Consider the following 115,343-nt stretch of genomic DNA (forward strand, 5'->3'; position numbering starts at 1 on the left):
AAACGCTGAACTTCAGCTTTAATCTTTTCAACTGCTTCCAATTCATCATTCCAATAATGAAAAACGGGTTTTTGGCCATGCCGAACGACTGGCTCTACTTTCGGAAGATCTAATGGCAATAATGAAAGAATATCATTAGCTGCCTGCATAATCTCTACCGTTGTTCTGTAGCTTTTTTGTAAAGTCGTATAAGTAGCTCTTGGAAAAATATCTTCCTTTACTAGGCTCCAGTCGTTTAACCCTCGATACGAGTGAATACCTTGAGCTAGATCTCCTACGATTGTAAACATGTCTGTTTCCAAAGCACTCTTAAGTGCATATAGTTGAAAATAGCTGTAGTCTTGGGCTTCATCAATGACTACATTACGAGCGCGAAGCTCTTTTTTTATACCAAAGAGATGATACTGTAAGTATAATAGACTCGCAAGGTCTTCTATTTCAAATTGTCGTTTTTTTCTAAGGTTTACTTGATAGTCACAAAATAAGTCAATTTGATCGTCATCTAATAAATCTTTGGAATATTTTACTAGTTGGTCTTTATCCGTAAATAGTTCATCGAAATAATAAATAAGATCATGCTTCTCAATCTGTCTAATGTATGCTTGAACCCCTACTCGGGACTGCTTGAGAATGTCATCCATAAGTTCAGCTTTTTTGTCCATTGCCTTCGTAACATAGCTTTTTCTTTTGTCAGGATCTAGCCTCGTACTAAATAGAGCCTTTTCTATTTTTTCATCGTAAAACCCTTCTACTTTTTTCAGTAGTACTTTCTTTTCTGTACGCACATAGTTTTGCAAAACCTCTTTTACCTTTTCCAAACGTCGATAATATGGTAGGTACGTGTATTCCTTTTGCATGAGATGTTTTACTTTATCAGCACTATAAAGCTTAAATTTTGATAAATAAAAGTCCTTTTTAGGTATAATAGATTCCAATATATCTTCTAAATATCGGTCAATGATGATTTTCATTTCTAATGAACCCTTAAATCTAGAAATCCATCGTATCATTTCAGGATTTTCATAGGTTCGATCAATAAATTTTCCAAGTTTTTCAGATGGGGATGTTAGCTTTATTTTTTTCGAGATACAGCTTGTGACATAATCACTAAACGTCATCTGTAAGATGCGGTCTACCCCCAGTTCGGGTAGAACCTCTGATATATAATCAATAAACAAATTGTTTGGGGCAAGAATCATGAGCTGCTCTGGTTTGAAATATTCGGCATATGTATAAATAAAATAAGAGATTCGGTGAAGAGCAATCGTTGTTTTTCCGCTTCCAGCTGCACCTTGAACAATAATAGGTTTATTTAAATCCGCTCGAATGATTCTATTTTGCTCTTCCTGTATTGTAGAAACAATATCTGTTAACCGATTACTTGAGCTAGCTGAAAGAGATTCTTGAAGCAGTTCATCTGTGGTTGTTAAATCGACATCTCGAATGGCTTTAAGCTCTCCTTCTTCAATTATGTATTGTCTCTTTAATGATAGATTCCCTTCATATAATTCCCCTTCAGCTTCGTATGCTACGTCACCGAGCCGTCCATCATAATAGAGATTTGCAATAGGAGAACGCCAATCAACAATAATAGGATCTTGGGTTTCACGATCAAATAGAGACGCCTTACCAAAGTATAAAATCTCTTCATCACTTTTATCATTCGCCTTATAATTAATTCGAGCGAAATATGGCTTATGATAGATTTTTTTTAGCCTACGTATTTCTTCTTCTGTTCGTTGAAGCATACTTGAATTTGTTAGCATGTTTAAGTACCTTAAGCTACTATCCTTTAAGTCAATTCCCTCCAAGGATTCCTTTGCACTTTTCTTAAAGGATTCTTCATCAAGCTCCCTTGCTTGAATTAACATTTCCATATACTTTTTAGTAAACCTTAGCCGCTCAATTTCTTCGTAAAAATCAGGATGCTGCTTTTGTCCCAAATTTTTCACCCTCCGCTTTAACTGAGTATTCTTCTAAAGGCAAAAGTACAAAAAACCATGAAGAAGGCAGCCGAACCCTATCCATGGTATTAATAAGTATTTCTTAGATGTTAAAAGTAAACATATTCAGTTCTGTCTTGTCGGAATTCCAATTATAAACGTTCCCTTTAAATTTTGCAATTTTCTTCCATTAATATTTTTGTTCTGAAGTTTTAACACGTTATAATACAGTATGCGGAGTAAACTAAATATAGCCCTATTCATAAAGAAGAGCACATTTTTTCGCTCTAGAAATGCGCCTTTTAATTGAAAGTCTTATAAAAATTTAGATAGCGACTGTTAATTCAACTAAGTGTATGCGGACGCTTTCACTTTTTCAATACCTTCAGCGATGATCCCCTTTATCAAGCATTGCATTATGACCTTCTATAATTGCTTTAAATAAGCACTTGCTATTTTCGACAAAGAGTACTAGTGAAAACTTTAGTCAAACATTATTTTTCTAATATCTTCAAGAGGCATTTCTTCTCCAGTAAAGAGCTTAAATCCTAATGCCCCCTGCCACAACATCATTCCAAGACCGTTTATAACCGTTGCTTCTGCTTCTTCTGCCTGCTGCAATAATTTAGATTTTGGAGGATTATACACAACATCAGTTACAACTAATCCTTCTCGTAATACATCTAAAGTATCGTCAACAATACTTAGATGATCTAAAGGCTTCATCCCTAAGCTTGTACCGTTCGAAAGTATTGCACTTTCAGCAACTTCACGTCGGAAAGCCTCTTTATCTTCTAGTGGAAATATATTAGCTTTAACACCAAAGACTTTCATTTCACTATTGATTTTATTCACATTGGCTTCAGCTTGGTGGAAGAATTGATCGTTACGGGCAAAAATACTAATCTCGTTAATACCAGACTGTGCCAATTCAATAGTAATTGGTGTCGCAGCACCACCTGAACCAACTAGTGTGACTTTTTTTCCTATCAAATCTACTCCATGTGCTTTAAGGTTTTTCACAAATCCTTTTCCATCTGTATTATAACCAATTAATTTACCATTTTTATTTACAACGGTATTAACTGCACCTGTATATTTAGCACTATCATCTAGTTCATCCAAATATTTAATAACTTCTATTTTGTTTGGCATTGATACGTTGAAGCCAGCCACATTAAGAGCTCTCATCCCTTCTACCGCTTTTTCTAACGTCATGTTCCCTACCTCAAAGGCGAGATAAGAGTAATTTAATCCTTTTAATGTGTAGCCCAAATTGTGCATTCTTGGTGATAAGCTGTGTCCAATTGGTGTTGCAAGTAATCCTACTAATTTAGTTCTTCCATCAATTTTTCCCAAGTTTTTCATGGTTAACTTTCTCCTTTCTAGGAAAAAACCTTTATATTAATGAGAAACTAGTATTATGAGTTCTTCAAAAAAGGTTCGTGAGTTAAAAAAGAACCTTTAAAAGAACAAAAGCGCAAGCGCCTTGATCAGCCTCGGGCAAATAAGATGCTTAAGAATAGAAGGTGTTCTTTACCTTCAATTCTTAAGTGGCTGTAGACCCAAGAGGGGCTAGGCGCTGGAGCTGGATGCTAAGCGCTTATCAACAGTACAAGAATTTTAGAATTTCCTAGACAATTAAAAGATAAATCAAGTTTATCTTCCTTCTTGAAATGTTACAACAATGTTACCATTCTATTTGTCTTCCATATCTAAAAAATCTGCCATTAGGTCCATTAGGTCCAATATCCGTTAACCAAATGATAGATTCTGCTGCTTGTTCTGAGGTTCTTGGAGCAGATGGTCCACCCATATCTGTACTTACCCATCCTGGATCGACCGCGTTTATTTTGATATCACCATTTAGATCTGCTGCAATCAATTGTGTCAGTCCATTTAGGGCAAGTTTAGACAACTTATAAGCTCCTTTTCCTTGATAAGACATTTCTCCCATCTCCCCGTATTCTGAGGATACATTAATAATTCTCCCATAATTTTGTTTTTCCATAAGCGGAATAAAGGAACGGATAACATAATAAGCCCCAAAGAAATTAGTTGCCATCGAATTCTCTAGAATAGCAGGGTCCATATTTAATAACTCTTTATTTTCATCTAAATAAACTCCAGCATTATTAATCAATACATCTAATTTTCCAAATCTATCATTGATATTAAGAGCAGCATGTTTGATGCTTTCTTGATCATTGATATCCATCATTACAAATAATACATCTAGATCTAACTCTTTTAGTTTTTTTACTGCTCTATTTCCTTTTTCTTGATCCCGACTTGCCAGAACCACTTTAAAACCTTCAAAAGCCAATTGTTTGACCAACTCAAATCCAATTCCTCGATTACCGCCGGTTACAAGAGCAACTTGTCTTTCATGTACCATTTAAACTCTCCTTTTCTCTCCTACTGATATTCTGGGGTAAGGCAATTAATATTTTTAGACTTTTCCGTTCTATTGATTAAACTGCACTCAATAGCAGCTGTAAAATCACTGTTTTCAGTCTGTTATTGGACTAGCTGTTCCCTTTCCAAAAGTTTATCCCTCACTTTAAACCTATTTCAGTTTTTTAAAACCACTCTTTGGTCTTGCTTCTGAATAAATTTCAAAGCATAATGTGTCCCAGTAATATAGATTCCCATGATAGCTAGATGGTCAATTAAAAAACCTATAATGGAATCATTATCGAACCAACCAAATGGGTTATAAATGAATAGCTTAGACCCCATTTCTCCCTCGAAGAAAGAATGAACCCCGTAGGCTACAATTAATACCGCCAAAATACGCAACGCAATGGTGCGAATAGGGCTAGTACCGGTAATTCCCGTCATCCTCCGTACTGAATTGATAATCATTCCCCATGATAATCCTATATGTACTGCCATAATGATAAATCCCCAATAGGCAGACTGAACATGTAATTGCCGTAGCGTCATGTCGTTATTTAATGGGATAAAGGGAAAAATATCACTAGATATAAGTATTCCACATATCATCATCAGAACCATTGCTACTAAAAAAAGCAGATTGAGTCCGATTTGTAGAATGCGCCGTACATTAAACTTTCCCTTAAAAATCGCTTTATACCACCGTCGATTTAAAAAGTTATGGACGATAAATAACAAAAGAACAACAATTCCAACGACTTCATGGATCATATTTCCGGTAATATAGTAAGCCATTGCTATTAACATGAGAACTGTCATAACAAGGTCATTTACCAGCTTGAATAACATCTTTCGATTCAATGCAATCACCTCTTTCTGTTTCATTTTTCGTTGGATTTTTTTCCATAGTGAATATTCAACTATCGTTTAATGGCAACACATTCATTAGCTTTTATATTGCTGTAAATACATCGTCAAAAGAACCTCCTGGACTATTCCCGCTTTTTCCTCATTACCTATTAATCTACTTGCTTCTTTATTGACATCCTTAGAATCTTTCATATGAGCAGATATCTCACTTACCTTCCAGTTTTCTGTATGAATAGAAGCAAATGGGGTTTCTGTACTACTGTTTATTCCTGAAATTTCTCCCAAATCAAATTCTTTTATCTGATCCATCGAATTCATATAATCATCCCTTTCCTGATTTGCATGGCAGGTAAAGCAGCGACCAATATTATCTCCCCTCACTTCTCTGTCAGGAGTAAATGCCTGGAATTCACATTCCCCATTACGTTCTTCCGGCGAGTATTGTGAACCCCATCCTGTACGCTTTTCCATCACTAAATATTGATCAAGCTCTCCATCCTTATATCCTACGAGAGTAATAACGGTGCCGCTCGGAAGCTCTTCTCCGTTCTGCACTGCTTCAATCGCTTCCTTACTATTTACATAGATGTCTTCATGAATATCTCCTCGATCGTAAGTGGCAAACACAATTCCCTCTTCAAGGTCTTCAGGAAATTCAACAAGATGAGCCCCAGAACCAATCTCAGCGTATTCCTGTTTCTGCTGGGACTCAGATACCTCTTGATCCTGTTGGGAATTGATCATTGTATCATTGTTCTTATTGGTGCAAGCAGTAAGAGTAAGGACTAGAAGCAATGCAAGAATCTGAATTAATCTTTTTTTCATATTGTTTTTCACCTCCAATTTTTTCATTTTTTTGTCTTGTTTTTTATTTGAGCTTCTATTTTGCTTATCTACTTATGTTGATCCTTTCAGTTTTTATATGTTTCATATCTTGAGGATTTTGATGGCCATATCTATAGACGTATTAAAAACTCCTAAAATAGAATTGGTGTATGTCGGAAAATCAATTCCGTTATTGATTATCGTTGATTTTTCAATGAAAAGGTGGATAAAAATAGATAGATCCCGTCTCATTACTTTAAGAGACGGGATTTTTTATTAGTAGTTTTACGCTTGTTTAACACTATTGAGAAACTCGATATTAATTGCCGCTGGCCTTCTTATGCAGACTCCATGTGAGCAATTATTACTTCAAATTCTCGGTAAAGAATGCTTCCAACTTGTCGAATGGAATCAAATCCGTCTTGTCGTACAAATCAACGTGTCCTGCATTTGGAACGATGTACAGCTCTTTTGCGCCAACTCGTAAGCATCTTCACTAAAGTATCGTGAGTGAGCGTGCTCACCAATAATGAACATAATCGGCCGCGGTGAAATCGATTTAATGTGCGTAAGCAGAGGGAAGTTCATAAATGACATGCTGCTTGTCACAGTAAATTGAGTAATTGAGTTTGGGTGATACCCACGAGGTGTAGAATAGAACTCGCCAAACTCGCGACCGATAGGATCTGTATTATCGTCAAACCCAATAGGTGCACCTCGCTGGGTAAGAACAGGTGCGTTGCCTTCAAAATCCGCGTAGCGTTGCTCGGTAATTGCATCGAGTATGCTGTTGCGATCTTCTTCAGTAAACGAGTCCTTCCAGCCATTGGCTGATACACGGGATATATCGTACATGCTAACTGTGGCGACGGCCTTGATGCGTCTATCAACTTGTGCTGCACTGATCGCAAAACCACCGCTACCACACATACCGATTACACCCATTTGATTCCTATCTACAAATGGACGCGTACCTAGATAATCAACGGCTACACTGAAATCTTCTACGAATAGATCAGGCGATGAAAGGTGCCTTGGGCCTTGGCTCTCCGCCACTGTATCCGTTGTACGATGGGTCAAATGCAAGAGCCACAAAACCACGCTCTGCCATGTTTTGAGCATAGATACCCGACCCCTGCTCTTTAACACCACCATAGGGAGCACCAATAATAACGGCTGCGTGTTTCTTTGACCCATCAAAGTCTTTTGGCAAGTAAAGATCTGCTGAAATTTTGATTCCAAACCTGTTATTATATGAAACTGATTTCCTAGTTACCTTATCACTTAACTCAAATATATAGTTGTCTGTCTTTGACATTTCTTTTAACCCTCTCTTCTTATTATTTTTTTATAGTATGACCAGGTTGTTGTTTTTTTCATGATAGGTAAACTGTCGCAATACCCTTCAAAACACCCATAATATTGATATCTAACATTTGTCACCAATCATATAGTGTCTTTTTGCAAGTGGAGCAGTCGGCATGACACCAACGTTATTGCCCATAGGCTTTTTGGATATCCTCGAAATTACCATTAGAAACTTTTCTTTTACACAAATTACATTGTGCTAATATCAATCACAAATCGATATTTCACATCTGAAGCTAATACTCGTTGGTATGCTTCGTCAATTTGATCGGCCGAAATCACTTCAATCTTAGGAACAATGTCATGTTTTGCACAGAAATCCAACATTTCCTGAGTCTCACGGATTCCGCCAATCATTGAACCTGCAAATGAACGACGGTGACCGATGAGAGAGAACACATTCACTGCCAATGGCTCTGCAGGCGCACCAACATTTACTAGCGTACCATCTAGCGTTAACAGTGAGAGATAAGCACTAATGTCGATACTTGCACTTACAGTATTAATGATCAGGTCAAAAGAACCAGCAAGTTTATTAAATGTCTCAGGGTCGCTTGTCGCATAGTAGTTGTCTGCACCGAATTGCAAACCATCTTCTTTTTTCTTCAATGATTGAGACAGAACGGTAACTTCTGCACCCATGGCGTGTGCAATCTTGACAGCCATATGTCCAAGACCGCCCATACCAACAACAGCTACTTTTTTACCTGGTCCAGCCTCCCAATGATTAAGTGGAGAATATGTTGTTATACCTGCGCAAAGTAATGGTGCTGCGGCATCAAGCTCAATGCTATCAGGAATTCTTACTACGAAGTCCTCAGTTACGACGATATGAGTAGAATAACCACCTTGAGTTGGCTCACCGTATTTGTCAACACCAGCATAGGTAGGGACATTTCCTTTGAGACAGTATTGTTCTTCTCCTTTACGACAGTTCTCACATTCGCCACAGGAATCAACCATACATCCGACCCCTACCCGGTCACCAACCTTGTACTTTGTGACCTCTGCTCCTATATCCGTGACAATTCCCGCAATCTCGTGTCCAGGTACGAGTGGATAGTTCACGGGACCCCATTCTCCGTGAGCAGTATGGATGTCAGAATGGCATATGCCTGCATATTTAATTTCAATTAGAACATCATTCGAATCAAGATCACGTCGTTTTATTTCAGCAGCTCGAAAAGGTTTGTCTGGACCGTCGACTGCTCGTGCTTTAGCAGTTATCATTAAAAAGCCTCCCATAAATTATATTTTTCAAGAGAATGAGCTTGTACCGGGTAAGAATGAAGAACTCAGGTAAAAATTTCCCTTCATTCATTTCTATCCCTGCTTCTTTCTCTCGCAAAACAATGTTAATCCTTATAGTTAACTCTAGGTCAAGTGATAAGTTTATATTTCTTTTGTAGATCTTTGCCTATATAGGTTTCATATCATCTATCAATTTAGCCCTAGCTAACTACATTTTTTTAAAAGAAAGTATATCTCCGTTAAACAGAGTCAATTTCTACTTTCCCTATTAGGTGACTTTGACATTCAGCACATGCCGTGATAAAATCCCCTCAGATCATAGAGTTAACTCGAGGTTTATACCATTAAGAATAGGGGATAAATGATGAAGACATATTCTATCAGTGAAGTTGCAAAGGAATTGAATCTTACAGTATATACCTTGCGTTACTACGACAAGGAGGGACTTATGCCTTTTGTAGAACGGACATCCAACGGAACACGATTGTTTAAGGAATCCGATATCGGTGCTTTAAAAGTAATTGAATGTCTGAAATCCACAGGAATGCCTATTAAGGAAATTAAAAATTTCATTGATTGGTGTTCTGATGGGGATTCCACGTTACAACAAAGAAATGACATGTTTATGGAACGAAAAGCAATTGTAGAAGCCCAGATGGAAGAACTAAAAAAAACAATGGAACTTATCGAACATAAATGCTTATATTACAAGACTGCTTTGGATGCCGGAACGGAAGATATTCATAAGATAGATAAAATAAAGATTAATAATTAACAGAAAGCCACCTGTATTTCATAAATGTGTATATGAATTACAGGTGGTTTTCTGTTTGTATCATTTACTACCGCTTACTTATTTAAAACAAAAAAAGCCAGAAGTCTCGTCCCTTGAGGAACAAGACTTCTGGTTGAATTCATTTTCTAAAATTATCCCTTGCACTAGAGTTGACTATAACTTTTATACTTACTTATGTAAATAATGCTAATTATAAATACAGGAGGCAATAAACATGTCAGATAATAACGTGAAACTTACTGCCTATTTAGACATAATTGAAGATAGGAGTTGTTTTTTTGGCTAAACGAAATAATTTATTGATTTTCATATTGACCATAGGAGTTTTCGGCATCTTAAATACCGAAATGGGGGTTATTGGGATATTACCTTCCCTTGCTGACCACTATAATGTTAGTGTATCTCAAGCAGGATTGCTTGTGAGTCTTTTTGCCCTAGGTGTTGCCATATCTGGTCCAATTATGCCGTTATTGTTTTCGGGAATAGATCGGAAGAAGGTTATGTTACTTGTACTAGGTGTTTTTGTTTTAGGGAACACCGTCTCCATATTTACATCTAACTTTACCATTCTATTAATTGCTCGTGTAATTCCAGCCTTTTTTCATCCAATTTATTGTTCATTGGCTTTTACAGTAGCTGCTACCTCGGTTAGCAAGGAAGAAGCCCCAAAAGCTGTTTCTAAAGTATTTATAGGAGTATCTGCGGGTATGGTAGTCGGTGTACCAATCGTAAGTTTTATTGCTGGTGAAACCTCTTTACAAATGGCGATGGCATTCTTTGCTATTGTTAATGCAATTGTATTCATTGTTACATTACTATTTGTACCATCGATGCCTGTTAAGGAAAGACTTTCTTACGGAGCTCAATTAAGCGTATTAAAAAATTCAATGACATGGCTATCCATTGTGGCTGTCATTTTATTAAACTCAGCTGTATTTGGAGTTTATAGTTATCTAGCAGAATATCTAAAAACTGTAACGAATATGTCTTCAAATTCTATTAGTTTCTTGTTATTCATCTACGGTGGGGCAAATATTATTGGGAACATTGTGGCAGGAAAGCTACTCACTCATAGTGCCATTAAAACTGTAATATCTTTTCCTATAGTCTTAGGGGCTGTTTACATTATTTTATTCTTTACAAGACAATTTAACCCATGGCAATCATAACTTTAATTTGGGGAATATTGGCTGGTATAGGGGCAAATATTAATCAATATTGGATTTTGTCTTCGGCTCCCGAAGCTCCTGACTTCGCTAATGGTTTATTTCTAACATCTGCTAACTTAGGAGTAACATTTGGTGCAGCTATTGGCGGGTTATTTATTTCAGAAATGGGTACGCAATACGTCGTAATGGTGGGAATCCTATCATTGATACTAAGTTTGGTAACTATTTTACTAAGAACCTATATGTATAGTCCTACAAAACAACTATCTATATAAGAAATAAATTCAACATCTTTAAGAAGAGATGAGTTTAGTAAGAAAGTTAAACGATGATAATCCATACTTATTTAGTCTAACAATTCCCATATGAATTTGAAGAAAAGTCGTTTTCCTAATTAGTGGGGAAAACGGCTTCTTTTTTAACTTGATCTTAAATAAAACCGTCCCTTTAATTAAATAAGATAATCAATAGAAAAGGCATTAATCCTATCTGGATAACGCCTATTCATTTTAAGCATAGTTTTCTCTCATTCTTCTTATATCTACTCGAGGTGAAGAGCCAAACATTCGGGAATATTCTCGACTAAATTGCGATTGACTTTCATACCCCACCTTGAATGCAACATCAGCTACATTTGTTGGATCTACCATTAACAAGCGCCTTGCTTCTTGCAACCTCAGTTGTTTTTGAAACTGAATAGGACTCATAGTTGTAACCTCTTTAAAATGTCGATGTAGAGATGAAACACTCATATTTGCTATTTCAGTAAGCTCTTCAATTCGAAATGGCTCTTCATAATTTTTTATGATATGGTCTATAACTTCTCTTATTCTAGACGCATTGCTACCCTCTAATGCTATTTGTTCTAGTGCTTCTCCATGTGGACCTTGTAGGATCCAATAGATAATTTCTTTTTTTATTAATGGAGCAAGGACAGGAATGTGCTTTGGATTGTCTAATAAACAAGCTAATCTTAGTACTGCATCCAACAAAAACGGTTCTACTTCGCTAACAAACATAGCCCGTTTCGAGTTCTTTCCCTGTTTAAATTGAATATCTGTTTCATTTATTACTTCTAAAACATAGGTCGATGTAAATTCAAGTTTAAGAGCTAAATAGGGGGATTCCTTTGAAGCTTTGATCACTTGTCCTGTTACTGGCAAATCAACGGATGCCACAGTATAACGACCAGGACCGTACAAAAATCGTTCCTCTCCCAATAATACTTCCTTCTCTCCTTGGAGTATAATGCAAAAAGACGGCTTGTTAACTCTAGAAATAGGTTCTTTAATAATGGATTCACGGATGAGAAATAAAGAAGGTACCGATGTAGGATGGACACCATCCTGTTTGATAAAGCGTTCTATAAGATTAGCAAGTTCAAGTTGCTGTTTATAGGTTTTCTCAGACATTATCTATTCTCCTTTTTCTTTATCTTCAGTCATTATATATTATATTCGTTGATTGGGTAAAAAGCGGTTGATAGGATTAGGCAAAAACTTGATAGAAATGTGATAAGGGTTTCTTTACTATTTGTGACATAATTATTTGTAAAGTAGCCACTAAAAACGTGACAAATAAACAAAAGAGAGGGAACAATCAAATGGAGTATGTGAAACTTGGTAATACAGGCTTAGATGTATCTCGATTTTGTCTTGGATGTATGGGATTTGGAGACTCAACTAAATGGCTTCACCAATGGGTACTTAACGAACAGGACTCTCGCCCCGTAATTAAAAAAGCGCTTGAATTAGGGATTAATTTTTTCGATACAGCAAATGTATACTCACTTGGCACCAGTGAGGAATATCTTGGACGCGCTCTGAAAGATTTTGCGAATCGTGATGAAGTTGTTATTGCAACTAAAGTTCACGGACAAATGCATAAAGGGCCAAATGGTTCTGGTCTTTCTCGAAAGGCAATCATGAGTGAAATTGATAATAGCCTTAAACGATTGGAAACAGATTATGTAGACCTTTATATCATCCATCGTTGGGACCACAATACTCCTATTGAAGAAACAATGGAAGCAATGCATGACGTAGTGAAGTCAGGAAAAGCAAGATACATTGGAGCTTCTGCGATGTACGCTTGGCAGTTCCAAAAGGCATTACATGTTGCAGAAAAAAATGGTTGGACGAAGTTCGTGTCTATGCAGAATCACTTAAACCTAATCTACCGTGAAGAGGAAAGAGAAATGTTACCTCTTTGTAAGGAAGAGAAAATTGGTGTAACTCCATATAGCCCTCTTGCATCAGGTAGATTAACACGTGACTGGTCTGTAACAACTCATCGTTCTGAGACGGATCAAATTCAAAAATCTAAATATGATACGACTGCTGATGCCGATCGATTAGTAGTTGAACGAGTAGCATCTATTGCAGAAAAACACTTTGTCCCTCGCACACACATTGCACTTGCTTGGTTATTACAAAAAGAGACAGTAACAGCTCCAATTATCGGGGCAACGAAAATATCACATCTTGAGGATGCTGTTGGCGCATTATCAATAAAACTTTCACCTGAAGAGATTGCATTCCTAGAAGAGCCATATGTACCGCATCGAATTGTAGGTCATAATTAATTTTTTGAATACTTATAGTGAAACACAATTTTTATAAAAGAGGATTGGGTCTTTACTATAAAAGTTAGTTAGTGATTACCTTAGGAGGAAAGCGATTTGGAACGCCTATGGACGAAGTCATTTATCCTTATGGTTATAGGGATGTTTTTCTTATTCACTGCATTTTATATGCTATATCCAACACTACCACTGTTTATTAAAGAGAAAGGTGGAAGTGAATCTCAGATAGGTCTAGCAATGGGAGCATTTATGCTGTCTTCTGTTATTTTTCGACCATTTGTTGGAGGACTCCTAGACCGTTTTGGTAGACGTCCCTTTATCATCTGGGGACTCATATTTTTTGCTGTTGCCATGTACATGTACAATTGGATTGGCGGAATTGTGGTTTTAATGGTACTAAGAATCCTGCACGGGATGACCTGGGCCGTTTCCACGACCGCCATCATCACCGCAGTTACAGATTTGATTCCGTCAACCCGTCGCGGAGAGGGAATGGGATGGTCTGGGATGGCTATGACGTTAGCTATGGCAATCGGTCCCATGTTCGGACTATGGGTTACTGAAAATTTATCGTACCATTCTCTATTTCTAATTGCAGTTATCCTATCTGCCTTAGCACTAATCTTAACGTTCGGTTCAAAAACGACTTTTACGCCTCAAACTGATGTAAGGAAAATTGAACTGTTCGAAAAATCGGTTTTTCCTGTTACGGTATCCGTCTTTTTGCTGTTTGTTGCTTATGGTGGTATTACTAGCTTTATACCACTGTTTGCCGACTCAATTAAGGTGAATTCAGGGACATTCTTTTTGGTTTATGCAGCCACCCTTGTCCTAATCCGCCCCCTTGCTGGGATGCTTTCCGACAGATATGGTGAGGCGTTTGTGATAATACCAGCCATGGTGATTACCATTTCTTCTTTAATTGTTTTGAGCTTCTCAATCAATTTATTCGGAGTGATCATTTCAGCCGTTATGTATGGTATTGGTTTCGGTTCCGCACAACCTGCTCTTCAAGCAGCAACCATCCGTCTAGTTAGCCCAGAACGTACAGGTGTAGCCAATGCTTCTTTTTCTACTGGTGCCGACCTTGGCATCGGACTAGGTGCGATCATGTTAGGTTGGGTTTCCCAATACTCGAGTTATCAAGTATTGTTCACGGTTAGTGCCGTATCAGTTATGCTTTCCTTATTAATGTTCACTTTTTTTGTGAAACGTACGTTGAAAAAAAATGAGCTTGACCCTAGAAACTCTAGCTCTCTTTCATCTAAGACAGGTTAACGCAGCCAATAAAATGTCGATCGTATTCAATTATTCGATATTTATATGTATTCTTGACGAAGCATCATATAATTAAGAAAAAAGCCGATGCTCCTATGATAGGAACATCGGCTTTTCTTCTGGTATTACTATAAAAACAATTATCAGTTGATTCCGTTTTATCATGCTCTTTTTTACATTTTGCAATAAATAGTTAAAGTATGAAACTCATATAGCTTCTTTTCTACCTTCACTTTCCTTATTCCAAATTCTCTCCAACTCTTCAAGAGTTTTCCCTTTCGTTTCAGGAACCATTTTCCATACGAACAGGTTTGCAAAACCTTGCACGGCGTGTGACACACTCCCTTGCAACAATGCTGCGGATCACGTCGAAACGGCCATTGGGCATAGCATCTTTAATTCACGTTGTTAACGTATTCCTATTAAAAAAACCACGTTCTTAAAGAGATAGAGCTTCTAGTTGTTCAAGGCTATGCTTTATTCTATAATATATAATTTCTTAGTTAAACCCTCCTATATGAAGTTAGTAAAAAGGACAATCCCTTATGTATCAAGAAATTGGCCTTCAATATGATATTTGATTATTTTCTTAAGGTTTTTAATGCACCACTCCAAGCAACAACTTGGTCAAGCATTGCATTTACATTATTAAGGTGTAATTCAGCAGGTTTAAATGTAGTATAGTTTTCAAAGTCTGTAAATAAGGACAATGTTGGGTGTACACGGACATCTGCAATCATCAATTCACCTAAGATTCCCCGTAAATGTTCTGCTGCACGAGCACCCCCAGTTGAACCATAACTTACGATACCTGCTGCTTTGTTATTCCAGGCTTCACGAGCTAAATCCAGTGCATTTTTTAAGGCTCCTGTTATACTGTGATTATATTCCTGAACGATAAATACGAATCCATCCAAGCTGTTGAGTTTTTCGTTCCAAGCTGCAATTCCTGGTTCAGACCCATCAGTTGTTCCTAAAAAAGGCAATTGATAATCAGCAATATCTACGATTTCATAGTTTGCATCTTCACGTTTGTCAGCAATTCCTTTTACCCATTCTCCCACTTGCGGGCTAACCCTACCTTGTCTTGTGCTACCTAAAATAATACCTACATTCAATTTTTCATTTGTCATTGTTTTTTCCTCCTATTTAGCTTTTTAAAATTTATTTTTCCAAATTTTGTGCACCCATTCCAATTCTCTTTAATAAATCAATTAGCTGTTCTTTTTCATCATTTGAGATAAATGATAAATTTTGAGAAATGGTTGCAACGTGTTTTGGGAAAATCTCATCAAATAATGTTCTTCCTTCTTCTGTCAGGACGACATTAGAGGCTCTTCTATCATTAGGGTTTGGTTGTCTTTCTACAAGCCCTTTCTTTTCTAACTTATCAACAACATATGTGATACTTCCACTAGGAATAGAGAGTATCTCACTAATTTTTTGGACAGGATGAGGACCTTTACTGTAAAGCAATTCAAGAGTTATAAAATTTTCATTATTAATATTATGACTTTGAATATCCTTCTGAATATTTTCAACAACAGCTTTGGAAGCCTTCATCCAAACACGAAACAATCTCAAATCCAGATCACTTTGATCTTGCATCACCGAACCTCCTTTTAAAAATATGGTTATCTTGGTTTTCTGTATAAAGGATAATCAACTTCAGTTGGAATCTCTATTAGCAGCATCCGAAGTTCTTCACCTTTAGACTGAATGGTAAAGCTTTCAACTTTCTCTGACTGAATAATAATGAAATCCTTATTATCAAATGAAACCTCCAATTCATCCATCACACCACCATTACCTCGAATAGCTAATCCAGCTAGTGTCCGATTAGGTGAAAGAGCATACTTATAGGTTACACCATTTCCAATTTCAACTTCGTACATTTTGGCATCTGTCACGAGATTGATTGGTGAATGTTCACCTAATATCGTTTTAACCATTACACTGTTTTCTGAATTGATTGGGAAATCTTCATGCACGTATTTTGAGTAAGTGGGTGCTCGCTTTATGGCTTTGCTTAAGTGCGGCTCGAACCAAATTTGAAACCCTTCCGACGGCTCAAGAAGAGATTCAGCATGTTGCACACCTGAGCCGGTTTGCATCACCTGAACACCACCAGCACCTACTTCGCTAATCGTACCAAGCGTATCTTGGTGACGACCTCTACCCTTAATGTTGTAGCTTACTATCTCAAAACCCTGATGAGGATGAAAGCCAATACCACCTTCGCCTTCAGATTTTGCCCATGCCCAGTAAAACAATGGACCAAGACGATTAATAAAGGAACCTTCACCAGAAAAGCCAATGGGTTTTTGTTCTATTATTTTACCGCCATCAAACTGGCCAAACGCCTGATCCTCTGGTTTAATAATTTTAACTTCCATTTTAATCCCTCCTTTATGTTAATAGGCTTAAAGTAATGATCCAAAATTTATAATTAATACAATTAATCCAAGAATTAATAAAACAATCGGCATGATCATTTTGTTTACAGGATCCTTAACTTTGATGTGTGTGAAAATTCCCCCAAGCATTGTTCCAACTATAAATAAACCACCCCACGCAGCTAATTTATCATTCCAAATACCTGAGATAACGAATACTGCTGTAATAACTTCCACCAGACCTGTAAATATCCTAAAACCTACTGGATACCCATAACGCACAAATTCATCCACCATTTGCTTAGAACCGAACTTCATAAATCCAAACATTAGGAATCCTACTCCTAATAAAACTTGAAGAATAATTGATAAAACACCCATTAAAAACCTCTCCTTTTACCCTAATTATATTTATCTCGAAATAACTTATCCTATGTTTAGGGTAAATATATCCTAACATTAGGATACATTTTATGTCAATAAAAAAACAACCCAATTTATAGTTTTTGAGTTGTTGGTGTATTTTTCAACTATTCGATTGTTTTTATTAGACTAATTGCAGTCAATCAATTGCAGTACGATCTTGCTTTTTACCGAATTGATGAGATCAATAAAAAGACGCTCCTAGCGAGCCTATGATCTAATGGAAAGGCTTTGAAACGATCTATATATATCTTTTTCAATCTATAAACTACTTGAAAAGATATCTATTCCTAAAATTGAATTTGAATCCAGATGGATTAGAGACATATATAAATCAATAGATAACAATGAGCAGAAGTATAAACAGAAAAAGTTGGTGGATAGTACAAGAAAATATAACCATATTTTCCAATTATCCCAAAGTCCCCCATGAAGTTTACCCCCGACCCCTTGAGGCCACTGAAAAATTGTTGGTTTTCGAAAAAGTGCTTTTATATGGGGACAAATATGTCTCCCCATATAACAAACGTGGCTTAGAATCGAATCTAAGGTTTCGTTTTTCTTTTACAAATTTTTGTATTAAAAAAGTTGGACTTTTTCAGTGGCCTCGTCAAAATTGGGTGGGGAATTAATATGGTTAAATGTAATAAAACTGAGTTAAAAAAGTATTGGTAAATCAACGTTTTTGGCTTGTTTTAGTTAAATAAGTTAATAAAAATCAATAAAATAAATTAAGTCTGTGCAATTTTTGTGCAATTGGAAGTATGTGGTCTTTTTATGCACAATTATAATGCTTCATTTAATATCCCTTAAAGTTTAACTATGATTTTAATGTTACTGAATAAGATATTAAGCCTTTATCAAAATAATACCTTCTTTTTACTTCTTCTTTTAACAAATAAACAAAATATTTATCAATATCATTTAGGGTTATCGCTTTTGAGTAGGCATACATTAAATCTTTGTCACTTAGTTTTTGAATCATTTTTATACCTTCTTTATTACTTAGAATTCTATAAGATAAAACTGTATTTTATTATTTATACAATATTCTTTTTTATGTCTCCATTCTAATTAAGAAATTTTTTACTAGTTAGATCCAACTTTCTTTAATTCCTCTCCTTCAATGTTAGTACTATCTTCCTCATCTTTATTTACTAACTCTTTATTCCTCTTAAGCTTACCAGCAATAATAACTCCTGCTATAATGGCTATTTCAAATCCATACTTAATTAAATGGTTTGGGAAAAATCCTTTTAAAAAAGGTTCACCCACTATCATTTTTGACGCTGTCCAAGCTAAAATTCCTGAACCAATAGTAATAATGACCGGAAATCGTTCAATCCATTTTAAAATTAAAGTACTTCCCCACATTACAACTGGTACAGATATTAGTAGTCCTATAATTACTAGAATAATATTTCCATGAGCAGCACCTGCTACAGCTAATACATTATCTAACCCCATTAATGCATCTGCAATAATTACTGTTCTAATAGCTGCCCAAAAATTTTCTCCTGCTTTAATATCATCATGTCCTTCTTCTTCAACCAGTAACTTATATGCTATGATGACTAAGAGGAGACCCCCAACTAAATGTATTCCTGGTATATTCAAAAGCCATACTACTGCAAGAGTGGCAATTGTACGAATAATAATGGCTCCAATAGATCCCCATAGAATTACTTTCTTCTGTTGATGTACAGGTAAATTCCTTGCCGCAAGTCCTATTAGTATGGCATTATCTCCTGCAAGGACTAAATCAATAGCAAGAATCATAAGAAGTGATGTTAAAAACTCCATTTCCATCCTTATTCCTCCCTGTTTTTAAACACTCAGTTTTCTATTTGCAGAAATAAAGAGACCTTTGCCTGTTAGTTAGGCAAAGGTCTCGCTAAGCATAATGTTATACCAACAAAGCCGATGGAATCATCCATGTAATGACGACTTTGTTTCAGGATATACCTGACGCTACTCCCCTTTACGAGAGGTTCTATTAATTATTTACAGTGCCATTGCACCTGTGGCAATTGCAACTATTATCATCACAACTGAACCGAGTAATATCCACGGTAGTGTATAGCGTTGTAATTTTCCTAAGTCTGATCTTATTAATTCAATTAACACCCATAATGGAGCTGATGTTGGCCCTATTAGGTGAATAGTCTGACCAATAACAGATGCTCTAGCTACATCTATTGGTTCAATTCCATACTGAGCACCTGCCTCAGCAAGAACTGGTAGTGCTCCGAAGAAGAATGCATCATTTGACATTAAGAAACTTAAAGGAAGACCAATTAAAGCAACTATAATTGTATAATAATCACCAAATGCTGAAGGGATAAAGGAAACTAAGTCCCCAGCCATATGATCTACCATTTTTGTTCCTTGTAAAATTCCTGTAAAGATACCTGCCCCTAATACTAATGAAACTACTGGAATTGCATTTGGTGCATGTTCTTTTATAACTTTCTTCTGCAGTTCAACATTTGGATAGTTAACAACTAACGCAATAGCAAATCCAATGATAAATAATAGGTAAAGTTCTACTACATCAAGAATAAGAACAAACATTATCGCTAGAGTTAAGAACAAATTAAACCATAGCTTCCATGTATTTGCTTTCTGTTCTACTTCTACCGTAGCAGCAAGCTCATTTTGGTATTGCTGAATAACTTCTACGCCCAGTCTTTTTCTTTCACGAAGCCCCAGCATATAAGCAATAATAAGTGTTGCAACAGCTCCACCTACCATAACCGGCAGCATAGGAATGAAGTATTCGTTTGCATTCAGACCTAATACACTGATTGCTCTGGTAGCTGATCCACCCCAAGGTGTACTACCAGCAATAATACCTAATGCCATAATAGATACAGTTGCTAAAATCAGTGGATTCATTCCCAAACGTCTGTAAACAGGTAGCATCGCTGAACAGATAATCATGTACGTAGTAGTACCATCACCATCAAGAGCAACAAGTAATGCAAGAACCGCAGTCCCCATCGCAATTTTTACAGGGTCTCCCTTTGCTACTCTCAAAATGGCATTACTAACAGGATCAAATAAGCCTGCATCCATCATTATACCGAAGTATAAAATAGCGAATAATAAAAGTACCGCTGTATCAGAAGTGAGTAAAACACCTTCCATCATCATTTCGCCAAGTTGAGGTCCAAAACCACCAATTAAAGCAAATACAATAGGTACAAAAATAATTGCTGTGAATGCGATTAATCGCTTTGTCATTACTAAATATGTGAAAACGGCAATTGTCAAAAATCCTAGAATTGATAACAATTTTATACCTCCTATCCCTAGTTGAATTCGCTTTCAAATATTCCTGAACTAAAACTGTCTATTAGGACAGATCTAGTTAGTTCACATTTTCTCGCGTTTTTAGATTTTTTAAATTATGGATTGCTTTAGAAAGGAAATCCTCTTTACCAAAGCTACCTGACTTGAGGACGATAAACATATCCCGTCCAATCGCCATACCAGAAGGTACCCCTGTTTCAATTTCTTCCAAAACATAGTTTCCTTTAATACCAAGCTTTCTGCTGACTGTACCTGAAGTATCTCCACCCGCTACTACTAATCTTTTCAAGTCTAAACCCGTTACAATTTGCTCCGTTATCTCAGCTAAAGCAGCAGATACCATCTTACTAATAACAAGTGGATCAATCTTCTGATTAGAGCCCATTTCTTTCGTTTCCTGCACTGTTTTTGAATCATTATCAGCAAGAACTAAAACATCTTTCCCTTGCTTTAAGATACTTTTAGCTTCTTCTGCAACAAAGTTAATTTCTTTCACTCGTAATTCTGGGTCAAAGACTTTTCTCGAATCAAATATTAAGGAAGGAACCCCATTTGAGATTAAATAAGCTGTTTGAGCTCTTGTTTGAGGAGTTAAACTACCTGATACAACTAGTACTCCTTGATTATCAATAACATCTATAGAATGTATAGGGTTTTCTACAGGCTCTATATCCAAATATTTTGGTAATTCTTCTGCAATTGCTGAACTTCCGCCTAATACTTTTACACCCTTTACAGCTTCTGCTATCACAGACAGATCTTCCTGTGTTTCAGCATCCACGATGCAATAGTTATATTCTTTTTTTATCTCTTCTATTTTATTTCTTAAGGAATACACTCCACTTCTGACAACTGATAGGTCAACAGAAGTTACTTTTCTTGATGTTTGCTTCGATAATATAGATACAAGATTCGATTCTGTCATTGGGTGAACTGGATCATTAGCAAACTCTGAGTCTTCAAGAAGTTTACCGTGCACAGTATGAATTGCATCTACCGTTTTCCTTCCGTTTTTAGGAAACGCAAGAACAATGACACAGAATTCTTCGTTTAATGCGTCAAGCATTGCATCAAACTCTTCCCCAATGTTACCTCTAAAAACAGAACAAGTTTTATTAAAATAGATTGAGCAGTTCATTTCTTCTAATACTTTTGTAGCTTTATACACCCTGTTGTAACTGACACTTGGTGGATCCAGCCTGCTGTCAGTATCAATAATGACAACATCTGAATCTTTATTTAATTTCAAGTCATCTTCAAACGTTACGACCTTAGTGGTATATTGATTTTTCCTAAACATAATTCCTATGTCATTTGCACCTGTAGTATCGTCTGCAACAACGCCAATTAGGTTAATCAAGATTCCTCACTCTTTTCTATTGCATAGTTTCTTAGTGTTGAAGTTTGGATAATAAAGACTTAATCGCCGTCTCCCCGCTGGATAATATATGGACCGAGAGCTCTCCTGCAGAATCTAGTGCTCTAACCATTGACAACTGAGCAATTACTATAACATCACAAACTTCAGCCAGTTCATGAATTTTTTGTTGTATTAACATATCGTGTTTCGGACTGTTACCATTCTTCAATGCTACTGAGGCCTCAATTATTGTTTCTGTAAATATTTCAACTTCCTTATGTTGTTTTTCAGCAACTTCCTTTATTAAGTTAGTTGTCGTAGGGCCGGCAGCAGCAACAGTAGCGATTACACCTATCTTTTCACCAATGGAGACTGCTTTTTCTAACATAGCCATATCAACACTTACAACCGGAAAATCAAACAAATGTTCTATCAGTGGGACAAATGGTGTAAAAGAAGAGCATGAAAGAGCTACACCATCAACTCCTGCTTCCTCCGCTATTTCAATAAGTTTTATTATCCTACGAACTAACTTCCCTGTAACTCTACCCTCTTTATTAACTTCATCAAGGAGCTCTTTATCTATAAAGCTTAAGTAATTAACATTAGGAGCAAATTTATGAACTGCATTTTCCATTGGAAGAACACTGTTTGGAGTTGCGTGAATTAGTCCAATCATTTTTTTCATTCAAAGCCACTCCTTAATTTTAGAAGTTTTCACCCTAATTTCTTCCTTGGTTTATAACGGGAATCTTCAAGGAAACTTGTTACAACTTGATCAGGAATATGGTTTAATTTAACGCCGCTTTCTTTAGCCTTTAAAATCATTCGGCAAGCCATTTCTAGCGTTTCTAACCTCATAATTGCTTCTGACATAGAGTCATCGTAAACCACAACACCATGGTTCTTCAGCATAATAATATTTGCTTTTGTTGCTTGTTCAGTAACTGCGTCCCCGAGCTCTTGTGTACCTGGGTGAAAATAATCGACGTAAGCGATATTTTCTAAGTAATACATCGTCTCAACAAAAAGCTCTGAATAAATCTGTTCATTGCTACAAGCAAAAAGAGTTGTATAAAAAGGAGATGAATGTAAAACAGCCTTTACATCTTTTCTCATGCGATAAATTCCAGTATGCATTGGCGTTTCCTTTGATGCCTTACGTGTTCCTTCATATTTACCTGTCTCAATCTCACAAGTAACAAAATCATCTTCTTTTAAGTCAGCCATGTAGGTTCCGGAGGCTGTGATGAGCATGTGATTATCATCCGATTTAGCACTAATGTTTCCTGATGTACCCCAAGCAAGTTGATTTGTTTTTAAGTATTTTCCTGCTTCAATGAGTTCTTTTTTCACATTCATAAAAAACTCCCTTTTCTTTTATAGATCCAAGTTCAATCCCTATAAAGTGAGACTTCCATCAGTGGGGGTTTTCTTCATCCCCCACTAATGGTTAGCGAAACTTATCACGCTTAGTACGCCACTTCCTGTGGCTTGCGCCTGACTTGGACGTCCTGTCCTTCGTCGGATCTTTACGGGCAGTTATCCCCCACTTATCTTCTTTGTTTCTCTCGAATCTTGAAGTGGGAATCTTACTGCCCGTTGAAAATGGGATACATTTAATTGATTTGAACTTGGATCTATTTATTAATTTAATACTGCACTCTTAATTCGATCGACAATAGCTTCTGCGAATTCCGTTGTTGATGCACTTCCACCTAAATCACCAGTTTTCACACCATCTTCTAGAGTTCTGTTGATACCGTTTTCAACAAGCTTACCTAGTTCTGTTAGTTTTTGGTCATTGTGTCTCTCGCTTAACCAATCCATTAACATGACTGTTGATAACATAATACCAATTGGGTTGGCAATATTTTTACCAGCAATATCAGGAGCAGATCCATGGGCAGCTTGTGCCATTGCTTGGTTTTCATTCGTATTGATAGATGGAGCTAATCCTAAGCTTCCAACCAACTCACCAGCTAAATCTGATAAGATATCTCCAAACATATTTTCTGTCACGATTACATCAAAGTCTCGGGCACGACGAACTAAGTGAGCTGTCATTGCATCGATATGATAATCATCAACCGTAACTTCTGGATATTGTTGTGCTACTTCTAGACATACATTTTTGAAAAGTCCAGTTCCGAGTTTTATTACATTTGCTTTGTGAACAATTGTTACTTTTTTGCGACGTTGCATTGCCATTTTGAAGGCTGCATGTGCAATTCTTTCTACAGCTTTTCGTGTAAATACTCCTGTAGAAACAACAACATCTTCAGTAATCTGCCACTCACCTGTACCCACGTACATATTGCGGTCCGTATAGAAACCTTCAGTGTTCTCACGATAGATGACTAAATCTGCTTCTCCAACAACACTCTTTGTACCTGGCATTGTTTTAGCAGGACGAACATTTGCATAAAGGTCTAATGTATGACGAAGCTCACCACTTGGGTTACGTTTTGCTTTATGTTCTTCTGGATAAGCGGCAGAATCATGTGGTCCCATAATCCACCCATCACAATGTTGAAGAGCTTCTTTTGTTACTTGTGGAGTAGGATCATTGTACTTATCAATTGCTTCCCAACCCATTGGTAAATCTGTCCAATCAAAGTTAACATCTAATTTTTCAGCAGCAGCTTTGAAAACACTTACTGTAGCGCTTACAATTTCAGGACCGATTCCGTCCCCTGATAATACACCTAGCTTATAACTTTTCATTTATAAACATCCTTTCTTAACTAGTAATGGAATAATAAAGACCACTTGAGTTCAATTTGAGATGGAATTGAACTATGCTTATAATGTATTATAATTTTAGGAATTAATAAAATATTGATTTTTGATGTAATACCATTAAATTTTTCTATCGAAAGGAAATTAACCATGGAAAAGAAGGACTGGATAATCCTCCAAACAGTACAAGAAGAAAAGAATATTACTAAAGCAGCTGATCGTCTTTTTATGTCACAACCTACTCTTACATACCGACTACAGCAAATTGAAAAAGAATATGATATTAAACTTCTCTATAGAGGAAGAAGAGGTGTTGAATTTACCCAACAAGGAGAATTCCTCGTAAAATATGCTGATAAAATGTTAACGCAATTAAGAGACATGGAAGAGGAACTTTGGAATTTAGGTGATAATGTCAGAGGAACACTTAGACTTAGTGTTGCCAGAGCCATTGCTCTTTATCAGTTACCAAAAATTTTAAGATTATTTAGTGAGCAGCATCCTAAGGTAGATTTCAATATAAATACAGGGCTAAATTTAGATCTAATTCAATCAATCTATAAACAGGATTCACATATTGGAATCGTAAGAGGTAATCATCATTGGCCATATGAAAAAAAAATCATTACAGAGGAAAATATCTGTGTCATATCTAACAAAGAAATCGATATAAAAGATCTACCTACAATGAGAAGGATTTGCTACAACACTGATCCAGCATTGAATATGGTGATAGACAATTGGTGGAAAGACAACTTTTCCACTCCCCCATTAGTTACAATGAATGTAGATAATATGGAAATAGCCAAAAGGATGGCTTCAAATGACTTAGGCTATTCCATTGTCCCAAGTATTATTCTTGAAGATCACGACAAACTATTTAGAATTAACCTAACTAATGATAAAGGCGAGTATATTAAATGGACTACATGGATCCTGTATCGTAAGGAATTTCTATCTCTTTCTATGGTTAAGGAATTTGTTGATTTTATCACAAATTATTTTGATGAGCCTTAATCGAACGTCTCTTTCCTTCCCTGCCTATTTATATCATCCTTAAGGTATAGAAAAATCCTATGGTATTCCATAGGATTAACTTATTTTATACACATCAATAGATAGCAGTATAATAAAGTTAGTACTTAATATTCTTATAGGGGGAAAAAACTATGGAAAATTTATTCTCATCATTTCAAAACATACCAACTACATGTATATCTGATGTGTTCGAAGGTCTTAATAATCTAGACCCATCTATTAAACCTTTAAAAGAAGATTATAAATTTGCAGGAAGAGCTTTAACTGTAAAAATGCCTGTCGGTGACAATCTTGTTGTATTAAAAGCAATAAGAGAAGCAAAGCCAGGTGATGTCATCGTTATTGATGCTAAAGGAGATCAATACCGAGCAATTGCTGGTGATTTTGTTGTAGGTATGGCACAGACCCTCGGTGTAAGCGCTATAGTTGTTGATGGCGTAATTAGAGATATTGTTGGAATTAAAAACTTAAACTTCCCGGTATTCTGTAAGGGCACAGCTGTTGCTGCAAGCGGAAAAGCCGGTGTTGGTGAAATCAATGTACCAATTTCATGTGGTGGAACAGCCATTCAGCCTGGGGACATCATTGTAGGTGATGCAGATGGAGTGGTAGTAATTCCACAATCAATTGGACAAGAAGTATTAGAAAAATCACGCGATAAACTTAAAAAAGATGAGCTAAGAGAGCAGACGGTATCAGGTAATGTAGAGGAAATCAAGAAATACCTAGATCATATGCTATCTAAGTAAAATTTCGTAGGAAGGGGATTTGTCCCTTCCTTTTCTTATTCCAAAAAAATTTAGAGGTGGCCTTTATGGTATTACGCAGTGTATTACTTATTATTCTAGGTTTTCAGGTGGCTCTTAATCTTACAAGACCTATTATTACGTTATATGCCTCTGATATGGGAGCAACTACATTTGAAATTGGAATTCTTACTGCGGCATTCGCATTCTTCCCTTTAATATTTGCTATACAGGCCGGGAGGATAGCAGACAAAATAGGGGACCGTTTACCTGTTTTATTTGGACTAATCGGTCTAGCGATAGGGATGTTTTTCCCTTATGTATTTCATTCAATTTGGGCTCTATATGTTAGTCAATTTATTGTAGGAGTTTCAAATGTATTTATTGCTGTTTCCCTACAGAATGTCCTGGGAAATGTTTCAAATAACGAAAATCGCGATCAGTACTTTAGTATGTTTGGCATGGCTGTCGCTTCTGGCCAATTAATTGGTCCTATTTTGGGAGGTTATATATCTGAGCATTATAGCTATTCAAGTGCTTTTCTAACTGCATTATTTATCAGTTTAGCACCTATCCTATTATTTAATAGAATACCAGTTATTTTAAAGAAAAGTGTTACTAAAAAAGAAAGTTTGAAATCATCTATAGGCTTATTAAAGGAGCCTGCTTTAAAGAAAGCATTAATTTCAAGTGCACTCGTGTTATATTCCAAAGATATCTTTATTGCCTACTTTCCATTATTCGCAAAACAACATGGTATATCTAACACAACAATAGGTTGGATTATCGCCTTGCAAGGTTTATCCATGATCATTGTTCGTTTTATTTTACCAGCAGTATCTAAATTATGGGGAAGAGAAAGAGTATTATGGATTTCAATTATTACTGCTGGAGTCTCGTTTCTTTTAATTCCAATTTCTTCTAAAGTTTTCATCTTATGCATTTTAAGCTGCTTAATGGGATTTGGCCTAGGTTGTGGGCAGCCAATTTCAATGTCTACAACTTATAACGCTTCACCAAAAAATAGAACTGGTGAAGTCCTCGGTTTACGCCTATCGTCAAACCGTTTGTCACAATTAATAGCACCTTTATTCTTTGGAATAATCGGAACTTGGCTTGGAGTCATTTCGGTTTTCATTGTAAGTGGAATGTTCTTAATTGGAGGATCATTTTTTGTAAAAATTAGAAAGAAGGGAAAACAAGTTGAAGGAGAAGGTATGATAATAGAAAAAAAAGAAGTAAAAAATGGTTACTAGTAATAGCAACCATTTTTTATTTGAGTATATCTTCATTTCCAAAATTATTCCTTTTTAAAAAGTACCATCCATTCATCAATTGTAATGGACTTAATATCTTTATCCATTGCAACTACCCCACAGTAGTCTTGCATTTTCTTTTCCCCCTGTAAAATGTGTTTTTCCACCATTTGTACTTGTTCTTCAGATTCTGTAGTACGTCTCACCCACACAGGAAAATCAAAGACCTTCTTTTTAATACGAGACTTTTCTATTTGTAGCCCAGCATCCTCTGCCCATCCTTCCCACTCTTCAATCTGGTAGCAACGAACATGACTATCATCTCTAAGCTTTTCAAGTTTATTAATAAAGTGATCGAGTTTTTCATCTTTTGGGACGATATTGTCAATCAATAACAGTTTTCCGCCTTTTTTAAGTACTCTTACCGACTCTTCTAGGAACATTCTTGGATTAGGAAAATGATGTGCCGCAATTCTGCAGGTTACGATATCAAATGTTTCATCAAGAAAAGGTAATTTTTCAGCATCGGCTTCTATATATGAGACATTTACACTTTTCTCAGAAATGTTTTTTCTAGCTTCTGCCAGCATTTTTGTTGTCAAATCGGTTGTGCAAACATGATACACATAAGGAGCTAATTTTTTTGTTACATGTCCGCCACCAGTTGCAACATCTAATACCCACCAATTAGTGTCCGGTTTCAACCAATCTATCATAAGAGAAAGGTCATCCCCTTTAGCATGGGTCTCGCTTGTTACGTATTTTTCGGCATTCTTTCCGAACTGACCCTTGACTCTTTCCTTAATTTCCCTATTAGTCTTTTCATTCCCCATTTCTTCTCCCCCTTATTGGTTAAATGTATCTCTAAGCTTATCTATATTGTTATTTAACTGTAAAATGCTATTTCCATCCAATACAAAAAATCTATCTATTTCAATTAAATATTTCTATTTATATTTATCATGATTGATTCTTTTTTGGCCATTCTACAGTGGTAAACTTATATTAGGTAAATACCTATTTTATTTGAAAGGAAGATACATATGATCGATTTAAACGGTGTGATCGACTTACACATTCATTCAGCTCCTGACATTAGAGTTCGATCTCATAATGATCTTGAACTTGCTGAACAAGCAACCAAAGTTGGGGCAAAAGCAATTGTCATCAAATCTCATCATACACCTACCATGGATAGAGCTTGGATTGTAAATCAGGTTTATCCGGAAACAAATGTATTTGGAAGCATTACACTTAACCATACAGTTGGGGGATTTAACCCTTATGCAGTTGATTACGCTTTAGAACTAGGGGCAAAAATTGTTTGGCTTCCTACTATTCATGCAAAAAACCATCGACAAAAGGAAGGGAAAAGTGGGGGATTAGAGCCTGTTCAGCATAACAAGATTGTACCCGGCCTAGTTGATATCTTTAAAATAATAGCTGAAAAGAAAGCGATTCTTGCCACAGGACACTTATCACCCAAAGAAATATTTTTTGTAGTCGATGAAGCAAAAAAACAAGGTGTGGAAAAAATTGTTGTAACTCACCCAGAGTTTCACATCGTAGGATTGACACTAGCAGACCAAAAAAGACTTCTAGATGATTTTAATGTTTACTTTGAACGCACGTATGCTCAGCCAATTGGGGGTGGGAAATATCAATCAAATCTATCCGTGAACTTAAAGGCGATTGAAGAATTAGGCTATCATTCTACAATTGTATCAACAGATGGGGGACAAATTGAAAACCCAAAATGGAACAAAGCTTTATCTACCTATATTCAATTCCTTTTTGACAATGATGTACCCACAAAAGCAATTGATACAATGACTAAGCATACCCCTGCAAAATTATTAGGACTAGATAGTTAATAAAAAATCATTTGTTATATTCATTTTTTCTATTGAAAACAATCAATATTTACTATACCTAAATAATAACGTTCCCTATTTAATATGTACCTTCTACCCCCGATATAACAAATGTAAGAAATACTTCTTTAGGGGTGTAATTATGCAGAAGAAAATGCAAAATAGTATATCTGGTAAACTAATGATCATTATTATTGTTATCGTTGCTTTTACAGGAATAACAGTTGGGGGTACAGGTTATTTCCTGGCGAAAAAACAATTAACAGAGGCGGGGAAAAGCCAATTAAAACAAATTGTTGAAGGTTCTCTCGTTCTATTGGATGAATTAAATACTCAGGTCAAAAACAAAGAATTAACCCTCGATGAGGCAAAAGAAAAAGCACGTCAGCAATTACTAGGACCCAAGTTGGTTAACAATGAAGGGTATGATTTCACACAGTCTTCTTTTTCGTATAAGAATGAAGGCTATCTTGTAGCATATGGATCTGACTACTCTGCTCAGCTACATCCAACGAATCCTGTTGGTCAAATATCCGATGATACGACAGATCGTGAAAAAATGGTTCAAGCTGCACAATCTCCTCAGTCTGAAAACCATTATTATATTTTTTCAGATGAAGATGAAGAGACAGGAAAGTACAAAAATAAAATAGCTTATATGGAAAATTATGAACCTTGGGGTTGGAATGTAGGTATCATTGTTTTTGAAGATGAATTTTATTCCGAACTTCATATTGTACGAAACTATATGATTTTGATTACTGTATCAATAGCATTTCTAAGTATTTTATTATTTTATTTTGCTAGCAAGAAAAAATTACGACTCTTAAGAGAAGTTACCTCTGCATCAATTAATGTATCAAACGGTAATATTGTAAGCGCTAAATTACCTGAAGCAAAAGATGAGATCGGACAATTAGGCTTTGCGTATAATCAAATGTCAGATCAGCTTAGACAACTTATTAACGGTTTACAAAATACTAGCAATCATCTACTTGAATCTGCAAATGATTTATCAGCTGTTTCCGAAGAAACTTTAGCGACAAGTGAAGAAATTGGAATGACTATATCCGAAATCTCTTCTGGAGCTCTTGCGCAATCAACTGATCTAGCCGAAATTGATAAAAGTGTTTCATTACTCAATCAATCTCTAGAACGAATGAATGATCACAATAACTCAATTAAAGAAATGACAAATAATTCAGAAGCTGCAACACATCATGGTAAGCATATCATCATGAAACTAAAAGAATCGAATTCTATCGCTTTTAATGCTTCGACCGATGCAAGTATAGGGGTTGCAAATCTATCAAAAAAAGTAAAAGATATCTCTCGCATTACAGATACAATTGAAAGTATTGCTTCTGAAACGAACTTACTGGCACTCAATGCAAGTATTGAAGCAGCTAGAGCCGGTGAGAACGGAAAAGGGTTTGCTGTTGTTGCTAATGAAGTCCGGAAATTAGCCGAACAATCTAATCAAGCAACAAAACAAATTCAACAAATGATTACAGCAATAGAAACTGAAACGGATAAAACGGTATTGTTAATGACAGATACAATTGACCGTTCACAGGATCTAAAAGACTCCGTTATTGAGACTGAGAATGAATTTTTACAAATTTCTTCAGCAATTTCCCAGACAAAACAAGCAGTCGAATCACTTAGTAAAGAACTTGAAATATTGACCAATCAAAACAAGAGCATTACCACTGCAATCAATAATGCTTCAAGTGTTGCCGAACAATCTGCATCGTCAGTAGAAGCAATTACAACCTCTATAGATGAACAAATAATAGCAATTTCAAATATTTCAACATCTGCCGAAAATCTATGTGATCTTAGTCAGAAATTGACGAGTATGATTAAAAAATATCATTTAAAGTGAGTGATTCTATACTAAGAGAATATAATGAATGGAAATTTTCCAGGACACAGATACTAAAGGTTATTAGTGAGCAATAAGATTCTATCATTAAACTATCTTGAATTTTAAAAAGAGGCTGACACCTCCCAACATTACTAATATATAGTAGCCTGTAACGTTTAAAGTGCTGTATATTGTGTTGGAGGGGTCTGACCCTTTGGTTTTGAGTCACCCTCTTTTCACATAAATAAAAGACAATTGTTAAATTCCATCAAAAAAGGGCTGATAATGCATCAGCCCTTTAGTTGCTTATTTACTTAGTTATCTCAACAGGAAGTTTGTCTTTATAAATACATCAAGCATTGCAATCAAACTTCCTCTTCATCTTTTTTTTAGCTTGATTATTACCAAACAGTCCATCCACCATCAACAAACAATGTTTGACCAGTGACCATATTAGATGATGAGGAACTTAGAAAAACTAATGCTCCGAAAAGGTCTTCTGGTTTTGCAAGCCTCCCTATAGGGATCCGATTCAGAACATCCATTTTGAAGTCAGTATCTTTAAACATTTCCTTCGTCATTGGTGTCTCTATGAATGTTGGTGCAATTGAATTAACATTAATTCCAAACTTTGCCCATTCAATAGCTAATGCACGTGTTTGTTGCATTAAGCCACCTTTACTGGAACAATAAGCACTTCTATTAAAATAACCAACTATTGCCATTTGAGAAGACATATTAATAATTTTCCCATAATTATTTTCTTTCATATATTTACTAACTGCCTTATTACAGAAAAATACACTTTTAAGATTGAGGTCAAGCACCTGATCCCAATCTTCTTCTGTTACTTCTTCTGCTGGCTTTGCAATATTAACCCCAGCATTATTAACTAGGATATCTATTCTACCAAAATGATTATATATACCTTCAACAATAGAAGGTAGTTGGTCAACTTTTGTCATATCACATGGGACAGCTAAGGCTTTAAATCCTGAATTGTTAAGTTCGTTCGCAAAGGATTCTAGCTTTTCTTCATTTCTTGCAATAAGAGCTACACTCGCACCATAACTTGCCAATAATCTTGAGATCTCCTGACCAATTCCCTGACTTGCTCCTGTGATAATTGCTACTCTCCCTGTAAGGTCAAACATATTTTTCACATCCAATTAGATCTCCCTACCTTCATATATTTATTATTTTCTAGACTAGGAGAACTGACCTCTTTACCAATAAATTATTACATTTTATTTAGTTTGTTTTAGTAGATTTAAAATGGCCTTAACACTTGTTTCTGGACTAGTTAAAATGGGTACTTTTCTTTCTTTTAAACTGTCTAACACTCTTGCTATTGAAAATTGTGCAAGTAGGATTACTTCATTATCATCCGATAAATTGGCAATTTCTTTTTTTATTATTGCATCATGTTTGTTAATGTCACCATTTTGGAGCGCTTGAAAAGCCTCTGAAACAACAGTTGTTTGAATAGATATTTCTTTGTTAGCTTCTTCTGCATACCTTTTCAGAAGCTTTGTTGTTGTTGGTCCTGCAGCCTCAACAGTTGCAATTACACCTATTTTTTGTGCCATATTAACGGCTTGCTCTAACATACTTTGATCAGAACTCATAACAGGAATATCAAAAAGTTCACCTATTTTAGCTATATAAGGAGAAAATGATGAACAAGTAAACAAAATAGCATCGACCTTGCTCTCTTCAGCTCGAGCAGCTAAATTAGATAACCTCATAATCATTTTTGACGTAATAATACCAGTTTCATTTAATTCATCAAGCAAACCTTCATCCATAAAATTCAGTAGCTTTACTTCAGGTGCGTGCGTTTTAAACTCAGATATTATCGGTTGTACCGAATTCATTGTTGCATGTATAAGGCCAATACGGTATGATAATTTTTCCAAATCAACACCACTTTCCATAGATTCATTCTTCAACAATACATTTAGTATTTAAAGCCTACCAAATGGTCGTAACATTTAATAATTAATATTTAATTGAAAAAGTTAAAAATAGTTCGAGCTATTATTTCTATTTAATACGGTGTTCCGCTCAATTAGTTCACCTTTTAACGTTTTAACCTGTGGTGCGTCAATACCTTCATTAATCTGATTTAATAAAATCTCAATCGTATTTTTTACCATTTCAACTATTGGTTGCTTCCAAGTAGTTAAGGAGTAATTCACCCACTGTGACATCTTAACATCATCAAAACCAATAATGGAGATATCGTCTGGAATTAGTAACCCTTTGCCACGAGCTGCATCAATTGCCCCAAAAGCTGTAATATCATTCCCACAGAAAATCGCATCAATGTCGTTGTATTGATCTAATAACCGAAATGTTGCTTGAAAACCACCATCGTAGGAATAATTCCCAAGCTCGAAGTAATAGTCTACAATTCCAATTTCATGAAACGCTTTTTCAAAACCGTTTTTACGATCAATTGTTGTAGATGTATCTAGTGGTCCAGAAATAAAGGCGACCTTTCTGTGTCCTTTATTTAATAAGTACCTACCAATTTGATATCCTGCAGAATAGTTATCACAAAAAACAGCATTATAGTTTTCACCTTGAATATAACGATTAAAAAGTACAACTTTAATATCATTTTGGACAAATCTCTCTGCAGCATTTGACGATAAAAGTGCATCTGTAATAATTACACCCTCAACACTGTATTCTATTAATTGACGTATTTCCTTTTCTTGAATTTGATTATTAATCGAGCTTATAAAAATAATATGATAACCTTTTTCAGAAAGTTGTTCATATAATTTTTCAAGAACTTCTGGATAAAATGGATTCTGAACTTCTCTCATGACAATGCCAATCATCTTCGTTTTTCTCGTTGTTAAGCCTCTTGCTAACGCATTTGGCTGGTAACCTAATTGTTTAGCAGCTGCCAATACTCGCTCTCTTTTACTCTCTTTAACATTCATTCCAGAACTAAACACTCTAGAGACCGTAGGCTGTGAAACACCTGCTAATTTTGCGACATCTAATGCTGTAACCTTTTTTTTATCCATATAACATTCCTCCTGCTTTCTAAGCAGAAATCTTAAAGATTAATATTAAGTAAAAGAAAACATAGACTTACTTTTTCCCGTATCTACGAACACGAAGCAATGCTTGCTCTGCATGACCAGCAAAATTTTCTAATTGACAAAGTCTTGCAGCATATTTTCCAACATAAGCACTTGCCTCTGGTGATACTTTTTGGTAAGTACAAGTTTTTAAGAACTTTCCTACCCAAAGACCACCTGTATAGCGCGCTGCACCCTTTGTTGGAAGAGTGTGATTTGTCCCAATTACTTTGTCTCCATATGCTACGTTTGTTTCTGGTCCAAGAAATAGACACCCATAATTTGTCATATTTTCTAAGAAGTAATCTGGATCTTCCGTTAAAATTTCAACATGTTCATAAGCTAATTTATCTGCCTCTATTAAGGCTTCTTCTCTTGATTCTACAAGAACAATTTTCCCGTAGTCATTCCAAGAAACACGAGCAATATCCGCAGTTGGTAGTACTTCAAGTTGACGTTCTATTTCAGCAACTGTTTCTTCTGCTAATTTTTCAGATGTTGTAATTAGCGCTCCTGGTGAAGTTGGTCCATGTTCACCTTGACCTAATAGGTCTGTTGCGATCATTTCAGCATCAGCAGTTTCATCAGCAACTACTAATGTTTCAGTAGGTCCCGCAAAAAGGTCAATCCCAACACGGCCATATAATTGTCTTTTTGCTTCTGCAACAAATGCATTACCGGGTCCAACAATCATATCAACAGCTTTAATCGTTTCAGTTCCGATTGCCATACCTCCCATTGCTTGAACTCCACCAAGAATATAAATTTCATCTGCTCCTGCAAGATGCATCGCCGCAACAGTAGCTGTAGGAATTTCTCCATTAATAGGAGGTGTACATGCAATAACACGTTTAACGCCAGCAACCTTTGCCGTTAGAACACTCATATGAGCTGATGCAACCATTGGATATCGCCCACCTGGAATATAACAACCTACACTGTTAATAGGAATATTTTTATGACCTAAAATAACACCAGGTATCGTTTCTACTTCTATATCAAGCATTGATTTACGTTGTTCTTCTGCAAATCTACGAACCTGAGTTTGCGCAAACTTAATATCGTCAATTGTTTGTTCCGGTACACCACTTACAATTTCTTCGATTTGTTCTTTGGTTAATCTAAAATCTTCTGGAGACCATTTATCAAATTGCTTTGAAAAATCTCTTAACGCTGCATCTCCTTCATTTTCAATTCTTTTAAGAATGGAACTTACAATTTCAGAAACCTTTGCATCATTTTGAGCAATTTCCTCTATACTTTTTCCTTGCTTTAAAATCTTTGCCATAAAAACATCTCCTTTATTTAAATTTTGAATACGTATTCAAATAACGATAAAAAAAATTAAAATCCGCATTCAATTGTTGTAGAACAATGATTATTTTTTTAGGGTCAACTAAAATTTATTATCTTTTAATATTAGATTGTAATGATCTTGTTCATGAAAAAATTTGTTAATTCCCTCAAAGAAGAGCTGATTATACATCAGCCCAATTTACTTATTTATCTCAACAGGAAGTTTGTTCTTCGTAAAAACTTCAAGCATTGCTTTTTTAGCATCCTCTTCATCTTTCCCATGAATCTCTAACTTAAAAGATTTAGAGGAAAAAATACTAAAAGATAACCCCAACATACTTTTAGCATCTATAACTTTATCATCTGTGATCATAACAATACTTGATTCAAACTTGCTAGCTACTTGATTAATCTCTACTACTGCTTGTGCTATTGTTCGATTCATACCAACACCCCTTTATCTTCTATATTATTAAATATACCGATTCTGTCTTTGCATTAAAAATAGTAATTTTCTATAGAATTCCATCGAATTTTTTATGAGTAAGCAATGTTCTTAAATCAAATATTACCTTCATGCATAACAAATCTATCCTTTTATTTACAATCGTTTTTTGAGTTGACCATTTGGCGTAAAACCGATTGCATAATTCCACCATTACGGTAATACTCAATTTCCACAACATTATCGAGACGTAGCTTAACATCAAATTCAAATGAGCTTGTATCAGGTCTGATGGCTTTTATTTTTATATGTTGGGCTGGCTTGATTGAATTATTTAAACCAATTGTTTCAAATGACTCATCTCCAGCAATTCCTAGGGATTGCACATTTTCGCCATCCAAAAATTGCAAAGGAAGAATCCCCATCCCTACAAGATTACTTCGATGTATTCGTTCAAAACTTTCAGCTAAAACAGCTTTCACTCCAAGTAAATACGGACCTTTTGCAGCCCAATCCCGCGAACTACCAGTACCATATTCTTTCCCAGCAAGAATAAATAAAGAAGTATGATCTTCACGATATTTTATTGATGCGTCATACATGGATAAGATTTCTCCTGTAGGAAAATACTTTGTGATTCCTCCTTCATACCCAGGCACAAGTTGATTTCGGATTCTTAAATTGGCAAGAGCACCTCTAACCATTACCTCATGGTTTCCTCGACGAGATGGATACGAATTGAAATCCTTTATTTCTACTCCTTTTTGTTGTAAATATAAACCAGAAACACTATCAGACTTAATTGCTCCTGAAGGAGAAAGATGATCTGTTGTAACTGAATCGCCAAGTATCGCTAGAGTGCGTGCTCCTTTAATATGAACAATATCACTAGGTTGTTCCTTCATTTCTTTTAAGAAAGGAGGCTCTTGTATATAAGTTGATTCTTCATCCCAGTCGTAAAGATCTCCTTCAGATACCTGTATGGAATTCCATTCTTTATTGGCATTATATACATCTTGATATCTCTTTTTAAATAACTCAGGACTAATCGCATTTCCTAACCACATCTGGATTTCTTGTGAAGATGGCCAAAGTTCTCTTAAATACACTGGTTTATTCATGGAGTCAAATCCTATTGGTTCTGTATGAAAATCAATATCAACAGTACCAGCAATCGCATAAGCAATCACAAGTGGCGGAGATGCTAAATAATTTGCTTTTATTTGCGGATGTATACGACCTTCAAAATTTCGATTTCCCGACAATACTCCCGCCACAACTAAATCGTTGTCAACAATCGCATCATTTACTTCCTGTGGCAGTGGACCTGAATTCCCTATACAAGTTGCACAGCCATATCCGGCAATGTGGAATCCGAGTTGCTCTAAATAGTTTAATAGTCCTGATTCCTTTAAATAATCAGTAACAACGAGAGATCCCGGGGTAAGCGAAGTCTTAACATAGGATTGTTTATTTAACCCTCTCTCTACTGCTTTTTTCGCAACAAGTCCTGCAGCAATCAACACATTAGGATTAGAAGTGTTGGTACAACTTGTAATGGCAGCTAGCACGACAGAGCCATTCTTTATTGTAGATTTCGTCCCATTTTGATGATTTACTATTGTCGTTTTAGACAGATCTTCCTCAGTTAAATCGAATCCACCTTCACTTATGGATGAACGAATGATTTTATTATATTCCTCTTTCATTTTGGTTAGCTCAACGTTATCTTGTGGTCGTTTTGGTCCTGCAAGGCAAGGATTTATTAAAGACAAATCAAGTTCAATTATGTCTGAATAAATAGGTTCAGGACTTTCATCTGTCATAAACATGCCTTGTGTTTTGTAATAATGTTCAATTAGTAATATTTGATCCTTACTACGTCCTATTACCTTTAGATAATCTAAAGTTTCTTGATCAACAGGAAATAGACCCATTGTTGCACCGTACTCAGGAGCCATATTAGCTAGTGTTGCTCTATCCGCAACACTCATCCCCTTTATTCCTGGCCCAAAAAATTCAATGAATTTTCCAACGACCCCTTTTTTTCTTAACAGGCTTGTAACTGTTAAGGCTAAATCTGTTGCAGTTGTTCCTTCTGGAAGTTGACCGACAAATTTAAATCCAACTACTTCAGGAGTCACAAAATAGACTGGCTGTCCTAACATTGCAGCCTCCGCTTCTATTCCTCCCACACCCCAAGCAACAATTCCAAGTCCGTTTACCATCGTTGTATGAGAATCTGTTCCAACAAGAGAGTCAGGATAAATGATTGTGTTTCCATCCTCTTCTTTTAAAAATGCAACAGAGCTTAAAAGTTCCATATTAATTTGATGCATAATCCCGGTTGCTGGAGGGATTACATTAAAATTGCTAAACGACTTCTGAGCCCAACGCAGAAAACGGAACCTCTCCAAATTTCTTTCAAAGTTTAATTTTTCATTAAGCTTCATAGCATCAGGTGTACCAAAGTGATCAACTGTTAATGAATGGTCTACCACAAGATCTACAGGAATCAATGGATTAATATCCGAAACCTCTCCTCCAATACGTTTCATCGATTCTCTCATAGCAGCTAAATCTACTAATGTTGGTATTCCTGTCGTATCATGTAGAAGAATTCTTGCTGGTTTAAAAGGTACTTCTTGATTAGGATCATGATCAGATCCCCAGTTAGCTAGTTTTTTAACATGCTCCAATGTGACACTAACTCCATCATAGTTACGTAGAGCAGCCTCTAGAAGAACCTTTATTGAATAGGGCAGTTTTGACAAATTGCCAATCCCGCTTTCCTCTAAAGAGGATAAAGCAAAATACTGATACACTTTGTTACTTATTTTCATATGTTTCTTTGATTTATGGATCATTTCTACTTCGTTCATATTCTCGTCTCAACCCCTTATTTCTCTAACTACCTTCATTTTATTTAATAAATGGCTTTAGGAATAATATCAATTTTTCATACTTATATATGAAACTTTTTTATATTTGCACTGAAACTCAGCTTCAAAAAAACTTATAATAGATACATGAGTAACGTTTAGTAGTTTAACCCTATTTGAATATTGGAGGCTCGCTAATGGATGATCGTGACTGGCTAATATTACATACTTTATACAACGATAAAAGTATTACAAAAGCAGGGCAGAGTTTATTTCTTGCACAGCCCACATTGACTAAGCGCCTAAAACAAATTGAAACAGAATTTGGAGTGAAAATAGTTGATCGTGGAATTAAGGGAGTCCAATTTACTCCAGAAGGAGAATATTTGGCAAAAAGAGCGAATGAGATGCTGCAGATTTTACGGGAAACTAAAGAAGATATAGAAAACTTTAACCAAAATGTGTCGGGAACATTAAGATTGGGAGTGTCTAACTACATAAGTAAATATAAACTTCCTATATTACTAAAACTTTTCAAAGATCAATATCCTGATGTTGAATTTCAGGTAGATACCGGTTTTAGCAAAGACATTTTCAACTTAGTTTATAACCAAACAACACATATTGGGTTTGTTAGAGGTGATTACAGTTGGCCAGATCAAAAGTTATTATTGTTTGAAGAAAGACTGTGTATTGCTTCTACAAATAAGATAGAGTTAGAGGAACTTCCCAATCTACCAAGAATTGATTATCGAACAGATCAACTCTATAAACAATTAGTTGAAAACTGGTGGACAGAACATTATTCACAGCCACCGTATATTGCTATGTCAGTTGACCAGGGCGATACGTGCAAGGAAATGATTCTTAATGGATTAGGTTATGCGATCATGCCATCTTTATTCTTAGATGGCATTGAAGAAATATACAAAATATACTTAACAGATAACGAAGGGAATTATTTAACAAGGAAAACGTGGATGTTCTACCAAGAAGAGTCACTAAGTTTAAATGTTGTAAAAGCATTTGTGAACTTTATAAAAGATATAGATTTATATAGACTATAATAACGAAAAACAAAAAAACATTTTTAAGGATGAGTAAGTATTCATTCCAAAAAATGTTTTTTTGTATGATTAGTTCTTATATTCTATGATTCATCATTGATGATAACATTTCGACCTTTTAATTTTAAAAGCAGAGGTATTACCATCCATAATAAAGCAATAATTAAGAAGATTAAAGAAGCTGGACTTTGGAGAAAAATCATGAAATCACCATCTGAGCTAGTTAATGTCCGTCTCATATTATTTTCTATCATAGGTCCCAGTACTAAGCCTAAGACAATTGGAGCAATCGGAAAATCATGCTTTTGTAAATAATACCCAACAATTCCACAGATTAATAAAAGGATTAAATCAAAAGTTGAATATTGTACTGCATATACTCCAAAAAATGAGATTGCAATAATGATAGGTAATAAGTACTTTGCAGGTGTTTCGATAACTTTTGCAAATACTTTTACAAGAGGCATATTAAGAATAAGCAGCATGACATTCCCAATAAACATACTAGCTATTAATCCCCACGCAACCTGAGGATGTTCCTCAAATAAAAGTGGACCTGGCTGTACATTATACATAATTAATGCACCCATTAAAATAGCCGTTGTTCCTGAACCTGGTATCCCAAGTGTAAGAAGTGGTATCATCGCTCCCCCAGAAGCAGCATTGTTTGCTGATTCTGGTGCAGCTACCCCTTCAATTGCTCCTTTTCCGAACTTTGATGGGTTTTTACTTAATTTTTTTTCCATAATATAAGAGAAAAACGATGCTAATGTTGCTCCTGCTCCAGGTAATACGCCAATGAAAAAGCCCAAGAGAGACCCTCTTGTAATTGGGCCGCTGCTTTCTTTCAAATCTTGACGTGTAGGTAAAATACGCCCTATTTTACTTACAACTCCACTATCGTTTTCCTTCTCTAAGATTGTTTTAAAAACCTCTCCTAATGCAAAAAGTCCGACAGCTACTGTTAAAAATTCCAACCCTGAATATAAGGTAGGTATATCGTAAGTAAAACGCGCAACTCCCGATACATTATCCAACCCAATCGTAGCAATAAGTAAACCAAACACAGTCATCATAAGTGCCTTTGTCATCGATTTACCTGCTAATCCACTTACAGCACATAAACCTAATATCATCAATGAGAAATATTCTGCAGGTCCAAATTTTAACGCCATTTCTGATAAAGGCTTTGCCATTAAAACTAGTCCGACTAAGGAAATAATCCCCGCCACAAAAGAACCGATTGCAGCAATCGATAATGCAACTCCAGCCTTACCTTTCTTTGCTAACTGATAGCCATCTAAGGCTGTAACAACTGAAGATGATTCTCCAGGTGTATTTAATAATATAGAAGTTGTTGATCCACCATACATTGCACCATAATAAACACCGGCTAATAAGATGATTGAGCTAGCTGCAGCTGAATCAGGGTCTAATCCGCTTGTAAATGATGCTGTAACTGGTATAAGTAGGGCAACACCACTCATCGGACCAATTCCAGGGAGTACTCCAACTGCAGTTCCAATAATAACGCCAATCAATGCAAACAGGAGGTTATGCCATTGCAAAGCCGTATAAAAACCATCTGCTAGAAATTGTAAGCTTTCCACTGAATCTCCCCCCTAACTGAACCAAACCGGAAATCCGGGTAGTGTTCCTTCTAGTAATTTCACAAACAAGAAATAAACCCCATATGAAAATCCACCTGCAATAACAAGTGATTTCCACCACTTACCCCGTTCCATAACCTGAAACCCAATTATTAGGAATAGAAAGGTTGTAATAACGTAGCCAATTGTTTCTAATAGTAATCCATAAAGTACCGCTGAAATAAGGATAATAGCAAACTTCTTGTATTCAAGCTTATCTTTCGTTTTCATATCCTTAGGATATTTAAATGTTTCATAAAAAAGGCGTATGCTCAACAGGATTAACGCCAAACCTAAACCTAATGGAAATATATCTGGTCCAACATTACTTCCATAAGCGCTATCTGTAATTTTTCTACTTTCGATGACAAAGGCCAAACCTATTGCAAAAAAAATCAAACCCACATATCGATCAAAAGACTTACTCATTATCCATCCCCCGATTTAAGAATAGAGAGAGGAAAGATCTTTCCTCTCTACTTTACGATCAACTAGATTACATGTGATTGGATTATAATTGTCTATTGACTTATTTCTGCATTCCTAATGTCGTTAAAATCTCTTTATACATTACTTCCTCTTTTTCTATTTGTTTAATGAAATCCTCAGAATTAAGAAATCCATCTTGAAAACCTAAATTATTTAGTTCATTCTTCCAATCTTCAGTAGTAACAAGGGCTTCAATTTTTTCTTCCCAGTACTTTTTAGCGTCAGCTGTCATATCTTTGGGTCCAAAAATCCCTCGCCAATTTGTTAGTTCCACATCTACACCCTGTTCCTTATAAGTTGGGATATCCTTAAACTCTCCTGGTAATCTCTCTGCAGAAGAAACACCCAAAATTCTTACCTTACCGGCTTTTTGATACTCATAAACTGATGCAACATCAGAACTTACAACATCGGCATTTCCACCAAGTAAGGCGGTTAATGCTTCACCACCGCCGTCATATGATACATATTTAATAGATTTAACATCTACTTCTGCTTTCATTGCTGGATAAACAATATTTAGATGATCATATGATCCCGGTCCTGATCCTCCTGCAAACGTAATATTACTTGGGTTTTCCTTTAAATCTTCCATTAATGAAGATAAGTCTTTATATTGAGAATCAGCACTCACCGCTAATACTGCGTTTTCTGTTACTAACTGCGCAAGTGGTGTAATATCTCTATATGAAATTGGGCTATTCCCTTCTTTTTTTAGGTTGTTTAAGATAAAAGGCGTTGATGTTAGTAATAGTTTATAGTCATTTCCAACTTCTTTATTAGCAAATTCAACTGTACCAACAACCTGACCTCCGCCTGGTTTATTTTCAACTGTCATTGTCTCACTCACTAGTTCAGTTTGATCAAGAATCTTAGCCAAAGCTCTTGAAGTTGTGTCCAATCCCCCTCCAGCCCCAGATGGTGCTACAATTGTAATCGGTTTATCAGGATAATTTGACTCATTAGTTGTTTGTTCTTTTTCTTTTGATCCATTCGATGATGCTGATTCCCCGCTGCAAGCACCTAAACAAACTAAAAGTAAACCAAATAATACAATTGATAGTAATTTCTTCATAAACATCCCCCTCTATTGTAAGCGCTTTATTACTCTACCAAAAAAAATTTGTTAAGCTAAAATACCAATCTACCAAACTCCCCCTTTGTTTTTCCAAACCTACTTTTTAATAAGCTAAGAGCTTTTTCTTACAATAATCTTATCCCTAGCTTACACTAAAAAAAAATAGCAATTTTTCATAATTAGATATTCCAAATTTGAATAAGAACCAGTGTAATATCCGTTTTATGAAAACGCTTATTTTCTCAAACATAAATATAATTTATTTAACAGAATTTTTAAAATATTTATTTTCTATCTAAATCCATTAAAAATTCCTATATGAGAATCGATTCCTTTATTGAATATCTAAACATGAGCTTTTGCTATTTAATCTTTTTATAAAAATACGTTAATTTATTTTCATAGCTATTAGTTTTTTAGAGACAATTCAATTGTATGCGAGGAGAAACCTAAATCTTAATAAAGGGGTAATGTGAATGTCTGATATGTTGGTTAAACATGATCTATTAGCAATACTGGCAAAGAAGTTATTTGAAGCTGGTGGTTTAACTAGCGAAAATGCTTCAATCATCTCAAATGATTTAGTGGCTGCAAATTTAAGAGGTCTGGATTCTCACGGTGTATCTCGTATCCCTATGTATTTAGAACGTATTAGGAAAGGAGTAGTAAACCCTAATCCAAACATAACATTTACACAAATAACAACTGCTGTTGGGTTAGTCGATGGTGACAATGGTATGGGATTTTTAGCTGGGCATCGGGCAATGAATGAAGCAATCATGCTGGCTGAAAATTCCGGGATTGGAATGGTTGGTGTTAGACGAAGCACACACTATGGAATGGCAGCACTGTATGTATTACAAGCATTAGATCAAGGTTATATTTCGATGGCTTATACGAATTCATCACCAGCACTTCCTGTTTATGGTGGAAGGAATGCATTTCTAGGTGCAAGTCCATTTGCTGCTGGCTTCCCTTCAGGAAACGAATCTCCATATGTTCTAGATATGGCCATGACTATCATTGCCAGAGGAAAAATAAGATTAGCGGCTGCACATGGCGAAGAAATACCTTTAGGTTTAGCCCTTGATGCCAATGGTGCTCCAACGACTAATGCACAAAATGCATTTAAAGGTGTTTGTTTGCCATTTGGCGGAACTAAAGGTGCAGCTATGGCGATGCTTATGGATCTATTTGCAGGTGTTTTTACTGGAGCCAATTATGGAGGCGACGTAAAAAGTCTATATTTTGATCACTCAGAACCACAAAATGTCGGGCATATTTTTATAGCCATTCGACCAGATCTGTTTGTTACAAAGGAAGAATATGAACAAAGAATGGACACATTTGTAAAACGGGCAAAATCTTGTCCACTTGCAGAGGGATTCGATGACATACAAATCCCCGGAGAACCCGAAGAAAAAGTTGTAAAAGTAAGACGTGAATCAGGAATTCCATTGAGTAAGAAAATATATGAAACGTTAAAAAAAGAAGCTGAACATTATCATATAGATCTTTCAGATTTTGAGAAAGAATTCTCCTTTACAAGTAAATAAAACCTAAAAAAACCTAGTTTACGAACGAACTAGGTTTTTTACCGTTAAAAAATTAATTTAGAAACATATACAATAACTGTAACCGTTACACAACTAAGCAAGGTCGAGACTAAAACGGTTTGTCCTGCAAATTCCGGATAATTATTATACTCTAAAGCCAATTGGGCACTATTTCTTGAAGATGGATATGAACTTGCTATAAATAATGCCTGGGCAGTCGTTCCTTCTAATTGACAAATATAAATGAGAAATAAAGAAATAAGTGGAGCTAAAATTAATCTTCCAAAACAACTAAGGATAAGAACTAAACTGATCTTCTTTATCTTTATATAGGCGACTTGAGCTCCAAGTGTTAATAAAGCCATAGCAAGAAAACCGTCAGATACACTTTTTATTGGACTCCATATAAAATCAGGTATCTTTACGTTTAATCCCTGAAGCAATAATCCTAATAAAAGTGCATAAATCATAGGCATTTTAACAAATTCATAAAATACCTTTAAGCCTTTAAAATTAACCGATACAGAGTTTATTAACCCATAAGTATAAGTAACAAAGTTCTGAATTATCATAACCACTATCTGGATCGATAAACCTAAAGGGTTGTGACTAAAAACTAACTGACTAACTGGTATTCCAAAATTACCCGAGTTAACCAATACTATGCTATTTTTAAGATTAGCAGACATTCCTTTATCAAGTCTTAATAGTTTAGCTATTAACGAACTTATTATCATTAAACTAACGCATAATATGATTTGAAAAACAATAATTTCCACTAACACTTTCCCATTAATTTCACTTTCATAGATATTGGCAAATCCTACTGTAGGAAGAAAATAATAAGTTGTGATCTTGGACAAAGTATCTAAGTTAAATGTAAATTTTCTATGAAGGAATATCCCGATTCCTATTAAAACAAAAACAGGAAATATTACATTTAAAATAATAAGGGATAATACTTCCATTTCAACCAATCCTATCAATTCAAAATAACTAAAAGCCGATTTTTTCTAACAATTTATGGTTCATAACCTATAATCCCAATTTTTTCAGGTACTCTATAGACGATTTAGCTTCATCATAACTACTCATTTCTTGTGAAATTTCAAGAGAAATGTAATTTGAGTAATTAATAGCTCTTAATGTACGAATGATCTTATAAAAATCCAGTTCTCCATTACCTGGTGCCCGGCGATTACTATCTGCAAAATGAACATGACTAATATAATCTTTTGCTTCCAAGAGGCTTTCAGTGATTGATGAATCTTCAAAGTTCATATGGTAAACATCCAGCATAAGGGTTAGATTTGGCAGATTTAACTTTCTGATAAAATTAAGTGCCTCACGGGTACTATTTAAATTGTTAATTACATTGATATTTTGTGGCTCTAATGTAACGTTTACTTTATATTTCTCCGCATGCTCACAAATCTGTTCAATGGATTCACACATCCATTTCCATGATTGTTCGCAATTACTTTTATTAATATTACCCCTTAGTTTCCCTACACTAATTTGACTTCCGAACAATGAAGCAAATTCAATAATATCTTTCGTTCTGTTAACAGCTTCTGTTCTTATATCTTTATTTTCATCAGTAAATGTTAGCTTATCATCACTAACAACAGGTCCTGTTCCTATTGGAGCTATATCAATACCTGTCCTTATGACGATTCTTTCAAATTGTGAGGAATCAATCAGTCTTGGATTACGTATTAAAGGTTCTATTGCAGAATATCCCAAATCTTTAAGGACTAAGAAAACTTCCTCCTCATCACCGCGGTAGCCTAACAATGGAGCCACTGTTTCTCTAGTTCCAAAAGGATAAGCCAGCTTCAAGTCATCCCTCCTAACTTAAAGATAGTCTAAATTACGACTTACCTAATCATTTCACATCCTCACCCATTATTGGAAGGGTATTCATTTTTCTGATTGAAATGTATTAGATAATCTATAATTAACATTAATACAGTTCTAAGCATAATTAAAATATAATTTTTTTATTAACAAACATAGAAAAATTCTATACATATTAACTAGAACTGAAGTTAATTGTTGAATGTAATGATTCAATTCATCTGTTTCTAAAATATTCTGTATAGCTTGAAAAATAAATGAGAGGAAAGAATAGTAAGTTCTTTAGTAAAAAAATCTTCTGGTTAAATGCTTCACATTATATTACTTTTACTTTTTAATTTCATAATTTTCCACAGAACGATTATTATCAAACCTTTGTTCATCAATTACCCTAAGACGTGTTAATAACACTTATCGTTAGAGTGAAAAATACAAATAGTAAAGGTTTGCAAGAGAGACTCATTTAATGTAACTTAGTAGATTTTCTTAATTAAGTAAAGCCTCTGTCCTTCTTGCATCTGGAGAACTTGGAGCTTTGCAGACTGCATCTATTGTATCGGCATTCCCTTTCATATTTATTTTATTAATTATGATTGTTTCACTAAGTAAAGCTTTGAGAGAAGATTACCAAAAAATAGCGATTAATATAATAAAGGAGGATGTTTTGGATTAAACATTTATTGCTTTTTCTTTATACTCTGGATGTACTCTAACGTTAATAATTTGCATAATGACTTTCCCCTTATCTCGATATCCCTAAACACCTTAAAAACTGAAGCTACAACTACTTTTATCCATTCCATTACTATAAACACCTCTATGTCTATTTTGCAAAAAAACAAATGCCTAGGAGAAAACTGATAATAGTTTCTCCTAGGCTTTTTATCCTTCCGTGATACAGGATTGTACGAATAATTCTCTTCTTCTATGTGCATTTCCTTCATTTCTTAGTGAAAGAATTCTTCAAATGTTTGTTCTTTTAAACATCCAACTAATAACACGATAAAAAGTAAACATCCGTAAATTATTTTTTTTTCAATTTTATCCCCTATAAAAATCTTCTTATAAAATCCTGCTCCGATTGCTTAATACTAATTAATTCAAAGCCAGGCGTCCAACTCAATCTTTTTTTCTTCGAAACGTTCAACAAGGGATTTTAATTCGGATGCATTTAATGCTCTGCGTTAAATTTATAGCTGCCGGAACCCACTTCGTAAACAGCATATCCGTCTTCCATACCAGTGAACGTTATGCCATCCGCTTCATGGGCAAGCTGATCCCCCTCGGTAACTGCCCACTGACTGTCTGCTGGGACATAAACGTTGGCCGTGGTGTTCACAGGAATTTCAACTTTGAGTGAGATTTTTCCGTCCTTAAGTTGTTTCCAACTGGACAAAACGTCACCTTTGACAGTTTCCAATCTCCCCTCTGCCTGTTTTAAATCTTTCGGCATGTATGGCTTGATCTTCACTTTGTTATAACCAGGTTCCTCAGGTTGAATCCCAGCGAGATATGCGTAGAACCACTCGCTAACCGTACCGAAAAAGTGATGACTCTGGGAACGAGAGGTTAGTTCCCAATTCTCAAGCAACGCTGTCGCGCCGTTTTCAATCCAGTGCCCCCAACTTGGGAACGTGCGCTGCGTAGCAATGGTGTAAGCAAGGTCTTTATAACCATGTTCTGTCAGTACTGGAAGCAGAAATTTCGTGCCAACAATACCGGTGTTTAGGTGGTTATCATGCTCCTCAACGTCTTTCACGAGATTGGCAACAACATCCTTTTCATGACCCTTAGGTACTAGACCAAACGCGAGTGGTACGGCGTTGGATGTCTGACGATATCCGGCATCGCGGGCAGTATTGTAAACGTTTGTTTCTGTATTAAAGAATTCCTCATTAAACGCAGCCTTAATGGCCGAAGCCTTTTCTTCGTACATACTTGCCTTTGATTCATCACCGAGAACCTTGGCTACGCTTGATAACGTAGAAGCAAACCGGTAATAATATGCAGTAGAGGTAAGATCCGGCCCCTCTGGCGGTGTCCCCACGTATCCTGGCGAAATCCAGTCGCCAAGTCCCATCCGCACAATATGTCCGTCCGCTTTCGAACCAATATAATCTAAATAAAGCTTCATTTCCTCGTAGACGTTAGCTAATATCCGTTTATCCCCATAGTGACGATACATCTCCCATGGAATTTCAAACAGCACCGCATCCCATATCGGCGTCGGTCCATGTGCAGCGTCCCATCCGGGAGCACCCTCATAACTGAAGCCAGCCGACGGTACAATATCCGGAATTTCTCCGCTCGGTCTTTGTGAATCACGAACATCGTTAAGCCACTTGGTGTAAAAACGCGGCATATGGAAATTGTAAATGGACGTAGCTGCCATAACTTGGGCATCACCTGTCCAACCGTTTTTCTCATAAACTGGGGTATCGGTTACAACATCGTACAAATTGTTCAAATAAGCACGTCGCACATTTTTGTTAATTTGATTAAGCAGTTGATTGGAACTTGAAAATTCACCCGTTGAGGCAACCGATGTATGAATCACATACCCTTTAAGGCTATCGAGTGTCGGTTTACCCGGGTAGCCTGAAACCCTAATGTACTGGTAACCCTTGTAACTGAATTTAGGTTTCCATGTTTCGACACCTTCACCGTTTAAAATATAATGATCTGTCTGAAGTGGCCCATTAACTAAGGCTTGTCTAGTACTGAAGCCCTTTTCAGATTTTTCACTATAACTAAGTGTTACCTCTGTCCCTTTTGGCCCCTCCACTTGAAGCTCAGCCCAACCTGCGACATTTATTCCAAAATCGAATTCATACACACCAGGGCTGACCTCTTCGACTGACTTAGGTTGGATGGTGTCGATTTCTTTAATCGCTTCATGCTGAAATGCATGTAATTCACCGTCTGGTGCTGCCACCTTTGATACCTTCTTCCACTCCGTATCATCGAACTCTGAAGATGTCCAACCTTTCTGAACAAGCCGAGCATCGAACACTTCCCCTTCGTATAGAGAATCAAAGCGCGTTGGCCCTTCCGCTGCTCGCCAAGACTCATCACTTATAATCGTATCTGTACTACCGTCTTCATATTCAATTTCCATCTGTAATAATAACTTTGGATCATCGTGCCATGGGGCCGTATGCCAAAACCATATAGTTGGTGAAGTCATGCCATACTTTCCGCGTCCAAGCTCGACCCCAATTGCATTATCTCCCTGATTTAGTTGATTGGTTACGTCATAGGTAGTGTACAATACAGTTTCTTCATAATTCGTAGAGTTCGGATCAAGCACACGATCTCCGACCTTTTCACCGTTAAGCGCTAATTCATAAAACCCTAAACCGCTCACGTATACCCGTGCCTGTTTTACCGGCTTCTCAACGGGAAATTCCTTACGAAGAAGAGGAGCAGGCGCCGGAGATGTTTCAACACGCAAGGTGCGATCGCCGTCTACTGGCTTACCATCTACATAAGCCGTCCCGCCTGAGTAAACATCATCAGTATGACTGTACCATGCAATATCCTTTGCAACATCGGAAGCTTCTAAATAATATATTCCTGACGGAAGTGCTTCTTCTAACTCCATTGAAACCCAAGATGCGTTTCTAAAATTAGAAAATCGTTCTTCTGCTAAAACCTCGCCTTGCGGATTATCCTTATAAATTTTCAATGTAAAAGCAGACTCCGGGTTCCCCCAGTTGGGAATCTGTACGTCAACAGTGGTAAACTTCCCTTTCATCGTAAATGACTGCCCTAATGTGTGACCACTCTCTAATCTTGACGTCACATTACGAACAGAGGTATCGATAGGCACCCCGTATTCTCCTTCTAGACCTATCCACTCTGCCTGCCAAGCAGATTCATCAAGCAAACCCATCTCCAACCAAGCGGGCTTGCTCCACTTCGAGGGCTTTTCACCGTGATTGTCCCACACTTTCACACGCCAAAAATAGCGCTTTTTAGATTCTAATGCTTTTCCCTCGTACACGATGTTAACCGACTCATCGGAGTCAACCTTACCCGTGTCCCAAAGGTCTGGTTCATTTTTTAGTAGTTGACTTTTATTGCTTGCCACCTGGATTTGGTAGGCAGTTTGCTTCTGCCCTCTATTACTGGACTCCAACTCCCAGCTCAGCCGCGGTTCTGTCACATCAATGCCAAGCGGGTTGTTGGTATATTCTGTTCTCAAATTAGTAACATCTATTTTCTTATCCGATTTACCGAATGCTATGTTCGCTATTGGCAGTACCGTTATAATAAGAACAATGGACAATAATAGGCTTAAAGTTTTTCTCATATTTTTCTCATCCCCCTTTTTCTTCCATTCATGACCTTTTAAACTCCCTATAACTAGTTACTTCTTTCTAACGACAGGGTAGTAGGTTTTGAAAAACCTACCGCAACCTTTTGATCAAAGAATCCGTATTAGCCTTGAGCGTGTGATACAGCCCCCTGGAAATATGATCATTCTCGAGCTGATGATCAAGAAGTTGTATATAGCTTTCTATGAGTTTGATGACTTTTTCCGTTAAAATCCCTATTCTTTATACAGTCCGGCCGCTGTTAAATGAATTTTAAATGAATAGACTGCACTTGCGTTTGCTATTTCACCCCCTTAATAGTTGAATGGGTTCGGTTTGGAATCTTCCCATGGGTATATCAATCTATAAATTTACATCAGTCTATTAAGTAAAGAATCTGTCTGATCCGTGTGTTATATGCCTGCTCGGTGATCAAATCATTTTCTTTCTGATGCCTGTAATTTCTCCCTCAACTAATGCGTGTGCTGTCATCCAGCCATATAGCCTGCATCAATTGGGTCCCAAAGGTACTTCCTCACCACTTCCAAACTATGTTTAGGTCTTGTTCACTACCTTCATAAGGATAACGCTTACAATCAATTAGTCGCTCTGAATTAAACAGGCACAAATTTGAAAGTTTATTTCCTTACATCTATATTCTAAATAATGGGAATATTCATTAAAAGGGGACGATCCTCTGATTAGGGGGGTAATTTTCGGAAGATCACCAAAAATCGAAAATGACCACCCATGACAGGGATACGAAAATGAGACTTTCGTGCATTCACATGAGTACCATTCTGGGTGTTTTTGCACATCTCCCGATAAAGGGGAATAGCACCCGAACATTCACTGAATGGCGGGGCGACCACTAAGTCAAGCTTTTCTAATTAACCCACGTTTTTCAATCTCATGATATAACGTTGATTTTGTTACAGTCGTTTTTCTCTCAATTTACGGTAAGCATTAACAGAAGCAGCTTATTCAGTAAGAGGATCTAAAAACTATCTCGGAGCACTGTATAGGAGTACATTAATTTTCCGCTTCTAGCTCTAGCAATATCAGAAAGTTCTTTTATCATGGGTGACTTTCGATAAAACCCCTTAAAATGAAAATACTTTATCTCTATAAGCGGCTTAATACCAATATCATTTAGCTTATTAAAAATAAAGGTTACTAGTTCAGTAGCATCTGTAATGAAAAACGCCTCAACTCCAGTACTCTCAAGGATTTAAGACGTGTTAACTACTCAAATTTAGTTGTGTTAATTGATATTTTATACGAAGTTCATTGTTAATAAAAATAGGGAGTTTCCTCCCTTCTATTTTTAAAGCGGTTCACTATTTTATCCAATTGATAATCGTTTACTTATTTTTTATTGAAATAGGTTGGAACTAGATCTTCAACACTCGCGCTCCGATTGCTGAAGATCAAAGATTGTTTGTGGCCTACCAACAAAACGCGTATATTATTCGCTAATACATATTTTAGAAAATGTGTAAATAGTACATTTTATACTTATTTGATGGGAATTAATGCCGGCTTAGTTCTAATAAAATATTTAATCCCTCTTTTAATTCTTCCAATGACGCATAGGCAAAAGAAAGACGAATATGATGTAAATCGCTTGATTTATAAATATAACCTGGGTTGATCAAAACATTTTGATTAAGTAAATTTAGAAATAACGCCTTATTTACAATAGGTTCATGAAACCTGATCCATATATAGAACCCACCCTCAGATTTTTTCCACGTGGCGATTTGTTGAAATTTCTGTTCTAATATTTCTTCTACATATGTAGCCCTTCTTTTCAATTGTTCACGAAGTTTAATCAGATGCTTTTCGTATAAACCAAATGAGATCCAGTGTGCGACGATCTCTTGAGAAAAGGCACTTGAACCATAATCCGTTTGCATTTTAATATCAGCTAATCGCTCAATTACAGGTGAAGGTGCAACAACCCAACCAATCCGTAATCCGGGACTTAGCGTTTTGGATACACTGCCGATATAAAGCACTTGCCCTGATGTATCAAACGACTTGATGGCAGGAGAAGATGATTCAAATAACAGTTCGTGATACACATCATCTTCAATAATCGGGATTTGTAGCTCTTTGCACATATTGTATAGGTTTTTCTTTTCTTCCAATGACCAATTATACCCTGTCGGATTGTGTAATGTTGGTACACAGTAAAATAGAGCTTGTCTTTTTCTTTTAAGTGCCCGTAAATTGTTCGTTAAATGTGAATCCCGTGAAACTGAAATCATGCGCATTCCGGCGGATTGAAAGGGATGCACAGAATTTAAATACGAAGGTTGTTCATGGAAGACACTGGATCCTTCTTCTAATAAGCCAATTGCAATTAATTGAAGTGCTTGAAGTGCACCTGAGACAATTAAAATGTTTTCTGGTGCTGTTTGAATACCACGTTTTTTTAAATACTCACATAAAATTCCTCGAAGCTTTTCACTTCCTTGTGGTGATGAATAACCAATTGCCTTTGACTCAAGTGAAATATTCTTTAATGACTGTTCAATTTGTTTCGTTGGAAGTAATTCTGGTGATAATTCACCTGTTCCAAGACGGATAATATGATCCATTTGCTCACATTGATTGATAAGTTGAATCGTATGGTAGTTTGGTTTATGAATACTTGATTCAATGTGTTGCTGCCAATTCGGTTGAGCACTGTTCAAAAGTACATTCCACGAATTATTAGCCAAAAATACCCCTGATCCCATTTTTGATTCGAGCAAACCATTCGCCTTTAATTCATCAAGCGCAAGTTGCACAGTACTTCGGTTCACATTAAATTGCGTTGCTAGTTGGCGCTGTGTTGGAATCTTAGTACCCACAGTCCAATCACCTCGTTCAATACGAGTTTTTATCCAATCTACAATTTGCTCTTGAACAGTCAAATGAGAATGACGATTTGGTTTCCACTTCATCTAATTTTCCCCTAAATTGGATGGATAATAAACCATCCAATTGGTTGTTTTCTTTTAGTTATATCATAGTAAGATAGTAATTCAAAGGGAGTTGATTATATGGAAGCCATTCTTCATGGAATCATTTTAGGGTTTGGACTTATTTTACCTTTAGGGGTACAGAATGTATTTGTATTTTCCCAAGGAGCCACACAGCCAAAATTACTGCGAGCACTTCCAGCGACTGTTACCGCTGCACTATGTGATACATTTTTAATCCTTTTAGCTGTCTTTGGGTTATCCGTTATCGTTTTACAATTTGAATGGCTGAGACTTAGCCTAATGATAACTGGGATTTTGTTTTTACTTTACATGGGGTATGCTATTTGGCGGTCTAAACCAACAACGATTGAAACGAATAAAGCATTACCAATTCATCAACAAATCATCTTCGCTTTATCAGTTTCTTTATTAAATCCCCATGCCATCTTAGATACAGTCGGTGTTATTGGGACAAGTGCATTAAAATATGTAGGAACGGAACAAGTTTATTTTACAATCGGGTGTATTATAGTATCTTGGATTTGGTTCTTTGGATTAACGCTGGTGGGTACAGTCATGAAGAGTCTAGATAGTACAGGAGCTTTAATGAATATCTTCAACAAATGTTCTGCCCTGTTTATCTGGGGAACTGCCATTTATCTTTTTATTGGATTAACGAAAGTACCGTTGTAGCCTTATAAATTATCAAGACCTAATTCGTAAAAAGTCATATAAAATAGAGGTTGACTCAAAACCAAAGGGTCAGACCCCTCCAACACAATATATAGCACCTTAAAGGTTAAAGGCTACTATATATTAGTAATGTTGGGAGGTGTCAGACCCTTTTGAGTCAACCTCTTACTTCTTTTTCAACAATCGCGCCCTTTTCTTGAATAAACATTTACATAATAATATTGAATTAAATAGAGGAAATGAATGAGTTTTTTAGAACTTATTATAGATAGCAAAGAGAAAAGGAGTAAATGAGAAGTGAGTAATCAAATAATCCCAGCGTTAATTGCTTTTGTAGTTGTTTCAATTTTATCCCCACTATTAATTGCTGTTTTGAGAAAACTTAGGTTCATTCAACCGATAAGAAAAGAACTTCCTTCAGATCATCAGTTAAAAAAAGGCACTCCGTTAATGTTTGGAATTATTCTTTTTGTAGGAATTATAGTATCAATTCTTTTTTCACCTACTCAATTAATGTATTTCTTATCTATTACCTACATTCTTTTTAGTTTTGTTGGGTTTTTGGACGATTTTTGGAAGGCTTCTCGTCAAGATCCAGGAGGAGTATCGGGTAAGACCAAACTTATTTTTCAATTTATTTTTACGGGTACTTTGCTTTTTTATGTGATCAACGAACTAGGCGTAGACACCAGCATTAATATTTTTAAAAATATTTCCTTGGATCTTCCAATGGTGTTATATGTCATTGTCATTACCTTATTTGTCGTAGGTTCTGCAAATGCCATAAATTTCACGGATGGATTAGACGGTCTTTTAGGAGTTGTTGCAATCCCTACATACTTTTTCTTTTTTATGGTCTCAGACAGATCAGAGGTGCAAATTTTTTGTTTAATTATGATTGGATGTTTACTCGGCTTTCTCATTTATAATATATATCCTGCAAAAGCTTTTATGGGGGATACAGGATCATTAGCTATAGGTGGATCACTTTCATTTCTTGCTGTTCTTGAGAAAGTTGAAATTTTAATCCCCATTTTATTCTTTATCTATTTTGCTGAACAACTTTCAGTTATTTTACAAGTTTCCTCATTTAAACTTACTCATAAGCGTATTTTCAGAATGACACCGATTCATTATCACTTTGGCTTAAAATATGGGTGGTCCGAAACTACAATTGTCACGGTTTTTGGATTTATTTCTTGGTTTTGTGCTTTTATCTGTTTAGCTTATTGGAGATTTCTTCTGAATCCATAAATAAAGTTATAATCATTCCAATGAATATTAGAGGTAACCAGGCAATGCACAAAGCAGAAAAAAAATACCAAGGTCGAAAATCTGCCACCGTATAAATTGATGTACTAATCAATACCCCGATAATTACATAAATGAAGATGATCTCCATTTTGTCATCGCACTCCTTTTTCATATTATAAAAAGGTGCACTTGTAGGGGTGCTACATTTAGGCATAATATTAAGATTTTATGTTAAAACGATCTTCGACTTGAAAATCGTTTTAAGTAGGAACTCAACAAACATAGCACCCCTGTATTCAATTACGAAATAAGATAAATTTCTTTGTTCTTCAACAATCTGGCCCGTTTGCGGAAGAAAGTGATATGGATAGAGACTAGTGTTTATCCCCCAAGACGTGTTAATAACACTTATCGTTAGGGGAGAAAAATAAATATAGTAAAGATCTGCAAGAGAGACTCATCTAATATAACTTAGAAAATATTCTAACTTAATTAAAATACTAGATTTCAGTACAAATAATAAAAAAGCCCCAATCCCTCTTCTACCAAGGAACTGAAGCTTCTCACTCTGATGATCCGAGAGGGATTCTAACCCCCGAACCCTACCCTATCAAGGTAGGAATTTGAATCAAATTATAACAGTTAAACTTTAAACATTTATCTAACGAAAAATGAATCAAAGGTAGTGTGCCAGCTTCAGGTAGAATGAACATAAACACAATGATTAGGAATGTGAAAAGTAATATTAGAGCGCGATACCAATAATAAATATCAAATAAATAATGGAAATAATACTATTTCCCTCCATAAATATTACTATATGTGGTTTCCGTAAGGGTCATATATGCCAGTTAGTAATAGAACTTACTATTATCCTGTATTTTCAGCGATTCTAGCGCAATTTTTTACATAAACAAATTATAATTGTTCAAGGAATCAGTACAATCATTGTTATATTAGGCTGTACGTTGTTTATTTATAGCAAGAAATGGACTGCACAAAAGGAAAAGGATCGAATAACAGCAAAAATCGAGCCAGAGTGTTAAGTCTCTTACTCGATTAAATTCTTTCTCAAATAGTGAATGAAATGATGCTCGCTCTCATCAACTTTCCTCGTACAAATAAACAAACTTTGATTGATTTCTGCCTGCTCCACAAAGACTCGAGCAAGCTTTCCTTGTGCTAATGTATCCTTTACGCTACAGGCTGGTGCGAGTGCCATTCCGTAACCTGCCTCAACAACCTTTATCGATTCAAGTACGCCTTGCACTTGTAAGCCGAATTTCGGTAAAGGGCAATTATGGGTATAAAAAATCGCCTCTAACAAATCAAGCGTTGAACTGCCTCGTTCCCTGTAAATAAATTCATGCTCACTTAAATCAAAAATCGATATCTCTTTATTCGCTAAAGGATGCGTTGGATGTACAACAAACCAAAATGGGACATCGAGTATTTTCTCGAAGTGTAAATCTTCATGACCGATGTTACTTTGCACAACAAAGCCAAAATCTACTTCATAATTAAGGACGCGACGTTCAACAGACTGTACATTCCCTAAAGACACATATACATCGACATCTGGATTTTCTAGTTTGTAACCTGCAATTATTGGCGGTAAGATATAATTCGTTGAAATATAGGACGAAGCAATATGCACTTTCTCCTTCTTTTCTAAAAATGTTTTAAGTTTTTCATCAATTTGTTCTTCTAAATGAAACAAACGTAATCCTTGCTCATAAAGAAATTCACCTTCAGATGTGAGCTGAATCCCTCTTCCCTTACCTGTAATTAATTTTACCCCTATCTCCCGCTCTAGTTTACGAATCTGAGCTGTGACAGCGGGCTGACTAATATGTAGTAAGTTCGCCGCTTCGGTTATACTCCCTAGTTTTGCAACATTCGTAAAAATACGTAACGTATGTAAATTCAATTCTTCACCCTATTCATAACTTTTTTTTATGAATAAACAAAAATTATATATTTGTCTTATTAATAATATAGCAGTAATTTAAGTGTAGGGGTGATTTGTTTGGAAAACTTACTATTGGAATGGCTATCAATCGATGGACTTTTATTATTTGCTATTGGCGTGCTTGCTGCTATTATTGGTGTGATGTTTGGAGCTGCAGGGTTCGTATTACTACCTGCACTGCTATTAGTTGGCATTCCGATTCACGCGACGGTTGCAGTCAATAAATTTGCGACAGGCGTATCTTCATTATCGACGGTCCTTGTACTTGCTGTAAAAAAGAAAGTACAACTCAAACAAATGCTCCCACTCATGTTCGTCGCTGGACTTGGAGGAATAAGTGGTGCATTTTGCGCAACAAGATTGTCGGAACAGACGATGAATATCGTTACTTGTATCGTGTTAATTACCATGTTTTTGGTTGTGTTAAAAAGTAATAAAACTGGGCTAGTTAGTGAACAGCAAGACACGGAACAACCAACTACTTTGTTAGCCCCATTTTTTATCGCGATATATGATGGTGGGTTTGGACCAGGTTCAGCACTTTTAAACATTACATACTTTTTGAAAAAAAAATTCAGCTATTTAAAAGCTGCTGAAATGACCCGCTTTGTAATGTTTGCAAGTTGTATGAGCGCGTTTTTATTTTACTTCTTCTATGGTATTGTCGATTGGGGCATTGCCATTCCGGTAACAGTTGGGTCAATCGTCGGCTCTCATATCGGACTAAAAATTGCCTCTTATTTAAAAGGAAAATGGATTCAGCTTTTGCTTCCGATTATCTCTTTATTATTAATTGTTCAAGTTATAGCTGACTTGCTATTTTAGTAATTTTATAAAGGTGGTGTATGTATGACATTGCTGATGTTTGCTTTGTTCTCAATTAGTTTAATCATTTGCGTTATGTTTCATTTTTCAACTTTAATTGCCTTAACCTGCTCTGTTTGTTAAATAGAGAAAAAGCATCCCTTCTTAAGGAATGCCCCCAATAGTTAAATGTACTACTCCATAAGTGAACAGCTAGTCTTATATTTTTTGTATGCTAATGGTGTAATGTTCATCGACTTTCGGAATTTATCTATGAAATAACTTGTACTGTTAAATCCTACTTGATAGGCAACATCTGTGACATTGGAATCTGATTGTTGTAGTAAAATTAAACTTTTTTGAATACGATAATCTGTTACATAATTTAATGGTGTTTTCTTTAAAATTCGTTTGAAATATCGACAGCACTCGGAACGGCTTAATTGACCAACTCGTGCAATATCGTCTAAAAAAATTTTCTCAGGATAGTGTAGGTGTATCCAATTTAGCATTTGCTTCATTCGATGACTCTTTAGCATTTCCGTCTGTTCGTACTCTAATTGAATACCATTTATTATTAGGTTCTTCCAAATTAATGTTAATTGTATGCTGATGTCAATTTCATAGTATGGTGAATTTTGTTTTATCAATTGATTGATTTTCATAATAGAGGCTAAAATATTTTTCGCCCAAATCTCCTTTGGAACCAAGAGTAAATAAGGTAAATTAGTCGCCTGAATATAAGGGTTCACAAAGGTTATATAAAGTTCTTGTGATAAAACAAAACTTGGAGAGACATTTAAACAAATATAGGCACAACCCGAATCATTCTTATCTTTTGCCATGTGCAGGCAACCACTATTTATAAATAGCCCCTCACCTTCTTGAACAGCAATATTTTCTTCATTTATTTGAAAAATTGCTTCTCCCTTTACAACGAGAACAAACTGAAATTCATCATGCCAATGAAGTGGTATATATCCATTTATATTCTGGTTAATTGTTGTTTCGTAACATGCAATTGGTAACACAACTGTACGATGCTCAGTTAATTCTTTTAAACTTTGGTCAACTATAAAATCTTTAATTTGCATATACCCACCTCAATATACTTATATTTTTCTATTCGATTTAGGTATTATTTCAGATATTTTCCACTTATCATTTAAAATACTATAACACTATTTTTATATTTAAAGGTGGAGAATCAATGATGAATAGAAGTAAAGGAATATTTCTTGTTATAACAGGAGCAGTATTTTGGGGGATTGGTGGCACAGTTGCAAAAAAGCTTTTTCAACATTATGAAATCGATATAGATTGGCTTGTAACGACCCGATTGCTTATAGCTGGTCTTTTACTATTAACAGTTCAATTCTTCGGAAAAGACCGTTCCCAGATACTTGGTGTTTGGAAAACTCGAAGGATAGCTATTCATTTGATTATCTTCGGGTTACTCGGTATGCTTGCGGTTCAATACACTTATATGGCTTCAATTAAACATGGAAATGCTGCTGTTGCAACACTACTACAGTATTTAGCACCTGTTATGATTATCGTATACTTAATTTTCCGCAAACAAACTGTTCTTACACGAAGAGATTTGTTGACTGTTTCTCTAGCTTTATTTGGTTGTTATTTCTTATTAACAAACGGCTCAATCTCTCAATTATCTGTACCAACACTTGCAATCGTTTGGGGTGTTTTATCTGGAATAGCTTTAGCATTTTATACACTATATGCCGTTCCATTACTCAAGCAATACCATTCACTTGTCATTGTTGGATGGGCTATGATTATCGGTGGTTTGGCATTAAGTTTTATCCATCCGCCTTGGCAAATGGACTTTACAAGTTTAACGCTAGAAGCTTATTTATACTTAGTCTTCGTTATCATTTTCGGCACTATGATTGCATTTTGGTTTTATATAGAAAGTTTGCAAAGTCTTCCACCTAAAGAATCAAGTCTTCTAGGAAGCATAGAGCCACTAGCTGCCGTTCTAACAACGGTCTTTTGGTTAAAAGAACCCTTTGGTTTATTCCAATGGGTTGGTACAGCTTGTATCATTGGAATGATATTATTGTTGGCTTTGTATAAAGAGTCTTCTTCAAGAACTCTCCACCCTCCTAAAAGTGACGAGCCCCTAAATGTTAGTTGATTATAGGGGCTTTCTTGAACTAAACTGCACAGTTACTTGAATAAGAAAAAAGCTTTACTGCTTGTTTAAGTAAAGTACCCTTTACTTTAAGTACAATACTTCACAATCTTTTTTTACACCTCAATTAACTCAATCCCTTAAATATGTTGTCCATGCAAAAAGACGCCTTCTTATTAAAGAAAAGCGCTCGATTGTTGAATAAGGTCCATTAGTAGATAAAACTAATTCACAAATAATTGATCTGCTCAAGAAAACTCTCCAAGATTAAATCTAACTAATTATTAGTATATTTTTACGACGATATACACTTAATACGATTCCTATTAAAACTGCATTAAACATAGTCGGCATTAATCCATAGCTTATAAATGGCAAAGACATAGTAGTCAAAGGAAATAATCCAAGTACCATTCCGATATTACTAAACAACTGGACTGAGTAAAGGACAACAGCACCTACAAGAAGAAGTTTGCCATATGAATCATTTATTTTATTAAAAACAACGACCATCCTTGCAACGAAAAGTGAGAGGATTAATACAAGAACAAATGCAAAAATCCATCCGTAATAATAAGTAAAGGTAACAAAAACGAAATTTGTATGTGCCTGAGGAATAAACTCACTACCTGCTGAGTTTCCAAACCATCCTGCATTAATAATGAACTCTTTTGAATATAAGTATGGATAACCAGCGCCAGTTGCATATTTTTCGGGGTTTAAGAATCCTAATATTCTATCTTTTTGTTCTAGTGAAATATATTTCCAAACTAATATTCCTAATATGAAAAATGAACTAACCATACTTCCCAAAATAATGAGGATCGTTTTCCGACTAAATTTGCTCCAACCAAGCATAGAAATTACCATGACAATGTATATATAGGTTGTGGCTATACTATCTGCAATAAAGAATAAAAAAGTAGATATAAAAACTAATATTCCAAAATGCCATCCCTTTAACTTTTTATTATTAAAAAACGAAGCCCAGGCAAGGAAAAAGAATGGTACAGCCATCAAGCTTTCTATTGTAATAGGTCCAATTTGTATAACAGGAACCCCACCAATCAGAGTGTTTGAGAAAAAGTAAATCGATAAAAGTAACAATGTTCCTAATGTGTAAAAGAACCATCCTAGCCTAGTAAGCTTTTTATAATCGATTAGCATTAGCCCTATAGCTATTACACTACCGAGAAAAGTAAATACAACCTTATATGTAATAAAATGTGGTTCGTCCATATAGCCAAGAGGGAATAATGGTAGGAAACCCAAACATAAAGTTGTCACTAAAAGCAGAATAATCAACCAATCTACCCTTGGTCGGTGAATTTTATTAAATTGTCTACCGAGATCTATCGGACTTCCCATCTGTTCAATTACCTTCTCTTCAGCATCTAAATCCTCTAATCCCTTCTCCATCCATACTTTCTTTCCTTGCGTTAAATGATAATCCAGTTCTTTGGAAACATACTTCTTAGCTTCATTTGATTTAATTTGAGTGGTGACTTCACTTAAAAAGATATGTCTTTTATTCTTCATATTACTCTCACCCCTCTAATAATTCTTTTAGAACAACACGTTTTTTTATTTGTTTATTTTCTGCCCTTTGTAATATTTTTCTACCCCTATCATTTAATTGATACTGTTTCGCTTCCGATTCATCCCATCTTGTTAGTAAACAATTTTTCTGTTCTAAACGATGTAGCAGAGTATATAAAAATCCTTCATTATCCTCAAATTTAAGTATACCTCGTCCACGCAAGTGTTTAGTTAATTCATAACCTGTTTTTTCATGGACAAGAAGCTGCATCACTGCTAAGAGAACTTCTTCATCACTAATATTAAGTTTGTTGATTTTTTTTCGAATATTACATTGATGTTGTTCTGTGAAAATTAACTGTTTAAACGTAGTTTTCTCCATCGACTTTCGAAGGTTTTTTAAACGATCTTCCATTTTCTATTCCTCCAAACTATCTTTTAAAAGTTCTTTGGCTCTTCTGAGGCGTGTTTTAACAGTGCTTTCCTTTTCTTCTATTAATACGGCAATTTCTTTAATCAATAACTCTTCGTAATAAAAAAGATAAATCACTTCTCGGTATTTTATTGGCAAGTTCATTACTGCCGATACGAGTCTATTGTCCTCATCTTTTTGTATGACAGTCTGCTCAATACTTTCTTTTTTGGACGAAAATTTTGTTGATTCCTCTTCTGCAATAATGACGTTTTTATTGTACCAACTTCTCAGATAATCTTTACAATGATTAATTGCTATTCTCCATAACCATGTTCTTAACTTAGATTTTTTATTAAATGTTGGATAAGCCTTATAACACTTAATAAATATCTCCTGGGTTAAGTCCTCAGCTATTGCTCTATTATTTACATAGGAATATACAAGCTGTAATATTTCCTGTCCGTACCTTTTCATAATCTCAGCAATAACTTCTTCTATATTCTCATTTTCAATCATTTTGACTGTTATTTCTTGCACATCTGTCCCCCCTACTTATTTCTTAGACGATGCCCACTCTTAAAAAGTTTGTTATTAAAGAAACTTTTTTAAATCTATATCATGGAAAAATGATGTGCAGATTATTGTAAAACCAACTTTTTGAATCGTATGCATCTTAAACAATCTGGTCCGATTGTTGAACACAAGTTAAACATCGATCTTGAATTAAACTGCCCCGATAGTTGAATAAGAAAAAAGCCACCTAAAATGGCAGCTGGATCTTCAACTCTTGCACCCGTTAGCTGAAGAAGATAAATTAATTATTGTTATTTAGCCACTCATTTTTTAATAGACCATATATATTTCTATCAAGGTATTCACCATTTAATAATTCGTAGTTTCTTATAGTTCCTTCTTGCGTAAAACCCAATCGTTCTGGAATAGCCTTACTTCTTATATTTCTTGTTGCTACGTTTATTTCCACTTTGTTTAGTTGTAAATCTGTAAATGCGTGTTCAATTAATGAGTTACAAGCCTTTGTTGCTAAACCAAGCCCTTCAAAGTCTTTCCCTAACCAATATCCAATCTCTGTCTTGTAATTACTCCAGTCTAAATACAGGTAACCTATGGAACCTGCAATCTTCCCTTTATGCCATATTCCAGCCCAGTATCCATTGTTAGAGGCATATCTATTTAAAGATTTATCAATGAAAGTCTTCGTGTCTTGAACTTCATTTGTGAATGTAGGAAAAGCCAGCCATTTACCTATACTCTCACGGCTGCTATCAATTAAATTATATAATTCATCTGTGTGTCTTGGTTCTAATATAGATATGTATGTATCTGTATCAATAACCGATTTATACATCTTTTCCCCTCCCATTCTTATACATATATTAACACTAAATTCCTTTTTCTTCTTAAACTAAACTACCTCGTTAGCTTAGCAACGAATTTATCACAACTGTTCCCCAATAAAGAAAACTCAGAATTAAGAACACAGATGCAAATAACAATAAGTGCTTTTGGTAAATTTCCATAATAAAGCTAATCCTATTAATACATGAATGATAGCAAAAAGAAAAACTTCGACTCCTGTACCGCATTCACCTGTTGCGTACATATATATATCTTCATCATTTTCCCCAAGCGGACTATTTAAGCGAATAAAAAGTCATAAACTTTTGGTAATATAGTCTTTGTTGAGATACTTACTACTTAGGGGGAATAACACAGAATGAAAAAATTAATAGGAATTATTCTTGCTGGGGCAATGGCTTTATCAATGGGGACACAAGCGTTTGCTGCTGACACAAACAACGGAAATCACTACGGATGGGAGAATGGTAAACACAACCCACACAAATCCGAGGTCACACCACCTAAAAATGTTGAAGAGACAGATTCTTATGATAATCTACCTTTTGGAGTAACTGATGAGGCTACCGCTTTAGATAAACATAGAGTAGATTTGATGGCTGATGAAACTAATATTCAGGGTATTGAGGCAGACTTCAATAGTGGTTCTAATACTGCTTACTTAGATATTATTGGTATCAAAGTATTAGATGGTCAGTTAGTTTATGTAATCTCTAATGACATTAATCCCAATAACTTCCCAGTATCATCAGAAGCAGCTCATTTATTAGTAAATACTTTAGGATATGAGCAATTACACTTCATGTTACCTCAAGAATTTGAAATTTCTTCTCTATTCTATGTAGAAGGTGTTAGTGTTTTTATGACTGACTATAAACAACCCTTATTATAAATTATGGTACGTAGCAAAGGAGGGCAATTGCCCTCCTTTAATTCTTGTCGATATCAATAGTTAGTTGTATTTTTCATAAATCTTTATTCAACTATTCTGCACCTTTAGTTTAAGTATATTTCTTCACATTCTATTCCGAAATATCCATTTATTGAAAAATGAGTTACTCCCCAATACCAGCTACTAGGAGGTCAATAATTAATTTAAAATTTGATTATTATCCATGTTATAATAAATTTCGGTATGCCAAATAAACCTTTCAATTCCATTGGAAGGTTATGGACCTATAGTATAATACTGGTTTTATCTAAAAGCCTCTTTACGTTTTAAAATGTAGAATATTCATTGAATGAGTTTGTTAGAACAGGCAATCATCACGACTTTATGTGGCTTTCCCTCGTCTCGTTTTTTCTGATAGAACTCTATTAACTTACTATTCCTTGCTGTATGCATTCTCTCTGCAGTGTCTAATTTTTTTTGTTCTTTAATGTTGAATTTATTAATTAATACGTCTGTTCCAGGATAACAATAGACAGACTGATGGTTTTCTGTATCATAACTCATTTACTATTTCCATTACTCTTTCGTTAAACTCTTCTTCCGAAATTTTACCTTCCAACTTATACCTTACAAGTAACTCCTCTTTTTCAGTTAAAGTTAAACCTTCTAATGCCAAAGAAGCTTTTGCGTAACCAACAGCTTTATCAAAGCTTGTCTCTTTTTTGATAGCAAACTTCCCCTTTCAATCTCATTTTAATGACATATCTTACTATAATTATACTCAATATTTTATAGTTTGACTTTTCCTATATGTCTCTTGGAACATAATAACTCAGATTAGTGATTTCCTATCGTGTTATAGATGTACTCATATTATGACATCAATAGAAAGCTTCAAGCATTTGCAATTCCAACGAATCTACATTATTGAGTTCCTCCTTACTAAGAACATCTCTTAATTTCATGTGCTTTCCTCCCACCATGATTTATCCGCTTCTTCTAATTACATTCATAATAACATTGTTTTCCAATTAAAGATTATCAAATAAGAGGTCGATAAAATAATGTAATAAAAATCTGATAGATTTAGATTACTTATCTGTTTTTTAAGCTTTATTTAAGGTCATCAGGTCATAAATGCCTATATAAAACATAAAATAGAACTAATCTATTATTCAATTTAGCAGAAGGAGAAATACATATGAAAACATCAATACGTAATAAATTATTGACCGGCTTCCTCTAGACGTGTTAATAACACTTATATTTAGTTCCCGATATAATAAAAAAGCTTCTCAAATTCCAGTACTATCAAGGGAATTAAGACGTTTTTTTCTACTCTGTTTAGTTGTTAATTGATATTTTACATAAGGTTAAACTTTAAAGAATAATAAGGATTTTCCTCCCTCTCTTTTAAAACCTGTTCACTATTATATCCAACTACTGGATAAGTGTTTAGCTTGGAAGCAGCCTGCATGGTAATAGTGACAACATTGTTTTGCTGGTTATTATATTCAAGTATTTCCTTTTTTGCGTCATCAAGGTTATCCATGATTTGATTCGTGTACTTTAACAAAATTCGCCCATTTTCATTCAAATGTATATTTTTTCCTAGTCGATCGAACAGCTTTACTTGGAATTCTTCTTCTAGTAAACGGATCGTTTTACTTAGTGCCGGTTGCGCCACAAGTAATCGTTCGCTTGCCCTCGTCATATGCTCCAATTCAGCAATCACTTTAAAGTGCCTTAACTGCTGTATATCCACCATATTCATCCCCCATTTCTATCAAGCTTAGTAATTCGTTTTATAACTATTTTTATATAAATTTATCTATTTTTATATATTATACAATTATCGTTGAGTATCTATATAATGGTTTACAACAGCAATCAAAAACTAATACAAATAGAACAAAAAGGAGAGGAAGCATATGTCTCAAAAGAAGTGGGCAGAGTCTGAATCAATGAACGCTATAATGGCTTTTATAAAAAAACAACAAGAAGAAAAAGTAACGAGGTATAAAATACTTAATCAATATGCAAAAAAAGATCAGATACTGTTTGTTGGTTCTTCTCTAATGGAACAATTCCCAATAAATGAAATGCAACAAACGTTTGAGAAGCCTTATACCATCTATAATCGGAGTGTCGGTGGCTTTGTGTCTGCTGACCTCATAGCTAACTTGGACACTTGTATTTTTGAACTAGAGCCTTCTAAAATTTTTATCAATATCGGCACCAATGACATTGGTTCTCCAACTTACCAATTAAATAATCTTATTGAAAACTATGACAACATCCTATCGCAAATAAAGCTAAGACTGCCTAAATCAAAGATCTATGTCATGGCATATTACCCGGTTAATACGGAAACAACATTCCCTAATGTAGGCCCAGAACAAAAAGAATTCATGTTTCAAAATCGGAACAACACTACACTAAAAGAAGCAAATCAAGCTGTAGAGAAATTAGCACAAAAGCACAACTATATGTTCATAAATGTTAATGAGGGGTTATTTGACAATAACGGCAACCTTAAAGCAGAATTTTCGGTTGAAGGCATTCATATGTGGCCAAATGCCTACGAAGTTGTTCTACAAAATATAAAGAAATATCTCTAAGAGGTTGTATCAATGATCTATTTATTTTTACACATATCGGTGGATTGCTTGCAGGGATCATTGGGAGTCTTGCAGGATTAGGCGGTGGCATAGTTATTGTGCCGCTTTTACTTGGACTTGATTCTCTATTACCTATATCTATTTCCCAGCAAGTCGCAGTTGGGACGTCGATGATCGCGATCGTCGTTATAAGTCTTTCCTCTTCCATTGCTTACTGGAAGCATCAGCTTCTACAGTATTCTACTCGCACGTAAGTACAGATTTACAAAAACAAACTGCAAATAGCTTTAAGCAAGATTTTTTTGTGCAATATAGGGGCATGTGGTCAAAGTAAAAGTTGTGTTTCCTAAATAAAAAACCAAGAGTAGCCTTTGTGGAGTATTTTGAGTATTTCACCTCTTAGGTATTAAAGTCCATTTATACTTCATATAAAAATCGAAATTTTATTGTTAGTTTAGTTTCTTGGGTAAATGAAGAGGATTTAAATTCTTTAACTTCTAATATTTGTGTTCAATAATTGAAAGCGAAGTAGGCTAAAAATCCTTCATTAAAACATGGCCTCGGGCTGATATCTCTATTCAAGATATCAGCCCGAGGCCATTGCTTACTATAAATCAACATCATTATCCTCAACATAGTTATAATTTTCTAAGGCAAACTCACAACTATGGATATGAATTCTTCCAATTGTGTAACCTAATCCTTGTTCTTGATCAAAGTTACTCTCGATTACTTCCTGTCTTTTATCAGGAGATACTTGGGAAAGAGTATATGCTGCCGCTTCTGTAAAAGCTCCTCCAAATCCCATGATTTCTTGATAGGTTTTTGAAGAATCTACTTTTATATCCACTTTTTTTGTTCCACTCTTGTTTAAAAACTAACATTTTGTTTTTCTGATAATCTATCATTAGTTTCTTTTGATTTGAGGATTACTCTTACTTCTTTTAATTTAAAGTTTTGTGTCAGTAGGATTATCGGACAGTTCTAAAATTTCTTTTATTCTCCCTGAACAATACTGAATTCATAACTTCCGGAACCAATCTCGTAGGTTAGAGTTCCCTCATCTGTATCAGTTGGTCTATATAAATCGTCATTTAACTTTACTTCGTTACCCTCAGTTAAATAGAGTATTCCCCTGGTATTAACAGGAATTATTACGCTAAAGCTATACCCAAAATCAGTTTTATTATAAGAACAGTTTATTTGTCCTCTTATAGTTGGTATTGTGATTGATGCATACTCCAAACTATTTAGTAAAGGTTTTATTTCAAATAATTCATAAGCTGGCTTTATTGGTTTAATACCAAAGATCTCTCGTGGCACAATAAATGTCGGTGATGCTCCCCAGGGATGAGAATGGCTTACCGTCCAGTCTTGAGATTCATCCCATGCTTCCATTGTTGAACCAGAACCTAATTCAATCATATGCCACCAGTTATTTATACTCTTTCTTTTTGTTCCATCCGAATTATGACCAGTCATAAAATTAATAGCTTCTTGTTCTTGATTATTTCTAAACATACTTGCTAAAAGAAATGGCGCACTGTAAACATTACCTTTAATTTCGCCTCGACTAGCTAAATAATCTGCAGCATAATTAGCCTGCTCTTTCGATGCTACACCAAATTCAATAACAAAGGCATTTGATTGTACTGAATAATGTAAGGTCCCATCTATGTTATCCTTAAATTTATTGTGTTCCAAATCGTAAAAATACGTTTGGATACCTTCTCTTGATTTTTTGGCTAATGTAGAAAATCTCTTAGCATCGTCTACTTCTCCAAGAGCATTCGCTATTTTTTCTAATTCAGACATTGCTTTATAGTAAAAAGCGTTAGCTACATTATGGCAGTTACTATATTCATAACCATCTCGTAATTCCTTTGGCCAATCCACAATGTCTGCGTTTTCCCCATAACCATTTAAAGAGTCTTTAAATACAAGTCCTTTCTCTTCATCAAAACCTTTCAACAGTACTTGTGGAGGCTTATTTTTTAAACTCTTATAATATTTTGTAATAAAATAATCATCACCTGTGTGTAAATAATCCTGCCAGGCGGCCATGATCGTGTATATTTTCCACTCCATAGGCCAAGTAGACTTAAACAGTAAATATTCTGTTGAAAGTCTAGCTAAAGAAAACTCTCTATCAACAGCATAGTGAGATAATTGCTGAAGGTAAGAGTCAGCCTCATAAGGCTCTCTCTCCCTAGTTGGCGTATCCACATAAATATTATGGTTTAAGACTCTGATAGAGTTTTTTGAAAAGCTCCAGATTTCGTTTAACTTATCATTTGAAGAATGGAAAGAAGCAGCAGAAGAACAAAAAGGAAACCTCAAAGCAACTGAAGTTACATAACCCTTTATGTTACTAATTGTTATAAAATCCGGTAACCCTTGTATTTCTGCATATCTAAATCCACGATATCCCCAGTGTCGCACCTCTTGATAACCTTGTTTTAAATACCATTTATCATGGTAATTAACCAACGCTTTTGATTTAACCTTGACATGTCCATCTTCATTTAATACCTCTCCAAGTTTGATGTCTACTGGCTCTTGTAGCTTTTGGTCCAGCTCAATATTTAATTGTAGGCCCCCTATTATTGTTTCTCCAAAATCTAATATAAAGTGGTTCTTATCTATTTCGTTAATATGCTTTGGCAGCAATTTAACTTCACTTAAGTTTTTAGAAGGATATCCATATAAATTTAAGGGTTGTTCTTTTCTATAGGCTTCATGCCAAGATGAGTCGTCAAAATCAGGGTTCCCGTCAAATCCATATGGAAAGTTTTCTACATAAATGTGCTCATTTGGTCCCTCAAAAAACGAATAATCGTAATTAAAGTATCCTGCATCTGTATATACATCAATGGCATCTTTTGTTTTCCAAGTCTCATCGGTTATTATCACGTCTGTTGAACCATCTATATAGGTTATTTGCAATTCCATCATGAATAAGTGGTTTTCTGTTGTGTAGGCTATTGTACCAATAACATTTTCTTGCCCAATGTGTAGGTGTTCTGTTACATCAAAAGCATTATAAATACAATTATCGTTAAAATTACGAATAGGTCCCAATCCAACAAATTGATGATTCATATTCATCCGATAAACATATTGGCGAGCAGGATCAGGACTTTGACCAGTTGCATATGCTAATGCATATTTAATTGGTTTATTTTGCACCTTAAATTTCTTTCTTAAAAAAAGCCAGTTAGGATTCGATATTTCACCATTACTTCTTTGCCAAATTGGAACAGCCTTCCAATTATCTTTTAACGCCGTTTGAAAAAACTCAATTTTAGAAAAAGGACTAACTTGATCATCTCTATTCCAAGTACGGACTGCCCAAAAGTAACGGGTGTTCTTTCTCAATTTAGGACCAGAATACTTTACACCTGAAGATTGATTACAATAAACTTTTCCTGAATTCCATATCATTGGGTTACGCTCTATGATTTGATCCTGGTTATCTATGAAGGTATCATCTTCTGATATGATAATTTGGTAGGCTGTCTGAATTTCATTTTTTCCATAATCATTAACAATCCAACTAAAAGATGGATTGGTTAGATTCTCCACGAGCAACGGATTTTCATTTAATTCAACAAGCAATCCAGTAGGCCTTTGAGTTAGTATTTTTGTTTTCATTTATTCGCTCCTCTATTCCCAAGCTAGATTATAAGTTTCATACAGATAGATTTATTCCTTAACTCCACCAGAAGCCACGCTTTCAATAACTTTTTCAGAGAAAATAAAAAACAAAATCAAAATAGGAATGGTAGCAATTACTGACGTTACCATCGCTTTATCAATATACAACATGATATTTCCTGTGTACTTCATGATTGCCAATGGAATTGTTTTTACGTTATCATTCTGTAAGGTTATAAGAGGAATGAAAAAGTTATTCCAAATACCAACTGAACTAATAATACATAGACTGACTACGATTGGTGAAGCAATCGGAAACATTACCCTATAAAAGATTGTCCATTCCCCAGCACCATCTATCTTCGCTGCTTCATAAAGAGAACGAGGTAGGTTTGCAAAGAAATTTGTTAACAAAAGCACCGGAACTGAAATTCCTGCACCCAATATTAGCACAACACCCCAAACGCTATTTATTAAACCTAAGTTTTTAATGATCAAAAAGATAGGCACAATTCCTAATTGGACTGGAAACATTAAACCAAGCAAAAAATAAACGGTTACAACTTGCTTATATTTAAATGTATAGATCCCAATCCCATAAGCAACCATTGATGAAAGGAAAATTAAGAGTACTAGAGCACCAATTAAAATAACTACACTACTAAGAATGTTATAATGGAATCCCTCTATTCTAAAAACATCAACATAGGCATCGAAACTCCATTCCTTAGGAATACCAAGTGTATTCGTTAAGACATCCTGCTTTGATCTAAATGAGTTATATACTAAATAACCTAAAACAAACACTGTAAAAAAACAGTAGATCGTTATTATTATTCTGCTTAAGTAGAGTTTTTCACTACGAAACATTTAGTCTTCCTCCTTCCGAACCATTAATTTTAACTGAACTAAAGAAGCAACTAGAATTATGATAAACATCACTACCGCGATTGTCGTCCCCATTCCTAATGAGTTAGAACCAAGAGATCCTCCCATAGCACCACTTGTACCAAAAGCAATTCGATAGAAAAATAGTGTCAATACATCCATAGAATGTTCATATCCACCATCAACTCCACCTAATAAATAATTCAAATCAAATATAGTCATGGAAAAAATATAGGAGATAACAACCACATTAATAATAGTAGTTCTTAATAAAGGAAGAACTATATGGAATAAACGGCTCCAGTATCCAGCCCCATCTAAATAAGCAGCTTCAAATATCTCTTCGGGCAGCATTTTCATTGCTCCGATAAAGTAAATCATACTGAAACCTATTCCAACCCAAGCGTTTAAGATAAAAACAATGAAGATACCCACTCCAGGGATCCCTAACCAATTTCGTACCCATTCTTCTAATCCAATCATTCTTAAAAACTCATTAAAAACCCCAACATTTTGATCTAAAATTAACGTCCCCAAAAAAAGAACAACTGTTGGAGTAATGAATTGTGGTGCAAAGATGATCGATTGAAAAAAACGATAACCTTTGATTTTCGTATGAATTAAATAGGCTAAATAAATCTGCACAGGTAAAACAAGTAAAATATTCAATATAAATAATAGAATGTTATTCTTAAAGGCATTTAAAAACTGACTATATAACTCTTTTGTTGTAAACAATTCGATATAGTTTTGTAAGCCTACAAAGTGTGAATCCCCAAAACCATTTGAATAATAGAAGCTCATCTTGGTTGCCGAAATGATTGGGTAAATGGCAAAAATCGAATATAAAATAAATCCTGGTGCAATAAACAATAAATATGGATGCTGTTTCAGCCAATTCTTTAAATTGGCAAACGACTTAGTTGATTGCATGATCTGTTCACCATCCTTTTTGAGTAAAAGGCTAGGATTATACCCTAGCCTTTTAGGTATGAATTCTACTTTGTTTTCGCTAAGGCATCATTTAATTGTTTAGCTGCTTCCTCTCCAGATAATTCATTCGTTAACAATCCTGGAATGATCTCTCTCATAAATATATCGTTAAGTGCAACTTTATCTGTTGAAACATCTGATAAAACAGTTAAAATATTATGTCCAAATGAATCGTATTCAGTTAATTCCACTACATCTTTACTTGGTGTAATATCATCTAAAGTTGGTATTGCTCCTACTACTTCCTCTGCAACAATTTGCTGTGCTTCCTTACTTGATAAGAACTTAAGATACTCAACAGCCTCTTCAGGGTGCTTCGTATTAGCTGAAACAGCATAAGTTGTATAGTTGCTTAAACTAAGTGGAGCAAGTTTTTCACCTTCAACACCTGGAATGTAAAAAGTACCAAGATTACTCATCGTACTGCTATAAGTTGGATGACTCCACGTTCCATCAGCCATCATCGCAACATCTCCATTTGTGAAGGCAAGCTGAGATCCAGATGTATCTACTGTTATAAAATTCTTAGAAAAGAAATCATTTTTAGCAAGATCATGCATCGTTTGGAAGGCCTTTACAATGTTAGGATCTGAAAAGTCACCTTCTCCATTATTAAGACTAGTTAGAGCGTCATTAGCTAAAGCACTTGCCAATGAAAACGCAAGCCATGGTCGTCCCCATTCGTCTTTACCTGGCATAGACATTGGTGTTACTCCATTTTCTTTTAGGGTATCAAATATACTAATAAATTCTTCAAAGGTCTTCGGTTCACTAATTCCATATTTTTTAAAAATATCTTTGTTATAATAAATTAATTGTGAATCCATGAAAGCTGGAAGTGAAGAATAGAGCTTATCATCAACTGTTGCATAAGCAATAGCTTCTTCAGAATATCGACTTAAGTCCAAATTGTATTCATCTAATGGAAGTAAGGCTCCGCTTTCTACGTATAACTTCATCATAGGTGTTTTATTACCCTGAACATAAAATAGATCAGGTAGTGAATCCGATCTAACAGCAGTATCTATTGTCTGGTGAGTACCCGAATACTGGTAATCTAATTTGATTTTAGGGTGCTTCTCCATAAATAATTTGTTAATCTTTGTAAAAGCAGGTTCAACTTTAGATTGGTTTTCTTGATCCCCCCAAACCGTTAAAGTCACTTGCTTTTCATCACCACTTGTTGATTCTTTTGTAGTATTGCTGCTACACCCTAGTAAAGCAAAAATTGAAGTAAGTGTAAAAACAAGAAATAAGCTAATCATTCTTCGCTTCATCATTATTCTCCCCTTTTATTTTATTTGTCTTACTTGTATTAATCTTAATCAGTATCCGCTTTCATTTCCATGTCACAAAAACAGAAAACGCTTCCAGATATTAAGTCGTTTTTGTATAAAATTAACAAAATTTAAACCTTTATGTATTTAACTCTTTAATTGGTTCCAATTATTATGTTTTAAATGCAAATTTTTCAGATCTTACAGCAATAGCACTTCCCAACAATTTATAGATTACAATTTATTATCAAAAAAAATACAGCCTTTTTTACATGAAGGCTGTTTGGGTCAATTTTTCATACTTTTAATTAAGGAATTTGGATTTGATCTGTATTGAGATACAGTAATTCCCGTGACTTTCTTAAAAACCTTAACAAAGTAGTTTCCATTTGGATAGCCAACTTGAAAACTAACTTCCTCTGTAGAAAGGCTTGTATCTTTCATTAATTGAATTGCCTTTTCTATACGTAACCGAGTAACATATTCTAGAAAAGTGATACCCATTTCATTACGAAATAACAGACTAAAATAATTCTCATTAAAATTTGCAAGACTTGCGACATCTTCTAATCGAATTGGTTCTGTATAATGTTCCTTAATATATTTAATAACTACTTCTAGCCACGGACTCTTTATTTTTTTTAGAGTCTTTTCATCTTTTTCCTGCATCATCTTACATGTAGTTTTTAACACTTCTTTCCAAGTGGGGTTCGAATTTACTATTGCATCTTCATAATTCACCAAACTTGAATGTAATCCATCCTCCATTTCTTCCTTTTTTAATAAATAGATTTCCATTTGACTTTCTAAAAAACTCCTGTAAACCATGTGAAGAAATCGAATGGCTTCTTCCTGAGGTACAAACCTTTGTGCAAATTGATTCCCTATATTATCCATCCAATTATAAATGGATGTTATCTCATTTGCAGTTAGTATTTCTAAAGCACTTTCCTTCAATTTTGCCCATTCTATGACAGAGATTCTCTCAATTGGATTATCTTTATCACAGAGATAGACTCCTTCCCCAAAATAAAAAGATTTGTTAATGGCTGTTTCAGCTTGTATTCGCATCCTCATAATTCCACTTGATAAGGAATTTCTTTTACTGAGACCTATAACAATTGGAATATCAAGTTTTTGTAAGACCGAAGTTGACCATTTATCAAAGATATTTTTATTTAAAGGATTGGATTCAGAGTCTATTCTATAAAAAGCATGTATAGTTTGTTGGTCCATACCAACATATACTATAGAACTAAATCTTTCTATTAATTCCTGCAATTGATAATTTAAAGCAGTTAGTTCTGAATTAAAGTATGGATTTTCTCTTGGATATGCTCTAATCGAAATCCAGTATCCTTGAGCATCTTTTATTCCCCATTTTTTTACCAAACTGGGAAATCGATCTATATTTATCTCTTTTTCCCTTATTAAGAAATGTGATTCGATTCTCGATTCCTGAAGTAATAATCGCTGTTCTTTTTCTATATCTATATTTACTAATTTACTTTGTCCTTCCTTATAAACTGAGTAATCCAATTTATTAAGCGTCTGAATTAATTCATCTGGTTCAAATGTATGTTTTAATATATAATCTTGTACTCTTAATTTAATAGAAGCTCTTAGGTAGGTAAATTCATCGTGGCTACTTAGAATTATGATATTACAATCCATGTTCTGTTCACGAATATGTCGTATTAACTCCAATCCGTCCATTTCAGGCATCTTAATGTCTGTCAATAATACATCAGGAGGACCTTCAATCTGTATTGCTTCCCAAGCTTGAAGACCATTTTTGTGTAACCCAGAGATTTGGTAGCCGTGCGCTTCCCAATCAATTATTGTTTGAAAACCTACCCTTACAAGAGATTCATCATCAACAATCATTACTTTTCTCATCGATTTGTCACTCCCCGTTTCTTATGATAGGTAATTTGACCTCCATAGTCGTTCCTTTATCTACTTCACTTGTAATATTCAATCCATAGTTAATTCCGTAACTAGCCTTTATTCGCTCATGTATACTTTTTAATCCAATATGTTTATCTAGGCTTTCTCCATTTAATATATCTTGTATATAGGATAATCTATCACTTGCTATACCTACACCATTGTCAATGACAGAGATATAAAGTATTTTATTTTCCATTGTTATAGACAAGATGATTTCTCCAAACCCTTCTATATTTGATAAACCGTGAATAAGAGCGTTTTCAATCAACGGTTGTAATAGGAATTTGAGGATTTTCAGATCATCTATTTTTGTTCCAATATCGATAACAAAATTAAAATCTTGATATCGGACTTTTTGAATTTTAACATACTCTTTTATAATAGATAGCTCTTCTTCTAATGAAACAAGCTCATCAGTATTTCTTAAAGAATAGGAAAGAAGGCGAGATAGAGCATCAACTAGTCCCTTAATTTGATTCTGTTTCTTTATCATAGCTATCCATCTAATAGAATTCAAAGTGTTGTATAAAAAATGCGGAGAAAGTTGTCTTTGTAATAGCTTAATCTCGAACTTCCTTTTTAACTTTTCATTCTCTTTCCCTTTTTCCATCAAGTTATATATATCATACATGACGGAGATAAAAAGATCATTCAACTCACAAATTTCTTTTGCACCATTAAACTTAATCATCTTTTCTGGTCTAACACCCTTAATTCCTCGGTTCATATTAATCCTCATTCTTCTTATGGGTACTATTAAATCCATAACTAATATATAGGTTGCTATTAGACCAATTAGAGTACAAATTACAATTAATCCCCTTGAAAAACGACTCATATCACTAATAGACTCATAAAGTTCATCAAAAGAATATTTTGTTACAATACTCCAGTTATTGTACTTCGTTTTGACCATAGACCATTCATCTGTGTCTTCTGTAAAAGGTAATGTTTCCCCTGAAACATGTTGTCCAAGGGAATCTACTACTTCTAACTGAACTTCTGGACCAACTTGATTGATTAAAATATTTTCAAGCCAATTTGAATTAATTACTAAATAAACAATACCAACTGGTTGATATGCATAATTTTTTATAGTCCGTCCCACACGAAAAACTTTGAGTTCTTTTTGATTAATAGTAAAAAAATGAGGGTTAAGCCAGACCGGTGCACCTCTCTTTTCATTAATAACATTCTTGAAAGTTTGTTCACTATCAAAATAATCGTTACGGCTATCATTACCTATAACATACCGACCATCTTTAGTTACAAACACGCATGCCACGATGTCTTTAGTATCTATTTCTCCTACTATCGGTTTAACATAGCTTTCTAGTTTCCGCTGCATTTCAATCTGTTCAAATTTGTTTGTTGGATTTTTAGAAAGTAACTGACTTATTTCTGGAGTAGTTATTAATTTTAAAGTTATATCATCATATTCAGAAATCTGGGTATCAATTTTATCCGCAGTTAAATCAATAATTACTTTTGAATGCTGAGTAATTTCCTCCTTTGAAGCTTGGTTATAACTTTCCGTTAAGATTACTAGTCCAATTACCGATGGTAAAACAATAAGTGGAATATAAATAATAATTAATTTATAGGCAAAACTCCAATTCCTCCATCGTAGCCATACAAATTTTTTCATCATGTCCTCCTTCATAAAGCAAATTGTGGAGTTTTTGTCGTGGTACATCTTCTTTTTACTATCGTAATAACATTTAATCTTTCTTTAGTACTAAAGCTTATATGCTTTTTCTATTTTCAATTAACACTTGGAACTCTAACACTACCTTAAAACTATATAGATAAGGTACAAATTTTTTAACCGAGAATCTTTATTACCTTAGCTGCAACTCTACTTTATCTTTAAGATCAAGTAAATATTTTTATAGATTAACTTTTGTTAATTTATTTTATCACCGTTTTTAGACATAATCATGATAGCGTCAATTATTGCTAACACTTAAAAAGGAAGGTCCTAAAATATCCTTATAAAAATTGTTCAAGTAACATTTGCTATCTATTCTCATTCTCATGTAAGTGCAGAATTACAAAAACAAACTACAAATAGGTTTGAGCAAGATTTTAATATAGACAATGTGCAATTTTCTTCTCAAAAGGATTTGTAGCAATTTACGATCAAAAACAAGAAAAGCCCCAATTCCTCACCTACCAAGGAATTGAAGCTTCTCACTCTGATGATCCGAGAGGGATTCGAACCCCCGACCCCTACCCTGTCAAGGAAAAGGACAAACGCTATATAGTAAAATCACAGTGTTCACACTACTCTAGCAAGCTTTTGCTACTTTCATGGACACTAAACAGTTTTAATTGTGAGATTTTATTGTATAGTGTCCATGCTACCCTTGTCAAGTGGCTCAACCAGAGGGAGCTGTACAGAGGTTAATTGAACCAGTAGAACCATGTCAGAGCTTAGTTGTAAAGTAATTAAATGAGTAAGTAACCCAGCTCATAAAAGATAAATGCAACATAGAGCTTCTGAGCAACACCCTTTGAGTTAGCCAGCTCTTTATTTTATCTTATTGATTAGAAACTACTTTCTCTTCTTCTTCTTTTTTCTTCTTCTCTTCCATTTCTTCATCAGTTTTTTGTTGTATCAATCCAACAAAAAAATCTTCATAATCCTGTTCAGCGTTTACTCTAAGAAAACCAATATCCAAAGTTTTCTCTTCATCTCGGTTTAAAATTTGTTCAAATAAATTCTCTACTATCCTTCTAGGTTTAGCAAACTCATCAGTATCAGATGTTCCATGTAATATTTCATAAATTGTCTGCGTTTTTTTATTATTTGGTACGTCTCCAATATCAATGGCATTTTCAAAGTTTGATATTGAACAGAAAATTCTTATGTTACTATTGTTTCCTTTTTGTTTAAGTATATTTATACAATTCGTTCGTTGAGCTTTTAATGTTTTCGAGGAGTGCTTTGGATGATTGTCCACATCGTGTAAAACATCATAACTTGAGTTAAACTGATTAAGAATTTTCATCAAGGTACAAATTGTAGCTTTACCTCTAGCTCGAATTATGTGTACATTCTCATTCCTTAATTTAGCGAGGTGCTTAAAAGCAATATACTCAGTATCCCCTTCAACAATTATAATTCTATCTGCAAAGAAAAATTCATTCACATAAGAGTCTACATAGTTTAAAATTTTCATATTTTGAATATCATTATCATCAAACTTTTCTCTTTCAGACTTATATAATTGGATTGCTTCTTTTTCACCAACGCGGAAAACTTGAATAGACGTATGGTTCTCATTTAAATCTATAAGTATTGGTGAATGAGTTGAAATCATGAGTGGCATTTTTTCACCAATTTTATATAGGGAGCGACTAAGTGCTCGAACAGCTTCTGGGTGCAAGAAAGCTTCTGGCTCATCAATCAATAACAACTTATTGTCACCCTCACCCATAAGCTTATTTTGAATCATGTTTTGAATGAGGTAAATTAAACTCATTCGTTGTAAGCCAGTACCTTGATTTGCTAGTGGCATTCCAGGTTGCTTATGACTGTCAATATTAACAGTTGAATTTGTCGACTTCAGTATGTCAGCTGAAGAAAAGCCATTACTTTCTCCACCTACTACGTTTAAGGATAAATGTTCGTTAGAAAATAAGGTTCGCAAGTTATCAGAAACATCACCACTTACTTGTTCAAGTAGTCTATCCGTATTTAATTTAAGTTTTCTTAAAAACTCTGGGTACGACTTTTTGAGTTTAGCATACTCTTCTGCTAATTCCTTTTCTTCAGCGTTGCCTTCATTGCCCTCAAGTTTTTCTAAGTTATTTTTAAGTATCTCTGAATATATATTTTGAATTAAACCGTTAATATCATCTGGTAACATAGCTGGGGTTATGTAAAAGGGTTGATTGTTTAAAATTTCATCCAGTTTATCTCTCAGTACGTGACTAGCTTTAATTTCATCACCACTTTCATCATAAAATTTAGGAGCAGTACCCTCGGTATATTTCTTTATAATGGTGATTTTATCTTCACCAGACTCAAATTCAGCTTTTAGTACAATTTCCTTGTTCGCTTCCGAGAAGCAATCATTAGAAATAGCATTTGTTTTAGACGCTTTTTGAAAGAAACAGTTGATAGCTTCTAATATAGTAGATTTACCTGTATTATTTCTTCCAGTTAAAATAGCAATTGAATCTTTAGAAAAATCAATGGTAAACGTATCTTTAAAAACCTTATAATTGGTAACACTAAAATTTGTTAATCTCACCAAACATTCCCCCTAAGTATTTTAGTCTATATTTTACCATATATATCCTACTTTTTGGGTGTTTGTTATTCCGAAATACGACTTATTTCTTGTAAATTCTGCAAAAAATATTTATTGAGCAAGCTCCTCAGTTGAAAACAAAATAGGGTTAAGCCAAAAAAAGTGACCATAAAAAAAGAGAGCCAATGAATGACTCTCAACCAAATCTAAATATATCCTTGTGAGGTTTACAAAACGTCTTCTAACAATTGCCATTCGTCACTAGAAATATCGTCATTATAGTTATTCATACAAATAAACAACTCATTATTGCTTTTATCTTTCCTTACGAATCCACCCTTTAAGTTATACTTATTCAAGTATCTTTTTAGGACTTCAAACTTTTTAGGGGAAAATTTATCTATATCCTCACTGGCTCCACTTCTGTTAAATCCACCTTTGGTTTCAATAATCCAAATTTGTCCACCTTTTGAGAGAATATAGTCAGGATAGAATGACCTATGTGTTCCCGAATTATCTTGGTAGACAATAGATAAATATTCATTTCCTTTATCCCCGTTTTTATAAATCCAATCAATGTTATCAGACTCATTGCAATACTTCTCAAAAGATTTCTCTGAATCTGAACGAACCTCAGCAGAAGAAAGATACCCCTTATACACATTACTTTCATATTCCCTTTGTACTCGGTTTTTTGCATTATAAGTGAATAAAAATTCTTGGGGAATACGAAATTCTTTTTTAGCTATGACTGGTAAAGGAAGAATTGTCTGGTATGTAGGACTTGACATAGCCAAACGAAAATCTTCTTTTAATTTATTAAAATTGTTTATCACAAAAGCGTAAACTTCTCTCGTATCTAAACGTAATACTTTTTGGTCATAACGAACATTTTTGTCAAACAAACGTCTTATAATTGTATTCATTTGCTCGTAAGGTAAGCTCAACTTTACACCCAAAGTACTTACTCGATTATGGTACTCTCGTCCATGTCTATGGGTGTTTAAAGGTTCAACCATATCAACACTTTTAAGATTTTCAAATTCTTGCATAGTTAAAGTATGTACTTCTCCTGTAAATGTCTTCTTAACGACTTTATCAGAAAAGATATACCCCTTTGTTTTCATACGAGTCTCATTTTCTACTGTTCTTGTTGAAGTTCCATATTCTTTTTCGTAATACAGTACCATTGTCTTCAATGATAGTGTTGCGTCTTTAGATAATCCAATTACTGATTTTTGCTCACTTGTCAGAGTGATTTCCCTATGTTCTTTCTTCAAGAATAATTTAATTGCTTCTAATGCACCCTTTCCAAGATGCAATTTAACACCTTCTGTAAATTTTTCGTCGAAAGTATATAAATAACAAGAATCCAACAAGTCGTTTTCATAGTGCTTTAATTCTGGCATACGTCTAATTCGACCAATTGTTTGTATTTCAAAAGTTTCACCAGTGTTTTCTCTAAGTTTTACAAGTATCTGTGCTCTCGGACAATCCCAGCCAGTTGCAATAGCTTGTTTTATAATAATAACAATTGGAGTTGCGTTCAGTTCCTCAATTTCTTCAAGGTTTTGTTTTTTATCACTCAACCACACTGCTAATAAACCATTTTCATAAGTAACGTCCTTGGTTGCTAAATAACGCTCAACCTCGTCTTGCATAACATCACTGTTATTTGGGAGTTGTACGACAATTAATGGGTTGGCAATTGATTTTCTTTCTTCATAAGCCAACTTTAATTCATTCTGTTTATCTAATGCTCTATCAAGAAGGTAACTAATAGGACTTTCCACTTCAATTGCTTGTCCAAAACCCTCATTAATAACTAACATTTTTTTTATAAGACCCTCTGCAATAACGTCTTCCTCTGGTACTTCAATTAAAGTTGCATTAGCATAGTTTTTAGGAGTGGCAGAAGTTCGTATAATCTTTTTTGGTTTAAAAAGTTCAATAATGTCACTTGCTCTAACAGTATCATTTTGGTGTGATTCATCCACTATGATAATAAATTCAAGTCCTTTGTTATGAGCATTAATAATATGCTCTTGGAAGTTTAACTTTTCACTTTCTTTTAAAGCATTATTACCTTTCTTAGTCAGTTTCTCCCAATTTATAAAACAAGCGTCATTCTCTTCAAAACCATCTGTCATAACATCTGATAATAACTTAGTTGAACTGTTATGGATATACTTGTCCATTTTTGCTTTACTCTGTTCTTCAAGGTCTCCCTTACCTGGAGTCAGCCAAATAAAGACATTACCAAAATGACCTTTCCCACATTCGTCCATAAAATGAGTAAGAATAATTGTTTTCCCTGAACCAGTTGGACTTTTAAAAATAACTTCCTTGTTACTTTCATTTAAACTTTCCATTAAACTCCCGATAGCTTTTAGTTGGAATTCTGCTAACTGAAACAATCGACTTACCCCCTAGACTCTTTGTAATAATAATCTGGAATAACATGGACTTTAATACTGTACTTTCTAAGTACGTCTTCTTGCTCACCATTTGCAAGAACGTCATGTCCAAGGTAAACAGTCTTACATTCTTTTCGTTGTTCTATGTTGTTAGTAAATTCCTCTAATTCTTCATCTGTTAAAATAATTGCAATCTTTTTATTTTCATTGAAATTAATAGCATGTTCCAACTCAACAAGCTCACGAACATATTTAAGAAGTTCATCTGCATATTCGTAGTACAGTTTTTCAGTAATAGGAACAAAATCAATTTTGAAATATTTTAGACTAGCTTGGTTGTTTAATTCTCCACTTTCTATTACTCGTTTAATTCTTTCATAAGTAATATCTCTACATATGTTGTTCTGATTATTCGTTACGAGGATAAATTTGCGATTACCGTTATCTTCTGAATTTAACTCAAGAATTGCTTGTGCAGTTGTACCTGACCCTGCAAAAAAGTCTAATATTGTGCAATCTTTGTTATCATAAGTAATTGAATCTATTAACATTTTCATTAGTGAATTTGATTTTGGATAAGCAAAAACACTTTTCTTCCCAAAATATTTTTCTAACTCAATTCCTCCATCACTCTTAGTGCTGATAATTGAGCGTAATAACATTCTATCAACATCTTTAAGCAACTTAACTGCACTTGGTTGCATATTTTCATCTTTAGAGAACCATATCTCACCACAAATATAACTTCCGTCGTGACGTTCAATTATGTTGTCGTAATCGAGCTTACCTCTAAAGGTGTCCTCGCTCCAACGCCAACCTCTTTCTGGAATTTTAACTGGCTTTTTAGTAATGGGGTGAAGTACTTCATATCTCGGTCCAAATGTATTTGCATTTGGCCAACTTAAATTTATTTTTCCCCAAACTTCATAATCTTCATTTACAGCATTATATAGTGTAATTCCTCTATCATATGAATTCTTTTTGTATAGTTGTTTTAGCTTTGTTTCAGTTTCTTTAATTGACAACTTTTTCTTCTTACAATCAGCCACTAAAGAGTGAATTTCTTCTAAACCATCTTTTGCCATCATAAATTTATATTTAAATAAATCATTTTTAGCATATAGAAGAATATATTCATGAATGTTTCCAATCCCTTTATCATTTTTAGGGACTCTTTTATTCCAAACCAAACATTCAATAAAATTTCGTTCACCAAATATTTCGTCACATAATACCTTTAACTGTGCAAATTCATTTTCATCTACACTAATAAAAATAACACCCTTATCAGAGAGAACACTTTTGGCAAGAACTAGTCTTTTCTCCATAAAGGATAGCCATTTTGAATGTCTGAATGAATCATTTCCATCTACTTTTTTATCAGAATAAGTAAAACCTTCTTTTAAGGTGTTATAAGGAGGGTCAATATAGATTAAATCAATTTTTTCTTTATGTGTTTTTGTTAATATCTCTAATGCAGCGAAATTATCCCCTTCGATTAAAAAGTTCATATCTCCCCCATTATTTATAAACAAATCCTTCTCTTCACAAATAACAGGTACATTTTCTTCTAATTTTTCATCAATATCTTCTTTGTGTTCCTCAAAAACAAGACCAAATTTTTTACCATTTATGTCTTTTTGAATCTCACCTAAATAGCTTAATAATCGTCTTGCGTTTTCGTCATTTGAATTATCTTCAACAAATGTTTTAATTTGATTGATTTTCTCTAGTAAATCTTCTCTTTTTTGTTTTGATATATTTGTGCTCATTTATTCTTGTAACACCGCTTCCTACTCTATTAATTATCAATCCTCCTTCTATTTTACTATAAACCATAGTGTTTTTTTGATATTTCTTTTACATGCAATTCCAATTTTTTCATTAAAGAGTATAAAAAAAGAGCTACCTCAACAGCTTTAGCTGGGAAGTAACCCTTTCTTTGTATATCTTCTATATTCCAATTCTGACAGTCTTATCATGCGAGTATCAACAACCGTTAAGCCATTTCGCTCAAATATTGGAGCTTGAGTCTCTTTAACTTCATCAAGAATAGCTTCATCAGTTGGGTTGTCATTCTTCTCAGCTGGAACCATTGTGTCACAAACAAAAGTGAACACTTCTCCCTCGAATAAGTAATCAGTTTCAAATACTAAATATAATCCTTCTCCCATCTTTAACCCCTCCGTTATATTACTTTACTAGCTTTAACAGCTCTACTTCTTTTTGAAATACCATTAGAACCAAAGTATTTTTCATTAGATGGTAAGCTTACATTATTAGCACCAACTAGAATGAATGAAACAGTATTTTCATTTGTCGTGTTATCATCTTTCTTATTCTTTCTAAAATAAAAAATAGCTTTATCGTAACCTTTGAATTTATCAATATTGTTATTTAAAATATCATGAGCAATAGCTTTTTTATCAACTTCATCTGGGTTATCTATATCAGCAAAAACTATCATCTTAGAAACAAACTCCATAAATTCAACCTTTTTAATTTCCACTATTGAACCAGCTCCTTTTGTATTTTAAAAAGAATAAAAAAGAGAGGGAGTGAACCCTCTCAGTTTATCCTTATCGCTTACGAATTGACTGACGTAAACCTTTGAACAAGTCATTCTCAACAACAGTTGTAGCAATCTCCTTCTTAGCAACTAGAATAGACTCCTTACCACCATTACCCTCAACAGAGACAGTACCAACAATCTCATGAGTAACAACCATAGAGTTTCTACCTCCAGAGAATCTCTCAAGTCCAATATTAGCTTTAGCTGGAGCTTGGAGAGTTTCATGAAGCTCACTCATTCCTCTCTCAGCCATTTTAAGCATTGAAGGAAGGCTCTTCATCATACCTCCAGCAAACGTAGGGAAGAAGCTTGCTCCAGACTTATCAAGGTCACTTAAAGCACCTTTTTTAGCTGGTGAGAACGGTAAGAATTGACGTATCTTTTCCATACCTTTTTCAACAGCGTCTTTTGCTGACTTGAACCCTTTAGTAATACCTTTTGTGAAGGCTTCTAAAAGACCTTTACCAGAGTCAACCATATCAGTGAACCAGTCTTTAATACCAGAAATAATATCGCTAACTCCATCAGTAACAGCGTCAAGAGCTTTACTCATTACCTCTTTAACTTTGTCACGGAATTTATTTCTTAGCTCAACAGCTTTAGCTACCATATCGCTTACCCAGTTGGCAATAGCAGTAATAATATTACCTACTCCAGTCTTGATAGCGTTCCAAGCTTTGCTAGCAAGCTCTTTGACTTTCTCAATCATTTTGTCTTTCATTTCAGTGGCTTTAGCAATAATATTAGTAACAGCTTCACCTATCTTAGCTTTAATCTTATCCCACATTTCTTTCATCTTTGCCCACAGCTCAAGAGCTTTAGCTTTGATAACATCCCAGTTCTGCCATAAAAGAATACCAATAGCAATAAGAGCTATAACAGCAGCGACTACAAGACCAACAGGGTTAGCCATCATAGCCAAGTTAAGACCAATCTGAGCTGTCCTTACGGTTTGAATAACCGTCTTAAGTGTCCTAAAGATACTAATAGCTGTCTGTACAGTTGAGACAATAGCCATAGTAGCTTTAAAAGCTACAAAAGCAACTCCAAGAGCTACCACAGTAGTTTTCACTTCTTCAAGGTTATCTTTAACCCATTGACCAGCGTCTTTAATCTTATTGAGAGAATCCTCAACAGCTGGGGAGTTGTTAAGCCACTCAGAGAATGACTGAGCCATATCTAAGACAGCTGAACCCATTGGAGCTAGAGCTTCAACAACATCACCAACAAAGCCAGCAATATTTTTAATGGTGTTAATAACCTTTGGAGCGTTCTCCTTGGCATACTCAATAAAGTCTTGGAACCCTTTTGAGTTAGCTAAACTTTCTGCCCACTTACGGAAGCTCTCAGTCATTTTAACTAAGCCACCATTCATATCCTCACTTAGAGGAGCGAACGCTTTGAGAATCTCCATGAATCCTACAAACATATTTCCAGCACTCGTGAGAATAGCTTGTAAGTTAGCTCCAGCGGTAGTATTAAAATAGTCAAAGAAACTCTTCACTTGGTCAGTCTTGAAAGAGCCATTAAGCTTCTCCATAAACCCTCCAAGTACATTTCCTACTGACTCAATAGCTGGCTTTAGAGCGTTCATAGTATTTTGAACGAGCTTCATACCTTCTCCAAAAACCTTAAACACTGGCTTTTCAAACTCAGTAGTAAATCCACTCCACCAAGTTTTAAAGCTCTGTAAATCCTTATATGCTTTTTGACCTTCATCTGATAAGTTTTGGAATGTCTTATCAGTTGCTTCAAAAACGTCATTAAGTGCTCCAGTAGCAACAGCTCCAAAAGCGACAGCTCCAACTCCAGCTGAAGCGAATGAAGAAGCCAAAGCACCAACACCAGCCACCGCTGGAGCCATACCAGCAATGGAACCACTAACACCAGCTAAAGCACCAGCTATTTTAGTACCTTGTTTACCAAGGGAGTCTAACGACTTGCTTACTCTATCAATGTCTTTAGAAGCATTATCACGAGCATTAATAATAATATCTACTAAATTATTACTAGCCATTTTTTTAGTTCACCTCTTTTTATTTCAACTCAAATAGACTCACCCTTTACGAGTGAGCCTTGAGAGCTGTAAGCTTTTTAGTTAATTTCTTTTCTTGGTTCTCCACCGAGTAAAGTAGCAATGTCAATTTTCTCAACATTGTCTTTATTCTCTTTGGAATCCTTGAAACGCTTATTTAAACCAAGCGACTCAGCAAAGCGAAGCATTTTCATTTCAACGTCATTGTATTCTCTTGACTCCCTCAAGAAGTCTATTGAGTCAAGTCGTAAAGCTTTAATCTGGTTCATAATATATCTATCAAGTAAACCAAGGTTAATAGGGTCTACCTCGAAGTTATCACAAAACCAATTTACAATATAATTGTATAAGCCAACTTCTTCTTGAGTCAGCATACTCTTGAAATCTTTGGAGTAAACTCCATGAATTAAATTAGCTTTTGGCTCTAAATTTGCCATTTGCTTCAACCTCCCTTCTTCAGTAGTTGCTCCAGTGCTTTTGCCACCGTGAAACTGACAGCGACCATTAGTAGAACCATCATCTTTAATGAATGGCTCTCTCAAGCAAATCTTGCCAGTATTCTTCATAGCTCCACAAATAGTAGCTTCTTTCTTTAATCCCCTTTTAAGCTCCAGAAGCTTCTCCTCTTTTTGCTCTTCCTTAGCTAGTTCAGCGTCAAGAATAAGCTTTTGAGTCTCTTCTGGGAGCTTTGGGAATCTACCTCTTTTATTTGCCACCTTCCTTCACCTCTTTTTTATTTATCGTCTCCAAGGTCTGTACCGTGCTTCTTACAAAAGTCAGCGTAAAACTCCTCGAAGGTTTTACCTTCATGAAACTTCTCTTCTTTTGGCTCCTCAGTTACTTTCTTATCTTCAGCTTTGAGCCAGCTATTTTCTGGAAGGTTCTCAGCTTTCAAGCTTTCTCTAAAAGCTCTTTTCTTTTCATATCTTTCAAAAGCTCTATCATATATAGCGTCAAAACTATAATCTTTCTTCTCATTCTTTTTCATTTCTTTTCCACCTCATTAGTTTATTTTGGGTTATACTATTAGTAAGCCTTGAGCTTGAAACTCCTCTTGTAACTCGCAAAGTTTCTCAAAGGAGTACAGCTCAATAAAGCTTCTCTCGAAGCGTTCTAAATTTTCCATAGCGTGAGCAAGTAAGCGAGTTAATCCAGTCTCTTGGTACAGCTCACTAGCTTTCTCATACTCTACTAATAAGCTTTTATAGTTATTTCTAATATTGACCAATAAGCTCACCTCTTTATTTATTCCTTTTTTCTAGCTCCTTATGGAGTCTGTCTAGCTCTTCTTTAGAGTAGCCATTAGAAGAACCTCCACTAGTTTCTTTTTTAGCTGTCTCGTGAATAATCTCAAGCTCCTTCTTTGAGTACATTTCCTTCACCTCTCATTTTATTTTTAGCTTTGCTCTTGAGCCTTTTAATTTCCTCGTGAGCGTCACTTAATTTCTCTTCTAATCTTTCGTTGTCCTTAATAGCTATCCATAAGCCAAAACCTACAACGGTAACAACACCAAGTAAAACTGTCATCATTTGCAATCTCCCCTTTTTATTATTACCAAGCCATTTTCTCGGTTTTATTTAACTCATTGCTAATAATTTGAGTAATATCTTCAACAGTTACTTTTTTACGATGTCTACTTACTAGCTCTGGAGAAAGTACAACAGCTGTACGACAAGTTTTAATACCTACTAGAACACCTTTTTTCATCATGCTAGGAACCAACCTTTTAATATTTCTCAAGCTAATCCCAGTTTTCTCAGCTAACTCTTCTCTATCCCAGAGCTTTATTTTAGAAAGGTCTAGCTCATAAGGGTTATCTGAAAGAACGTAAGCTCTTGAGTTAAAGTAAGGAAGCATGAAGAATAATAAGCCAGCTTCTTGAACCGTTAAGACTTTGAGAGCGTCTCTTAATCTAGCAACAAAGACCTTTGTAAAAAAACCTTCTCCAGCTTGCTCTCCTCGTGTAGCTAACATAGTATTGACAGCGTATATATTCTTTCTCCCTTCCCTCTGAGTTAGAATATACCCATAAGCTTCAAGCTCGCTTAAAATCCTCTTGAGCGTGCTCTCAGACTTCTTAAAAAGCTTTGCTAGTTCTTTTACTCCAAGTCTTTTACCATTGTGAATAAGTAAACCAGAATCACCTAGCTCCATGTAAGCGAACATTGAAAGCATTATTCCAGCTTGCTCTAGTGTCAAAGTATTAAACACTTGTGAACACTCCTTATCGGAAACACTTGTAAAGTGCTTTTTGTTATCGTCTCTACTTTTAATCATTTTCACATAAGCTTTATCTGAGCTGACTCTCTCTGGAGTTTTAACGCTCCCTCCAGCTTCAACCCATTCCCTAACAGTTAAATCTAATTGCTCCTCTCTCATGTCTCAATCTCTCCCAGCTGTCTCACAGCTATTTTATTTACTAATCAGCTTTTTTCTTTTCATTTCTATCAGTGCCAGCTTTTGCTTAAATAAGAAATCGTGTATCTCAGCGTCTCTTTTTAGTTCTCTTATTTTAAATTCAAACTCAATTTCTCGAATACTTTTAACAGCTCCCTTCCTTTTCATTTTGGAAACACCACCATTTAATATTTTTTTAAATTAAATAAGAGGAGCAATTAAGCTCCTCAGTCTCACCTCAGTCATACTTATTGACCTATAAATTCATTTATTTTCTTAATAAGCTCCTCAAGTTCAGCGTCTACTCTTGAGGTAGCTTCATTTTTCTTGCTATCCCATAGCTCTGAGTAAGGAGCGTGCTCTGGGTTCTTAGGGTCAAAGTGGTTGCCACCAGTAACACCAGCGTCATTGTAAAGCTCTCTAGGTCTACCAGCTGAAGAATTACCAATACCTTGCTTTTGAAGTGCATAGTAAAGAGTGTCATTTCTAAACTTCTCTAGCTTTTTAGCTCGGTAAATTCTTTCAAAGCCTTCAACGTCACGCTCAGCCATTTCATTTAACTCTTGCTTTCTCTTTTCTGAGTTAAGCTTTGCTAACTCTTCTCCAACAGCTTGAAGCTTTTTATTTAATCCTTCTAGTTCCTTTTGGAACCCTTGAATAGCTGACTCATATTTATCAACCTTTTTCTTAATTGAAGCTGTACCCTCAACCATGTACTCAACTTTAGCCATATTTAAAGCGTTGCTTACTTGTGAAATCTTACCTTGAACCTCTTGAGCTTGAGCTTGTAAAGAATCACGCTCACCAGTTAATTTCTCCATATCAGTTGTCTTTTTGAATAAATTCATAATCAATCTCCTCCAGTAGTTTTATTTTTGGTTTTTATTTACTTCAACACTTATTAAGTTAGCTGGGTCTGTCTCTCCAAGAGCACTAGCTAATTTATTAAGCGTGTTAATCGTAATAGCTTTTGTTGAGCGAATCTTGCTCAAGTTTCCTTTATCAATTCCAGCAAGGTCAGCTAACTGAGTTAGCGTCATCCCTCGTCTTTCGAGAATCTTATCAATGTCAACGTAAAAGGTAACAGCCAATCACTCCACCTCCCAGTATTTTTTATTTTGAATAGCTATTTCTTCACTGTCTTTTAAGAAGTTAATATATTGAGTCAAGCTCATTTCATTTACTTGAGCTAGAAATCTTAGTGTCTTGTAAAGTTGCTCCTCGTTAATTAAGCCATTAGAACGCTCACTCTTAATAAACTCGAATAAGCTCATATCTCTTTTGGCTTGGTTGACTTTCTCGCTCACTAGAATAATATTTCCAGCTGTGCTACCAAGCCAGCCTTTAGAGAGTGCTTGAACGTGGTCACACTGTAAGTTAGCGACCTCACCAGAAATCATACAGCGACTTTCAGCGACTTCTTTAAGTCTCTTGTAGTCACCCTCTGAGAAAGTATCTGGTAAACCAAGAACCCTCGCTCTTTCATTTTGCTTGTAAGTGGTTCTCTTATCTTTGTTAGCTCTTATATAAGCTCTCTGAGCGTCTCTGTGACAACTCTCACAGTCAGCTCTTGTATATCCTTGAGTGTACTTTGGAAAGTCCTCAATCAGCTTAACGTGTTGGCACGTTCTACAAACCTTTTGAACGACCTCACCAACTTTATTTACTAAGCTAATTTGTCTAGTTCTTTTTGTCTCTTGAATTTGTAACATCATTTTGTATCTCCTCCATAAGTTGTAAATTTTCACAACCATTCTCCAATAAAAATAAGCTAGCTCGTCAGCTAACTCATAAAATAAAACTTATTGGAGAGTACATGATTGATTGAGTTACTTGGTGCTCCATTTAAGGAACATGATATAAAATAGAGTAGACTCAAGGAGTCGCTCGCTAGGGGTTAGGTCATTGCAACCCTCTTATAGAATCTACTCAACAGTGGTGCTCCAAAGGAGGGAGCATGATAAAAAGTGGGAAGGGTGAACTTCCCGAAAATAAAGGATTTAAACAAGCGATAAGTTAGAAATAGCATAGTCGGCTCCCTCAAGAGGAGTTACCTCAGAAGGAACATAATAAAAAGTGAAGCTTTTGTGAGAGAGCTTCAAACTCCCTATCTCGTTTGTGTTGAAACAAAGAGATAACTAAGAAAATAAAAGAAATGGAAGTAAAGCAATTGAGTTAGAGAAATTGAGAGAAAGAAAGAAAGAAGAGTAAAATACTTTTACTACCTCTTATTTACCCCTTCACTACTCTTAACACCAAAAGCGTTTATTTACTTCCATTTATTAGGAGAAATATAGGGTATATTTAAAAAGTAATTTTTACCAGTTGAATATTGACTAAACAGAGCACCTTTTGAGTAGCTGGCTCAAGAAGCTCACTTTTGCATTTTGTCCTTCAAACTTCCGATATTCTTTAAGGGAACGCTCAAAAGTTGTACGTGAAATGAGCGGTATTAGCTCATTTTGTCCGTGAGACGAGCGGTATTAAAACAGCCTTCACGCTTACTCTCTCTAAGGCTCAACCCACTTTTACTCTGGAAGTTATATCTTTATTCTTGACTATCTCACTCGACCTTTTGAGCTATACCTTTTAATTCCGTAAAATAGTCAGTGCCAAATATGACCTAGTTAGAGCTAGTTGAGTGCCAAATATGACCTAGTTAAAAAGTGGCTCTATCCCTTGCTACTCTAAGGCTCAACCCTATTTTATGCTGTTCTATCTTCTTATATCTTAGAGTAAGCTGGCTCCAAGGTTCTTTAAAAAGGTGAAGCTCGAAGAGCGTAAATATTTAGGGAGCTGTCTCAAGGAACCATTTTTATTTACTTACTTCTTTTTCTAAAAATAAATATGAGGTGTCCTCTTTAGTTGAAGCTAATAGGGGAGCTATATATAATTCTTTAAAATAAAAATAAGCTTCCTCAATAGGTAATACTAATAAGGGAGCTATGTATTATTTTTATTAAAATATATATGAGGTGCTCTAGTTAGTTTAATTTATTAGCTTTACTGAGCTAGCTCAAACTGTCTGTATTACTCTTAACACTAAGTGCGTTTATTTGTATTGACTTTTTAGTAAAAATGTGTGTTGATACCTTATGAGGTAGCATGAAAGGTAAGTGCTGGAAGGTAAAACTCTCTGAGGTGGCTCAATAGCTGGCTTTTAGTTTTACTCATTAGTGGATTATTGGTAATTAAATTAGTAGATTATTGGAAGAGTTGGCTCCTCAGTGGGAGCTAAAAAGTTTACTGGAAAAATATTTTATAAAAAAATTATGAGGTGCTTTAAAAAGTACCCCCTCCCTAGTGTAGCTGGGTGGTAGGGTCTTGAGGTAGAAGCTCTCCAGCGTACTAATGAGTGTACTAATGAGCTGGTAATAACTAACAAAAGTTTTTTCTAATTTTATAGTTTCTAAAAATGTCTAGTAGCGTAGCAAAAACACCCCCCTAGCCTTGTAATTTTTGAGCTATTTGACAGAATCTCCTCCGTGTGTTACGTTTGAGAGTTTCTCCCCTTATGAGTCAAACCCCCTGAGAAGCTCCTCAGAAGCCTTCTAAGCGTTTTTGTTATAAAGTAATACAAGACACCATGATATATATACAAGCACCTTAGAAGGGAAGCTATGAGGTCTCAGTTATATGTAAAGTCTTACGATGTAGCATACTCAAGGGTAAGCTCATTAGTGTACTCACCAGTGTAGCTCCTTAGCTGTACTCTCCAGCGTACTGACAGACACCTTATGAGGTAGCCACTATATAGCACCCTCCTCAGCGTACTTGACCACTTCCCTATAAAGAAAGTGCTCTCTAAAATCCCTCTATATCAAGCTTTGTAGGAAGCACCCTCAGAAAGCACCCTTTTATGCACTATTTATACATACCTTTTGCATGAATATTAGCTCCCTCAGAGGTACGCTTTTAAGCACTTATTAGTACATTAGTGAGACAGCCACTATATAGCGTACTTACCAGCGTTAATACCATGTTACTACTTTGGTCATACTACCCTAGAAGGGAGCTAAAGAAGCATGACAAGAGAGCAAGCTCTGGAGGTAATTGGAGAGCTGGTACTTAATCAAGTGTTAAAAGATAAAGAGTATAGTGAGGGAGAAATACTCTCTCTGGTTGATAAGTTTGTTAATGACCTATATGACACACTCTGAGAGAAACTCAGGAGCCACTAGAGGGATTATACTAGCTTGGTAGTACCTACATAGCCACATCATAGATAGCTTGTGAGAGAGCTACTGCGAGCCTTCTGCGAGGTTGCTTGTGAGTTGTACTAGAGAGCTTACTCTGGAACGTACTCAAAGGGAAACTAATGAGCTGGTAAGTGTTGTAAATAGTTCTGAGTGAGTATTACTGAAAAAGCACTGTATCGAGGGAAGGGTTTTAAATTATTAGCTACCTCATTAGTAAGCTCGTTAGTACACTCTGGAGTCAAGCTAGAGAGTACAACTCCCTCATACCCATCAAACAGTATGCTATACAAGCTATTACTACACCAGCTAGCTCACCAGCATACACTCACCAGACTGAAGCTATTTGTTTACCTTCTTTTTGCTATCTCAATATTATTTTCTTCCTTATATTTTTTATCTATACCTTGAGAGACTCATCTACTTAGACTCACCAACTAAGGAAGCTATTTTGCATTTATTATGGCTTCCTCTTGTCTCATTTTAAGACGATAACATAAGAGAGCTTCCCTCAAAAGGGTAAACAAAAAAAGGAACCAGCGTTAGCCAGCTCCTTAGTTTTCATTTTGCTTATAAGTAATAAATGGAGGTAGCTTATCTCCATCAAGTAAAGCTTCCAGTCTTTTAAATGTTATAGGTTGCTTCTCTGAGGAGACTGAAAGGAGAACCTCAATACTTTCAATTTTAACAATAATTCTATTCTTGCTTTTCCAGACTTGAATTGGAGAATGAAAGTTTATCATAATAAATCTCTTAAAGGATTTGCTTCATCTAGAGACTCTTTCAATTCATGTGCAAAGTATCCAATATATTTCCTCGTAACATCTATCTTAGAGTGTCTAGCTAAGAGCTGAGCTTCTCTGAGGTTCAATCCGTTTTTCAATACTCCTTTAATGAAGTAATTTCTAAGTGTATGAGGTGAAAAATACCCCTCAATTCCTACACTGGTTCTCAACCTCTTAAATACGTTTTGTACGGAATCTGGTTTCAATGTAGCTCCCTCTTTGGTAGTAAAGACTGATGGAGGTAGTTTACCTAGTTGACTCTGGAGCCACTCTTGGTAGTCTAGCATTTCCTCCTTGAGTTGGTCTGAGAGCGGTACTGATTGAGTCTTTCTACTCTTACTGGTTTTTATCATAATAAGAGAGCTTTCATAATCAATATCATTCCACTTCAAGGAGCAAAGCTCTGAGAGTCTCATACCAGTACCAGCTAAGAACACTATTAAAGTATAGTTACGTCTTGCACTGAAGGAGTGCTCTCTTCTGTGTTGCCTTCTAAGGTGTCTGAGTACGTCTTTCAAGTCCTTATCGACTAGAATCTTTGGAGAATCTTCCTCACGAACCATCTTAGCTCCTTTGGTAAATGGCTCCTCAAGGAGTTGCTCCTCAACCATCCAATTAGCAAATGCTCTCATAAGCTTGAGTTTGGTATTAACTGTCTTTGGCTTATTCTTCTTCTCTTCGATACAGTGAAAAAGAAACGCTTTGGAGTTACGACCATTTAATTGGTCTATCCTTTCAAGACCTTCTTGAGCAAGCCAAGGGTTCCAGACCTTAAAGAAGTTGACGTAAGCTTGAAGCGAATTAGCGGTAAGACCTTGGTATTTCCTCTCGGACATAAATTCTTTTTGAATCATAACAATGTTTACTGACATAACAAAAAACCTCCTCAAATGGTTTCACTGTGAAGTGTCCAATTAAGAAGGCTTCTGCTGGTCAAGTGTAGGACTCAACCTTTAATGGTCTGTAACGGACTCGAACCGCTGACCCCTTGCTTGTCGAGCAAATGCTCTACCAACTGAGCTAACAGACCATGCTAAGTAGTTTTACTGTGATATTTTTACTGAACCCGAACGACCCCGAACACTGTCAAGGTAGTGTTCTCCCACTGAACTATCGGATCAAAACATTATCAAACTACATGTTAAATTATATTCAAAAGATCAATAAAAGTCAATATAGCACTTAAAAAACGAATCTTCTAATTACGACTACAGAACCGTTTTATATCTACATAATTCTCACCATTCGACTTATTTCCCAGAAAATAAAAAAACCTGAATACCTCTTGTCGAGGATCAGGTTTTTCGACATTATGCTTGTGCAGACATTTTAGGTTTACTAGTATTGTTACGTTTCCACACATATTGTAAAGTGAGTAACACCACAAACATAATAATTCCTGTGATATCTGAAATGCTCTCAGGATAAATTAACAGCAAGCCAACAATGACAGCTATGATTCTTTCCAACCAGTGCATTCCTCTCATCCAGTATCCAATAACACCTGCGCCAATTGCGATCATTCCAACCATTGCTGTAAATACAACCCAAATGACTTCCGTCCATGTTGTATCAATCATGAGTAGTTCTGGTGAGAGAACAAAAATGTATGGGATGATAAATGCTGCAATCGCTAGTTTGGATGATTCAATTCCAGTACGTATCGGTTCTCCTCCGGATACACCTGCAGCTGCAAATGCCGCTAATGCAACTGGTGGTGTAATATCTGCAATTATCCCAAAATAGAAAACAAATAAATGGGCTGGTAAATCAGGAACACCTAGTAAAATCATTGCTGGTGCAGCGATTGTAGATGTTATAACATAGTTTGCAGTTGTTGGTGAGCCCATTCCAAGAATAAGTGCTGCCACCATTGTTAGCATGAGTGTAGGAATTAAATATCCCCCTGATAATTCGATTAGACCATTTGCTAGCTTTAGACCTAAACCTGTTTTCGTTACAATTCCGACAATGATTCCTGCTGCGGCTGTTGCTGCTGCAACAGCAAGTGCAGTACGTGCTCCATCAACTAATGCATAAATAATATCAATGAATTTCATACGTGCCGCTTTATTAATAAAACCAACAACGATTGAAATTAGGATTGAATACAGAGCAGCATGTGTCACCGTAATGTTCGACATAAGTAACAAAACAATTGCCAAGATTGGAATTAATAAATAAATCTTTCCAAACACTTCTTTTCGACTTGGCATTTCTTCTTTTGTTAAACCGCGTAATCCAAGTCGTTTTGCCTCAAAATGCGTCATAATCCAAATTCCTGCAAAATAAAGAATCGCTGGGATTGCTGCAGCTTTAGCTATGTCCCAATAGGTAATCCCGTTTCCAATAAATTCAACCATTAGAAATGCTGCAGCACCCATAATTGGCGGCATTAATTGTCCCCCAGTTGAGGCTGATGCTTCAACTGCTCCAGCAAATTCCTTCTTATAGCCTAATTTTTTCATCATCGGGATCGTAAACGCCCCCGATGTTACAACATTGGCTACGGAGCTCCCACTAATTGTTCCTTGAAGGGCACTAGAAAAAATAGCAACCTTTGCGGGCCCCCCAATACTTCTCCCTGCAATAGCGATTGAAAGATCGTTAAAGTATTGGCCAACTCCTGTTCGAATTAAGAAAGAACCAAATAATAAGAATAGGAAGATAAATGTTGATGAAACAGCTAATGGTGTCCCTAAAATTCCCTCTGTTGTAAAAAACATGGTCTGCACTAGTCTATCCAAGCTTAATCCTCGATGTGATAAGAATCCTGGCATATACTCCCCGAATATCCCATAAAGTACAAAGATAATCGCTATAATCATAATTGGTAGACCGACTGCACGTCTAGTAGCCTCTAATACTAGAAGAATTGCAATTAAGCCAACTGCAAAGTCCAAGGTGGTCAAACGACCAACACTCATGACGAGATCCTCAAAGAATAGTGGCCAATATGCACCTACACCAATACTTAAAACAGCTAGTATTCCATCATACCACGTAATCTGAAACTTTCCTTTTTGCTTTTTCTTTCTGTTTCCTGGAAATAATAAAAAGATTAAAGATAATGCAAAGCCTAAATGGACGGTACGTTGTATTTGTGCTGTAAATACTCCAAAAACTGCAGTATATAGCTGAAATAATGAAAAAGCAAGAAGGCCAAAAAAGGCGATATAACCCAATATTCCAGTTAGTTTCCTTGTCCCTGCTTCAGGATCATATTTTTCTATTAGCTCTTGCTGCTCTTCTTCTGTTAAATACTTCGTTTCCTCTTTATCAGCCATTAATATTCACTCCTTTCAATTGTTGCCATAACGTAATTTTTTTCTGCGCAATTCTGACCCATGTTCCAGGTTTAATATAATTAGATAATGAATATGTCTTATTCTGATAGATTAATCGATGATTTGCCCTTACTTGTCCAATTCTCAAATCAATAAATGGGAATGAACGATTCATATTTTTTATATAGTATGTACCATCAATTTCCTCAAATACCTCGTCACCTTCTGCATTAGAAGGCATTCCGACTGCAAAGTCCTCGTATGCAAGCTCTGTTTGGTTGATTTGCTTGTCGGATAAACGATACGATTCAAGGACATCTGAGAGATGAATGGAGTGTGTATACTTTATTTGAAAGGTTTTCACCTTTTCTAACGACAAATACGCAAGTAATTTCTCTTGATCCTCGTATGTAAAGGCAATTACTTGTTTATAGGGAAAGAAAAGAAGAAAAATGATGAAAAGTAGTAGAGGAAAACATAGTAGTACAACAATAGTCTTCCTTTTCTTCATTAATACCCCACCGATCAAGATAGAATTAAAATTGAAATCGATAGACCACAAAAAGCGATCTATCGATTCATTAATAAATTTTTATTGTGTAATTCCTTTTTCTTCAAAGTACTTTGCAGCACCAGGATGAAGCTCCATATCACCTAAACCTTGAAGTGCCGTTTCAGGGGTAATGAACTCACCTTTTGCATGAGTAATTTTGTCAGTGTTCTCATATAAAGCTTTTGTCATCTCATAAACTAGATCTTCTTTAAGATCATTTGTTACAACGAGCATTGCTTTTACTGCTACAGTATTAACGTCAGCCTCAATATTGTACGTTCCAGTAGCAACTGTATCCTTCGAATAATGTGGATATTGCTTAATTAGCGCATCGATTTTATCATCAGCAAGTGGAATAATCACAACATCATTTTGTGCGGATAACGCTTCGACTGCACCAGTTGGTGTTCCTGCAGTAACAAATGCTGCATCAATATTACCTGATTGGATTCCATCTGTAGACTCATCAAATGAAAGATTTTCTGCTTTAATATCTTCTGTAGTTAAACCATGAATTTCAAGAATTTGCATAGCATTTATATATGCTCCTGATCCAGGTGCACCAACAGAAACTGATTTTCCTTTTAGATCCTCAACAGATTTAATTCCACTTTTCTCTGTAGTTACAAGCTGTACCGTTTCTGGATATATAGAACCGATTGCTTGAATATTGTCAATTGGATCACCTTCGAACATCTCTTTTCCTTCTATTGCATAGGCTGCGATATCAGTTTGTGAAAAGGCAATCTCCGCCTCTCCTGCTCTTAATGTTTCCATGTTTTCAGCAGAAGCACCTGATGTTTGCGGTGTAATATTTGCGTCTGTGTTATCAGAGATAATTTTTCCAATTTGTCCACCAAGTGGATAATATGTACCACCCGTTCCCCCAGTTAGGAGACTTAAGTTTTGCTTTTCACCGCCGCTATTTCCACCTTCTTCACCAGCAACATCTTCATTACCAGCATTCCCACAGGCAGCAATGATCATCGTAAGTGTTAAAATCATTACAAATAAAAGGCTACTACGAATTTTTTTCATGAATTTTCCCCCTCTGTTATTTTGTGTAATATTATACACGTTTATATTAACATACAAAACAACGAAATTGTTAATTATGAAAATTCTGAAATCTACATATCCTGGAAAATCCTAAGTCATGCTGCTCCATTTCAATCGTTTATCTAACGATTTCCAAGTAATAGCTTACTTACTTATTTATTTATATATGTTTTAGAGTTTCAGTACATGCATAAAGTGGTAAGGGAATAACAAATTCCTAGTATGGGAGTAATCACTGCTAAGTAAAAATAAATTAACTAAATAGATTCTTAATAAAACTTTATAAAACATCAAAAAGAGCACCAATAAGAATATCTTATATGTTTTCAAAAGTTTTCAGTATTTTCAATAACAAAAGTCATTCTGTATAATTTAAGAAGAATAGTTAGGGGGGGAATTAGATGTTAGAAATTAGACAAATTAACCCAGAAGATACATATCTAATAAGACATAACGTTCTTCGTCCAAATCAATCAATCGAGGCTTGCAAATTTGAGAATGATCATCAAGAAGACTCATTTCACTTAGGAGCATTTTATAGAGATACGTTAATTAGTATCGCCTCTTTTCATAAAGAAAAGAATCCATGTTTTGATGAAGAACTCCAATATCGCCTTAGAGGAATGGCCACTCTTACTGAATATCGAAAACTAAAAGCAGGTAGTTCCCTCCTATTACATGGTGAAGCATTACTAAAGGAAAAGAATGTTCAACTATGGTGGTGTAATGCGCGAGTCTCGGTGAGTGATTATTACAAAAAGTTTGGTCTAACTGAATATGGTGAAGTGTTTGACATCGAACCAATCGGCCTTCACAAATTAATGTATAAAAAAATTTAGACTCGAAACAAAATGTTACGAGTCTTTTTCACTTCAACCAGTTTCATTATGCAAATCGATAGTAAATAAGTAAAAACGTACTTAACACAAACAAAAAATTAAGTGAGACAAAGATCATTTGATCAAGTCGAGTTTTATGGATTTTAATCGGCGGATGATAAAATGAGATCCCTTCGATAACAAAAATGAGTAGGACAATATGAATCATCGCATGACCTACAACCTCTGTATAACCAAAGATTGTTGTTGTAAGGATAAAAAGAATCGTTACAACGACAGCTAGTACTCTGTTTAATATTCCTACCACTAAAAGGTACCCCACGACAAATTCAATAAACGCAGAAAGAACAACAAAGATCCCAGGATCAAAGCCAAACGTCGGAACATTGTGGTGGTTAATAATTTCTGTCGTCATCATCGGATAGACCCACTTTTCTACTGCTACCCAACATAAGCTTAGTCCGGTTCCTAAATATAAAAATGGAAAGCCAACTGTTTCTAACTTCGTACGACCTACTAATAAAACACCAATGATAGCTAAGTAAAATCCGTAGTCTAACATATGAAACCACCCAGCTTGACTCCATACATTAATAAATAATCCTAACATAAACAGGGCAGCGATCTTTGTAGCGATATGATGTGGAATTATTAAAAAAATAATAATGATCCACATCACCACTGTTTGCCACGTTTCGTGAATCGTAAATTCAGGAGCAAACATCGTTCCATATGAGACTTGTAAAATAAATGAAACAGCGGTTCCATATTTCAATAAATGCCTAGAATACTTTCGAAAACTATCTAGCTTCTTGTCTAGCCTTAATGCTAGGGGAATATCCATTACTTTACTCATCACTTGAGATAACAAGGCCAATATTACAGCGCATAGCAATGAAATGGTAATGAAAAGCGGTGATAAAATCTCTTCTATTCTAACTTTTTCAGGTGCGACTGTAGCAAACCATTTAACATGAGCCTGAGTAAGCATCGGGGGTATTAGTCCTGCTAATAAGAGGAACAACCCAAATATCATTTTTTTCATATAAGAAACTCCCTTTTGATGGGTATATACTTAGTTTGTAACAATTTTCAATTTGTATGTATTTTGAAGCTTACCTTCTCTTTCGGCAAAAAAAAACCGACTCAGAGAGTCAGTCTTAACGAACACTTTCTTTCTTAACTAGTGGCAGCTTCTCTAATGCTTCAGCAAAATCTTTGATTAAGTCATCGACATTTTCTAAGCCTACACTTAGTCTAAGTAAACCATCTGAAATTCCTCGTTTTTCACGTTCCTCTGGAGGCATTGCTGCATGTGACATTTTTGCAGGATAGGATAGAATTGATTCAACCGCACCTAAACTTACTGCAAAAACCGGCAGCTTAACTTGTTGAACAAGTGTCTTCACCGCTTCACCATCAGCTAGTTTAAAAGAAAGGACTGCACCTGCTCCATCTGCTTGGTATTTTTGAGTCTCATGACCTGGATGGAAGCTTAGTCCTGGGTAATACACCTCTTCTACCTTAGGGTTTTCACTTAGAAACTGAGCAACTTTCATAGCAGATTCAGAGGATTGCTTCAAACGAACATGTAATGTTTTTAATCCTCTCAACACAAGCCATGCATCTTGAACACCTAGTACCGCTCCAAATGCATTTTGCAGTTTGTATAGGCGATCACCTAATTCAGGATCCTTCACAACAGCAAGTCCTGCAAGAACATCACTATGTCCTGCTAAAAACTTTGTTGCACTGTGTAACACAACATCAACACCTAATTCCAAAGGTCTTTGCAGCTCTGGTGTCAAAAATGTATTATCTAAAAACGTTAGACAGTTATTTGCCTTCGCAAGGTTCACAATTCCTCGAATATCTGTAACCTTCAACAATGGATTTGAAGGTGTTTCCATATAGATTACCTTTGTATTCGGACGAATCTCTGATGCTACTTGATGAAGATCTGTCATATCAACAAAAGTGTGCTCAATCCCGAATCTAGTTAGAACATCTGTTATGATTCGAAAGGTCCCACCATATACGTCCTCAGTCACAAGGACATGATCCCCTTGGGAAAGAAGGAGGAATGCTGTTGAAATAGCAGCCATTCCTGAAGAAAATGCCAAGCCTTTCGTTCCACCCTCTAATTCTGCGATTGCTTGCTCTAATGCTTCTCTTGTGGGGTTACCTGAACGCGCGTAATCATATTTCCCAAATTCATCTATATCAAATTGATGAAAAGTTGATGAATGATGAATCGGAACACTAACAGCTCCTGTACCTCTGTCTACCTTTGATTCATTATGCAAAAGCTTTGTTTGAAAAGACCAATCATGATTGCTCAATTGCTTCAGCCCCCTTCATTTGTTTAAAGCTCTGAGCTAAGTCTTCGATAATATCCTCAGCGTGTTCCACACCTACTGAGAAACGTAGCAGTCTATTACACACACCATTTGCCATTCTAACTTCCAAAGGAATGTCCATATGTGTTTGGGTTGCAGGATAGGTAATAAAGCTTTCAATTCCACCTAAGCTTTCCGCAAAGGTAATTGTCTTAAGACTTTTTAGAAATGGATTAACCAATGCTTCATCCTGCAAACGGAATGACAGCATTCCACCTTTTCCTGGATATAAAACATCGAGAACATCTGGATGCTCTTCTAAAAATTGTGAAACGGCTTGAGCGTTTTGCTCATGTTGTCTCATGCGAAGTGATAAGGTCTTCATTCCTCTCATTAAGAGCCAGGAATCAAACGGTGATAAAACCGCGCCGATCGCATTTTGATGTTGGAAAAACTCATCACTTAATTGCTCACCCTTTGTAACAACTAGGCCCGCAAGCACATCATTGTGTCCACCTAAATATTTTGTTGCACTATGGATTACAATGTCGGCTCCATCAAGGATTGGTGTTTGGATAACAGGTGTATAAAATGTGTTATCAACAATCACTAATAAATTATGTTTCTTAGCTAACGTCGCAAGCTCTTTAATATCAGCTTCCTGCATTAATGGATTTGTCGGTGTTTCGATAAATATCGCCTTTGTTTTTTCAGATATTAATTTTTCTGTTTCTGCTGGGTTTGTAAAATCATCATATTGAAAGGATAAACCGTACTTTTTCCATTCTCTTTCAAATAAACGATAGGTTCCACCATATAGGTCAGATGATACGATAAGTTCATCACCACTTTGGAATAATGCCATAATCGTTTGAATGGCAGCCATCCCTGAACTGAAGGCAAATCCACGATCACCGTGTTCTAAATCGGCAATGGCCTTTTCAACTAATAGTCTTGTAGGATTCCCTGTTCGAATATAATCAAATCCGGTTGATTCTCCGATTCCAGCATGTCGATAAGCTGTCGAAAAATAGACTGGCGGGTTTACAGTACCTGTAACATTTTCACTTCGATTTCCAATTTGCGCTAACTTCGTTTCAATTCGTTGACTCATGTCTGTCACCATCCTAAGTTAAAGTTATTATTCTTGATTATGTACATGAGAGGAAGCATCCTTAAAACTTTCTAAACAAATTAAAAAGCCTTCCCCGGTAAGAAGAAGACTGTGTATTTGAGTGCGCTTCTTCTTATCTCTCAAGCATAATGCTGGTGTGGCTTGCTGGATTTAGCACCTTGGCACTCGTAGAAGATCTTGGTGGAGCTTAAGATTAGTTGATTTGCGGGTTACTTAGGAAACTCAAAAATAAGTATTGTTCAGTTTTTTACAGCACGCAAGGTGCTTGCGGCTTGCTGTAACAAGCCTGCGCCAGATAATAAAAAACTTACTTAGTGTTTCGCTTAAGATTCGCAAATCAACGGTTACGAGATCTTCACTCGTTTTGAACCGGTTGCTGAGGCTTCATAGGGCCAGTCCCTCTGCCTCTCTTGATAAGAAATGTATGAAATTTTTATGGTTTACTTTTTTTACTACTTTACATGATTCGAGTGGAGATTGCAACACAATTATTGTAATAGTTTGATATCTTCGACAATTTTTTCAAATGGTACGTCTGTTACTCCATCATATTGTTCGAGTATTGTGTTGCCTTTCATAAGATAGATCGATGTACTGTGAACGAATTGATTTGAGCCTTCTAGCTTTGCTGCAGGTGCAAGGAAGCTAGTGTTTGAAAAGGATTCAATTTCTGCTTGTTCATAGCCAGTGAGAAAGTTCCAGTTTTTAAAATCTGCACCGAATTGTTCTGCGAATGCCTTTAATACTTCAGGTGTGTCATGTTCTGGATCGATGCTAAAGGAGACGAGCTCCACATCTACTTTTTCGTCTTGTAATTGCTCTTGAAGTGTTGCGATATGTGCGGTCATTGGTGAACAAACAGTATCACAATTTGTGAAAATAAACGTAGAAAGCCAGACTTTATCTTCATAATCTGACATTTTTACTGTTTCTTCAACTTGATTAACAGCTTTTAAAGGTTCAACTGTCCCATTTAAAGAAAAATGCTCCTCTAGGTTGATAGACTGTGAACAGCCTACCAACACTAGAACAGCAATGAAAGTGATAAAAACAAGTTTTTTCACGATTAACGCCTACTTTGTTAAGAATTGAGTATCAATTAAATCGCTAAATTCAGGTTTTTCTTTAAGAAATTTAAGCTCAAATGAAGAATTTGCAAATTCTTGAACAACTTCTGCATTTACTTCAGTTGTGTACGTTACACGCTCCCAAGCACTGTCAACGATTGCCGGATCAAGCTCTTGATCTGTAATATCTTTGATCGCTTTAATCGCAATATCACGTGCCTCTTCACGGTTTTCATTAATAAAGTTAACACCTTTTTCATGTGCTTTTACAATGGCTGCAACTAGTTCTTTGTCTTCTTTAATTAACTTTCCGCTTGTTACTAATACAGTATTAGGAAGTGTTGTTCCGTAAGAAATTTCATCAGTATCAACGATAACCTTCGCACCATCATTTACAAGCATAGATGCCCATGGTTCTGGAACTGCAGCAAGATCAACTTTACCTGATTCAAACATTGCTCCATATTGAGCTGGGTTACCTGTTACATGCTTTAATGTTCCACCAATACGTGCTGATGTGATGCCAAAGTCTTGAAGGAATGTCTCCATTTGAACATCATGTGTGCACCCTACACCAGGTGTAATAAATGTTTTACCTGTTAAATCATCAATTGATTGTATACCACTTTTTTCAGATGCAACGATGACTGTTCCGCCTGAGGATGCTCCTGCAAGAATCTTCACATCTGCCCCATTAGCATAGTTATTCATAACAGGACCAGGTCCAACTAAACCTGCATGGATATCACCTGTTTTTAACGCAGTCATAAATGCTGCTCCATCTGGAAACGTTTTATACGTTACTTTTACATCTTCCCCTAATGCTTCTTCAAAATACCCTTTTTCCTTGGCAATCATCGCAGGTACGTGATCAATGTTAGGAAAATAACCAATAACTACTTCCTTTTTACTATCGCTTCCACTACCATTTGAACCTGTATTAGCCGTCCCACATGCTGCCAATACACCTACTAATAAAACAGATATAAGTGCAAATAATAAACCCTTTTTCATGTTAAAGCCCCCATCTCTTTTTAATTAGTGTCTAGCTCCAGCGCCTAGCCCCTCAAGGCGCTTCCGCTTTTCTTAATTATCTAAACCCCATTTTTTCATGACGCTTTTTTCTACTCTTTGGAAAAATAGTAAATCGACAATAACTCCAATCACCATAATCATCATCATGATCGCGATAACTAAACTCATATCACCAAAATCTGAAGCGAATTTCAGCTTATAACCAAGTCCTGGTCCGGTACTTAATAATTCACCGGCCATCAATGCTCTCCAGGCAAATGCCCACGCTAATCTAGTTCCCGTTACTGCATAAGGAATTGAGGCTGGGAACATGACCTTCCAAAATAAGCTAAATCCTTTATAATCCATCGTTTGTGCCGCCTTTATATAAAGTGGTGGCACATTTTTCAAACCTGTTCTCATGTTGATTGTCATCACTAATGTTGCACCTAACACAATAATAAACGTTACCGCTGCTTCATTAAGGCCAAACCACATGATTGCCAATGGCAACCACACAATACTTGGTACTGACTGTAATGCAATGATAAGTGAGCCCAATGTTTCATCAGCTGTTTTTGATTTGGCTAAGAAAACCCCAAGTATAAGACCTAATGCTAATGCAATGGCTAAACCTATCGCTAATCGTCTAAAGCTCGCTACTAAATCGTAAACAAGTGTTAAATCAGCAAAGCCTGTGTAAAGTGATGTAAACACATCTGTTGGGGCAGGCAGCAGTGCAGGTGAAATTTCTAAAACAATAACTGCAACCTGCCAAACAACTAACAGAATTCCATAAAAAAGTATTCGTTTAACGACTGGTTGCATACTGCTGCTCCTTTTCTATTACTTTATCAATCTCAGACTTTAGCAAGCCTTTAATTCTGTCTTCATATTTCACGAGCTCCTCACGCGCTTGTTCACGTGGTCTTGGAAAGTCAAGCTCAATCACGTCTAGTATCCGTCCAGGCTGTGTTCCCATAACAACGATGCGATCAGATAATTTAAGTGCCTCGTGGATGCTATGTGTAACGAACAAAATTGTTTTCTTCGTTTCTAGAAATACTTCTTCTAACACCTCATGTAATCTTGAACGTGTTTGTTCATCTAATGCACCAAATGGCTCATCCATTAATAACAAGGCTGGGTCCATTGCAAGCGCACGAGCAATCGAAACCCTCTGCTGCATCCCACCTGATAACTCGTGTGGTGAATGCTTTGCATAAGGACTTAATTGCACAAGAGATAAATACTTATGTGCTCGTTCCTGTGCATCTTTTTTCGATAGCTCCTTGCGTAGTGGAAACATCACATTCTCTTCTACTGTCAGCCATGGAAATAATGCAGCTTGCTGGAAAACCATTCCTCGTTCCTTACCAGGTCCCTTTAATTGTTTTCCCTGTAAAATAAGTTCACCCGTAGTGTGCGGTGTTAACCCAGCAACAATTGAAAGCAAAGTGGATTTTCCACAACCCGAAGGTCCTAAAATCGAGACAAATTCGCCTTCCTTCACTTGTAAATCTATATCAGTTAAAACAGTTTCTGCTTTATTTTCACGGTTTTTAAATTGTTTTGTTACCTTTTCAATTGATAAAAACAATTCCCTCACCCACTTTTTTAATTCTCATCTTTTTTATCGGATTAATATGATTATTATATAAAGATCTGAGAAAATGTCAATGGATTGATCTGGATATTCCGTAATTTGGATCATCATGTTCTATCTCTTTCCATTATATATAAAAATGAATTTAGCGAATGAAAGTCAATAATCAAAAAAAGCGGAATCATTGTGACTATGAAAAGGAAACAATTGTGGCGATACGAAGAAAAAGAGACGCAAAAAGGAACTCCCGAGATAACATGTCCCTACAAATGCACTTAGAGTTTATATCGTCCTTACTATTGTGCATATTTTGGGATGGGGTTTCTATATCAATCATTGGAGGACTAGTAAATATATGAAGAGAATATATTATCCCTTGTGTTTCAACTCATTTAAAGAAACACTTATTTATTTGTTTTTCGATCATAAGCTATCTATGCATAAGATTTTGGCTTTTATTTGTTTCTACCCATAGTCATTAGTTGTGATTGCCAAGTAATCTAGGATAAAATAGAAAGGGTTACACATCTTTCTATTTTATCCGTGTATTCCAAGCTAACGTTACTGCCTCAGGAGGTTTAACATGAGCAAACAAACAGGTATGATTAAAGAACTTCTTTTTTATTCAACTGCGCTTCAGGAAGAATTAACATTACTTATTTATCTTCCAGAAAATTTTTCACCACTATATAAATACAGCTTGCTTATCGCACAGGATGGTCAGGATTATTTTCGGCTTGGACGTGTAGGGAGACAGGTAGAAGCTTTAATGAAAGATGATGAAATTGAAAATGTTATCGTTGTTGGAATCCCCTATAAGGATGTAAACGACCGCAGGGATAAATACCATCCAGATGGAGCAAAGTTTTCAGGCTACGTTCGATTTCTAGCCCATGAGCTTGTTCCATATCTTGATCAAGAATTCCCAACCTATCAAGTAGGCTATGGGCGAGCTCTTATCGGAGATTCACTAGGTGCAACAGTTTCATTACTTACTGGCTTAGCGTATCCAAACACATTTGGAAAGTTAATCCTGCAATCGCCATATGTGAATGAAGCAGTGTTACAGGCTGTGAAAGAATTTTCTTCACCTTCTCGTCCAACTATTTTTCATCAAATTGGGAAAAATGAAACAAACGTTAAAACAACTCATGGAGAAATTCTCGACTTTATTACACCGAATCGAGAGTTGAAAACGGCTATTGCTGAAAAAGGTTTTTCCTATACATATGAGGAATTTGATGGTGACCATACATGGAAGTACTGGCAGCCAGCTCTAACACCGATCTTACGGGAAATGTTTGAGTAAGAACTGCAATCATTTCGTACGTATGTTTCTTTTTAAAAATTTGATATACTATCCTTAAAAGAATCGATTAGGAGGGAATGACATGAACTACGGAATTGCCCTTTTTCCATCAAAAAAATTACAAGATTTAGTGAATTCTTATCGTAAGCGCTATGACACAAATTACGCATTAGTTCCACCACATTTAACACTTAAAACTGCTTTTGAAGCATCTGAAGAGGACTTGAAACAGATTACAAAGGAACTTCGTCAAATAGCTGATAAATCTGCACCTTTAACCATTTCGATTAAAAAGGTTAGTTCCTTTTCACCGGTTAATAATGTGATCTATTTAAAAGTCGAGCCAACTGAAGAATTACAAGAATTACATGAGAAGCTTCATACAGGATCACTACAAAGTCAACCAGAATATGCTTTTGTCCCACATATTACGATTGGACAAAATTTATCTGATGATGAACATTCAGACGTACTAGGTAGTCTAAAAATGTTAGAAATGAAGCATGAGGAAGTTGTTGATCGTTTCCATCTACTATATCAACTAGAAAATGGTTCTTGGACCGTATATGAAACATTCTTACTAGGAAAGGATTGCAATTAATTGAACGTTAAGCAAGTTACAACTAAAGACCAACTCGAGGATGCCTATTCAGTAAGACGCACAGTATTTGTTGATGAACAACAAGTGCCTGAAGAAGAAGAAATTGATCAATTTGAAGATGACGCTACACATATTGTCTTATATGATAATGAAGTGCCTGTCGGTGCCGCTCGTCTTCGTGTATTAGATGGGATTGGGAAACTTGAAAGAATTTGCGTTCTTTCATCCAGCAGAAAAAATGGTGCTGGCAAATTACTTGTTAATAAGCTAGAAGAAATTGCTATAGAACAAGGTGTCAGCAAACTTAAGTTAAATGCACAGACACACGCGATTCCGTTTTATGAACGATTAGGATATGAAACTGTTTCTGATGTTTTTATGGATGCTGGAATTCCCCACGTTACAATGATTAAACATGCTAATTGATTAGTTTTCACATACTAAAACGAGCTTGGATAACCAAGCTCGTTTTTCACATTAGCGTTCTTCTTTTCTTGCTAATTTTTCCCGATCCTTCATTCCCGGTGGCTCCTCAAGCCAATGATTTTTCATCATAATTTCAGCTCCAGTTTTTGCGAATTTACCTATTTCAACTGATAGACGTTCATAATTAACAATAAGGTCATATCTTTGACTTGCTGCAGCTGCTGTAGCGTAGTTTCCCATACCAGCAGCACTTAACTGAGCCATGTGAAACATCATTAGTTTCTCTGAAAAAGTTTGTGTCGTTGAATCTGTAATACTAATATTAGGCGAGCCAGGTGAAACAAGATTGCTTTCTGCTAAAGCTGATGTAAAGACCTGAACATGCTTATATGAAATATCTTTTCCTCTTAACATATACTCTTGAACATCTTTATTTTGTGATGTTTGCGCAAAGCTTAAACATAAGCCAATCCCAATCGAATTGGTTTGGATATTCAAAAACAGATGCGAAATTTCAATCGCATTTAGCGGCCTTTCCTTTGTAAATGGATTTATACCACCTAAATATTTTTTACTATCTATATATTCTATTTCAGTTGGTACATCGATATAAGGTGCTCTAACAAAAATCCCTTTCGAAAGGGCAATTTCTATTGTCTGATTATATAAGTTCGAAACGTCAGTAAGTCCTTTTGTAAACATTGCTCGAATATCATTTCTTACACTCATAGATACGAAGCCACTAAACGCAAGCATCCCTAATTTCGACATATGGTTCACATAGATAAGGCAAAATGAATCAGAAAATAGCTTTGGTGCATCCATATTTACATCTTCATTGGTAAAACCGTTTGGTATAGCAAAATTATCCTTTTGGAATATACTAGAAAGATTTTTTATATCCTCATTAAATATGTTGTAGGTAGTCTGAATCGCTTTTTTTATCTCTATATCCTCAATATTTTTCAACATATGCCCCACAACACATACACTCATACTTGCATTTAAATATGCAGTCCAGAGAGAAGCAATTTCTGGTGCCGTAAGTTGTGTATGACTCTCTGACATGTTTTTTCCTCCTAAGAAAAATAGATAGACATATTCTTTCCTATTATGATTCAAATTATTTAATTAAACTTCTAATAATTGATCATAAAAAAAGCTGTACTGGAAAAAACTATTCTTAGGTGTTAATGGTTACGGAGGTTATTACATGCATTATGCACAAATTGCCCTTGAGTTAGTTTTGGGGTTCATCGCTCTTTTTGTGATTACAAAAATATTAGGTAAAACACAAATTACCCAAATTACTACATTTGATTTCATCTCAGCATTAGTGTTAGGGGAACTTGTCGGTAATGCAATATTTGATGATGAGGTTGGAGTTGTCAGAATCATTTATGCGGTTGCCATCTGGGGACTGCTCATTTTCATTTTGGAAATGGTTACACAAAAGTGGAGTAGGACACGCGGCTTATTAGAAGGTAGACCTACGATTGTCATTCATAAAGGGAAAATTTTAAAAGAAAGTCTAAAAAAAAGCAAGCTAGATGTCAACCAGCTACAGCATCTAATTCGGTCCAAAGGTGTATTCTCAGTTCGCGAGCTAGAGTACGCTGTTCTTGAAACAGATGGAACGGTAAGTATATTAAAAAAAGCTCCTTATGAAACACCTTCAAAAAAAGATCTACAAGTGAATCTTGAACAAGTTAATATTCCAATCACCTTAATAAGTGATGGCAAGGTCATAAAAGACAACCTTATAGAAGCAGGTTTTAATATGACCTGGTTAGAACAACAGCTAAAACAACACAACATTCTTCGTGTTGAAGAAGTCATGTTTGCTGAATGGCTAGAAGGTACAGGTTTACACGTTCAATCTTTTTAAGTAAGGGCTGGGCTGACACTTTTTTCTGTGTCAGCCCTTACCTATACTTACTCAAAAATTAAGCATATCCGTCAATATACTTCCCTTTTCCTGTAAATGATTCGGAATTTTTATTCGTCTTCATTGATCTCATTTTATGATCTAAAATATCTGCAAATCTCTGTTTTTTCATATCCGATTGAACCGCGGTAGGTCGGAGTGTATGTGAATAATGATTTTGAACAGGGACATTTCGATTCGCATATTGTACATACGTATCCTGCTGAATTGGTAAAATATAACCCATTTTTCATCTCCCTTTCGTTATTCCTCAAATTTCCTCGCTTAAACCGAGTAACTTTACCTTTTTTATATGTATCCATTCTGTTAAGATAGATTTTGTCGCATATTTTTATAACTTTGATTTATTATTTCTTTATTTACATATACGTACGAAGATATTTTTTTATGGGAGGAGGATCACCATGAAAGTTGCAAAAATGAAAGATTTTGATCTATCTTTAGAAAATTTACCTCGAGAGGATTATCAGCGTATCTATGAAGCGAGCCTTAAAGACAACGTAAGTTGCAAAGCTTGTGGATTGCCAGTTAAATTATATCTTGGATTGAACAAGCCACCCTATTTCTACCACACGAACAAAGAGGATAACCAAAGGTGTACGGATATCGTTAGCAGCCCTCCTAGTCAATCGATTACAACACAACAACCTAACTTAGAAGACGAATATTCTGAACAAAACGGTTTTCGAATTCCTAAATCTAGGTCGATTGCAACACTCGAAAAGACCAATGTAACAGAATGGCGGCAGCCACAGATTCTAAAAGGGCGAACACCTTTCACACTCAAAAGCAAAACACCTTCATCACTACTCGGAATTCCTCTCGATGTTGAACAAAAAGAAGCAGTAACGACGGTAGAGGGGCCACTTCTAATCTTAGCTGGTGCAGGGAGTGGAAAAACGCGTGTCCTTACAACTAGAGCCCTATATATGATGGAAGAAAAAGCAATTGATCCGACCTCAATGATGCTAGTTACCTTTACAGCAAAAGCAGCACGAGAAATGCATGAACGCCTTATCAAGCACACGAGGCTAACAGCAAATCAACTAAACCAGCTAGTCATCGGAACCTTCCACAGTATCTTTTACAAAATGCTCCTACATGACAACAGAGAGAAGTGGAATGGACAGCATTTACTAAAATGGGATTGGCAAAAGGAAAGCTATCTAAAACAAGTATGCAGAGAAATGGGTATTGATGAAAAGGATTTTCCATTTGACCAAGCAATCCAACAAATAGGGTATTGGAAAAATACGATGAAGGCTCATACAGATATCCAGCCTGATGACGATTGGGAAGAAAAAGCATTATCTCTATACAAGTATTATGAAGAGCAGAAGCGTGAGCGTGGCCAATTCGATTTCGATGATATGTTAGTAAAATGCTATGAAATGTTGAGAGAAAATCCTAGAGTACTCGAAACCTATCAGAAGCGATTTCGTTATTTTCTAATCGATGAATTTCAGGATATCAATCCAGTTCAATATAAACTTATTAAGCTATTATCCAATCATACAAACAATATATGCGGTGTTGGCGATGATGATCAAACAATTTATAGCTTCAGAGGAAGCGAGCCAACCTTTATTCTGAATTTTAAAGAGGAATACCCTGATGCTACTATTATTACGCTCTCCTCAAATTATCGGTCAGATCATCATATTGTTTCCTCAGCAAATGAAGTGATTTCAAAAAACAAACTACGCTTAAGCAAAAAAATGCACGCTCAATTCCAGACAGATCAATTACCTGTTTGTTTTTTTCCATATGATGAGGAAGAAGAAGCAACCTTGATTGTCAATGATATTAAAGAAAAAATTAAAGCCGGTGCAAAGCCTAAAGAGTTTGTGATATTATACCGAACACATACTGGCGGACGAGCAGTCTTTGAACGATTTGTCCAATCGAGTATCCCATTCGTCATTGAAAAAGAGCAAAGTTCATTTTATGAACGAAAAATGGTTCGTGGTGTTCTTAGTTACTTACGACTTAGTGTCGATCCTGATGATCCATCGGCATTAACCGAACTAATTCGCGCTTTATTTTTAAAGCAATCTGTTCTAAATGATGTGAAGGCCTTATCCATTCTGCATGATTGCTCACTTGTTGATGCATTATTATATTTAAATGGGCTTCAAGCTTTTCAAATGGCAAAGCTCAAAAAAATTGTTCCAAAAATTAGCGCTTTGAAAAAAGATAAGCCTGTCATTGCACTACAAATCATCGAAAAAGAGCTTGGATTCAATGACTATCTAAAAAAACAAGGTAATGAAGGCAATGCGATGGACAAAGGTTCAGATGATCTTAACGATTTGAAAGTAGTCGCGAAGAAATTTTCTACCGTTACAGAATTTCTTCAACATGCTGATCATATGACCTTAACTCAAAAAGCATTAAAAGGACAAAAACAGGCAACTGAAGCTGGTGTTCAGCTTATGACGATTCATCGATCAAAAGGTCTTGAGTATAAATATGTTTATATTGTAGGAGCTGTAGATGGCTCTATTCCTCATGATTTTGCACTAGAGTCTGCTAGAAAAGGAAACTATGAATTTCTTGAGGAGGAACGACGCTTACTTTATGTAGCGATGACACGAGCAAAAGAACATTTATTAATCTCGACTCCTTCTAAAAGACGAGGAAGAAAAGCTGTGGCTTCAAGGTTTCTTAAGACCTTGTTTTAAGAATTGGCGTTAGCCTACAGAAAAGCGTAAGCGCCTTGAACAGACCCGACAGGCATAAGACGCTCAGGAATAGAAGAGTTCTTTGTCTTCAATTCCTGAG

Annotated in this window: 103 protein-coding genes, 1 tRNA gene, 3 pseudogenes and 2 riboswitches (1 of these 109 only partly in view); of the genes and pseudogenes, 26 read left to right on the forward strand and 81 right to left on the reverse strand. The window is 35.5% G+C overall.

What is annotated here, in order from left to right:
- From helD to I7822_RS07345, 8 genes are all read right to left on the reverse strand, one after another.
- On the reverse strand, positions 1-1,943 hold the 5' portion of the coding sequence (helD, locus tag I7822_RS07315; protein ID WP_243459338.1) for an RNA polymerase recycling motor HelD. 358 nt of this gene lie to the left of the window's left edge; the window shows 1,943 of its 2,301 coding nt (coding positions 1-1,943); it begins with the start codon at positions 1,941-1,943; the stop codon falls past the left edge of the window.
- 483 nt (positions 1,944-2,426) lie between these two features.
- Entirely contained in the window at positions 2,427-3,311 is an 885-nt protein-coding gene (locus I7822_RS07320; RefSeq protein WP_207976513.1) for a quinate/shikimate dehydrogenase, read from the reverse strand.
- Between the two features lie 322 nt (positions 3,312-3,633).
- On the reverse strand, positions 3,634-4,341 hold the full coding sequence (locus I7822_RS07325) for an SDR family NAD(P)-dependent oxidoreductase (protein WP_207976515.1): 708 nt from the start codon (positions 4,339-4,341) through the stop codon (positions 3,634-3,636).
- Between the two features lie 176 nt (positions 4,342-4,517).
- Positions 4,518-5,204: a DUF4405 domain-containing protein gene (locus I7822_RS07330; protein WP_207976517.1), complete on the reverse strand. Its 687-nt coding sequence runs from the start codon at positions 5,202-5,204 to the stop codon at positions 4,518-4,520.
- A gap of 84 nt (positions 5,205-5,288) precedes the next feature.
- Positions 5,289-6,038, reverse strand: a complete 750-nt coding sequence (locus I7822_RS07335) for a cytochrome P460 family protein (RefSeq protein WP_207976518.1) — start codon at positions 6,036-6,038, stop codon at positions 5,289-5,291.
- A gap of 411 nt (positions 6,039-6,449) precedes the next feature.
- Positions 6,450-7,160: an alpha/beta hydrolase gene (locus I7822_RS07340; RefSeq protein ID WP_243459339.1), complete on the reverse strand. Its 711-nt coding sequence runs from the start codon at positions 7,158-7,160 to the stop codon at positions 6,450-6,452.
- Positions 7,054-7,356 carry an alpha/beta hydrolase gene (locus I7822_RS29840; protein ID WP_243459340.1) on the reverse strand — a complete coding sequence of 101 codons (303 nt, stop codon included), beginning with the start codon at positions 7,354-7,356 and terminating at the stop codon, positions 7,054-7,056. The genes I7822_RS07340 and I7822_RS29840 overlap by 107 nt, the downstream gene beginning before the upstream one ends.
- 239 nt (positions 7,357-7,595) lie before the next feature.
- Positions 7,596-8,636, reverse strand: a complete 1,041-nt coding sequence (locus tag I7822_RS07345) for an NAD(P)-dependent alcohol dehydrogenase (RefSeq protein WP_207976519.1) — start codon at positions 8,634-8,636, stop codon at positions 7,596-7,598.
- Between the two features lie 385 nt (positions 8,637-9,021).
- On the opposite strand from I7822_RS07345, the gene I7822_RS07350 reads away from it, so the two are divergent.
- The gene (locus I7822_RS07350) at positions 9,022-9,432 is read left to right on the forward strand and encodes a MerR family transcriptional regulator (RefSeq protein ID WP_207976950.1); all 411 of its coding nucleotides are present in this window, start codon (positions 9,022-9,024) and stop codon (positions 9,430-9,432) included.
- 299 nt (positions 9,433-9,731) lie between these two features.
- A pseudogene (locus I7822_RS07355) lies at positions 9,732-10,897 on the forward strand (MFS transporter).
- Positions 10,898-11,131: 234 nt separating this feature from the next.
- On the opposite strand, the gene I7822_RS07360 reads toward I7822_RS07355, so the two are convergent.
- Complete coding sequence (locus tag I7822_RS07360; protein WP_207976521.1) at positions 11,132-12,034, reverse strand: AraC family transcriptional regulator; 903 nt, start codon at positions 12,032-12,034, stop codon at positions 11,132-11,134.
- 191 nt (positions 12,035-12,225) lie between these two features.
- On the opposite strand from I7822_RS07360, the gene I7822_RS07365 reads away from it, so the two are divergent.
- Positions 12,226-13,206: an aldo/keto reductase gene (locus I7822_RS07365; protein ID WP_207976523.1), complete on the forward strand. Its 981-nt coding sequence runs from the start codon at positions 12,226-12,228 to the stop codon at positions 13,204-13,206.
- A 96-nt stretch (positions 13,207-13,302) separates the two neighbouring features.
- Positions 13,303-14,484, forward strand: a complete 1,182-nt coding sequence (locus I7822_RS07370; protein WP_207976525.1) for an MFS transporter — start codon at positions 13,303-13,305, stop codon at positions 14,482-14,484.
- 581 nt (positions 14,485-15,065) lie between these two features.
- On the opposite strand, the gene I7822_RS07375 is transcribed toward I7822_RS07370, so the two are convergent.
- From I7822_RS07375 to I7822_RS07425, 11 genes are all read right to left on the reverse strand, one after another.
- A complete protein-coding gene (locus I7822_RS07375) occupies positions 15,066-15,617 on the reverse strand; it encodes an NADPH-dependent FMN reductase (protein WP_207976527.1) in 552 nt (183 codons plus the stop codon).
- Between the two features lie 31 nt (positions 15,618-15,648).
- The gene (locus I7822_RS07380; protein ID WP_207976529.1) at positions 15,649-16,095 is read right to left on the reverse strand and encodes a MarR family winged helix-turn-helix transcriptional regulator; all 447 of its coding nucleotides are present in this window, start codon (positions 16,093-16,095) and stop codon (positions 15,649-15,651) included.
- Between the two features lie 23 nt (positions 16,096-16,118).
- A complete protein-coding gene (locus tag I7822_RS07385; RefSeq protein ID WP_207976531.1) occupies positions 16,119-16,880 on the reverse strand; it encodes a pirin family protein in 762 nt (253 codons plus the stop codon).
- Between the two features lie 27 nt (positions 16,881-16,907).
- Positions 16,908-17,261 (reverse strand): DoxX family protein, encoded by a 354-nt coding sequence (locus I7822_RS07390; protein WP_207976533.1) that lies wholly within the window; start codon positions 17,259-17,261, stop codon positions 16,908-16,910.
- Between the two features lie 862 nt (positions 17,262-18,123).
- Positions 18,124-18,288, reverse strand: a complete 165-nt coding sequence (gene sda / locus I7822_RS07395) for a sporulation histidine kinase inhibitor Sda (RefSeq protein ID WP_207976534.1) — start codon at positions 18,286-18,288, stop codon at positions 18,124-18,126.
- A gap of 104 nt (positions 18,289-18,392) precedes the next feature.
- The gene (locus I7822_RS07400) at positions 18,393-19,112 is read right to left on the reverse strand and encodes a TerC family protein (protein ID WP_207976536.1); all 720 of its coding nucleotides are present in this window, start codon (positions 19,110-19,112) and stop codon (positions 18,393-18,395) included.
- A gap of 87 nt (positions 19,113-19,199) precedes the next feature.
- Positions 19,200-19,295: riboswitch (yybP-ykoY riboswitch) on the reverse strand.
- Positions 19,296-19,307: 12 nt separating this feature from the next.
- The gene (locus I7822_RS07405; RefSeq protein ID WP_207976537.1) at positions 19,308-20,600 is read right to left on the reverse strand and encodes a CitMHS family transporter; all 1,293 of its coding nucleotides are present in this window, start codon (positions 20,598-20,600) and stop codon (positions 19,308-19,310) included.
- Positions 20,601-20,676: 76 nt separating this feature from the next.
- Positions 20,677-21,978 carry a four-carbon acid sugar kinase family protein gene (locus tag I7822_RS07410; protein ID WP_207976539.1) on the reverse strand — a complete coding sequence of 434 codons (1,302 nt, stop codon included), beginning with the start codon at positions 21,976-21,978 and terminating at the stop codon, positions 20,677-20,679.
- A gap of 31 nt (positions 21,979-22,009) precedes the next feature.
- Positions 22,010-22,666: an aspartate/glutamate racemase family protein gene (locus I7822_RS07415; protein ID WP_207976541.1), complete on the reverse strand. Its 657-nt coding sequence runs from the start codon at positions 22,664-22,666 to the stop codon at positions 22,010-22,012.
- A 29-nt stretch (positions 22,667-22,695) separates the two neighbouring features.
- Positions 22,696-23,340, reverse strand: a complete 645-nt coding sequence (locus I7822_RS07420) for a class II aldolase/adducin family protein (RefSeq protein ID WP_207976543.1) — start codon at positions 23,338-23,340, stop codon at positions 22,696-22,698.
- Between the two features lie 285 nt (positions 23,341-23,625).
- Positions 23,626-24,705: an isocitrate/isopropylmalate dehydrogenase family protein gene (locus tag I7822_RS07425; RefSeq protein ID WP_207976545.1), complete on the reverse strand. Its 1,080-nt coding sequence runs from the start codon at positions 24,703-24,705 to the stop codon at positions 23,626-23,628.
- A gap of 165 nt (positions 24,706-24,870) precedes the next feature.
- Between I7822_RS07425 and I7822_RS07430 the strand changes: the two genes are divergently transcribed.
- The 3 genes from I7822_RS07430 (at position 24,871) to I7822_RS07440 (ending at position 27,760) form a co-directional block, all read left to right on the forward strand.
- A complete protein-coding gene (locus I7822_RS07430) occupies positions 24,871-25,737 on the forward strand; it encodes a LysR family transcriptional regulator (RefSeq protein ID WP_207976547.1) in 867 nt (288 codons plus the stop codon).
- 152 nt (positions 25,738-25,889) lie between these two features.
- Positions 25,890-26,507 (forward strand): RraA family protein, encoded by a 618-nt coding sequence (locus tag I7822_RS07435; protein WP_207976549.1) that lies wholly within the window; start codon positions 25,890-25,892, stop codon positions 26,505-26,507.
- A gap of 65 nt (positions 26,508-26,572) precedes the next feature.
- Entirely contained in the window at positions 26,573-27,760 is a 1,188-nt protein-coding gene (locus tag I7822_RS07440; protein WP_207976551.1) for an MFS transporter, read from the forward strand.
- Positions 27,761-27,804: 44 nt separating this feature from the next.
- Here I7822_RS07440 and I7822_RS07445 read toward each other — a convergent pair whose 3' ends face one another.
- The gene (locus tag I7822_RS07445) at positions 27,805-28,593 is read right to left on the reverse strand and encodes a class I SAM-dependent methyltransferase (protein WP_207976553.1); all 789 of its coding nucleotides are present in this window, start codon (positions 28,591-28,593) and stop codon (positions 27,805-27,807) included.
- A 210-nt stretch (positions 28,594-28,803) separates the two neighbouring features.
- Here I7822_RS07445 and I7822_RS07450 point away from each other — a divergent pair, with 210 nt between their 5' ends.
- Both I7822_RS07450 and I7822_RS07455 read left to right on the forward strand, forming a co-directional pair.
- Complete coding sequence (locus tag I7822_RS07450) at positions 28,804-29,634, forward strand: DUF6282 family protein (RefSeq protein ID WP_207976555.1); 831 nt, start codon at positions 28,804-28,806, stop codon at positions 29,632-29,634.
- 142 nt (positions 29,635-29,776) lie between these two features.
- The gene (locus I7822_RS07455) at positions 29,777-31,522 is read left to right on the forward strand and encodes a methyl-accepting chemotaxis protein (protein WP_207976557.1); all 1,746 of its coding nucleotides are present in this window, start codon (positions 29,777-29,779) and stop codon (positions 31,520-31,522) included.
- A gap of 383 nt (positions 31,523-31,905) precedes the next feature.
- Here the strand turns inward: I7822_RS07455 and I7822_RS07460 are convergent, their stop codons facing one another.
- From I7822_RS07460 to acnA, 6 genes are all read right to left on the reverse strand, one after another.
- On the reverse strand, positions 31,906-32,667 hold the full coding sequence (locus I7822_RS07460; RefSeq protein ID WP_307847703.1) for an SDR family NAD(P)-dependent oxidoreductase: 762 nt from the start codon (positions 32,665-32,667) through the stop codon (positions 31,906-31,908).
- 84 nt (positions 32,668-32,751) lie between these two features.
- Positions 32,752-33,423, reverse strand: coding sequence for an aspartate/glutamate racemase family protein (locus tag I7822_RS07465; protein WP_243459343.1), 672 nt, complete (start codon positions 33,421-33,423; stop codon positions 32,752-32,754).
- A gap of 102 nt (positions 33,424-33,525) precedes the next feature.
- A complete protein-coding gene (locus I7822_RS07470) occupies positions 33,526-34,548 on the reverse strand; it encodes a LacI family DNA-binding transcriptional regulator (protein WP_207976561.1) in 1,023 nt (340 codons plus the stop codon).
- A gap of 67 nt (positions 34,549-34,615) precedes the next feature.
- Positions 34,616-35,893: a histidinol dehydrogenase gene (gene hisD, locus I7822_RS07475; RefSeq protein WP_207976563.1), complete on the reverse strand. Its 1,278-nt coding sequence runs from the start codon at positions 35,891-35,893 to the stop codon at positions 34,616-34,618.
- A gap of 207 nt (positions 35,894-36,100) precedes the next feature.
- Positions 36,101-36,346 (reverse strand): HPr family phosphocarrier protein, encoded by a 246-nt coding sequence (locus I7822_RS07480; protein ID WP_207976565.1) that lies wholly within the window; start codon positions 36,344-36,346, stop codon positions 36,101-36,103.
- A 152-nt stretch (positions 36,347-36,498) separates the two neighbouring features.
- Positions 36,499-39,228 carry an aconitate hydratase AcnA gene (gene acnA / locus I7822_RS07485; RefSeq protein ID WP_207976567.1) on the reverse strand — a complete coding sequence of 910 codons (2,730 nt, stop codon included), beginning with the start codon at positions 39,226-39,228 and terminating at the stop codon, positions 36,499-36,501.
- 197 nt (positions 39,229-39,425) lie between these two features.
- Here acnA and I7822_RS07490 point away from each other — a divergent pair, with 197 nt between their 5' ends.
- Positions 39,426-40,295, forward strand: coding sequence for a LysR family transcriptional regulator (locus I7822_RS07490; RefSeq protein WP_207976569.1), 870 nt, complete (start codon positions 39,426-39,428; stop codon positions 40,293-40,295).
- 83 nt (positions 40,296-40,378) lie between these two features.
- Here I7822_RS07490 and I7822_RS07495 read toward each other — a convergent pair whose 3' ends face one another.
- The 3 genes from I7822_RS07495 to I7822_RS07505 all read right to left on the reverse strand — a co-directional run bounded on the left by I7822_RS07495 (position 40,379) and on the right by I7822_RS07505 (position 43,514).
- Positions 40,379-41,905: a tripartite tricarboxylate transporter permease gene (locus I7822_RS07495; RefSeq protein WP_207976571.1), complete on the reverse strand. Its 1,527-nt coding sequence runs from the start codon at positions 41,903-41,905 to the stop codon at positions 40,379-40,381.
- A gap of 12 nt (positions 41,906-41,917) precedes the next feature.
- Positions 41,918-42,373, reverse strand: coding sequence for a tripartite tricarboxylate transporter TctB family protein (locus I7822_RS07500; protein ID WP_207976573.1), 456 nt, complete (start codon positions 42,371-42,373; stop codon positions 41,918-41,920).
- A gap of 100 nt (positions 42,374-42,473) precedes the next feature.
- Positions 42,474-43,514, reverse strand: coding sequence for a Bug family tripartite tricarboxylate transporter substrate binding protein (locus I7822_RS07505; RefSeq protein ID WP_207976575.1), 1,041 nt, complete (start codon positions 43,512-43,514; stop codon positions 42,474-42,476).
- Positions 43,515-43,987: 473 nt separating this feature from the next.
- Here I7822_RS07505 and I7822_RS07510 point away from each other — a divergent pair, with 473 nt between their 5' ends.
- Positions 43,988-45,067 carry an Ldh family oxidoreductase gene (locus tag I7822_RS07510; protein ID WP_207976577.1) on the forward strand — a complete coding sequence of 360 codons (1,080 nt, stop codon included), beginning with the start codon at positions 43,988-43,990 and terminating at the stop codon, positions 45,065-45,067.
- Between the two features lie 44 nt (positions 45,068-45,111).
- On the opposite strand, the gene I7822_RS07515 is transcribed toward I7822_RS07510, so the two are convergent.
- Positions 45,112-46,035 carry an AEC family transporter gene (locus I7822_RS07515; protein WP_207976579.1) on the reverse strand — a complete coding sequence of 308 codons (924 nt, stop codon included), beginning with the start codon at positions 46,033-46,035 and terminating at the stop codon, positions 45,112-45,114.
- Positions 46,036-46,102: 67 nt separating this feature from the next.
- A complete protein-coding gene (locus I7822_RS07520; RefSeq protein ID WP_207976581.1) occupies positions 46,103-46,909 on the reverse strand; it encodes a sugar phosphate isomerase/epimerase family protein in 807 nt (268 codons plus the stop codon).
- A gap of 529 nt (positions 46,910-47,438) precedes the next feature.
- Between I7822_RS07520 and I7822_RS07525 the strand changes: the two are divergent.
- Positions 47,439-47,600: pseudogene (locus I7822_RS07525) on the forward strand (BCCT family transporter); the annotation flags it as partial.
- 498 nt (positions 47,601-48,098) lie between these two features.
- Here I7822_RS07525 and I7822_RS07530 read toward each other — a convergent pair.
- The 3 genes from I7822_RS07530 to I7822_RS07535 form a co-directional block, all read right to left on the reverse strand.
- Positions 48,099-51,242 carry an alpha-L-rhamnosidase gene (locus I7822_RS07530; RefSeq protein ID WP_207976585.1) on the reverse strand — a complete coding sequence of 1,048 codons (3,144 nt, stop codon included), beginning with the start codon at positions 51,240-51,242 and terminating at the stop codon, positions 48,099-48,101.
- A gap of 97 nt (positions 51,243-51,339) precedes the next feature.
- On the reverse strand, positions 51,340-51,486 hold the full coding sequence (locus I7822_RS30620; protein WP_372442123.1) for an FIMAH domain-containing protein: 147 nt from the start codon (positions 51,484-51,486) through the stop codon (positions 51,340-51,342).
- A 1,292-nt stretch (positions 51,487-52,778) separates the two neighbouring features.
- On the reverse strand, positions 52,779-54,200 hold the full coding sequence (locus I7822_RS07535; protein WP_207976587.1) for an aminotransferase-like domain-containing protein: 1,422 nt from the start codon (positions 54,198-54,200) through the stop codon (positions 52,779-52,781).
- Between the two features lie 99 nt (positions 54,201-54,299).
- On the opposite strand from I7822_RS07535, the gene I7822_RS07540 reads away from it, so the two are divergent.
- Together I7822_RS07540 and mraY are read left to right on the forward strand one after the other, a co-directional pair.
- Positions 54,300-54,914, forward strand: a complete 615-nt coding sequence (locus I7822_RS07540; protein WP_207976589.1) for a LysE/ArgO family amino acid transporter — start codon at positions 54,300-54,302, stop codon at positions 54,912-54,914.
- 297 nt (positions 54,915-55,211) lie between these two features.
- Complete coding sequence (gene mraY, locus I7822_RS07545) at positions 55,212-56,168, forward strand: phospho-N-acetylmuramoyl-pentapeptide-transferase (protein ID WP_207976591.1); 957 nt, start codon at positions 55,212-55,214, stop codon at positions 56,166-56,168.
- 1,051 nt (positions 56,169-57,219) lie between these two features.
- On the opposite strand, the gene I7822_RS07550 is transcribed toward mraY, so the two are convergent.
- On the reverse strand, positions 57,220-58,098 hold the full coding sequence (locus I7822_RS07550; RefSeq protein WP_207976594.1) for a LysR family transcriptional regulator: 879 nt from the start codon (positions 58,096-58,098) through the stop codon (positions 57,220-57,222).
- Between the two features lie 90 nt (positions 58,099-58,188).
- Here I7822_RS07550 and I7822_RS07555 point away from each other — a divergent pair, with 90 nt between their 5' ends.
- The gene (locus I7822_RS07555; protein ID WP_307847700.1) at positions 58,189-58,965 is read left to right on the forward strand and encodes a sulfite exporter TauE/SafE family protein; all 777 of its coding nucleotides are present in this window, start codon (positions 58,189-58,191) and stop codon (positions 58,963-58,965) included.
- Between the two features lie 173 nt (positions 58,966-59,138).
- Here I7822_RS07555 and I7822_RS07560 read toward each other — a convergent pair whose 3' ends face one another.
- The gene (locus I7822_RS07560) at positions 59,139-60,038 is read right to left on the reverse strand and encodes an AraC family transcriptional regulator (RefSeq protein WP_207976597.1); all 900 of its coding nucleotides are present in this window, start codon (positions 60,036-60,038) and stop codon (positions 59,139-59,141) included.
- Between the two features lie 119 nt (positions 60,039-60,157).
- Here I7822_RS07560 and I7822_RS07565 point away from each other — a divergent pair, with 119 nt between their 5' ends.
- Complete coding sequence (locus I7822_RS07565; RefSeq protein WP_207976954.1) at positions 60,158-61,102, forward strand: EamA family transporter; 945 nt, start codon at positions 60,158-60,160, stop codon at positions 61,100-61,102.
- A gap of 270 nt (positions 61,103-61,372) precedes the next feature.
- Here the strand turns inward: I7822_RS07565 and I7822_RS07570 are convergent, their stop codons facing one another.
- The 4 genes from I7822_RS07570 to I7822_RS07585 form a co-directional block, all read right to left on the reverse strand.
- A complete protein-coding gene (locus I7822_RS07570; RefSeq protein WP_207976599.1) occupies positions 61,373-62,638 on the reverse strand; it encodes an FtsW/RodA/SpoVE family cell cycle protein in 1,266 nt (421 codons plus the stop codon).
- A 7-nt stretch (positions 62,639-62,645) separates the two neighbouring features.
- On the reverse strand, positions 62,646-63,053 hold the full coding sequence (locus I7822_RS07575; RefSeq protein WP_207976600.1) for a PadR family transcriptional regulator: 408 nt from the start codon (positions 63,051-63,053) through the stop codon (positions 62,646-62,648).
- 3 nt (positions 63,054-63,056) lie between these two features.
- A complete protein-coding gene (locus I7822_RS07580) occupies positions 63,057-63,590 on the reverse strand; it encodes a sigma-70 family RNA polymerase sigma factor (protein ID WP_207976602.1) in 534 nt (177 codons plus the stop codon).
- A gap of 277 nt (positions 63,591-63,867) precedes the next feature.
- Entirely contained in the window at positions 63,868-64,419 is a 552-nt protein-coding gene (locus tag I7822_RS07585) for a GNAT family N-acetyltransferase (protein ID WP_207976604.1), read from the reverse strand.
- Positions 64,420-64,788: 369 nt separating this feature from the next.
- Between I7822_RS07585 and I7822_RS07590 the strand changes: the two genes are divergently transcribed.
- The gene (locus tag I7822_RS07590) at positions 64,789-65,322 is read left to right on the forward strand and encodes a hypothetical protein (protein WP_207976606.1); all 534 of its coding nucleotides are present in this window, start codon (positions 64,789-64,791) and stop codon (positions 65,320-65,322) included.
- Between the two features lie 342 nt (positions 65,323-65,664).
- Here the strand turns inward: I7822_RS07590 and I7822_RS07595 are convergent, their stop codons facing one another.
- Positions 65,665-65,886 (reverse strand): hypothetical protein, encoded by a 222-nt coding sequence (locus tag I7822_RS07595; protein WP_207976608.1) that lies wholly within the window; start codon positions 65,884-65,886, stop codon positions 65,665-65,667.
- 799 nt (positions 65,887-66,685) lie between these two features.
- Positions 66,686-67,090 (reverse strand): LysR family transcriptional regulator, encoded by a 405-nt coding sequence (locus tag I7822_RS07600; protein ID WP_207976610.1) that lies wholly within the window; start codon positions 67,088-67,090, stop codon positions 66,686-66,688.
- Positions 67,091-67,253: 163 nt separating this feature from the next.
- Here I7822_RS07600 and I7822_RS07605 point away from each other — a divergent pair, with 163 nt between their 5' ends.
- Positions 67,254-67,943: a GDSL-type esterase/lipase family protein gene (locus tag I7822_RS07605; RefSeq protein WP_207976612.1), complete on the forward strand. Its 690-nt coding sequence runs from the start codon at positions 67,254-67,256 to the stop codon at positions 67,941-67,943.
- 23 nt (positions 67,944-67,966) lie between these two features.
- Positions 67,967-68,188, forward strand: a pseudogene (locus I7822_RS07610) (TSUP family transporter); the annotation flags it as partial.
- Between the two features lie 362 nt (positions 68,189-68,550).
- On the opposite strand, the gene I7822_RS07615 reads toward I7822_RS07610, so the two are convergent.
- From I7822_RS07615 to I7822_RS07720, 23 genes are all read right to left on the reverse strand, one after another.
- Positions 68,551-68,793: a hypothetical protein gene (locus I7822_RS07615; RefSeq protein WP_307847701.1), complete on the reverse strand. Its 243-nt coding sequence runs from the start codon at positions 68,791-68,793 to the stop codon at positions 68,551-68,553.
- A 146-nt stretch (positions 68,794-68,939) separates the two neighbouring features.
- Positions 68,940-71,597, reverse strand: a complete 2,658-nt coding sequence (locus I7822_RS07620) for a family 78 glycoside hydrolase catalytic domain (RefSeq protein ID WP_207976614.1) — start codon at positions 71,595-71,597, stop codon at positions 68,940-68,942.
- Positions 71,598-71,648: 51 nt separating this feature from the next.
- Positions 71,649-72,470: a carbohydrate ABC transporter permease gene (locus tag I7822_RS07625; RefSeq protein WP_207976616.1), complete on the reverse strand. Its 822-nt coding sequence runs from the start codon at positions 72,468-72,470 to the stop codon at positions 71,649-71,651.
- Positions 72,471-73,421, reverse strand: a complete 951-nt coding sequence (locus I7822_RS07630) for a carbohydrate ABC transporter permease (protein ID WP_207976617.1) — start codon at positions 73,419-73,421, stop codon at positions 72,471-72,473.
- 65 nt (positions 73,422-73,486) lie between these two features.
- Complete coding sequence (locus tag I7822_RS07635) at positions 73,487-74,761, reverse strand: ABC transporter substrate-binding protein (protein WP_207976619.1); 1,275 nt, start codon at positions 74,759-74,761, stop codon at positions 73,487-73,489.
- Between the two features lie 285 nt (positions 74,762-75,046).
- Positions 75,047-76,657 (reverse strand): response regulator transcription factor, encoded by a 1,611-nt coding sequence (locus I7822_RS07640; RefSeq protein WP_207976622.1) that lies wholly within the window; start codon positions 76,655-76,657, stop codon positions 75,047-75,049.
- A gap of 7 nt (positions 76,658-76,664) precedes the next feature.
- Positions 76,665-78,359, reverse strand: a complete 1,695-nt coding sequence (locus tag I7822_RS07645; protein ID WP_207976624.1) for a sensor histidine kinase — start codon at positions 78,357-78,359, stop codon at positions 76,665-76,667.
- An 895-nt stretch (positions 78,360-79,254) separates the two neighbouring features.
- Positions 79,255-80,973, reverse strand: coding sequence for an ATP-dependent nuclease (locus I7822_RS07650; RefSeq protein WP_207976626.1), 1,719 nt, complete (start codon positions 80,971-80,973; stop codon positions 79,255-79,257).
- Between the two features lie 227 nt (positions 80,974-81,200).
- Positions 81,201-83,390 (reverse strand): DEAD/DEAH box helicase, encoded by a 2,190-nt coding sequence (locus I7822_RS07655; protein ID WP_207976628.1) that lies wholly within the window; start codon positions 83,388-83,390, stop codon positions 81,201-81,203.
- Between the two features lie 5 nt (positions 83,391-83,395).
- Entirely contained in the window at positions 83,396-85,162 is a 1,767-nt protein-coding gene (locus I7822_RS07660; RefSeq protein WP_207976630.1) for a site-specific DNA-methyltransferase, read from the reverse strand.
- A gap of 147 nt (positions 85,163-85,309) precedes the next feature.
- Complete coding sequence (locus tag I7822_RS07665; RefSeq protein WP_207976632.1) at positions 85,310-85,564, reverse strand: hypothetical protein; 255 nt, start codon at positions 85,562-85,564, stop codon at positions 85,310-85,312.
- A gap of 14 nt (positions 85,565-85,578) precedes the next feature.
- A complete protein-coding gene (locus tag I7822_RS07670) occupies positions 85,579-85,899 on the reverse strand; it encodes a hypothetical protein (RefSeq protein ID WP_207976634.1) in 321 nt (106 codons plus the stop codon).
- Positions 85,900-85,969: 70 nt separating this feature from the next.
- Entirely contained in the window at positions 85,970-87,979 is a 2,010-nt protein-coding gene (locus I7822_RS07675; RefSeq protein WP_207976636.1) for a phage tail tape measure protein, read from the reverse strand.
- 77 nt (positions 87,980-88,056) lie between these two features.
- Positions 88,057-88,713, reverse strand: coding sequence for an HGGxSTG domain-containing protein (locus tag I7822_RS07680; protein ID WP_207976638.1), 657 nt, complete (start codon positions 88,711-88,713; stop codon positions 88,057-88,059).
- A 17-nt stretch (positions 88,714-88,730) separates the two neighbouring features.
- Positions 88,731-88,985, reverse strand: coding sequence for a hypothetical protein (locus tag I7822_RS07685; protein WP_207976640.1), 255 nt, complete (start codon positions 88,983-88,985; stop codon positions 88,731-88,733).
- A 30-nt stretch (positions 88,986-89,015) separates the two neighbouring features.
- A complete protein-coding gene (locus I7822_RS07690) occupies positions 89,016-89,225 on the reverse strand; it encodes a hypothetical protein (protein WP_207976642.1) in 210 nt (69 codons plus the stop codon).
- Between the two features lie 13 nt (positions 89,226-89,238).
- Positions 89,239-89,370, reverse strand: a complete 132-nt coding sequence (locus I7822_RS30180) for a hypothetical protein (RefSeq protein WP_279381924.1) — start codon at positions 89,368-89,370, stop codon at positions 89,239-89,241.
- Entirely contained in the window at positions 89,348-89,527 is a 180-nt protein-coding gene (locus I7822_RS07695) for a hypothetical protein (RefSeq protein WP_207976643.1), read from the reverse strand. The genes I7822_RS30180 and I7822_RS07695 overlap by 23 nt, the downstream gene beginning before the upstream one ends.
- Before the next feature lie 22 nt (positions 89,528-89,549).
- Positions 89,550-90,377, reverse strand: a complete 828-nt coding sequence (locus I7822_RS07700; RefSeq protein WP_207976645.1) for a helix-turn-helix transcriptional regulator — start codon at positions 90,375-90,377, stop codon at positions 89,550-89,552.
- 33 nt (positions 90,378-90,410) lie between these two features.
- On the reverse strand, positions 90,411-90,563 hold the full coding sequence (locus I7822_RS07705) for a hypothetical protein (RefSeq protein ID WP_207976647.1): 153 nt from the start codon (positions 90,561-90,563) through the stop codon (positions 90,411-90,413).
- Between the two features lie 80 nt (positions 90,564-90,643).
- Positions 90,644-91,243, reverse strand: coding sequence for a hypothetical protein (locus tag I7822_RS07710; RefSeq protein ID WP_207976649.1), 600 nt, complete (start codon positions 91,241-91,243; stop codon positions 90,644-90,646).
- 21 nt (positions 91,244-91,264) lie between these two features.
- Positions 91,265-91,486 (reverse strand): helix-turn-helix domain-containing protein, encoded by a 222-nt coding sequence (locus I7822_RS07715; protein ID WP_207976651.1) that lies wholly within the window; start codon positions 91,484-91,486, stop codon positions 91,265-91,267.
- Entirely contained in the window at positions 91,487-92,110 is a 624-nt protein-coding gene (locus tag I7822_RS07720; RefSeq protein ID WP_207976653.1) for a hypothetical protein, read from the reverse strand. It lies immediately after the preceding gene.
- Between the two features lie 2,310 nt (positions 92,111-94,420).
- On the opposite strand from I7822_RS07720, the gene I7822_RS30185 reads away from it, so the two are divergent.
- The gene (locus tag I7822_RS30185; RefSeq protein ID WP_279381925.1) at positions 94,421-94,555 is read left to right on the forward strand and encodes a hypothetical protein; all 135 of its coding nucleotides are present in this window, start codon (positions 94,421-94,423) and stop codon (positions 94,553-94,555) included.
- 590 nt (positions 94,556-95,145) lie between these two features.
- On the opposite strand, the gene I7822_RS07725 is transcribed toward I7822_RS30185, so the two are convergent.
- The 6 genes from I7822_RS07725 to I7822_RS07750 all read right to left on the reverse strand — a co-directional run bounded on the left by I7822_RS07725 (position 95,146) and on the right by I7822_RS07750 (position 100,254).
- On the reverse strand, positions 95,146-95,334 hold the full coding sequence (locus I7822_RS07725) for a hypothetical protein (RefSeq protein WP_207976655.1): 189 nt from the start codon (positions 95,332-95,334) through the stop codon (positions 95,146-95,148).
- Complete coding sequence (locus I7822_RS07730) at positions 95,331-96,248, reverse strand: tyrosine-type recombinase/integrase (RefSeq protein WP_207976657.1); 918 nt, start codon at positions 96,246-96,248, stop codon at positions 95,331-95,333. The genes I7822_RS07725 and I7822_RS07730 overlap by 4 nt, the downstream gene beginning before the upstream one ends.
- 85 nt (positions 96,249-96,333) lie before the next feature.
- Positions 96,334-96,406, reverse strand: a tRNA-Val gene (locus I7822_RS07735).
- Between the two features lie 280 nt (positions 96,407-96,686).
- The gene (locus I7822_RS07740; RefSeq protein ID WP_207976659.1) at positions 96,687-98,663 is read right to left on the reverse strand and encodes a TRAP transporter permease; all 1,977 of its coding nucleotides are present in this window, start codon (positions 98,661-98,663) and stop codon (positions 96,687-96,689) included.
- Positions 98,656-99,174, reverse strand: coding sequence for a DUF1850 domain-containing protein (locus I7822_RS07745; protein WP_207976660.1), 519 nt, complete (start codon positions 99,172-99,174; stop codon positions 98,656-98,658). Before I7822_RS07745 ends, I7822_RS07740 begins: the two co-directional genes overlap by 8 nt.
- Before the next feature lie 81 nt (positions 99,175-99,255).
- The gene (locus I7822_RS07750; RefSeq protein WP_207976662.1) at positions 99,256-100,254 is read right to left on the reverse strand and encodes a TAXI family TRAP transporter solute-binding subunit; all 999 of its coding nucleotides are present in this window, start codon (positions 100,252-100,254) and stop codon (positions 99,256-99,258) included.
- Between the two features lie 422 nt (positions 100,255-100,676).
- Between I7822_RS07750 and I7822_RS07755 the strand changes: the two genes are divergently transcribed.
- Complete coding sequence (locus I7822_RS07755) at positions 100,677-101,114, forward strand: GNAT family N-acetyltransferase (protein WP_207976664.1); 438 nt, start codon at positions 100,677-100,679, stop codon at positions 101,112-101,114.
- A gap of 46 nt (positions 101,115-101,160) precedes the next feature.
- On the opposite strand, the gene I7822_RS07760 is transcribed toward I7822_RS07755, so the two are convergent.
- From I7822_RS07760 to I7822_RS07790, 7 genes are all read right to left on the reverse strand, one after another.
- Positions 101,161-102,159: a DoxX family membrane protein gene (locus I7822_RS07760; protein ID WP_207976666.1), complete on the reverse strand. Its 999-nt coding sequence runs from the start codon at positions 102,157-102,159 to the stop codon at positions 101,161-101,163.
- Positions 102,160-102,274: 115 nt separating this feature from the next.
- On the reverse strand, positions 102,275-103,456 hold the full coding sequence (metC, locus tag I7822_RS07765; protein ID WP_207976669.1) for a cystathionine beta-lyase: 1,182 nt from the start codon (positions 103,454-103,456) through the stop codon (positions 102,275-102,277).
- The gene (locus I7822_RS07770; protein WP_207976671.1) at positions 103,443-104,567 is read right to left on the reverse strand and encodes a methionine biosynthesis PLP-dependent protein; all 1,125 of its coding nucleotides are present in this window, start codon (positions 104,565-104,567) and stop codon (positions 103,443-103,445) included. Before I7822_RS07770 ends, metC begins: the two co-directional genes overlap by 14 nt.
- Before the next feature lie 341 nt (positions 104,568-104,908).
- Positions 104,909-105,008, reverse strand: a riboswitch (SAM riboswitch).
- Between the two features lie 68 nt (positions 105,009-105,076).
- Positions 105,077-105,652: an SCO family protein gene (locus tag I7822_RS07775; protein ID WP_207976673.1), complete on the reverse strand. Its 576-nt coding sequence runs from the start codon at positions 105,650-105,652 to the stop codon at positions 105,077-105,079.
- 9 nt (positions 105,653-105,661) lie between these two features.
- Positions 105,662-106,669, reverse strand: coding sequence for an aliphatic sulfonate ABC transporter substrate-binding protein (locus I7822_RS07780; protein ID WP_207976675.1), 1,008 nt, complete (start codon positions 106,667-106,669; stop codon positions 105,662-105,664).
- A 72-nt stretch (positions 106,670-106,741) separates the two neighbouring features.
- Entirely contained in the window at positions 106,742-107,497 is a 756-nt protein-coding gene (locus I7822_RS07785; protein ID WP_066323573.1) for an ABC transporter permease, read from the reverse strand.
- Entirely contained in the window at positions 107,481-108,269 is a 789-nt protein-coding gene (locus I7822_RS07790; protein ID WP_207976677.1) for an ABC transporter ATP-binding protein, read from the reverse strand. Before I7822_RS07790 ends, I7822_RS07785 begins: the two co-directional genes overlap by 17 nt.
- 589 nt (positions 108,270-108,858) lie before the next feature.
- Between I7822_RS07790 and I7822_RS07795 the strand changes: the two genes are divergently transcribed.
- From I7822_RS07795 to I7822_RS07805, 3 genes are all read left to right on the forward strand, one after another.
- A complete protein-coding gene (locus I7822_RS07795; protein WP_207976679.1) occupies positions 108,859-109,584 on the forward strand; it encodes an alpha/beta hydrolase in 726 nt (241 codons plus the stop codon).
- A gap of 82 nt (positions 109,585-109,666) precedes the next feature.
- A complete protein-coding gene (locus tag I7822_RS07800; RefSeq protein WP_207976681.1) occupies positions 109,667-110,185 on the forward strand; it encodes a YjcG family protein in 519 nt (172 codons plus the stop codon).
- Positions 110,186-110,611, forward strand: coding sequence for a GNAT family N-acetyltransferase (locus I7822_RS07805; protein ID WP_207976683.1), 426 nt, complete (start codon positions 110,186-110,188; stop codon positions 110,609-110,611). It begins immediately after the preceding gene.
- A gap of 51 nt (positions 110,612-110,662) precedes the next feature.
- On the opposite strand, the gene I7822_RS07810 is transcribed toward I7822_RS07805, so the two are convergent.
- Positions 110,663-111,679 carry a DUF3231 family protein gene (locus tag I7822_RS07810; protein ID WP_207976685.1) on the reverse strand — a complete coding sequence of 339 codons (1,017 nt, stop codon included), beginning with the start codon at positions 111,677-111,679 and terminating at the stop codon, positions 110,663-110,665.
- 145 nt (positions 111,680-111,824) lie between these two features.
- Between I7822_RS07810 and I7822_RS07815 the strand changes: the two genes are divergently transcribed.
- A complete protein-coding gene (locus tag I7822_RS07815; RefSeq protein ID WP_207976687.1) occupies positions 111,825-112,499 on the forward strand; it encodes a YetF domain-containing protein in 675 nt (224 codons plus the stop codon).
- 58 nt (positions 112,500-112,557) lie between these two features.
- Here the strand turns inward: I7822_RS07815 and I7822_RS07820 are convergent, their stop codons facing one another.
- Complete coding sequence (locus I7822_RS07820) at positions 112,558-112,785, reverse strand: hypothetical protein (protein WP_207976689.1); 228 nt, start codon at positions 112,783-112,785, stop codon at positions 112,558-112,560.
- Positions 112,786-112,963: 178 nt separating this feature from the next.
- Between I7822_RS07820 and I7822_RS07825 the strand changes: the two genes are divergently transcribed.
- Positions 112,964-115,243: an ATP-dependent helicase gene (locus tag I7822_RS07825; RefSeq protein WP_207976691.1), complete on the forward strand. Its 2,280-nt coding sequence runs from the start codon at positions 112,964-112,966 to the stop codon at positions 115,241-115,243.
- Positions 115,244-115,343 lie beyond the last annotated feature (100 nt).

The organism is Metabacillus bambusae (genome assembly GCF_017497975.1).
GTDB classification, from domain to species: Bacteria; Bacillota; Bacilli; order Bacillales; family Bacillaceae; genus Metabacillus; species Metabacillus bambusae.

Excerpts from the sequence above, each read along its gene's own strand:
- I7822_RS07320 (WP_207976513.1), bottom strand. The coding sequence starts at position 3,311 with ATGAAAAACTTGGGAAAAATTGATGGAAGAACTAAATTAGTAGGATTA.
- I7822_RS07325 (WP_207976515.1), bottom strand. The coding sequence starts at position 4,341 with ATGGTACATGAAAGACAAGTTGCTCTTGTAACCGGCGGTAATCGAGGA.
- I7822_RS07335 (WP_207976518.1), bottom strand. The coding sequence starts at position 6,038 with ATGAAAAAAAGATTAATTCAGATTCTTGCATTGCTTCTAGTCCTTACT.
- I7822_RS07340 (WP_243459339.1), bottom strand. The coding sequence starts at position 7,160 with ATGCTCAAAACATGGCAGAGCGTGGTTTTGTGGCTCTTGCATTTGACC.
- I7822_RS29840 (WP_243459340.1), bottom strand. The coding sequence starts at position 7,356 with ATGTCAAAGACAGACAACTATATATTTGAGTTAAGTGATAAGGTAACT.
- I7822_RS07345 (WP_207976519.1), bottom strand. The coding sequence starts at position 8,636 with ATGATAACTGCTAAAGCACGAGCAGTCGACGGTCCAGACAAACCTTTT.
- I7822_RS07350 (WP_207976950.1), top strand. The coding sequence starts at position 9,022 with ATGAAGACATATTCTATCAGTGAAGTTGCAAAGGAATTGAATCTTACA.
- I7822_RS07360 (WP_207976521.1), bottom strand. The coding sequence starts at position 12,034 with ATGTCTGAGAAAACCTATAAACAGCAACTTGAACTTGCTAATCTTATA.
- I7822_RS07365 (WP_207976523.1), top strand. The coding sequence starts at position 12,226 with ATGGAGTATGTGAAACTTGGTAATACAGGCTTAGATGTATCTCGATTT.
- I7822_RS07375 (WP_207976527.1), bottom strand. The coding sequence starts at position 15,617 with ATGACAAATGAAAAATTGAATGTAGGTATTATTTTAGGTAGCACAAGA.
- I7822_RS07385 (WP_207976531.1), bottom strand. The coding sequence starts at position 16,880 with ATGGAAGTTAAAATTATTAAACCAGAGGATCAGGCGTTTGGCCAGTTT.
- I7822_RS07390 (WP_207976533.1), bottom strand. The coding sequence starts at position 17,261 with ATGGGTGTTTTATCAATTATTCTTCAAGTTTTATTAGGAGTAGGATTC.
- sda (WP_207976534.1), bottom strand. The coding sequence starts at position 18,288 with ATGATTCAAAAACTAAGTGACAAAGATTTAATGTATGCCTACTCAAAA.
- I7822_RS07400 (WP_207976536.1), bottom strand. The coding sequence starts at position 19,112 with ATGGAAATGGAGTTTTTAACATCACTTCTTATGATTCTTGCTATTGAT.
- I7822_RS07415 (WP_207976541.1), bottom strand. The coding sequence starts at position 22,666 with ATGAAAAAAATGATTGGACTAATTCACGCAACTCCAAACAGTGTTCTT.
- I7822_RS07420 (WP_207976543.1), bottom strand. The coding sequence starts at position 23,340 with ATGAATGTGAAAAAAGAACTCATTGAAGCAGGAAAATACTTAAAAACA.
- I7822_RS07425 (WP_207976545.1), bottom strand. The coding sequence starts at position 24,705 with ATGAAAAGTTATAAGCTAGGTGTATTATCAGGGGACGGAATCGGTCCT.
- I7822_RS07430 (WP_207976547.1), top strand. The coding sequence starts at position 24,871 with ATGGAAAAGAAGGACTGGATAATCCTCCAAACAGTACAAGAAGAAAAG.
- I7822_RS07435 (WP_207976549.1), top strand. The coding sequence starts at position 25,890 with ATGGAAAATTTATTCTCATCATTTCAAAACATACCAACTACATGTATA.
- I7822_RS07440 (WP_207976551.1), top strand. The coding sequence starts at position 26,573 with ATGGTATTACGCAGTGTATTACTTATTATTCTAGGTTTTCAGGTGGCT.
- I7822_RS07445 (WP_207976553.1), bottom strand. The coding sequence starts at position 28,593 with ATGGGGAATGAAAAGACTAATAGGGAAATTAAGGAAAGAGTCAAGGGT.
- I7822_RS07450 (WP_207976555.1), top strand. The coding sequence starts at position 28,804 with ATGATCGATTTAAACGGTGTGATCGACTTACACATTCATTCAGCTCCT.
- I7822_RS07455 (WP_207976557.1), top strand. The coding sequence starts at position 29,777 with ATGCAGAAGAAAATGCAAAATAGTATATCTGGTAAACTAATGATCATT.
- I7822_RS07470 (WP_207976561.1), bottom strand. The coding sequence starts at position 34,548 with ATGGATAAAAAAAAGGTTACAGCATTAGATGTCGCAAAATTAGCAGGT.
- hisD (WP_207976563.1), bottom strand. The coding sequence starts at position 35,893 with ATGGCAAAGATTTTAAAGCAAGGAAAAAGTATAGAGGAAATTGCTCAA.
- I7822_RS07480 (WP_207976565.1), bottom strand. The coding sequence starts at position 36,346 with ATGAATCGAACAATAGCACAAGCAGTAGTAGAGATTAATCAAGTAGCT.
- acnA (WP_207976567.1), bottom strand. The coding sequence starts at position 39,228 with ATGAACGAAGTAGAAATGATCCATAAATCAAAGAAACATATGAAAATA.
- I7822_RS07490 (WP_207976569.1), top strand. The coding sequence starts at position 39,426 with ATGGATGATCGTGACTGGCTAATATTACATACTTTATACAACGATAAA.
- I7822_RS07500 (WP_207976573.1), bottom strand. The coding sequence starts at position 42,373 with ATGAGTAAGTCTTTTGATCGATATGTGGGTTTGATTTTTTTTGCAATA.
- I7822_RS07505 (WP_207976575.1), bottom strand. The coding sequence starts at position 43,514 with ATGTTTATGAAGAAATTACTATCAATTGTATTATTTGGTTTACTTTTA.
- I7822_RS07510 (WP_207976577.1), top strand. The coding sequence starts at position 43,988 with ATGTCTGATATGTTGGTTAAACATGATCTATTAGCAATACTGGCAAAG.
- I7822_RS07515 (WP_207976579.1), bottom strand. The coding sequence starts at position 46,035 with ATGGAAGTATTATCCCTTATTATTTTAAATGTAATATTTCCTGTTTTT.
- I7822_RS07530 (WP_207976585.1), bottom strand. The coding sequence starts at position 51,242 with ATGAGAAAAACTTTAAGCCTATTATTGTCCATTGTTCTTATTATAACG.
- I7822_RS07535 (WP_207976587.1), bottom strand. The coding sequence starts at position 54,200 with ATGAAGTGGAAACCAAATCGTCATTCTCATTTGACTGTTCAAGAGCAA.
- I7822_RS07540 (WP_207976589.1), top strand. The coding sequence starts at position 54,300 with ATGGAAGCCATTCTTCATGGAATCATTTTAGGGTTTGGACTTATTTTA.
- I7822_RS07560 (WP_207976597.1), bottom strand. The coding sequence starts at position 60,038 with ATGCAAATTAAAGATTTTATAGTTGACCAAAGTTTAAAAGAATTAACT.
- I7822_RS07565 (WP_207976954.1), top strand. The coding sequence starts at position 60,158 with ATGAATAGAAGTAAAGGAATATTTCTTGTTATAACAGGAGCAGTATTT.
- I7822_RS07570 (WP_207976599.1), bottom strand. The coding sequence starts at position 62,638 with ATGAAGAATAAAAGACATATCTTTTTAAGTGAAGTCACCACTCAAATT.
- I7822_RS07575 (WP_207976600.1), bottom strand. The coding sequence starts at position 63,053 with ATGGAAGATCGTTTAAAAAACCTTCGAAAGTCGATGGAGAAAACTACG.
- I7822_RS07585 (WP_207976604.1), bottom strand. The coding sequence starts at position 64,419 with ATGTATAAATCGGTTATTGATACAGATACATACATATCTATATTAGAA.
- I7822_RS07590 (WP_207976606.1), top strand. The coding sequence starts at position 64,789 with ATGAAAAAATTAATAGGAATTATTCTTGCTGGGGCAATGGCTTTATCA.
- I7822_RS07595 (WP_207976608.1), bottom strand. The coding sequence starts at position 65,886 with ATGAGTTATGATACAGAAAACCATCAGTCTGTCTATTGTTATCCTGGA.
- I7822_RS07600 (WP_207976610.1), bottom strand. The coding sequence starts at position 67,090 with ATGGTGGATATACAGCAGTTAAGGCACTTTAAAGTGATTGCTGAATTG.
- I7822_RS07605 (WP_207976612.1), top strand. The coding sequence starts at position 67,254 with ATGTCTCAAAAGAAGTGGGCAGAGTCTGAATCAATGAACGCTATAATG.
- I7822_RS07620 (WP_207976614.1), bottom strand. The coding sequence starts at position 71,597 with ATGAAAACAAAAATACTAACTCAAAGGCCTACTGGATTGCTTGTTGAA.
- I7822_RS07625 (WP_207976616.1), bottom strand. The coding sequence starts at position 72,470 with ATGTTTCGTAGTGAAAAACTCTACTTAAGCAGAATAATAATAACGATC.
- I7822_RS07630 (WP_207976617.1), bottom strand. The coding sequence starts at position 73,421 with ATGCAATCAACTAAGTCGTTTGCCAATTTAAAGAATTGGCTGAAACAG.
- I7822_RS07635 (WP_207976619.1), bottom strand. The coding sequence starts at position 74,761 with ATGATGAAGCGAAGAATGATTAGCTTATTTCTTGTTTTTACACTTACT.
- I7822_RS07640 (WP_207976622.1), bottom strand. The coding sequence starts at position 76,657 with ATGAGAAAAGTAATGATTGTTGATGATGAATCTCTTGTAAGGGTAGGT.
- I7822_RS07645 (WP_207976624.1), bottom strand. The coding sequence starts at position 78,359 with ATGAAAAAATTTGTATGGCTACGATGGAGGAATTGGAGTTTTGCCTAT.
- I7822_RS07660 (WP_207976630.1), bottom strand. The coding sequence starts at position 85,162 with ATGAGCACAAATATATCAAAACAAAAAAGAGAAGATTTACTAGAGAAA.
- I7822_RS07665 (WP_207976632.1), bottom strand. The coding sequence starts at position 85,564 with ATGGGAGAAGGATTATATTTAGTATTTGAAACTGATTACTTATTCGAG.
- I7822_RS07675 (WP_207976636.1), bottom strand. The coding sequence starts at position 87,979 with ATGGCTAGTAATAATTTAGTAGATATTATTATTAATGCTCGTGATAAT.
- I7822_RS07685 (WP_207976640.1), bottom strand. The coding sequence starts at position 88,985 with ATGAAAAAGAATGAGAAGAAAGATTATAGTTTTGACGCTATATATGAT.
- I7822_RS30180 (WP_279381924.1), bottom strand. The coding sequence starts at position 89,370 with ATGTACTCAAAGAAGGAGCTTGAGATTATTCACGAGACAGCTAAAAAA.
- I7822_RS07695 (WP_207976643.1), bottom strand. The coding sequence starts at position 89,527 with ATGATGACAGTTTTACTTGGTGTTGTTACCGTTGTAGGTTTTGGCTTA.
- I7822_RS07700 (WP_207976645.1), bottom strand. The coding sequence starts at position 90,377 with ATGAGAGAGGAGCAATTAGATTTAACTGTTAGGGAATGGGTTGAAGCT.
- I7822_RS07705 (WP_207976647.1), bottom strand. The coding sequence starts at position 90,563 with ATGAAAAGGAAGGGAGCTGTTAAAAGTATTCGAGAAATTGAGTTTGAA.
- I7822_RS07710 (WP_207976649.1), bottom strand. The coding sequence starts at position 91,243 with ATGAATTTATTCAAAAAGACAACTGATATGGAGAAATTAACTGGTGAG.
- I7822_RS07720 (WP_207976653.1), bottom strand. The coding sequence starts at position 92,110 with ATGATGTTACAAATTCAAGAGACAAAAAGAACTAGACAAATTAGCTTA.
- I7822_RS30185 (WP_279381925.1), top strand. The coding sequence starts at position 94,421 with ATGACAAGAGAGCAAGCTCTGGAGGTAATTGGAGAGCTGGTACTTAAT.
- I7822_RS07725 (WP_207976655.1), bottom strand. The coding sequence starts at position 95,334 with ATGATAAACTTTCATTCTCCAATTCAAGTCTGGAAAAGCAAGAATAGA.
- I7822_RS07730 (WP_207976657.1), bottom strand. The coding sequence starts at position 96,248 with ATGTCAGTAAACATTGTTATGATTCAAAAAGAATTTATGTCCGAGAGG.
- I7822_RS07740 (WP_207976659.1), bottom strand. The coding sequence starts at position 98,663 with ATGGCTGATAAAGAGGAAACGAAGTATTTAACAGAAGAAGAGCAGCAA.
- I7822_RS07745 (WP_207976660.1), bottom strand. The coding sequence starts at position 99,174 with ATGAAGAAAAGGAAGACTATTGTTGTACTACTATGTTTTCCTCTACTA.
- I7822_RS07750 (WP_207976662.1), bottom strand. The coding sequence starts at position 100,254 with ATGAAAAAAATTCGTAGTAGCCTTTTATTTGTAATGATTTTAACACTT.
- I7822_RS07755 (WP_207976664.1), top strand. The coding sequence starts at position 100,677 with ATGTTAGAAATTAGACAAATTAACCCAGAAGATACATATCTAATAAGA.
- I7822_RS07760 (WP_207976666.1), bottom strand. The coding sequence starts at position 102,159 with ATGAAAAAAATGATATTTGGGTTGTTCCTCTTATTAGCAGGACTAATA.
- I7822_RS07770 (WP_207976671.1), bottom strand. The coding sequence starts at position 104,567 with ATGAGTCAACGAATTGAAACGAAGTTAGCGCAAATTGGAAATCGAAGT.
- I7822_RS07780 (WP_207976675.1), bottom strand. The coding sequence starts at position 106,669 with ATGAAAAAGGGTTTATTATTTGCACTTATATCTGTTTTATTAGTAGGT.
- I7822_RS07785 (WP_066323573.1), bottom strand. The coding sequence starts at position 107,497 with ATGCAACCAGTCGTTAAACGAATACTTTTTTATGGAATTCTGTTAGTT.
- I7822_RS07795 (WP_207976679.1), top strand. The coding sequence starts at position 108,859 with ATGAGCAAACAAACAGGTATGATTAAAGAACTTCTTTTTTATTCAACT.
- I7822_RS07800 (WP_207976681.1), top strand. The coding sequence starts at position 109,667 with ATGAACTACGGAATTGCCCTTTTTCCATCAAAAAAATTACAAGATTTA.
- I7822_RS07810 (WP_207976685.1), bottom strand. The coding sequence starts at position 111,679 with ATGTCAGAGAGTCATACACAACTTACGGCACCAGAAATTGCTTCTCTC.
- I7822_RS07815 (WP_207976687.1), top strand. The coding sequence starts at position 111,825 with ATGCATTATGCACAAATTGCCCTTGAGTTAGTTTTGGGGTTCATCGCT.
- I7822_RS07820 (WP_207976689.1), bottom strand. The coding sequence starts at position 112,785 with ATGGGTTATATTTTACCAATTCAGCAGGATACGTATGTACAATATGCG.
- I7822_RS07825 (WP_207976691.1), top strand. The coding sequence starts at position 112,964 with ATGAAAGTTGCAAAAATGAAAGATTTTGATCTATCTTTAGAAAATTTA.